The organism is Paenarthrobacter sp. E2MeOHC11 (assembly GCF_058744955.1).
Genome location: NZ_CP196673.1, coordinates 4,915,236 through 5,028,112, shown reverse-complemented (window position 1 = coordinate 5,028,112; position 112,877 = coordinate 4,915,236). Strand labels below are relative to the sequence as shown.

The window sequence follows — 112,877 nt, the reverse complement described above, 5'->3', positions numbered from 1 at the left end:
GCAGGAGCCGGGGCTCATCATTGGTTCGATGAGGCGCCGACGCCGACGCCATGCATTTTGTCCGGCGGAAGAGCCCGGCATCTTTGCCGGGCTTGCGCAGGCTTCAACGTTAAGTTGGGGCGGCGTCAACCCGACACGGCAATCAACGCCGTATGCCTGGGAATGTACGCCAGGTACGTCGCGCTTTCGAAGGGTGGTCCCATCTGGTCTAAACGCTGGGACTGACGTTGTTCTTGTAATGGGAAGCTTCCCGGTAGGCCGTCGGTGGCATCCCCTTCCACCGCTTAAAGGCGATGGTGAAGCTGGCCGGTTCCGTGTAGCCAAGCCTGCGGGAAATCAGCGCCACCGAAAGATCTGTATTCGAGAGCCAATCGGCAGCAAGGTCACTCAGGGTCTTGTCCCGGAGTTGGGCGAAGTCGTCCCCGGTCAGCTCGAGCTTGCGCTGCAAGGTCCGGGGGGAGACCCGAAGTGTTGCGGCGACATTTGCCAGCTTGCGGTTAAGTTCCGGAGCGGTCCTTATTGCCTTCGCGACGGTGTCGGGCCAGTCCCCGGTTGCCCTGAGAGTGTCGACAATCTGGGTATCCGCTTTGATCCATGACGCATGCTGAAACGCGTTGCCGAAGGGGAGCTCCTGTGTTGAGGTTGTGGGGTCCCACCACAGCCGCAGGGTTTCGGCGTCGCAGTCGATATTGCAGGGGACATTTGCTGTTAGTTCCGGTGATGCCTCGGCCAGGGGGAAGTCAATTCGGGTGAAGGGAAAAGGGCTGCCGAAGAGCCAGCTGAAATTGCGCGCGATGAAACAGAGGTCGCGGTAAACGCTGAAGGGGATCAACTCTTCCGGGGCATCTGGGTAGGTGAACTCCATTCCCGTAACGGTCCCTTCCGCTGTCCTTAGCGACGCCAGCTCGAACAGGGCAGGGCCGTAGTCAGTGGTACTGGCAACTTCCACCCAGGCTTCGATGGTTGGTGCAGTAGCGAGGGCCAAGCCCCTAACCCCAAAGGAGCCTAGCGAGTAGGCGTTCGCCGCCCGCACCCAGAGATCAGTACGATCTCGTGTGAGACCAACAAACTGAAGTTGAAAAGCCAACTCCTTCCTCGCTGGAATGGTGCCTCCCGGGCGGTTCACAGCGTCAGGGTCTATTTCTGCATTCGCCAAGGCGGATTGCCAATCCAGGTTTGCGTCCTCCAGCAGTCCACGCAGTATGTGAACGCTAAAGTTTGGTACCCGCAGGGTTTGATACGTTCCTCCTTTCACCGTTCCCACCCCCTGCCGCGGGCAGGCTGGCGCGTTTCAGTACGTTCAGGAGCGGTTCCGAGATGCATCGTTCTCCTCGTCTTTGTGGAGGGACGGGCTCCTGCTCGAATGCGTTTCGGATAATCCGAGTACAAGAAGCCTCGTGAAGTCACGTCAGTAGCTTTGCACCTCCAGTGGCAGTCAATAGACAAGCTGCCACGTTTGGCGCAGTTTCCCATCTACTTGGCGTTGCCTGTCATGCCGGCCCAACGCCGCAGGCTCTTAACGTTGAAACCAACCAAGGCTCCGCAGTGGAGCCGAACAATCCAACAAAGGAGAGGAACGCGATGACACGCGAAGAAGCCTTCAAATTCTGCCCTGCTGACAGCTACGTGGAGCTCTACGGCAACCAGTGGCTGATCGTTCCATTTGCACCCGTCGCACAGCCCCAGTTCTTTGTTTGCAAACCAAGTCAGCGAAGCTCCCAAGCGCGGTAACTGACGGCGCCTTCGAAGCTAAAGCTGCAAGGTCTATGGGGATCGTTCATCTTGTGATTGAGTGAAGCATGGCTGCCCCGATTGAGGACTATGCGCTGCTTTCGGATCTCCACACCGGACCCCTTATTTCCCGCCACGGCAGTGTCGACTGGCTCTGCTTCCCGCGTTTCGACTCGCCCTCGGTCTTTGCATCCCTGCTCGGCCAAGAAGACCACGGCCGGTGGCTGTTAGCACCGAGCCCGGCGGAGGCCGTCGTCGTGGATCGTCGCTATGTGGACTCGACATTCGTACTCCAGACAACGTGGCAGACCAATTCCGGAAAGGTCCTGGTGACGGACTTTATGCCGGTAGGTGGCGTCCATCCATCACTCGTCCGGCGAGTAACCGGACTCCGCGGAACAGTCTCTATGCATCAAGAGATACGAATCCGGCCTCAGTATGCCACCGTCCTCCCTTGGGTAAGCAGGATCCGCGACAGCATTGACGCCTCCGCACAAATACTTCTCGCCATGTCCGGTCCGGATGCTCTATCTTTGCGGGGCACCTGCCTTCCGCAAGCCGAAGACCACCGCCATGCGGGGGAGTTCACCGTTCAACAGGGGCAGAATGTCGACTTCCACCTGACATGGTTCCACTCCTACCAGGACGTGCCGCCAGCCATCGACATAGATGAATCCCTGGACGACACCATTCTCTACTGGACCACGTGGGCCGCCAACTGCCGCTACGACGGCCCCCATCAGAGAGCAGTCAAGCGTTCACTCCTGGTCTTACGTGCTTTGACCCACTATGAGACCGGAGGCATTGTCGCCGCCCCTACCACTTCCCTGCCAGAAGAGTTTGGCGGACCACGAAACTGGGACTACCGCTACTGTTGGCTGCGCGATGCATCCTTGACACTCGAGGCGATGTTGACGCACGGCTACGAATCCGAAGCCCTGAAGTGGCGCAACTGGCTTCTGCGTGCGCTGGCGGGTGATCCGGAAGATTTGCAAATAATGTACGGCGTAGGGGGCGAACGCGACCTGACGGAAAGGGAACTCCTGCACCTCCCCGGTTATCAGGATGCCCGACCCGTTCGAATCGGCAACGCAGCAGTCTTCCAGCATCAGGCCGATGTTGTGGGGGAGGTGATGGTGGTACTGGAGAGACTTCGCCTCGCCGGGGGCAAGGAAGATCATTTCTCCTGGGCTCTGCAGCGTGCACTCCTTGGGTCAGTGGACAAACACTTCGAGGAGAAAGACTTGGGATTGTGGGAAATGCGAGGCGCTCCCCAGTACTTCACGCACTCCCGGGTCATGATGTGGGCAGCCTATGACAGCGGCGTACGGGCCGTCCGAGACCACGGACTGACTGGGCCGCTCGGGCATTGGGAACGGCACCGGGATCGACTGGCCGCAGAAATCATGGAACGGGGATTCAACCGGGATTTGAATTCCTTCACTCAAACGTACGGCGGGGAGCAGACGGACGCTGCCTTGCTGGTCTTGCCACAGGTCGGCTTTCTCGCCTATGACGATAGACGGATGCTGGGAACGGTCGCTCGGTTGGAAAAGGAGCTGCTCACCTCTGAGGGGCTGCTGATGCGATACCGCACCGAGACCGGCGTCGACGGGTTGGCTCCTGGTGAACATCCATTCCTCGCCTGCTCCTTTTGGCTGGTGGAACAGTACGCGCGTTCCCGCCGGCGGGCCGACGCCGAGAATCTTATGGATGCCCTGGTAGGTCTTTGCAATGACCTCGGCCTGCTGAGCGAAGAATATTCCATGGACGAGAAACGGATGGCAGGAAACTTTCCACAAGCCTTCTCCCATCTTGCCCTGATACGTGCCGCTGACGCGATGCACAGTCAGGGCATCTAAGCCCCGGTTTTTTCCTTGTCCGCATAGCGGGACGCTTCCCTGTAGGCCGTTGGTGGCATCCCATTCCACCGCTTGAACGCGATGGTGAAGCTCGTAGGGTCCGTGTATCCAAGAGTGCGGGATATCCGCGCTACCGAGTGATCTGTTTTGGAGAGAAGATCGGCGGCGAGGTCGCGGAGCGCTTTGTCCCGGAGCTGAGCAAAGTCATCGCCGGTCAGTTCCAGCTTGCGTTGCAAGGTGCGGGGGGAGACCCGCAGTGTTGCGGCCACATTTGCGAGTTTGCGGTTGAGTTCGGGCGCGGTCCTGATGATCTTCATGACGGTGTCGGGCCAGTCGCCGGTTGCCCTGAGATCGTCAAGAATCTGGTGATCCGCTTTGAGCCATGCTTCGTGTTGGAAGGCGTTACCGAAAGGGAGCTCGTGTGCCGAGGTTGCTGGGGTCCACCAAAGCCGTAGTGCATCAGATCCGCAGTCGATGTCGCACGGGACCAAGGCAATAGCTTCAGGGGAAGCTTCCGCGAGTGGGAACTCGACGTGGGTAAACGGAAATGGGCTGCCGTACATCCACGTGAAAGTTCTGGCAATGACGCAGAAATCCCGGTAGACGCTGAACGGGACCAGCTCCTCGGGGGTGTCGGGATAGGTGAATTCCATGCCTGTTATGGAGCCGTCCGAAGTCCGGAGAGGCGAAATTTCCATCAGGCCGGGTGCATAGTCTGTTGAGCTGCCGGCCTCCACCCACGCAGCAATGGTCGGTGCGGTAGCGAGGGCCAATCCGCGAATCCCGAAGGACCCCAGCGTGTAAGCCTGTGCTGCCTTGACCCAGAGTTCGACACGATCCTTTGTGAGAGCCACAAACTGAAGCTGGAAGGCCAGTTCCTTCTTTGCGGGAATAGTGCCTCCAGGACGGTCGATTGCGTCAGGATCTATTTCCGCGTTGGTCAGCGCAGTTTGCCAATCAAGATCCGCGTCCTTCAACACGGCACAGAGTCCGTGAACGCTGAAGTTGGGTAGTCGCAGATTCTGGTAAGAGCTAAGTTTCACTGCTGCCCCCTTTCACCGTTGACGAAGAGGCGCTTCCGGTTTTCAGGGTCCAGGGCAATGAGTCGGAGTGGCCCAGCATGTGAAGCACGTCACCAGCTTTGCATCCCACGCCATGTCTTCACAAGAGGCCGCGGCTGACGCGGTTTCCCATCTGTTTGGCATCTCTTTCCATGCCGCCTGCCTCGTGGAGACACCTAACGTTGAAGCCCTGAGCAAGGGCCGGCAGTGAAGCCGGTGCACTGATATCAAAGGAGATCCGGTGAGTATGTCCATCACTCAAAGCTTGGAAGCTGCAATCACTGCAGACGAATTCAAGGCGGCATTCCGCAACCATCCCGGTGGCGTCGCTGTCATCACTGCAGATGCCGGCAATGGGCCGGTTGGCTTGACGGCAACGTCGGTCATTTCGGCCAGTGCCGAACCAGCGATTCTGGCGTTCTCGGTCTCGGAATTCTCGTCCAGCACCCCGACTATCCTCAGCGCCGATACTGTCGTCGTGCATTTTCTCAGCGCTGAGCAGGTGGGCATCGCAAAACTATGTGCGACCAGCGGAATCGACCGGTTTGCGGATACCTCGCTCTGGTCCCGTCTCGAGACCGGGGAACCATACTTCGTCCAGGCGGGGTCCTGGATCCGGGGCAGGATCGTCAACTCAATGAACGCCGGCGGATCAACCATTGTGGCGATTGAGGCCCTCGAGGCGTCGCCGGCGCTCTCTGGCGATGCCGAGCCGGGAACGCCGCTCGTTTATCACAATCGCGCCTGGCATGCACTTGGCGAAGCCTCGCTGATCTAAACAGCCCCTATCGAGACCACTTCTTTCCACATCCTTATAACTTCCTGAAAGGACGGCAATCATGAGCATCGTTACGAATGAATCTGCCACCGAAAACACCTTCGATCGCGACTTCGTTGCGGACTACACGGTAGAGCGTGACAAGGGCCCCATGGTCGGGGGTGACAACGCCTTCAAGGTGGCCATTTTTGGGGCGAACGTTTCCACCGGGCAAGGCGGCCTGAACTTCGCCGAGAACTCCATCAAGCTTGGCAACTGGGGCGAAGTGCAGCATCTCGCGCAAAAGGCCGACCGGTACGGCGTAGACGGCTTCATCCCCATCGCACGCTGGCAGGGGCTCGCTGGTCCCGACCGTCCCTGGGGGCGTCAGTTCGAGACGTTTACCTGGGCGGCGGGAATCGCCGCTGTAACGCAGAACATTCAGATCATCGCCACGTGCAACGTGCAGTTCATCAACCCGGTACTTGGCGCCAAGATGGTGACCACCATCGACCACATCAGCGGTGGCCGCATGGGACTAAATGTCACAGCAGGCTACTTCAAGCCCGAGTACGACATCTTCGGTGTTGAGCTTCCCGAGCACGACGTTCGTTACGAACTCGCCGACGAATGGGTCGAGATCGCGGAGCGGCTGTGGGCGAACGAGGAGCAGGAGTTCGACTTCGACGGCCAGTTCTTCAACCTCAAGGGCGCGCAGGCGCATCCTAAGCCGGTACAGTCGCCGCGTCCGATGGTGATGAGTGCCGGTTCGAGTCCCGCAGGGCAAGAGTTCGCATTCAAGCACGCAAACGTCCTGTTCGCGTCGGTTGCGACCGTCGAGCACAGCGGCGAGCTCACGCCGAAGCTGCGGCAGAAAGCCGATGCGGCCGGTCGCGAGGACCTGGGCCTGTGGGCCGGCGCGCACATCATCGTCAAGGACACCGAGAAGGAAGCACGCGCCTACGCGGACTACGTGACGCAGAGCACCGACTGGGAAAGCGCGCTTCGCTATCGCGAGATCATCCGCAACGGCACGCAGAGCTTCAACTGGGATGAGTACAAGCAGTCCGAGGACTACAAGCACGACGAGTCGGTGCAGGCCTTTGGCCGCGCAGCACTCATGCCGATCACCGGTACGCCGGAAATGGTGGTTGAGGAATTGCAGAAGTTGCAGGCCTCGGGCATCACGGGCATCTGCACCGGCCTCGTTGACTATGACGAGGGACTCGATCGGCTCAACGAGCAGATCTTCCCGCTGATGCGCGAAGCCGGCATGCGCGCCTGACCACGAAGCATTCATCCATCAAGGAGTGAACAGTGACGACTTTTCCTGATCCCAAGAAATTCCAACTTATCGTCGCAGGGCCGAACGAGTCCGGCGAAGCCGACTTCCTCGACGTCGGCCCGGCCGCCGAGTTCGAGTTCCCCGGCGTGGCAGCCGGTGCCTTTTACTGGGCAGTGGACGGGGGCCACAGCAAGACCAACATTGGTGCCCCGCCCAGCAAGGTCGCCCTTGCAGGGCCCAACGGGTCCACCTTCGGTGTCAGCAGCTTTCCAGCGCACTCGTCTGGAGAAGTGGACGCGTCGACGCTCGACGACAGCATGAGCGCTACCGAGGACGACGGCGACGCCGGCATGCACGCCAGTGACACTATCGACTACGAGGTAGTTATTTCGGGAAAGGTGGACCTCGTACTCCCCGGTGGCAAGAAACGCACACTGGTTCCGGGCGACTTGCTCGTCATGGCGGGCGTTCCCCATGCGTGGAAGAACCCCTATGACGAGGATTGTGTCTACGTTGTCGTCACGGTCGGTTTCAACACCCAAGAGGTCCCATCATGAGCCTGACCTCACCTGGCAAGGCACTGCAGGCAGTCTTCGAGAGCCCTGAGACGGCCCTGATGCCGTTCGGCGCCCTGCCGATCCACGCCCAGATGGCCCAGCACGCCGGCTTCGACGCATTTCAGCTTTCCGGTGGCATGTCTGCCTGGTGGCAAGGAGTGTCGGACACCGGTTGGCTTACCCTGACAGAGGTGGTGGACCATGCGAAGCGAACTGCCCGCGCCGCTGACATTCCCATTTACTGTGATGCCGATACCGGTTTCGGTGCGCCCATCAACGTTCAGCGCACCGTGTCGGAGTTCATCGATGCCGGGGTTGCCGGAATTCACATCGAGGACCAGCGGGAACCGAAAAAGTCAGGTGGCGTAGCCGGTATCGAACTGGTGTCCGATGCTGAGGCGATCGGACGACTGAACGCCGCCGTCGACGCCCGCGACAAGTTCGACAAAGACTTTGTCATCGTCGCCCGCACAGACGGCTACGGTGCCGCCGGCGGTGGCGTCGACGAGGCAATCCGCCGCGGGCAGCTCTATAAAGCAGAGACCGGCGCTGACGTCATCTTCTACGAAGGGTTTCATACCTGGGAGCAGGCCGAACTCGCCCTGAAGGAGACACCCGGACCTGCCTACGCCATCGGAGTTCCGATGATCGGACGCAAGACCGTCGCCGAGATGACCGCGATCGGACAGGCCATCCAGCCCATTCCCTTCGTGCTCCCGGGCATCAAGGAAGTCTGGAACCTCCTCATGCAGGTCAAAGAGTCGGGCGAAGCCACACCAATAGGCGATTACATCGACAGCCTGAACGACGGCCCCGACAGCATCGGCTGGGGCGCAATGTTCGGCCGTCCCTCCACCGACTACGTCCGTGAAACCGAGGACAGGTTCATTCCCCAGGAATCGCGGAGGGACTACGACAACAACGTCCACGTAGGGGAGAGCTACTAATGAACAAGGAGAGACTGATGTTGGAGGACAAAGCCGGACTCGTCACAGGAGCGGGCTCAGGCATTGGCCGGGCGAGTGCTCTGGCGTTCGCAAAGAATGGCGCGCGCGTCATGGTGTCCGATATTGATGAGAACGCGGGACGTGAAACGGTCGAGCTCATCACGGAATCCGGTGGTGAAGCTGACTTCTTCAAGTGCGACGTCAGCGAAGAGGAACACGTCAAGGGCCTTGTCGACGCGACCGTATCAAGCTTTGGCAAGCTGGACTTCGCTTTCAACAACGCCGGAATGAACGGCGTCTTCGCACCCATTGGCGAGACTGACAGCGCGACCTGGGATCGGGTCATGAAGGTGAACTTGTACAGCACCTTCTACTGCCTGAAGCACGAAATAAACTCGATGCTGAAGACCGGAGGCGGCGCAATTGTCAACACAGCCTCGGCCGCCGGCCTGATCGGAATCGCGAACAACGCGCCCTACACCGCCTCGAAATTCGGCGTGGTCGGCATGACGAGGAACGCGGCCATGGACTACGGTCCCTTGGGCATCCGCATCAACGCCCTCACGCCAGGGTCAACGACAAGTCCAATGATGAAGAACGCCTTCGAACAGAACCCTCCGGAATTTCGGGAGAGCATTCTGGCGGCGATTCCATTGCGCGCCTTGGCCGAACCCGAGGATCAGGCAGATGCGGTGGTGTGGCTCTGCTCCGATCAAGCCCGCATGGTCAGCGGAATATGCCTGGCCGTGGATGGCGGCTGGCTGGCTGGAAAGTAAGCCGCTACGAACCCGGAAAGTAACAGGCAGGGCCTACCTGATTGTCGGAGACATGGAGTGATCGAAATGAACAATCTTGATTTCAATGGCCGCGTGGCAATAGTCACCGGCGCAGGGCAGGGAATGGGCCGCGAACACGCGAAAATGCTCGCTTCCCGAGGGGCACGCGTGGTGGTCAACGACGTCAATGCGGAGAACGCGGCCCAGGCCGTAGCTGAGATAACCGAGGCAGGCGGCACCGCCGTGGCTGACAGCCACAACGTCGTCTCTGCTTCATCGGACATCGTCCAAACAGCCCTGGATTCCTATGGGCAGCTTGACATCGTTGTGAACAACGCCGGAATCAACGCCTTCGGTCGTTTCTGGGAGATGGAAGCCGACACATGGTGGCGCATCTTCGACGTGGCCGTCAAGGGCGTCGTTGGTGTCTCGCGTGCAGCCATGCCGCACCTCATCGCCTCCGGCAGCGGCCGTCTGATCAATATCTCCTCAAACGGGGTCATGGGTGTTCCGACTGACTCTGCCTACAACGCGGCCAAGGCCGCGATCTGGGGTCTCGGTATCACCCTCGCGGCCGAGGCTCGCGAGGTGGGAGTTCAGGTCACCACCCTGATGCCCGTTGCCTTGACTCCCATGACCGAGGACGCGTTCCCCAATCCCGTTATCAAGGACGCCATGCGCACCGCTGTTCCGGCGAGCTCGGTGTCAGCTTTCGTGACGTGGCTCGCACACCAGGACACGACAGTTTTCGGCGAAACCTTTGAGATCGCCGGTGTGGCGGCCGGGCGGGTGGCGATCGCGGGCATGCCGCGCATGAAAGTCGAGGTGCCAACGCCAGAGAGCTGGGCCGACAGTGGTGAGACGCTCATGAAGGACGGCGAGCTGCGGGCATTTCGCAACGCCAGCGAGTCTTTCCGAGACCAAATGGTCTATTTGGCACCCGAACTGGACGCCGTACTTCCCGCCGACGCAGCGGACGTGTCGAGGTAACCATCGCATCAAAGTCCATACAGCAACAAGATCAACCACGCCAACCTCACAACCTATTAAGGATTCTCATGAAGATCGGCATTCTAGGAGCAGGATCAATAGGGGCAACACTCGCCCGCAAACTGAGCGGGGCCGGCCACGATGTAAGGGTAGCCAACTCACGCGGCCCTGAAACCATCGGTCCACATATTGTGGCAGCGGGAGCCCGGCCGGTAGAAGCAAAGGACGTGGCCACCGACGTCGACGTCCTGATCACGTCCATACCGCTGAGCAGGATGCCCGAGGTCAGAGAACTCATCGCCGACCTCCCAGCGAACGCCGTCATCGTCGATACGTCCAACTACTACCCCCTGCGTGACGGGCGCGTGGAAGCCTTGGAAACCGGGAAGGTGGAAAGCGTCTGGATCACCGAACAGCTTGGGCGCCCCGTTGCCAAAGCCTGGAATGCCATCACGGCCGGGTCCTTCGAAGCCTATGGAAGAGAAGGTGGCCATCCGGACAGGATCGCCATCCCTGTGGCCGCGGATCGTGACCAGGACAAATCAGTAGCAATGGCCCTTGTGGAGGAGACCGGTTTCGAGGGCTTCGATGCCGGTTCCTTGGCGGACTCTTGGCGCCAGCAACCCGGAGCGCCTGCCTATTGCACCGATCTCTCAGGCCGGAAACTACGCGAGGCCCTTGCTGAAGCTGAGAAGGATCGACTCCCGCAGCGACGCGACATCGTGGTTACGGCCCTTACCGAGCGCTTCCCGAGCTACACGGACGTCAGTCTCCACTACCTTGTCCGGCTCAACAGAGCCATCTACAGCTAAGACTGCGACAACCCGCAGTTGCCGCAGGTCAAGGAGCAGAAGTGAACCGCAAGGAAGATATCGTCATCGTGGGGGCTGCCAGGACTCCCCAAGGCAGGTTGATGGGCCAGCTCGCCACGGTATCTGCCGTCGAGCTGGGCGGCGCCGCAATCGAAGCTGCCTTGGATAGGGCAGGCGTATACCCTGAATCTGTCGACGCTGTTGTCATGGGTCAGGTAATCCAAGCCGGGGCCGGCCAGAACCCTGCACGTCAGGCCGCTGTCGCCGGGGGAATACCGCTCGGGGCACATGCTGTCACCGTCAATAAGGTCTGCCTGTCCGGGCTGAGCGCGATCATCGAAGCCAGCCGGCTGCTCCAACTTGGAGAAGCGGAAGTGGTCATCGCGGGCGGACAGGAATCAATGAGCAACGCTCCACATCTGCTTGCCGGTTCACGCGCAGGGCACCTATACGGGGACACCGTACTGACAGACTCGGTTGCCCACGACGGGCTCACCGATGCCTTCGATCAGGAGTCAATGGGCATCAACACTGATCGCGCCAATGCCATGTTGGGCGTGAAGCGAGCCCAGCAGGACAGGGCCGCTGCAGACTCTCACCGCCGGGCGGCAGCGGCGCGGGATGCAGGGAATTTTGACGCGGAAATTGCTCCGGTCAAGGTGCCGCAACGTCGGGGACCGGCCGAATCCGTCAACAAAGACGAGGGCATCCGTCCAGACACCAGCGAAGAATCATTGAGTAAGCTTCGGCCGGCCTTCTCACCGACAGGAACCATAACCGCCGGCAACGCCTCCCCGCTCACTGACGGCGCTGCCGCCGTCGTCCTCACTACCCGCAGCTACGCGGAGGAGCGCGGCCTAAAGATCCTCGCCGCACTTGGGGCCTGTGGACAAACGGCAGGTCCGGACACCTCGCTGCCGGACAAACCAGCCCGAGCCATTACCAAAGCGCTCAGCACCGCAGGATGGCGGGTGGACCAGTTGGACTTCGTTGAAATCAACGAAGCATTCGCCTCCGTTGCAATCCACTCCGCAGCGCAGCTGGGACTTGGCATGGACCGGGTCAACGTCAATGGTGGCGCCATCGCCCTGGGACACCCCATCGGCGCCTCCGGGGCACGCGTCGTCGTCTCGGCCGTGTACGAACTCCAGCGCCGCGGCGGGGGCAAGACCGCCGTGGCCTTGTGCGGGGGAGGCGGGCAGGGCGAAGCGCTGCTCCTCTCCCTGGCCCGGTAGCTGACGGGAGCACTGGAGCCATGAAAGAGGCTTCGTCGCACATCGGCAACAACGCGGACTGGACCGCCGAAACGGGGCAACTGCATGTCCTCGTTGCCAAACAGGCGTTAGACGAGAACATGATCCGCTACTGCCGGGGCATGGACCGCAAGGATCTTGACCTGATGAAATCCACCTACTGGCCAGAGTCGACCGAGGATCACGGCATGTATGTAGGTCTTTCCCACGAATTCTGCGACTGGGCCTATTCCCTGCGCCAGGGCTCCTCGCACAAGGCCAGCCACTACGTGACCAACATCCTCATCGACCTCAACGGCAACCAAGCCAAACGTGAAACAGCGTTCATCTACCGCACCGTTCCAACCGACGGCGGCCCTACAGACCTGCTCTTTGGCCGCTACCGGGATCTATGCGAACGGCGCCAAGGGGAGTGGAAGGTGCTTGCAAGGACGTGCGTCTGGGACGGGGCGCAAAGACTCGCTGCAGAAGCCGACCCAGCAGAGCTGTTCGGAATCCCGCCCACATCCAACTTCGGCAACCGATATCCCCATGACCCGATCTACGCCCCTGACTGGGGCACAGCACCCCCAGTCAAAACCATGAATGCAAAGGAGCATCCTTATGACTAGCGATCAGATTCTCGCTGGGAAGCATATTCTCATTACCGGCGCCGGACGCGGCCTCGGCGAGGCTTACGCTCGCGCAGCAGCCGCAGAAGGCGCCCGGGTGGTCGTTTCCGACATTAACGCCGAAAGCGCCGAAGCAGTCGCCGAGTCAATCAATCGGGATGGCGGGGAAGCCCTGGCCATCGCGGCAGATGTGACTGACTGGGACAGCTGCCAACGGCTTGTCGCGCTCGCGGTAGAACGCTTCGGGAAGTTGGACGGGCTGGTAAACAACGCCGGTTATTTGGAGACGGTGACTGCGGGCCAGGAGACGGCGGAGCACATTCGCCGCCATGTCGACATCAACGTCTGTGGTACTTACTTCATGTCGGTTCATGGTCTCGCGGCAATGGAGGGCAGCGGATCAATCGTCAATGTGACCTCGGGGGCTGTGGCTGGTCTCCGGATGATGAGTGCTTACGCGGCGGCGAAGGCGGCGATCGCTTCGTTGACGTTCGCTTGGGCCACTGAGTTCGGCGCCGATGGCGGGAACATTCGGGTCAATGCCATGGCGCCTCACGCTGACACCCCGATGATGACTGCAGGGACGGAGGCGTACACAAAGTTCTTCGGCGGCAACCCTGTGGCGCCGCCGCCTTCCACTAATGCTCCTGTGGTGCTGTACCTCCTCTCTGACCTCAGCAAGGGAGTTAACGGTCAGGTAGTCCGTTTTGCGAACGGGCATGACTTGATGCTGCTTTCGCACCCCGCCATCGTGGACTCCGCACTTACCCGTGAGACATGGACGCCCCTTGATGTCAGTGCGGCATTCGATGATGTGCTGCGCGACAGGATGCAGCCGTGCGGCCAATTGACGTACATGGACTCCCGCAGCATCGATCCCGCACTGACAGAGTTTGCAGGAGCCAGCCAGTGAACGAGCGAAACGAACCCGCGAAGCAAAGTGTCGACGTCGTGATTATCGGAGCCGGCCCGGTGGGGCTTTCGGCGGCGATCCTCTTGGGACGGTTCGGCGTCGATACCCTCGTGGTTGAACGACGAACAGAGCGATCACGGCACCCCAGGTCAAGGGCGGTCAGTTGCCGCACCATGGAGGTGTTTCGCGAACTTGGGCTCGCTGAAGAAGTCCGGGCAGCCGCGCTTCCCGGCGGACCAAGGCGCCTTCTGGGAAGTGACGTCGTTTCGCCGTGGCGCTCCGTTGTCACCAGCAATGCATATACGAACGATTCGGCGGACACCAGTTTGGGTCCTGAGACTCTGGATGTGGTGCTGTGTTCCCAAGACGTGCTCGAGCCGATCCTCGTTGACGCGGCCCAGGCTCAGGAATCAGTTGCGGTGGAGTTCGGCAAGACGGTATCGACTGTCAACGACACCGGGGAAGAAGTCCTGGTGTCCATACTCGGTGACACAGGCCTGCAGGAGGTAGCGGCGAAGTACGTGATCGCGGCCGACGGCGCTGCCAGCCAGGTGCGCACTGCGCTGGGGATCGGGACGACGGGTGAACAGGACCTGCAGACGGCGGTGAGCGTGTTGTTCCGTTCACCCCTAATCCAGCGGCGCACGGGCGATCCATCAAGCTTCATTTACCTTGATAACCCGGACACCATTGGGGCCGTGGTGATCGCTCCAGTGGACGCAACTGATCGGGTGGCGATGCTTGGCCGCCCGCTTGTCATGGACCGGGTTCCTTTTGAGGACATTGACTGGACGACGCAGATCCTGGACGCTATCGGCGATCCCCATGAGTCAGTGGAGCTGATGGACGCCAGAACGTGGACGGTGGGTGCCTGGGTAGCCGATAAGTACCAGTCCGGGCGTATCTTCCTGGCAGGCGATGCTGTCCATGTGATGCCACCTTACGGAGGGTTCAATCAGAACACCGGTATCCAGGATGTTCATAACATTGCGTGGAAGTTGGCAGCCGTCATCAACGGATGGGCGGATCCCGGCCTGCTGGAGACCTACGAAGTTGAGCGGCGGCCTGTCGCTGTGTTCAACATGGCAGAAGCCGTCCGCAACTTCCGATCGATCGTCGGAAACGTTGATGAAGGCCCACGATCCTTCCGGCCGGAGAATTTTGTGCACCCCGGACTGGATATCGGATTCCGCTACGACCGGGGTGCCGTTGCCGGGACCACAACTCCCGACGCCGGCTGGCCGGTAGGAGCCTTCACCCCGACTGCAGCTGTGGGCGAGCGGGCCCCGCACATATGGCTCGATGGCGAGGGCGCAGTCTCGACGCTGGACCTGTTCGGGCGTGAACTGGTTATCCTTTCGCGATCCGGTTCGGGGCCGGCAAAGGAGGCCGCGCAGCGCGCTGAAATCCATGGCATTCCGTGCAGGGCGGTAACGTTCGGCCCTTCCGGTGACTTTGTCGATGCGGAGTCGGCATGGGCGGCCGCGTACAACGTTCACGATGATGAGGCCATCCTCGTGCGCCCTGACGGCCACGTGCTCGCACGGTTGGACGGCAGCGACTCGGGTGCCCTGGACCGGGCGCTGCTGGCCTACATTGGACGCTCTCTGTCTCTGTGAAGAGGCAAACCATTTGCTGAAAGGGGTACGTCTTGTCCGACCTGGACCACGATCTGCCGCCTCCGAGCGACCGATAAAACGTCGCCCCGCCGGGGCACTGCCACCGATGCGGATTTCCGCGAAAATCTATTGGAACTAGCACCATGTGTGTATAAGGTTCATATTACGAGAGTAACAAGTGTGGCTGCACTTGAGCATTCTGTAGCCCAACTCAGAGATCGATCACAGAAATGAGGAGATTCACGATGGCGTGGATAACGTTTGATGATTACAAGGATAAGTACGAGCACATCAAGCTGGAGCGTGATGAAGATGGCATCCTGCTGGTCACGTTCCATACGGATGGCAGCGATGTCGTCTGGGGGGTAGGCGTACATGACAACGTTTCCTCCCTTTGGGATGACATCAGCAGGGACCGCGGAAACCGTGTTGTTATCATCACCGGCGCAGGCGACACCTTCATTGATAAGGAAGCGCCGATTGAGAACAAGAACTGGGTAACACCCGAGATCTGGCTTGGTCTCCATCATGATGCCAAGCGCCTGGTGCTCGGCCACCTCGACATCGAGGTTCCGATGATTGCTGCAGTTAACGGGCCGGCGAGGTACCACAATGAGCAGGCGCTGCTGTGCGACATCGTCATCGCTTCCGAGGACGCCGTATTCGCCGATCACGCGCACTTCTCCCAGGGGAACATTCCCGGTGACGGGATGCAGATCATCTGGCCGTTGGTCATCGGGTTGAACCGTGGCCGGTACTTCCACCTCACGGGCCAGGAAATCACCGCGCAGCAGGCGTACGAGTGGGGTGCCGTGAATGAAGTGGTGCCTAAGGGCCAGGTTGTCACCCGGGCGTACGAGCTCGCGCGGATGCTTGCCGCGAAGCCCACGCTGACGCTTCGCTCAACGCGGATGCTGATGGTTAATGAACTCAAGAAGACCATGAATGATGCAGTCAGTCACGGCATGATGACCGAGGGTCTCGTTGCCATGGGTGAAGGCTGGAATCCGAGTCCGCTTACCGGCCCGGAATTGGCCGCTGGTGTCAAGACGCCTGTCTGATGCAACGGGAAAGCGCCGACGACCTGAGGGGTCGTCGGCGCTTTCTGTTCCTGTTAGGAATAGCCGAAGTGACGGGCACGGCGGGCCCATTCAGCGGCATCGATCGCTTCCATGATGGGGACGTAGGCGCCACCTTGTGCCTCGCCCTCGAGGAGTTCTCCTCGCGTCAGGAGCGAGAGGTTTTCACGGAAGCCTGCCACTGCCCCGTTCACAGTATTGATTACCAGCAGCATCTTGACGCCGGCTTCTTCGAGTTCCTTGCGCTCCTCCAAGGTGGGGTTCTTCACGGTCACCATAACGTATTTGCCCGGGACGACTGCGGAGAGCTTGGGCAGGTCGAGAAGGGGGTAGCCGCAGGGGTAGAGCATGTCTGCGCCGGCAGTGGAATAGGCAGCCATGCGTTCGGCGAGATTGTCGAAGCCGAAGCGGCTCGAGTCGGAGCGGGCAACGATCACGGTGTCCGGGTTGGTACGGGCTTCGACGCAAGCGCGGATGATGTCGCTCATTTCCTCGACGCTGCGGAGTTTGAGTTGTGGCTTCCAGCGCTCTCCGCCGTCCTTGGGCGTCCAAAAGTGCTTGGTTGCAGGGATCATGTCTTCGACGAGCAGGGCTGCAACACCTGCTTGCTCTGCAAGTTGGACGCCGCGGAATGCTTGGAGCGGTGAACCTCCGGCATCGTCGAAATCAAGAATGAGCGGAAGGTCAGTGGCGGCCGTGATGCGCCTCCCGGCTTCGATGAGCTCGCCTTGGGAGATGAAGCCGTTATCCGGTACGCCGTAATGGAAGTTTGAGTATGTTCCGCCGGCGATGAGGACCACATCGAAGCCGGCCTGTTCAACCAACTTTGCCGAGAGCGCATCGTAGGCTCCTGGCGCGATGATCATTTTGGAGTCCGCGAGCAGTTCCCTGAGTCGTTGCGCGGGTTTCATGGGCATTTCCCTTCATTCCATAAAAAGTTGTAGCTACGGCGAGAGAGATACCTCGCAAGACGCAGCAATGTTACTATCGTATCACGCGAGTTATATTCACAATGTGATAGCGCAAAATGACAATGGAGTCAGCCTTGGTGCTCTCCTCATCAGTAAGACAGAAGGATGAACCATGCAACAGACCAAGCCCCAAGCGGGAGCAGACAACAACACCAGTGAGCAAACCGTCCACGTCACCGGCTCTGGTGGAGTCCGCGTCATAACAATCACACGTCCGAAAAAGCGAAATGCCATCGACCGACCCACCGCTATTGCGCTTGCGGCTGCGTTCGATGCCTTTGACGCCGATGATTCTGCCAGTGTCGCGATCCTCACTGGCGCCGGTGGTTACTTCTCGGCGGGGGCCGATCTTGTATCGGTCGCTGCGGGAGAAATCCCGGTACTTGAGGGACGCGGGTTCGCGGGCATCACCCGACGGCCGCCGACGAAACCCGTCCTTGCCGCCGTCGAAGGTTACGCCTACGCGGGGGGCTTCGAGCTTGCCTTGGCATGCGATTTGATCATTGCAAGTTCTGCGGCGTCGTTTGCCCTACCCGAAGTAAAGCGGGGACTCATCGCTGCCGGTGGCGGGCTGCTCCGTCTACCGGACCGTTTGCCCTATCACATCGCGATGGAGCTGGCGCTTTTGGGGGAGCCGATTGCTGCGGCACGCCTCGCTGAGCTGGGTCTCGTCAACAGGGTGACGGACCCCGGTAAGGCGCTGGACGCTGCGCTCGAGCTTGCAGGAAAAATCCAACTCAATGGTCCTGTTGCCTTGAAAACTGCCAAGCGCATCATTTCCGAGTCGCGGTTTGCGGCCTCGGAGGAGCGCTTCGCGGCTCAGGAAGAAATTGTTGCTCCACTGCGAAGCGGACCGGAAGCGCGGGAGGGTGCCCTTGCCTTCGTGGAGCGGCGTGATCCGGCCTGGGCGACGCCCGCGCGGGGTGAATCGGTCGACTGAACATCGACCAAATACTCTGGCGTGCATTCCTAGGTATCTGGCGTTCTCCGCCATGTCACCCAGAGGCCGTCAGCTCTTAGCGTTATTTCAGAACGAAGACCGGTGGTAAAGCCGCCGCATTGACATCAATGGAGATCCGGTGGACTTTCCCGATTGTTTCGGGGTGGCCATGGCTTTTGGAAGACTCGCACGCATCGTGGCGGGCGACGTCACTGGGAGCCCCGGGGCCATCATCGGTTCACAAACACGAAAGGCCAAGGCAAGCGATGCCCGAAAATCACCAGAAATTGCACTTCGGACCGGCTCGTACAGAACTTCACGTAGGCGTAGATCTCGACCGGATGCGCCGGGAGCGTGCAGACCGAATGCGGGCATTAATGCGTTCGAAGGGTATACCGGCGCTGCTCCTTACGGGCGCGGACAATGTGCGATATTTGACGGGTTTCTGGTGGGGAGAGTTTTCCCTTCAGGTCGGTTATGCACTGTTTTTCGCAGATGACGATCCCGTGGTGTTCGCACCTGCCGGATCACTCCAACAAATGCCGGACCAAGCGCCTTGGATCAAGCACTGGCGCCCAGCCATTTCCTGGCTTGGCGGTGTAGCGCCCGCTTCTGCCATCGCCGAGCTCTCGGCTGTGTTTGCAGCCCAGATTCGCGATGAACTTGCAGCACATTCACTCACTGGCGAGCAGTTGGCCGTCAGCGAAATCGATGAGCCCGGTATGAATGCGTTGGCCGACGCGGGAATCGAAACAATCCCTGGGCTCCCACTGCTGCTCGAGTGCTCCACGATCAAGACCGCTGATGAAATCTCGTGCATCTCCATGGCGGCGAGCTTAAGCACTGCAGGATTCGAAGCCACGCGGGCAGCCTTGCGGCCCGGAACCAAGCAGGCGGGGATCGCACTGATGGCCCGTCGCGCGATTGAAGACGCCGGCGCCGAGGTCGGAGCTGCCCGCCTACTCTCCGGACCGTTGTCGTTCCCTCGTGGTATCAGTGGTGGAGACCGCATTGTGGAGCATGGCGATCTCGCTTACCTGCTGACGTGCGGAACTTCCTACATGGGTTACACGGCGTGCCTCTACCGTCAGTACGTCGTCGGTCGCGCACCAACTTCCGCCGAGCGCTCGTCCTATACGAAGTTGACGGACCGCTTGGATCTGGCGATGTCACTCATGAAGCCGGGCGCGAGCACTGCTGATGTCGCCGCTGTGCTTGCACCCGCGGAGGACCTTGGTTTCCCGTCCGAAGCGGAGTGCTTCAGCATTGAACTCGGGCATGGGATCGGCTTGGTCAACGCCGGCTCGCGGGCCATCCATTACAACCCGCCCACCATTACCCGATCGTGGTCCCTTGCCCACCCTGAGGAGATCAGGGAAGGCATGGTCATTGCCATCGAAGGCATCGAAGGGGAACACCGCGTCGGAGGCGTACGTCTTGAGAACCTGGTTGTCGTCACGGCGAATGGGGCGGAACTGCTTGACCACTATCCGCGCCTGGACATGGTCCAAACCGCCGGCTGACGAACCCACCCGAAGGAGTAAGAGACACAGCGAAGGCTGCCATGAACCTGATAGTCGAAAAGCACGTCCCTATCGCAATGCGCGACGACGTCACCCTCTCCGGAGATGTGTACCGACCACATGACGGCGCACCCCGCTCGACGGTGCTCATCCGTACGCCCTACTGCAAAGATGACCCAGCGCACGCAAACACGTGGATCAACATCCTGCGCGCTGTGGAAAGCGGCTGGGTGGTAGTGGTCCAGGATGTGCGAGGCCGCTTTCGAAGCGGAGGCCACTTTGTGCCCTTTGCCAACGAAGCCGACGACGGTGTGGACACCATCCACTGGATCCGGGACCAACCGTGGTCGGATGGTCAAGTGGGCATGGTTGGCGGCTCATACGTCGGTATCAGTCAGTGGTTGGCAGCGGCGAGAAAACCTGAGGGACTTATAGGTATTGTTCCGGCCGTCACCGCAGACGATGTACATTCCGGCTGGCTTCATGAAGACGAGAACGTGGTGTTGGGATTCCTCGCGCACTGGATTTCAATCCTCCTCGCCAGCAGCAAATTGGATGAGGAAAGCCGTCCCCGGATTGCTGCCTTGGAGCGGAGCGTGGCAGAGGGGCGCATCCGCACCTTCCACCAGCTGATCGAGGAAACAGGAGACTTCGCACCATATTTGCAGGACTGGCGGGATCGGAGCACTTCACTGGTGGAACCCGAGCTGGCCGGAAGGGTGGAAGTACCAGCATTTGTCATCGGCGGCTGGTTCGATATCTTTCTTCCAGGAACAGTGGCGAGCTTCGTGCGAAGACGGGCGGCCGGAACCCAGCACCCACATGACCGTCTGCTGATCGGGCCCTGGGCGCACGGACTTATGGGCGGCTGGTTTCCGGCCCGCTCGTTTGGTCCGGCATCCTCATTTGATGGTCTGGACCCGACATCCCTCCAGCTCCGTTGGTTGGAGGAAGTTCGCGATGGCCGCACGCCAATTGAACATCCTGTGAGCGTCTTCTCCATGGGAGCTGATGCATGGCGGGACTTCTCAAGCTGGCCGCCTGACAACGCCCACCGACTGCGGCTCCAACTGCATCCCGCCGAAGCAGAGAGCACTCAAATGAGCGCTAATACCCTCCCCGGGGCAGTGTTGGAATCTCCGGTTCCAACCATTGGCGGAAGAACATTTTTCCCGGGTTACAAGGTCGGCGCCAATTCCGGTCCGCGCTTGCTGGACGCCTTGGGCGTGCGAAATGACGTGCAGATGTTCGTTTCCGATCCTCTGGCCGAAGACATCGAGATCCTCGGAACTGCCAATTGCAGGCTAACGGTGCGTGTTGATGGCCCGACACCCGTCGTAGTCAAGCTGGCAATCCTGGGCGACGACGATTCCCCGGAATGGCTCTGCGAGGGCTCGTCATACTGCGATTTTGATGCTGGAAGCGGAAAACCAGTCTCCGTGAGGCTGGGCTCTACCGCGGTTCGGCTACCGAAAGGAAGCCGTTTGTGCATCTACGTTGCCAGCTCGGACTTTCCTCGACTTGAGGACGGGCCACGGTCGTCCTTGGACATCCTTTATGGGGATGGGGGGCCGGTATTGGAACTTGAAGTACTAAGCCTGGCTTGAGCCGCCTTCTTCGTCGTCCAGGCGGCGAGCTTCCATCAGGGCATCGAGGCACCGTTGGAAATACTCCTCGTTGGTGAAGCGATGAAGGGGAACCGTGATGGACAGGGCAGTGCGGGGGCGTTGTGATCCTTCAAAAATGGGAACTGCCATGGCGCAGACGCCCGTGACGTACTCCTGGTGGTCCAGTGCGTAACCTCGGGACCTGGTCAGCTCGAGATCAGCAAGAAAATCCGGCAGTACGGTGATCGTCTGGTCGGTTCGCCGTGCAAGTTGCCCGTTGACGGACCGAAGCCGATCCAGCTGGGATTCCGGACCGAAGGCGAGGAGGGCTTTACCGGAAGCACGCGCGTGAATATCGCCGGAAACGCCAACGCGGAGGTCGGCCACCCTGACAGCATGGCTGCCTTCCTCTACGGCGACGACAGTTACAGTGCTTCCTTGCCACGCGGAAAGGTAGGCGCTCTCACCTGTGGCCTCGACCACCTGATGCAAAAGACTTAGGGCAAAGGGCGAGGGGCGCCAGTCTTCTTCCACCCGCGAACTCAAGTCAAGCATCTTTCCGGCAGCGAGTTTATAGGTGCGCTCATTGCGCTCCAAATAACCGGCATGAACGAGCGTCGCCAGCAAGTGCGACGTAGTGGCGATGTGCAGGTTTACTGCACTGGCTATCGATTGTGCCCGCATCGGCTCCTTGGCTGCGGCGATCACGTCCACGATGTTGAGGGCGCGGGCGACGGACTGAACAAGGTCCTTCGGTGCGTCTGTCCCGGCGGGCGTTTTATCGGTTGCCTTCGCTGTACTTGCCATGCGGAAATCATACGCACATGGCGAAAGAAGGACCAGCTTCGCATCGTCTCTACGAACGAACGAATATCCATTGACAGCAAGATGAAGGAAGCGTAGTTATTACATTATGAAAGCTATTATCACAACAAGAGAATTAGGTGGAAACGGCGACGATGCCGGAGCTGCTGATATGAGGGAAGCCGCAGACATGCCCCTAACACGGGGTATCGAAGGTGCAATTCCAATCGGAAGCGTGGGGCAGATCGGCATCCTCGTGGAGGACCTCGACCAAGCCATCGATCTGTATGGACGAGCCTTCGGCATCGAAGAGTGGAATTCCTACCGCTACGACAAGGAGTTCATGCCGTGGTCCCGCTATGGCGACGAGGAAGGTACTTTCGCCATGCGCCTTGCCATGGGCGGAGCCAATCCGCAGGTTGAGCTGATTCAGCCTTTGGCGGGCCCCAGCATCTACCACGATTTCATCGAGCAGGGCCACAGCGGACTACACCACCTGGGTGTTTTCGTTGAGAACCTGGATGCGGCAATCTCGCTTATGGAAAAGTCCGGTTACCGCATTACACAAACCGCGCGCGGTTATGGGCAGGAGGGCGACGGCGGATTCGCCTACTTTGACACCGATCGTGATCTCGGCGTGGTGGTCGAGGCAATAGAGATCCCAGCCACCCGCAGGCCTGGGACCGTGCGACGGACTGGAGGAATTTAAGTGTTGGACAGTAAAGCCGTTTTGAGCCCCGTGCGTATTGACAACCCACTGAAGGCAGAGAGCGTGGCCGTGGTCGGCCCCTCCCGGGACCCGTGGAAAACCTCAGGACGGACACTCGATTACCTCTCCCGCCTAGGGTTCGAAGGGCGGTACTACGCTGTCAGCAGCGTGCACAAGGAAGTGCTCGGTGTCCCCACTGTAGAGACACTTTCTGATCTCCCCGAAGTACCTGACGTTGCCGTCTTGGTAGGACCCGCCGACAGGGTCATCGAAGATCTTCGTGAATGCGTTGCGCTCGGCGTCCCCTTCGCTGTCGCGTTTGCAGCCGGCTTCGGCGAAACCGGGCGGCATGACCGTGACGAGCGTATCCGTGCGGAATTGGCCAAGGGCACCACGCGACTCATTGGCCCGAACTGCATCGGCTTCATGCACGTGGGCCGGTCGCTGACTGCAACCTTCTCATCGGTCCTGCAACGCAACGCGATCCCGACCGGTCACGTGGCGCTTTTCAGCCAAAGCGGGGGACTGGGAAATGCCCTCATGCAGTCCCTCGCCGCACGCGGTGCGAGCGGGTTGAGCGCTTGGGCGAGCTCCGGAAATGAGATCTCTACGGGCTTTACCGACTGGGCGCAGTGGCTGGGCGCGGATCCGGACACGCATGTCCTCTCATGCATCGTAGAGAGCTTCAGCGCGAACGATGACCTGGAGGCCGCAGCAACTGCGGCAGGGGACCGCGGTATCCCGGTCATCGTCCTGAAGCTGGGGCGGTCCACCCGAGGAGCCATGAGCGCCCAGTCCCATACCGGCAAGCTTGCCGGCAGCGGTCGCGTCGCTTTGAGCGTCCTCCGCCACCGTTTCGGGATGGTGTGCACCTCGCCGGAGGAACTCCTTGATCTGGCCGAGACATTCGACGTCTTCCATGGGCGGCTTTCCGACCGCGAGCAGGAGCTGACCGTCGTCACCACCTCCGGCGCCCAGGTAGGGCTTTGGAATGACCTCGCCGACGACCGCGGCCTGACGTTCCGCGATCTTGACCCGGCAGCTCTTCGCTCGATAGGCGAGGCCGTGGGCAGCAATCACCTCGGCAATCCGATCGACGTCGGCGTACAGTCAACAACCGCCGATTACCTTCGGATTGTGGGGCAGGTTCTCACCACGACGCCGGGCGGTTGGGTGATTGTCACGGCCACCCGGCTTGCGCACGACTTCGATGAGCTGGCGGCCGGTATCGCTGCGATGACCATCCCAGCGGGAGTGCGCCTCATGGTGGTCCCTCTGTCGGAGGACGACCGGGTTACGGCAGACCAGGCCGGAATCCTGCGCAAGGCAGGTGTCCTGTCCCTTCCTACAGCCGGGCGGGCTCTGGATGCCATTTCGGCCGCCGCCTCCTGGGCGCGGGTCCAGAGCACGCGTGCCAAGCGCGGCGATCTGGTGGGGGAGATGCTGAAGAGTGTGACAACCGGCGTGACGTGCAACCTGACGTGGCGGGAGGCGGCCGAATCGCTAGCGAAGTCCGGCGTTCCTGTACCGGCAAGCCGCGCCGTCCGCGATGTTGACGACGTCGTGCGCGCTGCCGAGGAGGTCGGCTTCCCCGTAGCCATCAAGATTGATGATGCAGAAATCCTTCACAAGGCAGACGTCGGAGGCGTTTTCATCGGCGTCAAGGATTCAGACGGCGCCCGCGCCGCAGGGTCCCAGCTCGCATCCATTCAAGGGGAGGCCGCGACCATCTCTGTCCAAGCGATGGCTCCAGGGAAGACCGAAGTCCTGGTGGGACTGCGTCGCGATCCAGAGTTCGGTCCAGTCCTGGTCATCGGCGCGGGAGGCGGGATGACGGAGGCGCTTGACGACATCAGCATCCTCCCGCTGCCAGTGTCCCGGCCGGAAGTCCGTCAAGCCATTGGCGATTCGCGCGTGGTGGCCTCCAGTCTTCGGGGTGAGGGCAGCGAGAAGACCCTCGACACGCTGACCACTACGGTGATGGACATTCTTGCTTGGGCGGAACAGCGCGGGAACATCCACGAGTTCGAGTTCAATCCGATCCTTGCCGACCCGACATCAGCTACCGTCACCGTCGTCGATGCCGTCGTGTCGGTTTACACCCCCAGGCCAGGAGCAACACCATGAACACGGCCACGACCGTTGTACCTGCCCGGCAGATCACCGATGACGACGTCGCCTACATGAAGAGCTTCATCGGCCAGTCAGCCGTTGTTGTCCAATGGAACGAGGAGGCCAGCACCGACTCAATTCGGCACTACGCCTGGGGGATTGGGGATGAGAACCCACTGTGGTTGTCGGATTCGTACGCGCAGGCAACGCGTTACGGCACGAGGATCGCACCCCCTACATTCCTTTACTCCGTGTGCGACGCCGAAGTTGCGATGGGAATGTCAGAGGGCATCCAAGCTATACACCTGGGTGCCGACCTCGACTTCCGCCGGCCGATCCGCCTGGGTGAGCGTGTCCGTGCCCGAGCCTTCGTCGAAGATGTTCGTGAACGTGTGGGCCGCCGCTCCGGCCGCTTGGTGGAGCAGGTGGGGCGGACTGACTACTTTGTTGGCGAGGAGCTTGTGGGAATCGTTCGCAACACAATCGTCTGTGTGGCTCGAAGCTCCGAGGGGCAGCGTATGCACGAGCCTCGGGACCCCCATGTCTACACTGACGAGGAGAAGGAACAGATTCGCGCCGCGATCTTAGCCGAGGAGATCCGTGGCCAGCGCACTCGCTTTGCAGAGACAGTGTCCGTTGGCGACGTTTTACCGCAGGTAGTCAAAGGTCCGCTCGACCTCATCACCATGACCGCATACTATGCCGGGGCAATCGGTACCGCAGGCTATCGCGGCGTTGAGACCCGCGTTCGGCAGCAGGAGCGGGTGCGGAACGGGGACCCAAGCGCGCCAACAAACCTGGGTTCTGAGCACTTCCTTTCCGAGCCCTTCCCCAGCCTGGGGCACCAGGATGCTGCGATGGCGCACGCCATCGGTATGCCGGGCGCATACGACAACGGCAACCAGCGGGTGTCGTGGATGGCACACTGCGTGACCAACTGGATGGGGGACGACGCGGATCTCGTCTCGCTTTCTGTACGAATAAAGCAGCCGGGCGTCTTCGGCGACACCCAGTGGATCGGAGGCGAGGTCACCCGAACGTTCCGCGATGAGCATCTTGGAGCATGCGCCGAGGTCACAGTGAAGGCCATGAACCAACTGGGCGTGGAATCGACGAGTGCTGTTGCGGTCGTCTCGCTGGCCGAGGCCCGGATCGTCTGACCCAATCGTGGACCAGATGAACAACTGACGCATTTTCCCGCCTTATTGGCATCTATTGCCGTGCCGGTCCAACCCCGGCGGCTCTTAGCGTTATTTGTGAACAAGGATCGGCGCAGAAGCCGACACACTGACATCAAAGGAGATCCGGTGGGTTTATCTAAAGTAGGAAATCACATCCAGAACCCCACAGGCGAGCCGGAAGAATATTCCGTCGTCGTGATCGGCGCGGGAATGGGCGGCATTTATGCCCTTCACCGATTCGCCGATCTGGGCCACGACGTACACGGCTTCGAAGGAGCCGACGGTGTCGGGGGCGTCTGGTATCACAACGCATATCCGGGTGCCCGCGTCGACCTGGAAAGCCACAGCTATGCCTTCATGTTTGACCCTGAGCTTTACGCGGGTTGGGATTGGAGTGAGCGATACGCCGCACAGCCCGAGATCCTGCGGTACCTCAACTACGTGGCGGACCGCCTCGATGTGCGCCGTAACCTCTCGCTGAGCACGTGGGTGACATCTGCCGACTGGCAGCCCCACGAGAACAAGTACCTCATCAAGACCAATACTGGCCGCACGGTATGGGCGCGCTACCTGGTAATGGCAACCGGACAGCTTTCCAAGCCGCGTAAGCCGGATTTCCCGGGACTCGATGACTTCGAGGGAGAGTGGTATCAGACCGCACACTGGCCCCAAACACCCGTCGAAATCGCCGGCAAGCGCGTGGCGCTCATCGGAACGGGATCGTCGGGTGTGCAGGCTGCCACGGAGATCGCAAAGACTGCCGGGCAACTCCATGTCCTGCAGCGGACCCCGAACTACTCAATTCCTGCACACAATGGGCCTGCGGACACGCGGAAGAAGGCGCGCCTCAATAAGAAGGTTCTGCAACTGCGCGATGAGTCGTACAACTCTCCGGTCGGCTATGTCATGCAGGGTTTTGCGGGCAAGGCCTCAGACTTCTCCGAGGAGCAGCAGCAGCAGATTCTCGAATCCAGATGGGCGTTCGGGGGCCAGACACTCTTGGGAACTTTCTCCGACCAGGGGACGGACATCGACGTCAACAACGTCGTCGCAGAATTCGTCCGCGGCAAGATCCGCGACATGATCGATGATCCCGCGACCGCTGAGAAGCTGATGCCCACGTCCTACCCGATCGGCATCCGACGCCTGTGCATTGATACCGGCTATTACCCGATCTTCAATCAGAGCAATGTCAGCCTCGTTGACTTGAGAAGTGAACCTATCGAACAGATCACCAAGACCGGGATCAAAACCCGAAACAACGAGTATGAAGTTGACCTGATCGTCTTCGCCCTAGGGTTCGAGGCCTTTACGGGCGCCTTGGACCAGGCCAACGTCCGAAACGAATTCGGTCAGCAGCCGAGCGACCGGTGGAAGCACAAGCCGCAGACCCATTTGGGTGTCATGACCCATGGATTCCCGAACCTGTTTATGCTCACCGGCGCACAAAGTCCAAGTGTGCTGGCAAACTTCTTCGTGGGGAATAACCAGCACGTCGATTTTGTGGCGGACATCATTGCGCATGCCGAAAAGAAGGACGCCACACGCATTGAGGCGAGTTTGGAGGCGGAGCGGGAGTGGGGCGATCACTGCAATGAGATTGCAGCGCCGCTACTGCGCCGGGCCGTGGACAACTACATGGTCCACGTCAACAAATATGACGGTTCGCGCTATTTCATCCCGTACGCCGGTGGCTTTGACAAGTACGTCAAGAAAGTGGAGGAAGTTGTCTCCGACGACTACCGCGGCTTCGTTTTTACTAAGGGCTTATCAACTGGCAATCCAGGACAAGCCGTGATTGAGGGCCGAAGCCGAGACGCCGTACTCACGGCGAAGTAGGTCACCGCCAGCTCCCCGGGAGCCGTGCTGGTCATCCAGTTCGGCTGCCGGGGGGCTCTTTTGTTCTTGCTTGCCATGTATTTGGCGACGCCCAGGCCACGGTCACACCCGGCTTGCGCAGATGGGGGAAATATTTTGGCGCAGTTTCCTTCCTTGTTGGCGCCGATGGCCATGCCGGTGCAAACCCACCCGCTCTTAGCGTTAATTGTGGGCGGATTTAGCAGCGAAAGCCGACACACTGACGTCAAAGGAGATCCAGTGAGCTTGCCGAGTTCAGTACCCACATCCGGCCGTCGACGCTAAGGCCGCGACTACCCACAAACCACACGGATATTAAGGAATGACAATGAGCAACATACTCGAAGGCAAGACCGCCATCATCACCGGTGCCGGCTCAGGCATGGGTTTGGCGGCTGCCCGCCTGTTTCATCAGCACGGCGCCAACATCGTGTTGGCAGACTTCTCGGGAGCCCAAGAGAAAACTGCTGTGGAGCTAGGAGAACGCACGGTGCCGATCCAAGCCGACATCTCAAAGGCCGCAGACGCAAAGGCAATGGTCGACCTGGCTGTCAGCGAGTTTGGCGGACTGGACATTCTCTGCAACATTGCAGGTGCCAATGCTCCAATGGTGCAACACCATGAGGCGCTGGAATCTGACTTTGACAAGATGATCAACGTGAATCTCCGGGGCGCATTCCTCACGATGAAGTACGCCATTCCAGCCATGGCGCAGCGCGGCGGTGGATCGATAGTCAACGTGGCTTCGGCAGCTGCGCTGATGGGTACGCCTTTGTACGGCAGTTACAGTGCCGCAAAGACCGGGCTCCTCGGGCTGACCCGTACTATCGCCCTTGAATATGCAGAGCAGAATATCCGGGCAAACTCCATCTGCCCCGGCCCCATCAGGACCCCAATGATGGAGGAAGCTCTCGCGGAAAACCCCGCGGCAGCCGACTATCTGATCAATATGGTGCCCTTGCGTCGCGTCGGAACCGCAGAAGAAATCGCGGATGCTGTTCTTTTCCTGGCGAGCGACCAGTCTTCGTTCATTACGGGTATCGCTCTCCCCATCGACGGTGGACAGACCGCTGCATAACTGGAAGACCAACCATGAGCCAGAAATATTTGACCAGGCCGAAGGTCAGTACATTCGGCAACGATCCTTTGAAGGTACGAAGCACTTTTGCACAGTTTCCCTCCGGTGTTGCGGTGCTCGCGGTCGAAGCCGGTGATGAGAAGCATGCACTCGTGGCATCTTCGTTCATGGTTGGAGTGTCGCTCGAACCATGTCTCGTCGCCGTAGCTGTGCAGAAGTCGTCGGAGACTTGGGAACAAATTAAGGATGCAGCTTCACTCGGGGTGTCGATCTTTGGCAAGGGTCAGGGACATCTCACCCGAAAGCTCGCAGGCAAGGACCGCGCCGCACGTTTTGAGCAGGTGGCAATCGACGTCGGGGAGAACGGGGCCGTCTTCATAGAAGACGCGGCATTGTGGCTTGAGTGCTCGATCCACGAGGTGTCAGAAGCCGGCGACCACTGGATGGCGCTCCTTGAAGTTGAGAAGCTGGGAGTCGGCGACAACGAACCGCTCATTTGGCACGGCGCCAAGTTCCGCGAGCTTGTTAACGCTCAGTCGATCGACGTCGTCTAACCATGCTGACCCTGGTGGAGTGATGGAAGGAAGTTATGAGCGCCATTGAAACGGCGTCCGGCGTTGGTTTTTCCTCTCACGCTGCCCGCGACATCCCACCGGGTCATACCGTGATAGCGGCCGTCGTCCAGTGGCGGGACAAAATTGCCCTGTTCAGAAGGAGCCGAAACCTCGGTCACGACAGTGGCCTTTGGCATTGCATTACCGGCTTTATGGAAGCCGGAGCCACACCCGAACAGCAGACCCTTGAGGAGCTGTTTGAAGAAACTGGTCTGGAACCCAAGGATCTCCTGCGTCTCCTCCCGGGACCGGACCTGGTGGTGGCAGACGGTTTGGGGAATCCATGGCTCATTCACACTTTCACTGCCTTGACATCCCGTCGTCGGCTGAAGGTCAACTGGGAAAATGATGCCTACCGGTGGACAGCTCCGCACAAGGCCAAGCGATTCGCCAACAGAGTGGTCTGGCTGGACAACGTGCTCGATGCGACAGGGCACGTCCCTGCTATCGCTTCGGCGTATGACCCGGGGCGGCCTCCTGGAGGATGAGATCCAGAAGTCCCGGAAAGATGACCTTGAGGTCGTCGCTGCGCAACCGGCTCATGCGGTGCTGGGCCCAATACGGGCCAAAACGTTCGAGGTTCCCCCATCCACCACACACTCAGAGGAAAATATACATATGTCCACCCTAGGAATCATTGGCAGCGGCAACATTGGCACTGCAATCGCTCGTCTGGCCGTAAATGCTGGCGTCCCTGTAGTACTGGCCAATTCCCGCGGGCCGGAGAGTCTTGCCAGCCTCGTGGCGGAGTTGGGACCCCTGGCGTCCGCAGGGTCCATTGAACAGGCGGCCGAGGCCGGAGACGTCGTCGTGTTGTCCATACCGTTGACGGCACACACGTCCATTCCTGCTTCGCTCCTCGCCGGCAAGGCGATACTGGACACCTCCAACTACTACCCGTTCCGGGATGGAAGGGTTGCTGAACTGGACGAGGAAAGGCTGACCACCAGTGAGTTGGTTCTTCGACACTTCCCGGGAGCCGGACTGACCAAAGCGTTCAACAACATCCTGGCCCATCACATCCCCGAACTGGCGCGTCCTTCAGGTGCCGCTGACCGGACCGCACTGCCGGTTGCCGGAGATGACGCCGCCGCGAAATCCAAGGTGGTCAGACTCATTGACCAACTGGGCTTCGACACTGTGGACGCCGGTCCGCTGGCTGAGAGTTGGCGTTTCGAACCGGAAACCACGGCCTACACCAGGCTGTACGTGGCCGATCCCTCGACCCCGGACGAGAAGCTGCTCGAATCCGCAGCAGGACCCGTTTCGGCCGAGCGGCTGAACGAGGCGTTGAAGAATGTTGAACCGGTCCGGGTTGGAGCGCGAAAGTTCTAAAAAACCGCTGGCCGCCCATGATTGACGCTGTTTCATAACCTCATGGCACGGGTATACCTATTTGCCCTACAGCTTCAGCTCCTAGCGTTGTTCCAAGCGGGGCCGGCAAAGAAGCAGGCCCGGTGCATGAGTAGAAAGAGCTGGATTTATGTCCCTGACAGATGCTCAATTGACTGAGCTGTATGACAAGCAGGCCCTCCACGACAACCTGATGCTGTATGCGAGGGGCGCCGACCGGCACGACCACGAGCTGATGAGATCCACCTACTGGCCTGATTCATTTGACGATCACGGCAGCTACGTTGGAAACGGCCACGGCTGGGCGGATGCTGCCATGACCTGGCACGATAAAATCCACAGCTGCAGCCACCACATTTCCAATGTGCTGTCCGAGATCGACGGGGACCGCGCCAAGCGCGAGAGCATGTTCATCTGCGTAGTTCCGTTCAAGGATCCCGAAGTGACCATGTTCCAAGCCGGCCGCTACCGCGACTTGTGCGAGAAGCGCGACGGGGTGTGGAAGATCCTTCATCGCACATGCATCTGGGACTGGATCGATGTACGGCCCGTCAACGCCGACTGGGACGTCGTGAATGTTCCCCGTGTCTCGCACTGGGGAGCCTGGTATCCGCAGGACCCGATCTACCTCGACTGGATCGAAAGTCCGCCGACCGAATTCTCCCGTTAGCCTGCCCCTGCAGCGGTTCCCGTCCGTGAACCAATAGCAAAGCGCCTGCCAGCCCCATGACGGGGCCGGCAGGCGCTTTGGCTTTGTGCGGTATCAGACTGCGTAGGGGTCTGCGATGCCGATGTATTGGGTGGTGGTGTATTCGGCGATGCCTTCGGAGCCGCCTTCACGGCCCAGGCCGGATTGCTTCACACCGCCGAAGGGTGCTGCGGCGTTGGAGATGACGCCGGCGTTGAATCCGACCATGCCGAATTCGATCTGTTCTGCGACCCGGAGCAGACGGTTGAAGTCCTTGCTGTAGAGGTAGGAGGCCAGGCCGTATTCGCTGGCATTGGCCAGACGGATGGCGTCCTCCTCGGTGTCGAAGGAGGTTACCGGGGCTACGGGTCCGAAGATTTCCTGGCGGAGGATGTCCGCGTCATTGGGTACGTTCGCGAGCACGGTGGGCGGGTAAAAGTAGCCGGGACCGTCCGCAGGCTTACCACCGGTGAGGGCGGTAGCACCGGCGTCGACGGCGGCACTCACCAAGGCGTGCACGTCGTCCCGGGCGCCGGCGTCGATCAGAGGACCAACTTGAGTGGACGGTTCGGTGCCGCGGCCGGTCACCAAGGCTCCCATCGCGGCTGCGAACTTGCGGGTGAAGTCCGCGGCGACGGAGGAGTGGACGAGGAAGCGGTTGGCTGCGGTGCAGGCTTCGCCCATGTTGCGCATTTTCGCGGCCATTGCCCCTGCCACGGCGGCATCGAGGTCTGCGTCGTCGAACACGATGAAGGGGGCGTTCCCGCCGAGTTCCATGGAGGTGCGCAGGACGTTCTGCGCGGCGTCGGCCATGAGCCGTTTGCCCACGGGGGTGGAGCCGGTGAAGGAGACCTTCCGCAGGCGAGGGTCAGCCAGCAAAGGGCCGGAAATCCCTGAAGCGGATGAGGAGGAGACAACGTTCAAGACTCCGGCGGGCAGGCCGGCGTCGAGCATGGTTTGGGCGAAGTACTGTGCCGTGAGTGGCGTGAGTTTGGCGGGTTTGAGGACCATGGTGCAGCCGGCGGCGATCGCGGGGGCGACCTTGCGGGTGGCCATGGCGAGCGGGAAGTTCCAGGGCGTGATGAGCAGGCACGGGCCCACGGGTTTGTGCTGCACCAGGATCTTGTTCTTGCCCTCGGGCGTGGTGAGATACCGGCCGTAATCGCGGACCGTTTCCTCGGAGAACCAACGCAGGAACTCAGCCCCGTACGTGACCTCGCCGCGTGCTTCGGCCAACGGCTTGCCCATCTCCAAGGTCATCAGCAAGGCGAAGTCATCGGCACGCTCGATCACGAGGTCGAACGCACGACGCAGGATCTCGGCACGCTCACGCGGAGCGGTCCGCGCCCAGGAAGCCTGCACGGCGTCAGCCGCGTCAAGAGCGGCCACGGCGTCATCACTCGTGGCGGAAGCCAACGTCGCCAGGACCTCGCCCGTTGACGGGTCGTGGACGTCGAAAGTTCCGCCGTCGGATGCGTCACGCCACTGCCCACCGATTAGTAGGCCGGTGGGAACGGACTTGAGAAGCGCAGCTTCTCGTTCAGATGAAACGGCAGGGGACAGCGCAGAAACAGACATCAAAGGAAGTCCTAAAGAGTTAGAGGGATGGAACAGGGGCGCCCGCGCAGGGGGTGCGGGAGAACGTTTAGTAAGCCTTGACTCTCTGCTCAACCACCAGATGGATGAGGGCAAACACGTTGTCTTCTTCGATGGCAGTCAGTGCCGCTTGGATGGCGGCAGGAACGTCTGCATCATGTTCTACTTTGATTCCGAAGCCACCAAAAGCTTGGGCCATCAGCGCGAACTCCGGGTTCTTCAACTGGGTGCCCGAGATCCGCTGCGGATAGTGCCTTTCCTGGTGGGTGCGGATGGTGCCATATTCCTGGTTGTCCATAACGATGACCAGGGGAGTGGCGCCATACTGGGCCGCTGTGGCCAATTCCTGGCCATTCATGAGGAATTCCCCGTCACCGGCAATCGTCACCACTCGCCTGCCCGGGTACTCCAAGGACGCGGCGATTGCGGAAGGAATGGAGTAACCCATGGAGCCATTGCGCGCGCTGATCATCGAGGCGTAGCGCAGGGTCGGGAAGTATCGATGTGCCCAATTGGTGTGCTCTCCGGCGCCGAGGGTCACCATCGCGTTGGTAGGCAACGTGGGGACAAGGTTGGCCATCAGGGTGTCCATCCGCGCGGGACCTGCCGTCGGCGCCGCGGAGGGGAGGGCAGCGAAGGCCTCTTGTTCCCTGCGCATCGTCGACGTCCAATGCATCCATTCGTCCTTCACGGGAAGGTCGATCTTGGCCAAGTCGCGGACAAAGACGTCCGGCTTGGCCAGGATTTGGTAGGAGACGGGTCCGGAGCGGCCACGGAGGGATGGGTCGATGGTGACGAGGAAGTTCTTCTTGTTCCAGTCCTGCCGACAGAGGAACCCGTCCGTGATGACGTCTCCGGGGACCGTGCCAACGAAGATGAGCAGGTCAGTTTCTTCCAGGAGGTCGTAGGTGGGGCGGGGCCGGCCGTAGCCGATGGGGCCGACGTAGGAAGGGGAACTGAACGGGATGGTGCCTTCAGTGCGCCATTCAGCTGCTGCGGGGATCTGGTGTTTTTCGAGCCATTCGGTGAGTTGGTCGGCACCTTCCTGGGTCCAGTCGTTTCCGCCGGTGACGAATAATGGCTTCTTGGACGCGGCCAGGGCCTCGGCCAATGCGGCCGCGTCCACGGTGGTCATTCCGCCGGTGGCGACCGGAATGGGCGGATGGAGGGCGGCAGGGATCTGCTGGCGGATTACGTCTTCGGGGAGTCCGACGACGACGGGACCTGGCCGTCCGCTCATAGCCGCGAAGAGGGCTTCAGCGACGATTTCGGAGGCGCGTTCTGCGTGATCGAGGACCATCACACGTTTGGCGCCGGTGTCGAACCACGCTTTGATGTCGAACTCCTGAAAGGCCTCCCGGTCTCTGTGGGCGAAGGGGATCAGTCCCACGAACAGCACCATGGGTGTGGAGTCCTGCCAGGCGGTGTGCAGGCCAACGTGGGCATTGGCTGCGCCGGGCCCGCGGGTAACCATCGCAATTCCCGGCAGCTGGTTCATTTTTCCGTCAGCCTCGGCCATGTAGGTGGCACCGCCCTCATGACGGCAAACGATGGTTTCGATGGAGGAGTCGTGAAGACCATCCAGAACGTCAAGGAAGCTCTCGCCAGGTACTATATGGGCCCGCTTGATGCCGTGGGAGGCCAGAGTGTCAACAATGACGTGCCCGGCCGACTTACGGGATGCCTGAAGCAGGTCCCCCCGCAACTCGTCTTGCTCTGCCGTTACTTGTGTCATGAAAATAGGCCTTTTCGCTGGTTGCCGCGTCTTTGCGCAACAGGTTCAGTGGGGGATGCGATTACAGGAGAATGCTCAAGGGGCTTTCGATGCGCTTCTTGAATGCGGCCAACAATTGCGCGGCCACAGCGCCGTCGACAACCCGGTGGTCTGCCGAGAGCGTGCAACTCATGACAGTGGCAACTGCCAGTTCACCGTCGCGCACCACCGGACGTTGCTCGGCTGCCCCAACGGCCAGGATCCCGGCCTGGGGCGGGTTGAGAATTGCGGAAAATTCCCGTGCCCCGTACATCCCCAGATTCGTCAGGCTGAAGGACCCGCCTTCCAGTTCCTGCTGACGGATGCGGCCGGTGCCGGCCCGTTCTTTGTAGTCGCTCATGACCTTTCCCAATGAGCTGACGGAAAGATTGTCCAGGCCGCGGACCACCGGAGTAAGGAGGCCGTCCGTCGTCGCGATGGCTACAGAGACATCGACTGTGGAATAGCGGCGGATGGCGTCACCTTGCCATGACGCATTTGCGGCGGGCACATCTACGAGAGCACCCCCCAAAGCCTTCAGGACAAGATCGTTGACCGTTGTTTTCTGTCCCTGAGCGGACATGTCCTGATTGATCTGTTTGCGCAGGGCCAAAAGGGAGTCCATTTCCACGTCGATTGAGACGTAGAAGTGCGGAACAGTGCTCTTCGACTCCGTAAGCCGCCGGGCGATGGCTTTGCGCATGCCGGACAGAGGCTCGTCCTGGAAGTTCTGCACGCCCCGAACATGCTGCGCAGCCGATGGGGACGGCGCGATGGATCCGCCCGACCCCGACCTCGAGGCTGACTCCGGGGTGGCAACCCGCTTCGTATGGGCAGCTTCGACATCCCCGCGCAGGATCCTTCCGTTGGGTCCGGAGCCTGCCAAGGTTGAAAGCTCGATGCCAAGTTCCTTTGCGAGTTTGCGGGCCAGTGGCGAGCCGAACACCCGTGAGCCCTCACTAGGAGCCCGGCTGGAGGATGCCGGGGTTGCATCGGGAGCAGCAGGCCGGGTGTCCCGGCGGGTAGTTGGCGCTTCAGTGTCCTCGGGGACGGGATGTTCTGCGAGACTATGCGATGCGCCGCCGGCCGAGGCAATCTGTTGGTCTATGGAAGCTTCGTCTTCGCCGGCTTCGACGAGCACAGCAATGGGCTCGCCGACACCTACGGAAGTGCCGGGTCGAATCAGCAGTCTGCCTACGGTGCCGGGAAACTCAGCCTGCAGTTCCACAGTGGCCTTTTCGGTCTCAATCTCTGCGATGGGCTGACCGGCTGCGATGGTGTCGCCTATTTTTACAAGCCAGTCTTGAAGAGCTGCCTCGGTGGCGTCTGCCACTACTGCGGGCATGGTGATGATGGTTGCCATAGTGAATGTCCTTCGATGGTTCCGGTTCAGAAAAGGCCGAGATTGCGGGCGACTTCGTCGAAGCCGTCAAGGACGTCCTCAAGATCGGCATTGGCGGCAGCCTCCAGGACTTTCGAGATGCTGGGAGCGGCTTCCTTGCCCGTAACGCGTTGGATGGGCTGATCCAGATGGTCGAAGAATCTGCGCTGAATCTCGTCAGCCAGCCATCCGCCGTAGGAAGTGCCGCGGGCACCCTGCTCGACGATCAGGACGTTGTTGGTTTTCCGGATTGATGTACCGATCGTCTCCCAGTCCAAAGATGCTCGGTCGAGCCATCGCAGATCAATGATTTCGGGATCGAGTGCAAGTCGCTGCTCGGCTGCCTGAAGCGAAACGTCCACCATGTTCAGGTAGCTCAGGACGGTGACGCCTTGCCCTGTCCGGCGAACCGCAGCCTTACCAACAGGCAGCTGGTAATCGAGATTCCCTTCGGGAATGGTTCCCTTGGTTCCGTAGAGGTCTACGTGCTCAAGAATGAGGACGGGGTCCTGGAGCTCCAAAGCGGTATTCATCAGCCCGACGTAGTCGTGCGGAGTTGACGGCGCCACGATGCGCCAGCCCGGGTTGTTGGCGAAGACGCCGGCGGGATCCATGGAGTGCTGGGATCCATACCCTGCTCCCATTGCCACCTTGGACCTAAGAACCACAGGCATGGAGGACTGGCCGCCGAACATATGCCGGGCCTTACCGATCTGGTTGAAAATCTGGTCAGCGGCCACCCAAAGGAAGTCCGAGTACATGAACTCCACCACCGGCTTGTAGCGTCCAGTCATGGACAGGCCCCCTGCCAGGCCCGCGAAGGCATTTTCACTAATGGGAGTTCCCAGGACACGGTCGGGATAAGTGTCTTTCAGGCCGCGGGTAGCCCCGTTGGTGCCGCCTTTGAGCCGGTGCACATCCTCGCCGAGGACCAGGACGCCCGGGTCGAGGTCCATTCGGCGGCCGAGTACATCTGCGATGGCATCCACGAAACGACGCTCGACAGTCCCGGCTTCGGTTGGTTCGCCGGGCGATGAGCCGGTCAAGGCGGGTTCGCTCCTGACATCTCGGTCTACGGAGGTGGGATCGGGCCAAAGAGCGGGGCGGATCCGGCGGGCACCTTTGGCGCTTTCCGGGTCCTTCTCCGTGATTTCTTCAACAATGCGCGTAATTTGCTCAGTGATGTGGGTGGTGAGGTCGCTGAGTTGTTCGTCCGTGAGGAGGCCCCGCCGGGTCATCTCTGTGGCCAGTTTGGCCAAGGGATCACGATCACGCCACTGTTTCTCCTCCTCCTTGGTGCGATATCCGAACGCGCTCCCCGGGAAGGGCCCGTTCTGGTGGAAATAGCGGTATGTCTCAGCCTCGATGAGTGTTGCACCCTTGCCGGCGCGCATGTGTTCCACTGCAGCCTTCTGGGCAAGGTAAACCGCAAGGGGATCCATGCCGTCCACCCGCCAGGACCTGATGCCGAAGCCGGGCCCACGAGCCGCCAGCCGAGGTTCCCCGGTGACGTCGGCAACGTGGGTGGAGACGGCATAGAGATTATTTTCGATGTAGAAGCAGAGCGGCAGACGCCAGGCAGCGGCCAAATTGAATGTTTCCAGAGTCGAACCAATATTTGAGGCGCCGTCGCCGAAATAGGTCACCGTGACGCCCATACCGCTCGCCAGCCCGCCGTCGTCGTGGACTTCTGCGTCGTGGCGCTGAGCCCAGGCATTGCCCGCGGCAAGCGGCACACCGCCGCCCACGATCGCGTTAGTGCCCAGGGCTCCGGCCTCAAGCCACTGCAGGTGCATTGATCCGCCTCGGCCGCCGCTGAAGCCGGCCTTGAGACCCAAAATCTCAGACATCGTCCGCCGGATGAACTCGGTGATCTGGTCGTTCTTTATGCCGTCGATGATCGACATGCCGTTAGGGGACAGGTAGGCCAGACCTTTGGCCACGAACTGGTGATGGCCGCGGTGGGTGCCGTTGACGCCGTCTGTTCCCTGCAGCGCGAGTATGGACCCCACGGCTGCGCCTTCCTGGCCAATGCTGGAATGGGCGGGGCCGTGTACCAGACCCTCTGCTGCCAACTGCAGAACAACTTCCTCAAAGATGCGGATGGTGTGCATGTGAACCAGCATGGATTCGAGCAACTCGGGAGCTGCTTCGTCCCAGTCGTCACGAGTTGTGCTCAGCTCTGTGCACTCTGTTGAGTAGGTCAAGGGCGTGGTGGTTGACATCTTTGGCTCCCATGGGCGTACGTGCATCGCTTTTGCGTTCGTTTCACCATAGGCAAGCAAATGGATCCAATTCAAGGGAAGTATCCCGGTAAAGCGCGCCATAGTTCCTTGAATGGATCCATTGGGTCATGTTTTGCGTAAACTGTGTGTATGGCAACGGAAGAAGTGCTGTTGAAGAAGTCGGGCGCTGCGAGCCAGCGCATTGCAGACGAACTGAGCCGAAGGATCCTGGATGGCCACCTGCCTCCCGGAACCAGGATCCGCCAGGAGCAGATCGCGGAAGAATTCGGTGTCAGTAGACTTCCGATTCGTGAGGCGTTGCGCATCCTCGAATCGCATGGTCTCGTCACGCTCGTAGCGTCTTCCGGGGCCTGGGTGAGTTCCATGAACCTCGCTGAGTGCCAGGAAACGTATCTGATCCGCGAACGAATTGAACCCCTCGCGCTGGGGCAGGCCATTGGCAACGTCAGTGATGCAACCATCAATCGGCTCAGTCAGTTGGCGGAGGAGATGGAGAGTTGCACAGTGGTGGAGGACTTTGTTGAGTTGGACCGCGAATTCCACCTGCTGAGTTTTCGGGATGCTGGCATGCCTACGTTGTTGGAGATGGTGGAGAGGCTCTGGAATACCACCCAGCATTATCGGCGCGCATACGTGCAGTTGATCGGTTCGGAGGGGCTCGAGGACACGAATTTGGAGCATCGGCTACTGCTGGCGGCCATCCGGCGGGCCGACAACCGCTCTGGGGAGGAATTGCTGGCTATGCACGTCCGCAAAACGCGCATTGCCCTGTTGGATCACCCTGAAATATTTGATCGTTAGATGTGACTGGCATGAGCCGCGTGGACCGTGCTTGCCGACGCTGCCTTCCAGGATGCAGCGCCCTCAGGCAGAGCAGGTGGCTAGGCGCCGCTCAGCACCCCCGGAAGCAGTGAACGGGCACTTGCGCTGTGGCCATCCGGTAGATTTATTCACGCAATGTGAGAGTGATTAAATTAATGTGAGAGTTTTTCTTGACGTGTCGTTATAGGGCGAAGTAGCGTCGGCGTACCGGATCGATGGAAGAAGGGAAGCCTCGGGCCGGAGATCATCCGAAGCCCGGCCACCCTTTGTCGCCGGTGAAAAGCACAGGAGAACATATGCGGACAACGAAGACGCAGGCCCTGCTGACAAATCGATCGACGGCGGAAAAAGACGTGGCAATCGTCCACACCGCAGAATTCAACGAGTTCGGGCCAGAGCAGAAGAAATTACTGCACCGCACTGTTGCCGGCAGCGTCGTGGGGAACATTATTGAGCAATACGATTTCGTCCTGTACGGATCGGTGGCTGCCCTGGTCTTCGGCAAATTGTTCTTTCCGAGTTTCGACCCAACCGCTGCACTGCTTGCTTCTTTCACCACCTATGCGGTCGGTTTCATAGCCCGCCCGCTGGGCAGCTTGGTAGCAGGACACGTTGGCGACCTGCATGGTCGGAAACGGGTCTTGGTAGCCATGCTGCTTATCGCCGGGATTTCGACCACTGCCATCGGGCTACTTCCGACCTATGCCGCTATCGGCTTTTGGGCAACGATTTTCCTCGTGATTCTGCGGTTCGTGCAGGGCTTCTCGTTCGGCGGGGAATACGGCGGCGCCATTCTGATGGTGAGTGAGACGGCTCCGCCTGAGAAGCGGGGGTTTTACACAGGGTTGATCCCGGCATCGTCAGCGATCGGCGGGCTGCTGTCGACCGGTGTGCTCTTCGCTTTGAGTTTCATGCCAACGGAGACCTTCGAAGCGTGGGGATGGCGAGTCCCGTTCCTGCTGTCGATCATCCTCGTCGTGACTGGTCTGATCATTCGGCTGCGGCTTAAAGAGACACCGGTGTTCAAGGCCGCAGAGGCTGAGGGGAAGACTACCCGCAAACCCATTCTCGAAGTCATCAAGACCAACCCCAAAGAGCTCCTCCTCGCAGCCGGAATCAGTTTTGGGTTCGGCACGCTGGGTTACATCCTGGTGACGTGGTTGCTGAGTTACATCACCATTGGTCTGCAGCTCGACGCGGGTGTAAGTCTTATTGCTTTGTCCATCTCTTTCGTTTTCTATGGCCTCAGTGACTGGGTCAGTTCAGCGATCTCCGACCGCGTTGGTCGTCGTCCGGTCATTCTCACTGGTGGAGTGGCTTTCGCCGTCTGGGCATTTCCTATGTTTGCCCTTATCGACACCAAAAATCCCGTTTTGATCACTGTCGCAATGACAGTCGGGACAATATTGGCTGGAATGATTTACGGGCCGCTGGCCTCGTTGATCAGTGAGCTCTTCGCCACTAAATTCAGGTACAGCGGTGCTTCAATGGGATACCAGCTTGGACAGACCATGGGCGGCGGATTCTCGCCCCTTATCGCAACGGCTCTCTATGCGGCGACGATGGCTTCCTGGTCGGTCGCCCTCTATCTCGTCGTCGCCGGGATCATCACAGCAGCTTGTGTCTTTTTCCTGACGGAAACCCAGGGGCGGGACCTAACGCACTGACCGTCATAACCTGTCACGGATCTGTGCCCCAGCAATTCGGCAGAGAGCACGGATGGCATGAGGTGCAGGGCCTCGAAGTGGCGCACATTCTGGCGTTGTTGACGTAGAAAACCATATCTCGCCCCTGCAGCAAGCCATTAGCCTAATTGAGTACTTCGACTTCATCGATGTGATGAGCTCCGATGAACGACATTAATTCTGGGCAAACATCTGCCGTGGGAAAGGAACGAATTCATATGACGGCAGTGACTGCTGAGGGTGTGGGCTTTCGGTCGCGGCGCGGCCCCATCCTTATAGCATTGATGCTTTCGACGGGCCTGGTGGCAATTGATTCGACAATTGTTGCGACGGCCGTCCCCTCGATTGTGGACGACATTGGCGGCTTCACCTCCTTTCCGTGGCTTTTTTCCGCCTATCTTTTGGCGCAGGCCGTTTCCGTGCCGGTCTACGCGAAGCTTTCGGACGTCGTTGGCCGTAAGCCGGTACTTCTTAGTGGCATTGGACTCTTCCTTCTCGGTTCAATCCTCTGCGGAGTGGCGTGGAGCATGCCTGCGCTCATTGCATTCCGTGTGCTTCAAGGCCTAGGGGCGGGAGCCGTGCTGCCGATGTCCATGACTGTCGTCGGAGATATCTACTCCGTGGCTGAGAGGGCTAAGGTCCAGGGCTACCTTGCTAGTGTTTGGGCACTTTCGTCGGTTGTTGGCCCCACCCTGGGGGGCGTATTCGCCTCGTTCGGCATCTGGCGTGGGATTTTTCTGGTGAACATCCCGCTTTGCCTCTTGGCTGGGTGGATGCTGATTCGATCGTTCCACGAGAGTATCGAGCGTACCAAGCATAGGGTCGACTATTTAGGGGCGATACTGCTGACGTTGGCGCTGAGCCTGCTCATTCTTGGCGCGCTTGGGGGTGGCCAAACGTGGGCGTGGGACTCGTTCATCAGCCTGGCCATCTTTGCCGCCGGCGCCCTGCTGTTGGCCACGTTCATACTCGCAGAACGGAGCTCCGCGGAGCCGATTTTGCCTGGATGGGTTGTGTCCCGCCGTTTGCTCGCAACGACCGCGTTAACCTCTGCTGGCGTCGGTGCGGTCATGTTCGGCCTCACCTCCTACGTTCCCACCTTCCTTGAGGGTGCCGCTAAAACCTCCCCGATACTGGCCGGGCTCGCGTTGGCAGCACTGACCGTCGGTTGGCCAATCAGCGCGTCGCAAGCGGGCCGCTTCTATTTCCGCATCGGATTCCGGAAAACGGCCCTGCTGGGCATCTCGGTCACGGTCATCGGCACAGCTTTCCTTGCGCTGACCGCCGCTGCACCCAACGTCTTGGTGGTGGCAACGGGGTGCTTCGTCGTCGGGCTCGGGCTGGGGCTGGTAGCGACGCCTAGCCTGATTGCCGCGCAGACCAGCGTCGATTGGAACGAGCGGGGCGTAGTTACCGGTACTAATCTATTTGCACGGTCGATCGGCAGCTCTGTCGGTGTCGCCGTTTTCGGGGCAGTGGCCAATTCGATCTATGCGCGTGTTCCAGCCGGGGAGTCCGATCCCCAGACGATCGTGTCGGCGTCAGCTGCTGTCTTCATCGCCGTACTGGTCAGCGCCGTACTGACCGTTGTCGCCATTATCACCATGCCTGCAGGTGACAACGAGAGCAATACGCTCAAGATGCCGGCAAAGGACGGATCGGCGATTTCTCGTGGCTAGGCCGCCCGGTGGTGCGTCGACCAGCGAACCTATCGAACGCAACCTTCGCTAATACTGCTTTCGTTCGTACCATCCAATAACGGACCTTCTGTCATCGGCCCAGCCGGGGGTCTTGTCATGATGCTCGGTGTCGTCTCCGCCATGTAATCGATGAAGGAGGTGCAGATACCGTGTCGAGCTATTCATCGTTCTGGCGGGTTAAGTGTCGTCGCGTTTTGAGTTGTCATAACGGCCGGCGGAAGTCAGGCCTTAAAGGTCGGTGCCTCATCCTGACCGGCGGCTCGCGTGCACTGAGAGCTACCGTCCAGCAGGCAATCTGCAGAGGCGGCGGCACCGACTCTCTGGCGCAGGCTTTGAGTGCGCAGAGACGCGGTAAGTCCCCGTTTTTCGGTGCTCTGCGAGCAAAAAAGAAGGTGTGGACATTGTCCACACTCCTCGCTTCGGACTGGGCCGTATTGCCGCCGAATCGGCTCGGATTCCGCATGTTTCCGCCACTTCCCAGTATTTCTAAGGCCTGGAATCCCGTTCGAGTCCCACCTCGGGCACGGCATACCCCCTCGTCAGAGGGGGTTTTTGCTTTAACGTGTTTACATTCTGGCTGGTCAGGTCCTCTGACACTGGCCGCGGTGTGTGCCTGGCGCCGCGGGTCGCCTGTTTGGTTGTGGGGGAGCGGGTTCAGGGTCGTGGCTTGTGGGCCCTCCGCTGGCTGTGATCTGGGGTTATACGTCTCCTTTCTTCGTTGGTCAGTTAGGTCAGGGTTGGCCTACACCTCTTCATGGGTAGGGGGACTGAGCGCAACATGACCATAGGGATCCTTCGACAGAGATTTTCGATATCGACTCGTTCCTAGGCTGAACACACGTGGCTGGCGGACGCTTTGTCAGGCCAAAGGGGGTGTGGACATTGTCCACACTTAAATCTTCTTTATTGCGTCTGATCGCAGCCATTGATTCTTGCCTCCTTGGGCCTCCTTCCATTCATGAATGTGAGTTGCAGTAGCGACATGACGCGGATTCGGAAGCGCTCTGCATGTGCAGGGTCATTTCGAGGCGAGATGTCGGCAACGGTCGGCCGCGTGCTTTCGGGTGTAGTGAGGTTGTCCACGTCCTAGTTGACTCACGGGACCGCCCCGCCGATTCCACCTCCGCCAAGAGCGATGGAAACGGCGGGGCCGCCCCTGTGCGCTGTTTAAAGTGCGGTTACTTCGAGCAGCAGTGCGTGTTCCGGGTTGAGGGCGGGCATAGGTAACCCAACCTCGGCCAGGAACAGCCCGTTTGCAACCGCGCCTTCCGCTAGCCATGCCGGAGGCCGGACCTGGGTAAACGCATGCGAATAGTCCGCGTCACCAGAGGCCGGGAAGATGGCCTCCACGCGGTACTCCCGGGTCAGCTCCAACCCCGGGACGGAGATCCGGCCTGGCTGTTCAGCGGCCGCCGTGCGTGCGCTGACCAAGGCGAAGAGCCCCGCCGTCGTGCCCTCGGCGGTGCCGCTGGGGGCTACTACGCCGTGCAGCATCAGCGACTCGTCCGGTACATCGGCGCGCACCATTCGTCCACTGTGGATAAGACCGCGGTGTTCCTTGTAGAGCCCGATGAAGCGTTTGAGTTCCTCACGTTCCGCCCCGGTGACGGAGCGGACGTCCCATTCCATGCCGAAGTGCCCGAACAGGGCAGTGATGGCCCGGAAGGACAGGTCGTGCGTGCGCGCGGTGGTGTGTGACGTGGTGGGTCCAATGTGCGCGCCAACCAACTCCGGTGGAACCACCATGCCGGTCCAGCGCTGGATGATCTGACGCTCCAGGGCGTCGTTGCAATCCGAGCCCCAAATGCGGTCTGTGCGTTCCAGGATTCCGAGGTCAACGCGGGCGCCACCTGAGGAGCAGCTCTCAATTTCGACGCCGGGATGGGCCTTGCGGAGTTCGTCGAACAGCCGATAAGCGGCGAGGGTCTGTTCGTGGACGGAGGAGCGTCCGGCATGACCATGTTCCAGCAGGTCGCGGTTCTGGTCCCACTTGAGGTAGCTGACATTGTTGTCCCTCAGAAGGGCGTCAATGCGATCGTAGATGTACTGCCACGCCGCCGGGTTTACGAGGTCGATGACGTGCTGTTGCCTCCATTCAAGTGGCAGGCGTCCGCCGTCCTTGTAGCTCTGGGCGGAAGGGCCAACAATCCACTCGGGGTGCGCACGGACGATATCGGAATCGAGGTTGACCATTTCTGGTTCCACCCAGAGGCCGAACTCCATGCCCCGGGACGTTACGGCATTGATCAGCGGCGTGAGGCCGTCGGGCCAGAGTGATTCGTCGACGTACCAGTCGCCTAGGCCGGCACGGTCGTCACGGCGTCCGCGGAACCAGCCGTCGTCGAGCACAAAGCGTTCAACACCAAGCTCCGCGGCGGACTCGGCCAACTCCATTAAGGTGGTCAGATCATGGTCGAAGTAGACCGCTTCCCAGACGTTGAGTACCACCGGGCGGGGCTTGCCAGCCGGGGCTCCACTGGACACGGCGGGCAGCACGTGGTGGGGGCGGGACCGGAACCAGCTGTAGAACGCCTCGCTGATGCCGTCCAGGCCGCGGTCCGAGTACGCGGCGAAGAGCGCCGGAGTGGTGTAGCTGGCACCGGGTGCGAGGGTGACTTCGGCGGGGCCGAGGAGCTCCGAGCCGCCGATCATGGTGCGGCCGTCGCCGATGCTGTCCGCGAACTGTTCGTGATTGCCGCTCCAGGCCAGGTGGGTGGCCCAGACCTTTCCGTGGCGGTTGCCGAATCCGGCGGTGCCGGCTGCGAAGAGCAGCGAGGCGTCGTGACCGGTTCGACCGTGTCGGCCGGTACGGACCCAGGTGCCCTGCTGGATGGGGCGGCGCTGCGGGTGGCGTTCCCGGCACCAGCGCCCCGTCAGGTCAAGGAGTTCGACGGCGTCCGGCGCCACCGGCAGGACGGTCGCCAGTTCATCGAGCTGGTAAGGCGTGCTGCCATCGTTGGTGACGGTGTGCCGGAGTTCCAGCAGGCCGCCGTCGTGCAGTACCAGGGCGGTGGATACGGTAAGGCCGGCGTCGGGATCGGACTGCACGATCGAAGCGGCCGTGCCGTCGGTGTCAGCGCGTACGACGCGGAGGCGGGGCGAGAAGTCAAGGCCGGAGACGCCGTCGGCGATGCGGTGGCCGCGGAGGGCGGGACGTCCACGCCAGCCAGCTGATGCCTGGGGCAGGAGGCCAGTGCGTACGGTGGCGTCGAGTGACGACGGCGGGATAGCCGCTGTGAGGATAGCGAGGTCCGGCAGGATGCCGCCGAGATCTGCGCCCCAGTGGATGACCTCGGCTTCTTGGTTGTCGAAGCCGATGACCAAGCTGGTGCCAGCGGATCGGAGGTGGAGGGGTTCCACGATGATGTCCTTTCATGAGGGTGAACTTAGGGCGTGATGTGAACGCAGTTGGGACAATTCCGTCCGTGCGACGTTGGGCAAGATGTCCGTTGTGCCATGGTTAACCGGCAATGTCGGCGCGGCCATGTTGAACCCGCCCGACGACGCCGACGGCTACTTATGCGCCAACAGGTTGATTTCGGATTCCACGGCGAATTCGTCAATCGCCGTGAGCTCTTCGGTGCTGAACTCCATGTTGTTCATGGCGCCGATGATGTCCCGCATGGTCGTCAAGGAAGGAGTGGCGGAGCCCGGAGGTTCCGCCCCTCCTTCGTCGGGATGCTTACTTGAAGAGGGCATTGACCTTTTCGTTGGCCTCGGTCAGGGTGCTTGCGTCCTTCTTACCGGACACCACTGCGTCCATGGCGGGGCCCATGAGGCCTTCGACCTTCGCCGCGTTTTCGGTGATGGGGAAGAGGAATGTCGTTCCGTCTGTCACCTGAGTGGTGAAGGCGCTGACATCGATGCCCTTGGCCTTGAAGGCTTCTGCGGCCTTTTCGGAAGAGGACTTGACGGCTGGGAAGACGACGGCCTTGGAGGCCACTACATCTTGGCAAGCGCCGGAGGCGAGGTATTCGACCCATTTGACGGACGCGGCCGGGTTTTTGGTGCCAGCCCAGACGGAGTCGGCCAGACCGTTGAACATGCTGGCACGCTTCCCGTCGGGTCCCTTCGGGGTTGGGGCGATTCCGGTTTCGATGCCTTTGTAGCTGGTGTACTGGCCGATCATCCAGGAGCCTTGCGTGTTGATGGCCGCCTTGCCGGCGCCGAAGGCATCAGAAACGCTGGCGCCAACGGTGGTTTCAAGCTTGGGCATGTAGCCCTTGTCTGCGAGGCCGGCCCACCACTTGATGGTGTCCTGGAATCGGGGGTCGTCATAGTTGAATTTGGTGCCCCACGGGTTTTTGTCCGTGTGGGTCCACCCGGTGGTGCCGGTGAGGAAGCTCCACTGGGTCTGGCCCTGGCCGGTACCTGAGCTCTCCAGGCCGAGCCCGTAAGTGGCTACGTTGTTCTTGTCGAACCCTGCTTCGTCTCCGCGCTTGCCGTTCTTGTCCAGGGTCAGGTGTGCGATGGCCTTTTCGTAGCTGCCACCGTCCTTGGGGTTCCAATCGAGGTTGGCCATTTGTTCCGGGGTGATCCCGGCTGCGTCTGTCATGGCTTTGTTGTAGAACATGGCTACGGTGTCCCAGTCCTTGGGTAGCCCGTAGCGTTTGCCGTCCTGGCCCACCCATAGGTCAGCGAGACCCTCATTGTAGACGTCCAGTTTAATGCCGTCTTTCTTGACGGCGTCGTCGAGGGCCAGGAGTTGCTTCTTGTCGGCAAACTCGGGGTACTTGGACAGGTGGTTGGCGAAGACGTCCGGGGCGTTTCCGGCCACAAAGCCGTTAGTCAGCGTGGTCCAGTAGTCCCCGTATCCGCGCTGGGTGATTTTGACTTTAATGTCCGGGTTGATTTTGGTGAAGTCCGACGCGCATTGCTGGTAAGCGGGGAGCTGATTGGCATCCCACAGCCAGTAGTTGATGTCGCCCTTGGCCTCACCTGCGGTGGTGGAGGACCCGCCGCTGCACGCGGCGAGGGAGATGGCGATGGCTGCGGCGGCAGCGACGGCACCAAGAGTTCTTTTCATGATGGACCTTTCGAAGAGGGCGTGAGGATGCCCGGAGCGGGGAAGTGAGGTTAAGCGGTTGGGCTCAGCAGGCTATTTGATGCCGGAGAATCCGATGGAGTTGACTACCTTCTTGCCGAAGGCGAGGAACAGGATGAGGATGGGCACTGCCGCAACGATGGTGGCCGCCATGAGGCCGGACCAGTCCGGGGCGCCTTGGGGGGATTGTGATTTGAAGACGCTGAGTCCCACGGTGAGGACGCGGATGCTCTCATCGTTGCCCACCAGCAGGGGCCAGAAGTATTCGTTCCACTGACCGATGAAGGTCAGCAGCGCCAGTGTGGCGATGGGGGCGGCGGCGTTGGGAAGCACAATCTGGAAGAAGATGCGCAGGTGTTTGGCGCCGTCGAGCATTGCCGCTTCTTCAACTTCGCGGGACATGCTGAGGAAGAACTGGCGGAGGAAGAAGATGGCGAAGGCCGACATGAAGAGGAACGGCAGTGTCATGCCGGCGAACGTATTCAGCAGCCCGAGGTTCTTGATCATGAGGAAGTTGGGCAGTGCTGTGAAGATTCCGGGGATCATCATCGTGGCCAGGAACACCGAGAAGACCTTCTCGCGCCCCGGCCAGCGCAGGCGGGCGAAGGCGTAGGCGGCAAGAGCGCTGAAAAAGACCTGCGCTGCGGTTGTCACGGTTGAGAAGAGTATCGAGTTGCGCAAGTACAGCCAGAAGTCGATCGCTGCACCGGAGCCTCCATCGGCGATGGCCTCCTCCGTGGTTTGCATTCCAAAGACACGCTTGAAGGCGCCCCAGGAGAAGTCTGCAGGTAAGAGGCTCCCGGAGTTGGACGCCAAGGAGTGGTTGCTGGACAGTGCGGTGCGCAGCATCCAGAGGAACGGGAAAATGGTGATGACAAGCGCGACGACGATGGCAATCCAAGCGCCGATACGGCGCCAATTGAGTGCCTTGCGGACCTTAAATGTTTGAGTAGTCATGGCTGAGGTTCCTTAGTCCAGATCTGATTCGTTGCCCTTGAGGAACTTCATCTGGAGGAAGGCCACAAGTGCGAGAATCACGAAGAGAATGACGGACAGGGCGGAGGCATAGCCGAAGTCCGATTCGCCGAAGGCTTTTTGGTAGATGTACATCTGGATGACGCGGGTGGCATTGACCGGACCGCCGCCGGTGGTAACCGCGACGGTGTCGAAGACCTGGAATGATCCGATCACGGTGACCACAAGGACCAGTGCCAAGACCGGGCGCAAGAGTGGCATGGTGATGCTCCAAAAGGTCCTGGAGGGGGAGGCTCCATCCAGGGAGGCCACCTCGTAGACATGGTGGGGGATGGCCTGGAGCCCGGCGAAGATGAGCAGCGCGGTGTAGCCCATGTGCCGCCAGACGTTGACGAAGGCGATGGTGGGAATGGCCCATTGTTCGCTGCCGAAGAAGGCGACGCGGGGGAGACCCATCCAGCTGATGATTTCGTTGACTATGCCGATTTGATAGTCGAGCATCCAGAACCAGAGGAGGGCGACAATGACGTTGGCCACCAGGAACGGCAGCAACAGCGCCCCTCGGATGAAGGTGGATTTGGCCACCCGGTGCATCAGTAGGGCCAAGCCCAAGGCGATCACGGTCTGAAACACAATGTTGAGGGCGACGTACTGGAGGGTGACGCCCATGGCGTTCCAAAAGAGTTCATCCTTGAAGATCGCGGTGTAATTGTCCACCCCGACCCAAGTGGGCTCACCCAGGATGCTGTATTCCGTGAAGCTGAGGTAGATGCCGCGGATGGTGGGGACGAGTGAAAAGGCAACGAGGCCGATCATCGCCGGAAGTATAAACAGCAGCGCGACCTTTGTGTCACGTAGTTTGACCTTGCGGTGGCCCGGACTTGAACGCTGCGGCATCTTCGGCGGTGCGGTGGGTGGGTGTTTGCTGATGGTGGTCATCTTCGATCCCTCTCCTGTGAGGCAGGCAACAATTGACGGCCACTCTACGCGCGTAGTTTTGGAAATGGCAACAGTCTGCCGGAAATGATGGGTTCACAGTTGACTCTTTTTGGCAATATTGACGCGCGTAGATTTCCTGTCCATACTTCTTCTCATGACTTCTTCAATTGGAATCGTTGGTGCCGGACAGTTCTCTGGCGTCTTTGCCAAGCTCTTCGCCGCCCACCCCGGAATCTCAGAGATCTACTTCACCGACCTCGTCGCCGAGCGCGCGGAGGCCCAAAGCCTCAGCGCAGGTGCGGCAGGGACGTTCGACAGCTTCGAGTCAATGCTTGAAAGCGATGTCGACGCCGTGGCAATCTTCACCCAGCGCTGGACGCACGGGCCCCTGGTGGTCCAAGCGCTGCGGGCAGGCAAGCATGTCTATTCCGCCGTGCCGATGGCCATCTCCGAAGCGGAGATCGCAGAAATCATCGACGCGGTCCGGGACACCGGGTTGACATACATGATGGGTGAGACCAGCTACTACAACCCCGCAACCGTTTTTGCCCGCAACAAGAACGCCGAGGGCGCCTTCGGGCGGATCTTCTACGCCGAAGGCGACTACGTCCACGACATGGACCTCGGCTTCTACGACGCGTACCAGTACAGTGGCGGAGAAAACTGGAAGACCACAGCCAGCTACCCGCCCATGCTCTACCCGACCCACTCCGTGGGCGGAGTGCTCGGAGCAACCGGCGGTCACGCCGTCAGTGTCAGCTGCGTCGGGGTCCGGGACGAGCGCGGAGATGGCGTCTTTGACCGCGAGGTAAGCATGTTTGGCAACGACTTCTCCAACGCCAGCGCCTTGTTCGAACTCGACGGCGGCGGGTCCATGCGCATCAACGAGTTCCGCAGGGTGGGGTACCCGTCCCACCTGCGCGAGAGCCGCTTCCGCTACTTCGGTACAGAGGCAAGCATGGAACAGCTCGCCCTGGTCAGCGTCTGGCAGGACAAGCATGAAGTAACCGACATCAGTGACCAGCTCAAGACCCAGGCCACCATGGACCTCGATGACCCCATGCTGGCCGACGTGTCGCCCGCACTTCGCGATGCCTTTATCTCCGGCATGGCGCCCGTGCACGACGCCGAACGGCTGCCAGCAGAGTTCCGCGGCATGCCCAATGGCCACGAGGGCAGCCACCACTTCCTCGTTGATGACTTCGTCACAGCCATCAATACGGGCACTCTCCCTCCGGTAAACGCTTGGGAAGCGGCCCGCTACACGTTGCCCGGCATCGTGGCCCACCAATCGGCCCTGCGCGGCGGTGAACGCCTGCCCGTGCCCGACTTCGGCGAAGCCCCCGCAGAGCTGCCCAACCCGGTACTTCGCGAAACCGCCAAGTGAAAGACAGCTAGCATGGTTGCCATGCCGCACCCGACTTCACAGGCCAAGCCCATCACGCGCGACGACGTCGCCAGGATGGCGGGGGTCAGCAGCGCCGTGGTCAGTTATGTAGTCAACGGTGGGCCCAGAGCAGTCTCGCCTGCGAATACAGCGAAGGTGCGGCAGGCGATCAGGGCACTGGGCTATCGGCCCAATGCGGCAGCCAGAGCACTCGCTTTGGGGTCAAGCGAGATGCTCGCCATGATCGTTCCCGATGCCATGAATCCGTTTTTCGCCATGCTCGCCCGCGCCGTTGAGAACGCTGCGGCCGAGCGTGGCTATACCCTCCTATTGGCGGATTCGCAGGCTTCATTGCGAACAGAGCGCCGACTGATAAAGAACTTCGCAGCACGAAGAGTGGATGGCCTGTTTCTGTGGAGTGAACTGTTGGAGCCCGATTTGATTGACCTCGAATTGGCCGACATTCCCGTCGTCCTCCTGAACCACGGCACCGACCTTGCGACGGCAGGCGATCCCGTCAGCATGAAACACACTGCGGAGGGGCACGGTGCCAGCTCCGTCGGTGTGGCCTTCCAGGATGGAGCGCGCATGGCGGTGGAGCATCTCATCGGTCATGGCCATGAACGCATTGGGCTTGTCATGGGTACCAACGCCGGCGGCGATCGGGACACGCGCGAGGCTGGTTGGCGCCAAGGTATCGAGAACGCGGGCCTCATCCCCGGCCCTGTCCTTCGGGTTCCGTTTACGCGGGAGGGTGGTTACTATGCCGGCCAGGAACTGCTTGCCCGAATCGAGCGTCCCACCGCAGTCTTTGTCAGCTCAGACCAGCAGGCTGTTGCTCTATTGTGCGCCCTTCACGAAGGCGGCATTCGTGTACCAGAGGACATGGCGGTCTTTTCCTTCGACGGCTCACCCGAATCTGAATACACATGGCCCCGGCTCAGCACGGTCGCCCAGCCGGTTGCGGATATGGCCCGAGCCGCGCTGGACGCCCTGCTGGAACCTCCCGCAGAGGAAGTTCAGACAAAGGTCTTCCCCGCTGAACTGATCCTGCGCGCCTCCTGCGGCTGTCACTGAGAATTCATCCGGCTCAATTACAAGGGAAGCCTCGTCCTGGTTGTCAGGGTTCACCATGCTTTGGAACGCTCTTCCTGGCGGTATTGATGTCGTCTCCAACTCTGAGGGGTTGGCCGGCAAAGATACCCTCGTGCGCCAACACCGGCCGATTATCTCCAGCAAGTTCGGCGTAGTGATCTTCGAGTTTTTCCCGTTTCTCAATGCTTCGTTGCCATGCGCGGACAGTGTCCGGGTCTCCGCCGTTGACCTGTTGCCAGCTGCGTGGGCGGTCCTCTTTTGATGGCCCGGGATCGACTCGGCCACTGAGGCCTACGCGCGGAGGTTTCCTCTTCGCGGCAGACGAACATGAAGGGCAATTCGGGTCGTCGGCAAACATCGATGTGAGGCCTGCCTCGAAATCATGTCCATTGGTGCATCGGAAGTCATAAAGAATCACTGGTAGTGACCTTGGTGCGCCCACCGTATCTGGCTCGTCTGCTCGGATTCGTGCCCGAAAATCATCTCGGCGTTCGTCCGCTCTTGGATTCGCCGGAGCTTCTCGACCGACTCAAGCCAGAGAAGGTTATTCCAGACGACGGCGGCGCCTACCGCCGGTGGGCCGAAAGAGTCCCGCAAGTAGACTGCGTCGGAGGTGAAGATCTTCGTCCCGTCCTCCGGGAGATCGACCTGAAGAGACATGGTTCCCCACGTGTGTCCAGGAGTGTCTATGACGGAAACCCCAGGAACAATCTCGGTATCTCCCTCGATGGCATCGATCTTCAAGCCTTCGAAGTCCGCCTTCAGGTGCCCACCAAGGTGCGAGCCCATGATTTCCTGAACTCCCTCCAGTTCCTTACGATTGGCGACAATCTTGGTCTTGCCGTTGTCGAAAAGTCGAGCGTTGCCCGCGTGGTCAAGATGCAGGTGGGAAAGAATGAGTAGGTCTATGTCGGCGGGCTCAAGACCCACTTGGGCAAGAGAAGAGTCCAGGAATCCGGATTCACTCGATGATTCAGTCTTGACTGGGAAGTAATTATCCATGCCGCTCTCTTGCCAGCGGGAACTCCAGTCCCGGGGGACGCCCGTGTCCCAAAGAATTCGACCCTCGGGATGCTCAATCAAGACTGCATGGGTTGGGATTTCGCCCCACTCACGCTGACGCTCCTTGTTGTTGCGGTCCGCAATGATCCGTCCCGGCTTCAACAGGAGCCAGGCCATGTCTGCTTCCATGACCCCGGTCTCAAGTACACGGACCTTCAGCTGATCTTTTTCCATGCCACTCCATTCCCTAGCTTCAAGGCGTATAGCGATCGATCGACATACTGTCAGACGATCGGCCAATCCTCAAGATCCCGGCGGGCACCCGAGAGCTATTGCGCGTGACTGGCCTCACTCCTATACTCATGGAACAGCTCGTTATGATTGTCATACATTCGTTCTTCATACAAACGAGTTGACGCGTATCCGTCGCCGGCTGACGTGTAGTGGTTGTCAGCCAACATCTAAGGAGTTCAGAATGGTCAAAGAAGACCACGATTGTGTTTCTCCTCCCAACAGAGGGAAGAAACTGGCCATGCGTACGGGAGCGGCTTTTGCCCTGGCAGCGGTCTTGGCGCTCACTGCCTGTGGCGGCGGTAATGACTTCGGTCCGGCAGGTGGTTCGGGGGCTGCAACGTCTTCCGAGTCTGCATTGTCATCCCTTCCAGCTGATGCGCAGACCGCCTATGAGAATGCTGACGCGTTGATCGGAACAACGCCCTACGGTGAGGGGTGGCAACCCAAGGGGCCGGCACCGTGGACTATCGGCTATACGAGTCCGTACGCAGGAAATTCCTGGCAGACGACGGCCATGGACCACCTGATGAACGATGTGGTTCCGCGGTACCAGAAGGCTGGCTTGATTAAAGAGGTGATTGTTGCCCAGTCAGGTGGCGACGACACGGTGCAGAACCAGCAGATCCGGCAACTCGTTGACCAAGGCGTCGACATTTTGATCGCTTGCTGCTCAGCAAAAACAGCCCTCAACCAGTCAATTGAATACGCCCACGAAAAAGGTGTTCCTTTCGTTGCCTGGAGTGGGCACGTGGATTCGCCTTACGCCGTCAGTGCCGTGACCAACTACCGTCAGGCTGGGAGCGTGTTTGCTAAGTCAGTCTTCGACAAGATCGGCGGCAAGGGCAACGTCTTGGACGTCCAGGGTGTGCCGGGAGCCACCAATGCCATCGATTTTGAGGCCGGAGTTCAGGATGCGCTCAAGGAATACCCTGACATCAAACTTGTGGGATCCGTCAACGGCATGTGGTCTGCGCCTGTGACGAAGACCGAGGTGCAGAAGTTTCTGGCTACCCACCCGGGCCAGCTGGATGGCATTGTCGCGCAGCCTGCCTCTGCTACGGGCGCCTTGCAAGCGCTTCAGCAGTCTGGCCGGCCTGTGGTACCGATCAATATCGGTGGAGAAACGGGCGCTGCATGCTATTGGGTGAATCATCCGGAATTCGCGGACACCGGCTACAACATTTGGCCGCCCAAGGGTGAAATGGAACTCGGCATCGAGACGGCGGTACGCATCCTTCAGCAGCAGGGGCCCAAGATTCAGTCCATAGTGCTGAGCGTGTCTCCCATAGGTTACGACGAAGCCAAGGAGGCGCTTGGATCGAACTGTGACCCTAATGCCGATGGCTGGTTGGAACCCAAGGGTGGCTGGCTTACAGGTACCAAGCTTGATGCCTTCTTCGAGAAGCCAAGTGATCCCTTGACCTGGAAGAAGCCGTAGAAGCCGGGCGTACTCCGCTTCGGAGATAGCTGATCACCGGAAGCTCTAGTTACTAAGAGAAACAAACTCAAGAAGCTGTCAGATGCGCTGACAGACATCAAAGATGATGGATGGAGAACACAAGAAATGTCTGAGTATGATCTGGTCGTAATTGGTAGCGGTTTTGCCGGGGCCTCCGCGGCTCTGAGCTACTGCGAAAAAGCAGCCGACGAAGGTCGGTCCGGCCGGGTAGCGCTGGTCGAAGTCGGAGCAGAAGACGAACGTTCCGGAGGGTCCCGCTGGACCATGGCTTGGCTTCGCGTCTACGAAGACGGCAGGCTCGACGAATCCTGGAAGGACCGAGTGCAGGAAACTTCCAAGGGGCTGGCTGACTTGGAATACTGCCTGGCACTCGAGCGCGAAGTCCCCGGAACCATCAAGTACCTGGAAGCCCACGGGGTGGAGCTCTACCAGCACTGGGAAAACGATGTTGCTCTTGAATACGAAACGGACAAGAGCATCAAATGGCCTGTCGGCGGTGGTCTTCAAATCGTCAACAACCTCCTCGCGCACTTCAAGAAGTTTGATAATTCAGAGATCCTGTACGAAACCGAAGCTGTAAAGCTCAGCATCTCAGACGAAGGCCGTGTCAACGGCGTGGTGGTCCGCGGTAAGGACGGGCTCCTTCGAACGCTGAGCTCGAAGGCCGTCGTCATTGCATCGGGTGGATTCGAAGGCAACCCGGAAATGTTGACGCAGTACCTTGGCAACAACGCCGTCGACATTAAGCCAATCGTTCCAGGGCTGCACCGCAACAAGGGTGCCGGTATCCGCATGGCCATGGACATTGGGGCGGACACAGCTGGACAGTTCGACATGTTCCACTCGGAGGTAGTCGACTCGCGCACCAGCCGACCGGACTCAGTCATTTGGGGCCACAACTACGGCATCTGTGTCAACCAACACGGTAAGCGCTTCTTCGACGAGGGCGAAGACTACCTGTTTGCCCACTTCGAACTCCTTGCATACGAGGTCTGGAAAAACCAGAACCAGAAGGCGTACTTCATCACTGATAAGCCAGTCATGGAACGCATGCGTCCAGGCTGGGTTTACGAAACCACCGATATGGAGCCTGAGGAGGGCGCGACCCTGGCTGAACTGGCAAGCAAGCTGGGTCTCAGCCCGGAAGCCCTCGAAGCCACCGTTCAGGAATTCAACGCCTCCACCGCCGGCGGACCATTCCAACCCGAAATCCTTGACGGGTTGAGCACCGAAGGTCTCGTCCCGCCGAAGTCCAACTGGGCGAATCGGATCGAATCCGGACCATATTACGGATATCCGCTTGAGGCGAGGATTACGTTCACCTTTGGTGGTCTCAAGACGGATACCGAGGCGAGGGTCATCTCCGGCGGGGGAGTGCCGATCCCAGGCCTCTACGCAGCGGGCGAAATTACGGGATTGTTCTACCACGAGTACCCGCCGGCGACGTCGTCAATTCGCTCCATGACCTTTGGTCGAGTAGCAGGGGCGAACGCTGTGAGCTACCTGAACGAGCTGGAATCAGGCGACGCTTCCGTTTCGGGACCGGCGACTCCACCGGCCAGCCGTGCTGCTGAGGCGGCAGACAGCCAAGGCTCGGCCATCCCGGCAGTGCCGGAGTCCGAAGCTGCATCGAAGGCGGCTGAGGCAGCCGGAAGCAGGCGGTAGAAGATGCAGGTGAGAGGCCTGCCGCGGGGTTACCTCGCCAAGTCCCCATGCTGGGTCAAAACTAGATAACAGGAGCTGGCACGCCTCGGGAACGGGGCGTGCCAATCCCTATTGGAGGAAAGAATGAGTCAACCACGTGTCTTCGACATGCCGCGTATTGAACGAGTCATCGAGGGCGGTGGTGCTATCCAGCAAATTCCCGCCGAACTGGAGCGGCGAGGACTTAAACGTGCCCTTCTCATAGCAGGCAAGTCCATCAGCGCCACCCAACAATTCGATGATCTCGTCAGTGTGCTGGGAGCCAGAGCCGTAGCGGTTTACAGCAGGGTCGAGGCCCATAACCCAGTCAAGCGACTGGCTGAGCTTGTGGAGATTGCTCAGAACGCACATGCCGACGTCGTGGTAGGCATAGGCGGAGGCTCCGCTGTTGACGCAGCAAAACTCACCGCCTTGGGAGTGGGGGAGGGTATTCATTCGGAGCAGGACTTCCTGCGCTACAGCATTTCCCACGGGCTGCCGGAGCTGCAAGGTATCCCGCTTCCTGTCATCGCGGTGCCTACGACCTTATCGGCGGCAGAGTGGAATGGCGTTGCCGCCTTTGTCGACGACACGACCAACACCAAGGAACTGACCAGGTACCTCGCCCTTACACCCAGGATTGTTGTGCTGGATCCGGAGCTGTGCGCCCTAACTCCCAGGAAATTGTGGATCACAACCGGTGTCAGGGCCATCGACCATGCGGTCGAAATTGCTTATGCCACGAATGCGCACCCGTTCACCACCGCTCTGTGCACTGCGGCTCTCCGCACCCTGGCCGAGGATCTTCCCCTGACGGCGTCTGACCCTCATGACTACGAAGCGGCTCTGCGCTGCCAGCAGGCGGCCTGGATGTCACTGGTCGGAGTTCACAACGTACCAGTTGGGTTATCCCATGCCATAGGCCACCAGTTGGGTGCGGCCGGCGTTCCTCACGGCGTAACGTCCTGCATCACGCTGCCTCACGTTATGCGGTTCTACGCTGAAGCGACCGCAAGCCAACAGGCCACGATGGCCACCGAGATGGCAGGGGCAAGAGGAGCAACGAACGCGATGTCGGCTCCTGAGGAGCTGGAGCTACTCTTCGACAAGCTGGGAGTACCGCGGCAAATCCGTGAATTTGGTCTGAGCCCGGAGGCGTTGGAAAACGTTGTTCGCGCGACGATGGGCGAGGCGGAAGCTGTCATTCGTCAAGCACCGCGACCGGTATCAGCCGACGATGTAAGGGAGCTCTTACAGAAGGCCTATTAGCGAGCAGCGTATAAAGCTGAGAACACGGGGTCCTCCTTCGTGCCTCGCAACAGATGCCCAGGCTCGCAATCAGCAGTTCCCGTCGGTCGTCGCGACCCCCAAATAATTGGGGCCGCGGCGACCGACCTCTTTAACGTCAACAGGAGGTTGCATCAGCCGGCATACGGCCAGACTGTCCGTTGGTTAGCCGGTTGCTTTGGCACGGTCCGCCGCAGCGCCAAGCGACTAGGGGCCTCATTGGGAAGCGCGCAAGGGCACGCAAAAGCCCGGCGGAGTTCCCAGCCGGGCTTGAGCGTACTGTCGATCGATGGAGATCATGACACCGTGCGGGCCTTATATGGCCTTGATCTCTTCGGCGTCAGCATCGGCGCCTGTGACTTCGTCGACGTCGGCGGAGCGGGCAACTTCATTGAGCGTTTCCTGGACGACGCGCATCGCTGCGAGTCCGGCAGGCGCACCGCAATAGGCTGTGGCCTGGACGATTGACTCTACGATCTCGCTTGGTTTTAAACCGTTCCGCAGGCCACCCCGGACATGTACAGAAAGTTCATGGTGCTGGTTGAGCGCGACCAACATGCCGATATTCAGGAGGCTTCGGCTTCGACGGTCAAGGCCGGGTCGCGTCCACACGGCACCCCATACTGTTTCGGTGATGTGGGTCTGAAGGGCTTCACTTTCGGTTCCGGCTGTGCGCTCGAGGGAACTAGTGACGTATGAATCTCCGAGAACCTCCCGGCGTACCTTAATTCCGTCATTCCATAGTTCGCTGTGTTCGTCTGCTTCATACTGGTTAGTCATTTCGGTCCTTCATGTATTCAGTCGATCCCGGGGAGCGGCGCCACTGCCGGAGTTCCCCGGGGCAGAAAGTTGAGTTGGGTGTCGGGCGCTAGATTTGCTGTCGGATGTGGGGATTGCGCGCATAGAAGCCGACGAGAGGCACGATCAGTAGGCCGAGTACAAATTGTTGGGCGTTGTTGTTCAGGCCGTAGCCCACCAAGAGCGAGGTCAAAGCGATCAGGACGAGCACGCCGACGAGAGTGCTGCCATATCCGCCCCTGCCGCCAAGCAAGGAGGTTCCGCCCACGGCAACTGCGGCCACGGTGAGGAACAGGTAGGGGTCGCCCACACGCACGAACGCTCCACCAGTGAAGCCGAGCAGGAGTATTCCTGTGGCTCCCGAGAAGAGGCCGCTAAGCGCGTAGACAGTGACCCACCTGCGCGGTTCCGAGATGAGCATGAGCCGCGCAGCTGAGCGGTTTCCACCTAAGGCGTAGGTGCTCCGACCAAACCACGTTGAACGCATGATGAAGATCAGGGCAGCGGCGAGAACAAGCCAAATGAGGATGACTGGAGGTACAGGGAGACCCAGCGTTTCTCCGCTCAGCGAGGAAATGTTGGCGAGCCAATCGGGTACTACACCGCTCGTGCCCCCGGCATTCGATGCGCCTGCGCTGGTTAGAACCTGCGTTGCCCCCACCGTGGCGAATCCAACACCCAGCGTCACGATGAGAGCTTGATTCTGGAGATGGAGACTTATGAGGCCGTTTATCGTGCCGACGACGATGCCGAGAACAAGAGTTATCACGATCGCCATGCCTGCCGGTACTCCAGAGCTGATCATGTAGAGGGTCCCGATGTTGGCCGAACCGATTAAGTAGGGAATGGAAAGGTCAAGCCCGCCGAGCAACGCGCAGAGAGTCTGCCCAACCGATGCCAGTCCAAGGAATGCGCCGAGTAGCAGCATGGAGCGAACATTCGAGCCAGAGAGGAAACCTTGTACTGTGGCCGCTCCGACGGCAAGTAATGCCGCCAGCATGATGAGCCCGAGGATGACGTTCTTTTGCCCCGAAGCCTTGGATAGCAGCGGTACCCGGATGGTGCGTTGCTGCGCTTTGACGGTTGTCATGATGCCTTTACCTCCTGGCGCTTGCGCCACAGTGATGGGATTATCACGCTGATCAGAAGTGCTGCGACCAGGATGAGGCCGTATGAGAGTTGCACAACGAATGAAGCCAATGACCCCAGCGAGAACGTGGTCAGAGTGAATGAGATAAGGGTGACGGCTATGGCCCCGGGAATGGAGCCCAATACGCCGCCTCGGCCACCCGCAAGGCTGATGCCTCCAAGCACCAGGGCCGTGATCGCTGCGAGTGTGTAGGTGCCTCCTTGGGTGGGGTTTCCCGATGCTATTTGACCGGTGTAGGCCAGGCCGCCCGCACCAATCAGCAACCCGGAAATACCGTGGGCGACGACGCGGATCATTGTTACGGGTACTCCGCTGACGAACGCGGTGCGCTGGTTCGACCCGACGAGCCTGAGGTTCGTGAACAGTTGGGTCCTGGTGAATGCCCACCAACCCAATATTGCCGTGATCAGAACTATCGTCATTGGGGCGAGTATCGACCTGCCGGATCCCCATTCAGCGAGCCATCTCGGAGCTTGTCCGCCCGGCTGTGCAAGGATGACCAGGTTGATCCCGGACAGTGCCAGGAATGCACTCAGAGTCACGATCACAGGTTCGATGCGAGCAACCGTAATGACGATGGCCTGGATGATTTGTATCAAGACTCCAATGCCAAGTGCCCATGCGATGACAGCAACGGGTGACCCTATCTGTTGGTCGAAGAGGACTTTGACAAGGGTGACATTGACGAAGATCATCAGCGGACCTGCGGACAGATCGACGCCGCTGCCAACCAGAGCCGTGACGGTAATTCCCATCACCACAAGGACCAGAGGTACGGCCGAGACGAGCAGCCCACCGATTCCGCTGGCGGTGAAGAGGTAAGGCGCGCGAACCGCGCACACGATGAGAAGGACGGCAAGCAAACCCCACGCGGCGAATGCGTAGGCAGATTTGCTGGTGAACCTGCCGAATCGGCTTTGTTGTTTCATTGCTGCTCCACCAGTGCTTTCTCGACGTCGAAGTCTGCTTCAAGGTGCCCGAACATTCCGGCAAGAACGCGGTCGGACGTGATGTTGTCACCCGTCACCCAACCAAGGAGTGCGCCGTCGCGGAAAACAGCGACACGGTCGCAGAGCCCGATGAGTTCATCGATCTCAGTAGAGAGATAAATGATCCCGGCGCCTTCCAGGGCGAGATGCTCCAACTGGGCATACAGTTCACGCTTTGTGCTGATGTCGACTCCCCTTGCGGGATCGTTGAGGGCAACAACCTGCGGATCTTGAGCCAGTTCCCGACCGATGAGGACCTTTTGCTGATTACCGCCGCTGAGGGAGGTGATGGGATTCGACGGTGCGCCTGCCCGAAGCTTCAAGGTTTTGGACATGGCATCAAAGCGGGCGGAGATGGCAGTCCTGTCGATGACGCCGGCACGGCGGTGATGACGGTATAACGGCATTCCAAAATTCTCGATAATGCTGAGATTCGGGAAAATTCCCTCCTTGCGTCGATCTCCTGAAATGTAGGAGACGTTCGCAGCTATAGCCTCTGCCAGGTTGCTGATGGGGTGTGCTGCGCCGGTCCTGGCAACAGCGGTAACTTCGCCGTTGATCGCTTGTCGAACGCCCGTGAGGGTTTGGAGGAACTCGGCCTGACCTTGACCATCCAGCCCGGCAAAGCCGACGATCTCACCACTGTGCAGCACAAAGTCCGAAGGCCGTGCTCCCTGCGTTGCCACGAGGCCGGCAGCTTGAAGGACGATATCTGCAGTTCCGCCTTTGGAGAGCCTGCGCGATTGAGGTGCCAGGCCGCTCCGCTCCTTGACGCCGGTCATGAGTTCAATGAGGCGGGATTCGGTGATCTCGCTGCCTCTGAGGATCCCGACGTCGATTCCGTCGCGCAGAACCGTTGCACTGTCGGCGAAAGTCGTGAGCTCAGCGATACGGTGAGTAACAATCACGACGCAGACACCTTCGGAACGGAGCCGCTCCATTTGGGCGTAAAGCCGTGCGGCCCCCGATAGGTCGAGCGCCGCGGTGGATTCATCGAAGATCACTACTCTCGGGGAACGGACAAGGGCGCGCGCAATGGTGACCCATTGCCGGTCTGCAAGACTCAGAGTTTCCACCAATGCCGAGGCGTCGACGGAATGGCCCATAAGCTGCTCCAGCACATCGGTTGCCCGTCGGTGCTGCTCGCTCCTGGACATGCGGGAGCGCCATACGCCCTGTGATCCGATGAAAACGTTGTCCGAAATACTGGCGCCTTCTGCGACGAGGACTTCTTGGAATACGGTCGCGACGCCGGTCTTGAGTGCTTCGGCGGGACTCGACACGTGGTGCCCATGGATGTCCACGGATCCTTCGTCGGGTAGAACGATGCCGGACATGATTTTCGCCAGCGTGCTTTTCCCGCTGCCGTTCTCACCGACAATCGCGTGGATTTCCCCAGCACGCGCGGAGAAGCTCGCTCCTCGCAGGGCCTGAGTCTCCCCGAAGGACTTCTTCACGTCGTGGATTGCTACTGCTGTCTCGTGATAGTCGGCCACCACTGCACTCGGGGCCGAATCGAGGTTCAGGTCTTCATTGACCATTATTTTGTCCTTACGGTCGGTATCTGCTCCATCCCCTCCTCGGGATGGAGTGCAGATCACACCAGAAACTGCCCAGTACGATTGTCCCAATGCATTTTTGTCATACAAAACAACTCTTTGCTTGAGTATAGGAGCGGGATGTCGTTAGGGCAATAGACTTTTTGGGGTGGGAGAAGGTTGATCCGGGAGAACGTGACGCGATGATGTGTCGGACAATCCGATCGCCAGTCATTATGGCCACTTCGGCCGTGCTCGTAGTACCCTAAGTCAAGGCATATTCACGACGGGAGGGGAGGCTGCCATGGAGTCACCACTGGGTTTGAGGCTGCAGCGCGACGACATGTCGCTGCGGAAACTGGCCGAAAACACGCTGCGGGACGCTATCTTGTACGGCGCCTTCACGCCCGGGCAAAAGCTGATCGAACGGGACCTCTGCGACAGGCTCGGTGTTAGTCGTACCCTCCTAAGGGAAGCGCTGAAGCAATTGGAGGCCGAGGGGCTGATAACCAACGTGGTCCACAAGGGCCCGTCAGTTGCGGTGATCACCGAAGAAGACGCCCGTGAAATTTATGAGGCGAGGGGGCTCATCGAAGGGCACCTCGCGTATTGTTTCACGCTCAAGGCGTCAGACGCCGAAATCGACAAACTCGCAGCCTCTGTTCGAACTCTCCATGAGTCGGACATTGCTGCCAACCAAATCAACGTACTCCAGGCGAAGAACGGGTTCTACGAAGTTCTCTTCGCCGGGTCCGGAAACCATGTACTCGCCCAGATGCTCCAGCAGCTGAACAATCGCGTAACCATGCTGCGTAGGATGACCCTGTCCTCTCCCGGTCGATTTGACCAGACGGTGGCTGAGTTGGACGAGATCGTTCAGGCGGTCCGTAGCCGAGATGCTGATGAAGCCAGCAGGCTGTGCCGTGCCCACGTTAAGAACGCCGGTGATATTGCGCTTGCCAGTTTCACCACTACGGATGCCGAAGGTGCGCCCAGCGGGCACTCGGCCGTGGGGGCAAGTTAGTTCTTTCCGGGCACTGTCAGTTCCCGCTTCGCTGCAGTCGGGGAGTAGGGGCCGGCCTTTTCAGTCGCGCATTTCAACACCCGGATGACCGTCCGGAATGTCAATCCCCGGTGCGATCCGTCGTTGTTGACGCGCCCGCCGACGACAGCAGTACCGCATCCAGCAATCCCGGGAATCTCGCCTGGAGGTCTTCGTTGCGTAGTTTGCTGATACGGGATGTTCCCCGGTAGTGCTGTCGAATGACGCCCGCCTCCCGAAGTACGCGGAAGTGGTGCGTCGACGTGGATTTGCTCACGGGCAGCTCAAATGCGATGCATGCCATGTCATGGTGCCCCATGGCCAGATCTCCGACAATTTTCAGGCGGATGGGATCCGATAGCGCGTGCAGAACTGCCTCGAGTCGAATCTCTTCAGACTCGGGGTGATCCAATAGGCGCGCCTCGGATGTAGCTACGGCAGAGCGCATGGTGTCCCTTTCGTCGGTCATCACCAAAGGTACGACACTCATCGTAGTTTGACAATATGCATACTACGAGGCTTATCGTACTTATGTCGCCTTGCGAACAACGCTGGCCGTCGTCCTCCACACAGAACCAAGAAGGAGATTTCCTTGAGTAGCCTTTTCGCTCCCCTTAAGCTGCGGGATCTAACAATTCCGAACCGGGTTTGGATGTCCCCGATGTGCATGTACTCGGCCGCTGCCGATGGCCCGGAAACGGGCGTCCCCACGGATTTCCATTTGACCCACTTGGCCAGTCGTGCGGCGGGCGGTGCCGGCCTGGTCATGGTCGAAGCCACCGGTGTCCGGCCGGACGGGCGCATCAGCCAGTGGGATCTGGGGCTGTGGAATGACGAGCAAGAAGAGTCTTTTGGCCGTGTAGCAGCAGCAATCCGGTCTTATGGTTCAGTGCCCGCCATCCAACTGGCCCACGCGGGGCGAAAGGCGTCCGTTGACAAGCCTTGGATTTCTGACGGCTACTTGGACGAACGCGACGGCGGCTGGACTGCTGTGGGCCCCAGCCAGGAAGCCTTCCAGGGACTGTCTCTGCCAACGGAGCTGTCCGTCGCCGAAATCAAGCAGCTCGTCACCGACTTCGCCGAATCTGCAAAGCGGGCCCTCAAAGCGGGCTTTGAGGTTGTCGAGGTTCACGGTGCTCATGGATACCTGATCCACACATTCTTATCTCCGGCGTCCAACAAGCGCACGGATGCCTACGGTGGAAGCTTCGAAAACAGGATGCGTTTTGCGCTCGAGGTAGTGGACGCCGTCAGGACAGTTTGGCCCCAGGACCTCCCGGTCTTCTTCCGTACCTCAGCCACCGACTGGCTAAGCGAGAACGACGACGATCCCCGCGAGGGTTGGACCGCAGACGACACCGTCCGTCTGGCCAAAGAACTACAGGCGCACGGGGTCGACTTCCTCGACGTTTCCACCGGAGGCATTGTCCGGGACGCCAAAATTCCGGCCGGCCCAAATTACCAGGTGCCCTTTGCAGCACAGGCACGCGACCAGGCTGGAATTGCTACCGGCGCCGTCGGGCTCATCACCGACGCCCACCAGGCTGAGGACATACTAAAAACCGGACGAGCAGATGCCGTATTCCTTGGCCGCGAGCTGCTCCGCAACCCGTACTGGCCGCAGCAGGCTGCCAGTGAGCTCGGCATCGAACCCCAGTGGCCCGCACAATATGGCTACGCCGTACAACGTCGCAAGAAATAGGAAGGTCTCTCCATGAATCACTTGCATAACAAGACCATCATCATCACCGGCGCATCATCAGGCATCGGTGCCGCAGCAGCCAAGGCCTTGGCAGCACATGGCGCGAAACTGGTGCTCGCTGCCCGGGACCAGGATCGCCTCGACGCCCTCGTCGGGGAGGTTCGTGCCTCAGGCGGAACCGCGGCAGCGCGTATCGCCGACGTTACGGATTCTGCAGATATGGACGCCCTGGCCCATTATGCTGTCGAGACCTTTGGCGGCGTCGACATCTTGGTCAACAACGCGGGACTCATGTTGTTCTCCGCCTGGAAGGATTTGGCCGTCAACGACTGGGGCCGGATGATCGATACGAACATCCGGGGGTATCTCAACGGTATCCAGGCTGTCCTGCCCATCATGCTGGAGCGTCAATCAGGTTACATCTTGAACATGGCGTCTGTGGCGGGACATCAGATCGGCGAATCTGCCGGGGTATACAGCGCAACCAAGTTCTTCGTACGAGCCATCACGGAGAGCATGCGCAAGGAACTCGGAGTACAACACGGTATTCAGGCCAGCACTATCAGCCCCGGAGTCATAGACACCGGGTGGGCTGACAAAGTGGGCGACCCTGCTGGACGCGCAGCAGCCAAAGAGCTCAATGCGCTAGCCATTACGCCGGAGGCCGTGGCCGACGCCGTGGTTTATGTCCTTAACCAACCAGCAAATACCACCGTCAACGATTTGGTGATCTCCCCAACTCGCCAGAATTGGTGACATCAGACGCACGGAGAAGGTGCCGTTCCTTGGAACGGCCCCTTCCCTGTGCAGTTAGTCGTGCCCGTGCAGTTGGTCGCGCTGGTGACGAGGGGTACCTGTCCGCCCTGACGTGAGCGTTAAGCCCAGCAATGCTGTGGCACCGGTCGCCGACGCCAATAGATTGAGCGCACTCACAGGACCGGCCAGGTCGTCACCACAAAAAGCCAACGCCAGTAAACCGGATATCACGGCCCCGGTTGCTGCCACAGACAGCGACTCTGCGGCACTAGTACGACGACGGAGAGACGGAACGGACAGGACCACCGAAGCGACACCCGCACCTATCCCCAGGAAAATCATCATCGTCTGCATGGATCAGCCCCATATTCCTGGTCGACCTGAGCGACTTCCATCCGGCTAAAGCTGAATCCCGGTGTATTTGGTTTCTTTGTAGGCCTCGAGGCCTTCGGTTCCACCTTCGCGCCCCAGGCCGGAGGCATTGGTCCCTCCGAAGGGTGCGGACGGGTTGGAGACGAGACCCCGGTTGATCCCGGTCATTCCGGCATCTATGGCGTTTGCGACACGCAGCGCACGGGCGAGGTTCTCGGTGAAGACGTAGGAGGCCAGTCCGTACGGGGTGTTGTTGGCTTCGTGAATGGCTTCGGCTTCAGTAGCGAACTCGTATATTGCTGCGACGGGACCGAAGATTTCCTCGGTGCGGATGTCTGCGTTTGTTGGGATGTTAGTCAGGACCGTCGCCGGGTAGTAAGAACCATCGCCCTCGGGAATAGTTCCGCCCGTCAGGCAAACGGCGCCCTTGGCGATGGCGTCGGCAACCAATGCAGCCACCGTCTTTACTTGTTTTGCATCCACAAGCGGACCCAGGTCCGTGTCGGGGTGTGCGCCGTCGCCGAGACGAGCAGCAGCCATCCGCTCGGTGAAGCGGGCGATGAATTCCTCAGCGATGCCGGATTGGACATAGATGCGGTTGGCGCCGACGCAGGATTGGCCGCCGTTGCGGAGTTTGGCGAGCATGGCGCCACCGACAGCCTGCTCAAGGTCGGCGTCATCGAACACGATCAGTGGAGCGTTGCCCCCGAGCTCCATGGACGTGTTCATGACGTTCTCGGCTGCTTGGGCCAAGAGCGCACGCCCAACCTGTGTCGATCCGGTAAAGGAGATCTTCCGGACTCGTGAGTCCTTCATAATTGCGGCGATAACGTCGCGGGAATTGGAGGTGGTGATGACGTTGACAACACCGGCAGGGGCGCCTGCTTCTTCGAGAACCCGGGCCAGTAATAGCGAAGTCAAGGGGGTCAGCTCGGCGGGCTTAAGAATCGTTGTACACCCTGCGGCGAGGGCCGGAGCGATCTTCCGTGCGCCCATGGCGAGCGGGAAGTTCCAAGGCGTGATCAGCAGGGACGGTCCCACGGGGCGTTTGGAGACGGCGATCTGGTAATTGCCTCCGGGTTCGACGCCGTACTGGCCTTCGGTGTGTATCCGACCGGCGGATTCGGCGAACCAGCGGAAAAACCCGGCACCGTAGTCGACTTCAGTCTGGGCTTCCGGGAGGGGCTTACCCATTTCTGCGGTGATCAGTGCCGCGAACTCGTCGCGACGAGCCAGGATTCCTTCGTAGGTGCGAAAGAGGATGTCGGCGCGTTCCCGGGCAGGGGTCGCGGCCCAGACAGGCTGTGCGTCGACCGCGGCATCGACAGCAGACATGCCGTCTTGAACCGTTGCAGAGGGAACTTCCGCGATGGGTTCTCCAGTTGCCGGGTTTGCGACGGTGAGAGTTGCAGCGTTGCTCGAGGCGATCCATGAGCCGCCGATGGGCATAAGCTTCTCCGGAAATCCAAGCGGGGGAGCGGAAGCAGTTGTGGTCATTTCCATTGAAGTTCTCGTGCTTTCAGCAGATGGGCACTGCCGGGCCCGCTCGGGCCCGGCAAGTGATTGATTGTTGGCTACTTTGACTCGGTGAGTTGTGGGGTGAGCCAGTTTTGGAAGCGGTTGCCGTGGGTGACGGGGTCGATGAGGAGGAGTTTGGTGTTGGGTTCGTTGCCGGGTTCGGTGCGGGTGTGGATGAACCAGGGTCCGTCTTCGGTGAGGGTTTGTTTCAGGGCGAGGGACAGTTCTTCGGTGTTCTCAGCCCGGAGGACTTTGAGGTCAACGGATTCGGCGAAGCGTCCGAGGTCGATGGTGACGGCTTGGGTGGGGATGGAGGCGGTGGAGGCGTAGACGCCGTTGTCGAGGAGGATGATGACGAGATTCTCCGGAGCGAGGAAGCCGGCGGTGATTGCCGAGCCGGGGTTCATCAGGAGGGATCCGTCGCCTTCGATGACCACGGCGCGGGTGACGGGGGTGTTTTTGATGGCTTGGGCGATGCCGGTGCCGACGGAGATCGCTAGGCCCATGGCGTCCAGGAGGTAGAGGTGGTTGTCCCGGTCGGCGACGGAGGCCAGTTCGCGCGAAGTCGCGGCGCAGGTCGCGATGACGGGGACCTCGGCGGTGGTCTCAACAATGGCCCGGAGGGCTTCGATGCGTTTCATGCTTTTGCCTTTGCGTCTTTGGGGTCGAAGAATTCCATGAGGACCACGACGGGTCGGTAGGTCATGCGGGCGTGGTTGCCGGCTTCGGCGACGGTCGCGCCCCAGTCCTGGGCGGTGTTGCGTCGGTCGACCTGGAACACGGGGATGTTGGTGGAGGCCAGCAGGGCGGGGACGGGTGCGGAGATGGTGTGGATCATGGAGTTGTACTCGCCGAGCCCGCCGCGGGTGTTCGCGACGATGAGCAGGGGCAGGTGGTAGGACACGGCGAAGGTGGTGAGTGCGGTCAGTGCGTTGCCGAAGCCGTTGTCCTGCATGATGATGACCCCGAATTTCCCGGCGAGCGGGTAGGCGCCGACGACGCCGATGGCTTCTTCTTCGCGGGAGACGGGGTAGACCAGTGGCAGGTCGCCGTTGCTTTGGGCGGTGAGGACGCCGTTGATGATCGGGGCGATGGACGCGGAGGGGACGTAGGCGACGCCGTCGGGGGCCAGGCGCACGATCGCATCCACCACTTCGGTGTGGCGGTCCTGGGTAATAGTCGTAGTCATAGGTGGTCAGGCTCCCTTGGGGTGTGGTGTGGTCAGGGTCTGGACGATGCGTCGCAGGCCTTCGGTGAGGTCGTCAATGTGGCAGGCGTAGGAGATCCGGATAGAGTGGGTTCCACCGTCGGGGTCGAACGCGGTCCCCGGGACAACGGCGACGCGTTGTTCATCGAGGAGTCGTAGTGCCAGTTGTTCGGCTGGTTCGGCGGTATCGGGTGTGTAGGTGAGGTAGAAGTAGAAGGCGCCGTCGGGTTGGCTTACCGTGACGCCGGGAATGCCGGTGAGGATCTTGAGGCCGGCTTTGCGTCGTTCCTGGAATTGGATGCGCATCGTTTCCGCCTCGGGGCCCGCGTGGCGGAGGGCTGCGGCCGCGCCGGGTTGGAGGAAGGTGGGGGCGCACACGGTCGTGTACTGGCGGACTCTTAGTGCCGGTGTGATGAGTTCTTTGGGGCCGGCGAGCCAACCGAGGCGCCAGCCGTCCATGGCGAAGGCTTTCGCAAAGCCGCCGATGACCAAAGTCCGTTCGCGGAGGTTCCCTACGGAGGCCGGGGACTGGTGCCGGATCTCGTCGTAGACGAGGTCGGCGTAGATTTCATCGGACATCAGCAGCGCGTCGGTCGGTTCCAGGACGTTGGCGAGTTTTTCGATTTCCTCGGCCGTTGCGACACCGCCGGTGGGATTGTTCGGGGTGCAGAGGATGACCATGCGTGTCGCGGGGGTGATCGCGGCGGCGATCGCGTCGATATCGAGGCGGTAGTCATTGTCCGCGTCGAGCCGGACAGGGACGGGGGTGGCACCGGCCAGGCGGATGCATGACTCGTAGTGCGCCCAGGCCGGGACGGGGAAGATCACTTCATCGCCGGGGCCGCAGAAAGCCATTAATGCCAGGAACACCGCTTCGTTCGCGCCGATCGTGACGAGTACTTCAGTACCCGGGTTATAGATGGTCCCGCGGCGTTCTTGCAGATACCCGCTGATCGCCTCGCGAAGATCAATCGTTCCCGCGTTCGGGCCGTAATGAACCTCTCCGCGGTCCAGCGACGCAGCCGCAGCGTCCTTGGCTACCTGCGGGGTATCAAAATCCGGGCGCCCGATCTCGAAGTGATACACCTTCTCACCGGCAGCTTCCAACGCCGCCGCCTTATCAAAAATCGCTCGGATCGGGGACGGACCAATATCCCGCAACCGATCAGCAAACCGTCCAAACCGTGTAGTGGTAGCTGTACTCATAGGGATACTCCAATTTCAGGGGGATGCAGGTGGTGGAATTGAGCCTGCATCGAAAGCAGGCGGCCGTCTTGGATTCAGCATCCCGCGATCCGGACAGGTTCCGGATGGAGTGCTGGGATAGTGTGGTAGACGTGACCAGCAAGCCTCCAACTGCAAGAATGTTAACATTATGAAATCTGACACCACAGCAAATGTCAAGAACGGAACCCTTCGCGCACCCCTGAAACGTCGCGGAATGGCCCAGGACGTCGCGGACCGGATCCGTGACGCAATTCTGGCCGGGGAAATACCTCCGGGGGAACGGATCAATGAAGTGGAGATGGCCGCGTCCCTATCCGTCAGTCGCGGACCAGTGCGGGATGCCATCGTTTTGCTGCGGCAGGAGGGCCTGCTTCAAGGCGACTGGCACCGGGGATCGCGGGTTACCGTCTTTACACACAAGGACCTTGAAGAGATCTACTCGCTCCGGTACTCGATAGAGTTGCTCGCCGTTCAGCGGCTGATTGCACACCGCACCGGGAAGGATTTGGACCTCCTTCAAGTGCGTGCCGAGGACATTGAGCGGGCGGCCGCCCTGGGGGATAGGGGTGACATGCTCCAATCGGACATTGCGTTTCATGATGCGATCTACGCCTGTGCCGGTCATGAGAGGTTGGAGCAGGTTTGGTTGGGTCTGCGTTCGCAGATCGCTTTGCTTCTCCTCAATCGACAGCAAGGCCATGATGATTACAGGGCCCGCATTGGCCCAGAGCATTGGGAAATGTTCCGCGTCATCCGCGACCAGGATGGTGCGAAGGCAGAAGAGCTGGTGCGTGAGCACATCGAGACTGCGTTCGAAAGAATCAAAGCCGACCTCGACAGCAAGGAACGCCTCCAAGGTGCGGGCTAGTCACACGTCCTTCTGAAAGTTCGCCAGCGGACGAAGCCCGGTGCCGGCCTCGTCCGCGTCGGGAGCTCCCGCGGCGACTTGCCCTCTCCTGCTCTTTGCCGTACAAATGTTAACATTCTTACTTTCGTAACTTAGGTCACATGGGAGCCCAAGGTGAGAAACCTGCACCTCCCACCACGACCGTCGAGACGAAATATCCCCAAACGAATGGCGAACATGGAACTGCAAAAGTTTGTTGACAGCACTTCTGAGGCTGCTGGCGACGAGAAGAAGGCGATGATCTCCATCAGGGGGGTCAACAAGCATTTCGGACCTCTGCACGTGCTCCGTGATGTCAATCTTGAGGTTGCCCAGGGCCAGGTTGTGGTTGTCTTGGGTCCCTCTGGCTCGGGAAAATCGACTCTCTGCCGAACTATCAACAGGTTGGAGACCGTCGAATCCGGCACGGTCGCCGTCGACGGCAAGCCTCTCCCCAAGGAAGGCAAGGCGCTGACGCGCTACAGGGCCGACGTCGGAATGGTCTTTCAGTCATTCAACCTCTTTGCCCACAAAACCATTCTCGAAAACGTCATGCTTGCGCCACTCAAGGTGCGACGAATCGGAAAGGCTGAGGCTCAAACGCGGGCAATGGCCCTGCTCGAGAGGGTAGGTATAGCAAATCAGGCGCATAAGCTCCCCGCCCAGCTTTCGGGTGGACAGCAGCAGCGTGTTGCCATTGCCCGGGCGTTGGCCATGGAGCCGAAGGTGATGCTTTTCGACGAACCTACCTCGGCTCTTGACCCGGAAATGGTCACCGAAGTACTGGATGTCATGACGTCGCTGGCACAAGGAGGCATGACGATGCTCGTAGTTACGCACGAGATGGGCTTCGCTCGACGCGCCGCCGACCGGGTGGTGTTCATGGCTGATGGTCAGATCCTCGAGGACACAACCCCTGACCGGTTTTTTGACAACCCAACCACCGAGCGGGCCAAAGAGTTCCTCGGCAAGATCCTCAGCCACTGACAAGCCACCCCAATCTAGAAAGCAGCACATCGTGAAGCTCAAGTTCCTGGCCATTCCGGCCGCAGCGCTATTCCTTGCCAGCTCGATCGCCGGTTGCTCCGGTGCATCCGACAAGGCGAAAACAGTTGAAGCAAGCGCTCAATCGGGCCACCTCACCATCGGCATTTCCTTTGATCGCCCAGGCCTTGGAATCAAGACTCCGGACGGATCATTCAAGGGTTTCGATGTTGACGTTGCCAAGTATGTCGCCAAGAAGCTTGGCGTCGAGGAGTCTTCCATCACCTGGAAGGAAGCGACTCCGGCGCAGCGAGAGAGCCTGATCCAGAACGGGCAGGTGGACTATGTGGTGAATACCTACAGCATCAACGATGCCCGAAAGGAGAAGGTCGCCTTCGCGGGGCCTTACTTCCTGGCTGGCCAGTCGCTCCTGGTTCGTTCTGACTCCACAGACATCACGGGCCCGGAGTCCCTGAATGGGGGCAAAAAGTTGTGCTCGGTGACCGGTTCCACACCAGCACAGAACATCAAGAAGAACTACAGCAAGGACGCGCAGCTTCAGGAGTACGACACCCCTTCCGCATGCGTTGAAGCCCTGAAGAGTGGCGCCGTTGACGCAATGACCACGGATGATATTCAACTTGCCGGTTACGCAGCTGCCAATCAGGGAAAGCTGAAGCTTGTTGGCAGTACCTTCAGCAAGGAGAACTACGGCATTGGTCTGAAGAAGGATGACACCGCGGGCCGTGCCAAGATCAACGACGCCATTCAGTCCATGATCGACGACGGATCGTGGGCCAAAGCGTTTGAGAGCAACGTTGGACCGTCCGGTTATGCATTGCCCGCCACGCCAGTGGTAGACCGCTACTAGTCGGGGCAGCCAGACAAGAGACTGGATACTTAACATGAACATCCTCAACGAATACGGCGATCAGATCCTGGCGGCCTTCCTGATCACCCTGCAGCTCACGGCGCTGTCTGCGCTGGGCTCGTTGGTATTGGGCACTGTCCTGACTGCCATGCGGGTATCACCGATTTGGGCGATGCGGACGCTTGCCACCGGGTACGTGAACATTGTCCGGAATACCCCTTTGACACTTGTGGTGCTTTTCGCATCGTTCGGATTGGCGCAGCAACTCGGCATCACCTTGGCAGATCCAAAGTCCCCCACATCCATCACGGACAGTTCGTTCCGGCTGGCTGTCCTGGCCTTCAGCCTTTACACGTCGACGTTCGTATCCGAAGCGCTAAGGGCCGGTATTAATACGGTCCCTCCCGGCCAGTCGGAAGCGGCCCGGTCGTTGGGCCTGAACTTTATGCAGGGATTGGGCCACATCGTCCTGCCGCAGGCTTTCCGGGCGGTCATTGCGCCTTTGGGCAGCATCCTCATTGCGTTGACCAAAAACACAACGGTTGCTTCCGTCATAGGCGTGGCTGAAGCCGCCCTTTTGATGAAGGAAATGATCGAGAATACCTCCGCCCTCATCGTCGTTGGGCTGATCTTCGGAGCCGGCTTCATGTGCCTGACTCTTCCGACCGGCGCGGCTTTCGGATACCTAAGCAGGAAGTTTGAGGTCAAGCGTTGAGCAGCACTCGAGCACCCATCAACAATTTGTATGACGTCCCCGGGCCCAAAGGCCAAATTCTGAACGTCGTCATCAGCGCTTTGTGCGTCGTTGGGCTGGCAGCGGCCGGATGGTTCGTGATGTCAGCCCTAGCAGACAAAGGGCAGCTGGCGCCTGAGAAGTGGCAGCCATTTCTCACGCCGGAAATGTGGCAGACGTACCTTCTGCCCGGGATTATGGGAACGCTTCAGGCTGCGGTGTTTGCCATCATCCTGGCCATAATCTTGGGTATCCTGCTCGGCGTCGGGCGTCTCTCCGACAATCGGTTCGTTCGCTACGGGTGCGCCGCCGTGGTGGAGTTCTTCCGGGCAATTCCCCTGCTGATTCTGATGATTTTCTGCTTTCAGCTCTTCGCCGACTACGACCTGTTCCCGTCAACCGATCTTGCCGTTGCGGCGGTAGTTACCGGCCTTGCCCTGAGCAACGGGGCCGTGATTGCAGAGATTGTGCGCGCAGGAATCAAAGCCATTCCGAGAGGCCAGGGGGAAGCTGCTGTGGCTCTTGGCCTGGGCACTGGACAAACACTCCGTATGATTCTCCTGCCCCAGGCGATCACGGCAATGCTCCCGGCAATCGTCGCTCAATTGGTTGTAGCGCTGAAGGACACTGCGCTTGGTTACCAAATCACCTACGTGGAAGCAGTGCGGCAAGGAATCCAGGCCGGCTCTGCGTATTCGAATTACATCCCGGCGCTGGTAGTGATCGCGCTTGTGATGATTGTGATCAATCTGGGGCTATCGCGACTGGCGACGTACATTGAGCTTCGACTCCGAAGCGGCCGCAAGGTCCCTGCCGCTGCAAAGGTTGGCGACGTCCTGGTTCCCCAGATCTAGATGGGGGCGATCATGCGTCAGGACGCTCGTTGCCTCAGTGTGGACTTGCGTTCAGCCGCAATGACGACACTGAGCAAGCCTGGAAACAGCGATTCCATTACGCCCGTCCGGAGCGTGTTGAGAATCGCCGTTCCCTGATAGTGCTGTTCAATGATTCCCGCCTCGCGAAGCACGCGGAAGTGATGCGTGGACGTGGACTTGCTCACGGGCAACTCAAACGCGATGCATGCCTGGTCGTCATGGCCATCGGCCAGTTGGGTCACGATCCGACGCCGGATCGGATCGGCCAGCGCCGAGAGTACGCCGTCGATATGAATCTCGTCGGGCGTAGGGTGGTCCAAAGTTCGCATGCTTCGATTATCCAAGAAGTTCCAAGACCTGGCGATTTCTAATTCCTGCACGAGTCGTACTACGATGAATATCGAACTACAAGCGAAGGGAGAAGCGCATGAAGGTATTCCAAGTAGGCGCAGCCGGGGGAGTTGGCCGGCGGCTGGCTCAACTACTGAGTGGCCGCGGTGACGCCGTCACGGGAATGATCAGGAATCCCGCTCAAGCTGAGACTGTTGCCTCCAGTGGTGCGACGCCCGTGGAGGGAGACCTGATCAAGGACTCCGTTGAGGTGTTGGCCGAAAAGTTCAAGGGACACGATGCCGTGGTCTTCTCTGCGGGCGCCCATGGCACCGGAATGGACCAAACCACCCTCATCGACGGCAAGGGGCTCGAGAAGGCTGCCGATGCAGCCGCCCTCGCCGGAGTGTCCCGTTTTGTCCTGGTGTCCGCCTTCCCGGAGTCAGGGCGTGGTGAGTCGGTGAACGAACGCTTTGAGCACTATATGCGCACGAAGAAGACAGCAGACGTCTACCTCACGCGCACTGATCTGGACTGGTTGATAGTTCGCCCGGGGCTTCTGACTGACGCCCCCGGAGATGGGCGGGTTACCGCGGGTCCTGCGATTGAGTACGGAGACATCCGACGCGATAACGTCGCGGCGTTCATTGATGCTGCGCTTCAAAACTCCAAGTTGAATCGGACTATCGTTGAGCTGACTGATGGTGAAACACCAGTGGCCGAGGCCGTGTCTACCCTCGTTGGCTGACAGGCAGGGACCGCCTTTTCCAAAGGCAGGAAGGGATGCACGCGAATCGCGTGCATCCCTTCCTTGTATTCATTCATGCTTTCATGGGTGTCCAGGCTTAGGCGTCGACTCCATGGCACTAAGTGCGGCTTCCGCGGCGTTTGATGCATGTGCCTCACAAGCTCGCCGGGCTGCCTCGGGATCTCTAGTGATGGCCGCTGACGTTGTGATGTCCGTCAGTTCGGCCAGCATGAGCGGACTTCTCCCCGGGGAACTTGTAGAGAGGGCCCTAAGTACTTGAGTGCGGGCATTGATTTGCCGAAGCATGCCCGAGATTTCTTTGTTGCCAGCGCCAGCCAAAAGCACTTCGTAGTAGCTGTCTTTCGCTGCCAGCAACTGCTGCGCCCCACCGGCTGACTCTGCTCTTCGGATGTCAAAAAGTCTCGCCACGAGTTGCCCGCGCTGAGCTTCTGTGGCTCGCTCAGCGAACAGGTTTCCGGCGAGCGATTCCAAAGCGCCGCGAACTTCATAGAGACTGCGGGCTTCGGTGGGTGTGAGGGTTGCAACTTCGGGGCCCTTGTTCGGCACCGTCACTACCAGCTGCTCGGATTCCAGCTGCCGCAGTGCTTCACGAACCACTGTCCGGCTCACGGAGAACTTATCGCAAAGCGCAGTCTCTACCAGCCTCTCTCCAGGTTTGTACTCGGAGGTAACGATGGCCCGCCGAAGGGCCGCAAGCACCTCTTGGCGCAATGGCGCGGCGGTTCGCTGGATTGTTTCCAAAATCATTCTCGCCCCTCGGGTGCTGAATACCTGTACGAACGAAAAAACCGGGGGAGGCGGTGAGCCTCCCCCGGTTCTGTTCGATTAGGCCTCGTACTGGTGGTAGACCTTGGCGATGATCTTCCAATCGCCGTCCTGCTTCAGTAGGGTGTGGAAGTCGGTGTAGTCAGCACCAATGGCATCGTTTTCCATGTCAACCTTCACCACGGCAGTTGTCTGGGTGATGCCGATGATGTCCACGCGGGTCTTGACATCAGGAGCGGCGCCGTTCTCGGCGACGAAGTCGTACAAGTTCTTGATGGGTCCGCCCAGAAGCTGGCCGTTGGTAAAGCCGTACATAGTGGCGTCTTCATGGAAGGCTTCTGCAACGCCTTCGGGGCTGCCGACGCGCAGGCCTTCGACATACTTCTGAACGGTGGTGATGATCTGGTCATATTCGTCAGTCGGAACGACTTTGAGGTTCTTGGGCATGGTTTCTCCTTGTGAATGAGCGGGTCCGTTTGCGGCACCCTGGGATGGTTTGGTTGAAGAAGAGCTGCTAGCGCTTTCGAATCACGACGGTTTTGTTGTTGGTGTGCGAAGCCAGTCCCTCGTCACCGTGTTCGACGCTCAGGCCGGACTGCTTGTGGCCGCCGAAAGGTGCGTGGTCCGGGTGGCTCTGGCCTTGATTGACCCAGACGTTGCCGGAGTCGATGCGGTCCGCCACGGCCAGTGCCCGTTCTTCGTCTCGTCCCCACACGGTGGCACCAAGGCCGAAGATTGTGGCGTTGGCGCGCTCGATGACGTCCTCGACGTCGTCGTACACAAGGACGGGCACGATCGGTCCAAAAGGTTCCTCCTGGACGATGCGGCTGTTCTCGGGAGGGTTGTTGACGATGGTGACTGGAACGAAATTGCCATCCAGGGACTCGTCGATGGTGCCCCCGAGCGGAACGTCGTAGCCATTGCGGCGAGTGTCTTCGAAGAGGTCACGGAGCTTGTCGTACTGCATGCGGTTGTTGATGGGACCCAGATCGCTGGTGGGATCCATGCCGTCGCCGACCTTTTGCGTCTTCGCATAGTCCACGAGCGCGTTGACGAAGTCTGCATGGAAGGAACGGTGTACGTAGATGCGCTTGGCCGCGATGCACCACTGACCGGAGTTTCCAAAGGCGGCGTTGAACACCTGAGGCACGGCGTCCTGCCAGTCAGCGTCCGGGAGCAGGATCGCGGGGTCATTTCCACCCAGTTCGAGGGTGACCCGCTTGATGGTGCCGGCGGCTGAAGCCATGATCTTGGTCCCTGTTTCCGTGGATCCCGTGAAAGTGATCATCCCGACGTCGGGGCTCTCAGTGAGGATCTGTCCAAGTTCGTTGCCGCCTGTGACGATGTTGAAGACGCCGGGAGGGAAGACCTGGGCTGCCAGTTCCCCGATCCGCAATGCGCAGAGCGGGGTATAGGGAGAAGGCTTGAGAACTACGGTGTTGCCGGTGATCAGTGCGGGGACGGTCTTCCACAGAACGTGGAGGTAGGGATAGTTCCAGGGGATGATGGCCCCCACGACACCGAGCGGTGAGCGACGGAGTTCTACGCGCTTCTCATCGTCCTCCACCAGTACCTTGTCCTCCAGCCTCGACTTGGCTGTGTTGGGGATCCAGGGGTTGGCAAGGTTGACTTCGAACGTCGCCTGGTTGTGTCGTGGCTTGCCTTGCTCCAGTGAGAGCAAGGTAATGAACTCTTCTTTGTGGGCCTCGAGGGCCTCGAAGAATTCGACGATGATCGCTTCGCGCTCGTCTGCGGTCAGAGCTGCCCACGCCGGGAAAGCCCGTTTGGCGGCACCGATGGCGCGTTCCATGTGTTCCCGTGTGCCCTGGGGTGCGGATGCGAGGACCGAGTTTGTGGCCGGGTTGTAGACGTCAAAATGGTCCTCGGTCTGGATGATGTTGCCATCAATGAGCAGTCCGTAGGGTCCGTTGAAGTTCGGGGGCGTGATGGTACGCGTGCCCTCTGTGATGGAAACTCCCATGTGATTCTCCTATCGTGCGGCGGCTTGCCGTGGAGCGGTAAACAAATCGAATAATGAAACAGATTCAGGTTTCAGTTTAGGGGCAGCGGCGTGGGCTTGCAAGACCTTTTGCCAAATTATGAAATACGATATTGTTTCAGCTTAGGATGTGATGATCGACACGATAGCAGTGCGACCTCCCCTGAAGTCCCTTACCAATGAAGCTCAAGGAGCAGACATGAAACTCGACGGACAGTGCCTTTGTGGTGAAGTCACCTACACGATTGACAGCGAGCCGAAGTTCACGGCCTTGTGTCATTGCACCGATTGCCAGCGTCAGACAGGTGGCGCGTACTCGCTGGTCATCGGTGTTGACGACGAAAAGCTCACAATCACAGGCGACGCGGTAAAGACGTTCATTACCGTCGGCTCTGAGCACGAGACCAACACCAACCGGTCGTTCTGCGGGGAATGCGGTTCCCCAATCGTTGGCCGCATCGACGCGATGCCTGGACTGGCATTTGTTAAGGCGGGGACGCTCAACGACACGTCATGGCTCAAGCCGACCGTGGAAGTCTGGTGCCGGTCCGCGCAACCATGGGTCGAGGCTCTCCCGGGTGCCGAGCGGTACGACGGCGACATCCCGGCCTGATTCGGGCCTGAGCGCGGGAGACCGCGCAACGTTGGGGTTGGGTGGATCGCTTCTTTGCGGTGGTCCACCCAGACCCCTTTCTCTATTTTTCGAAAGGAACAAAGCATGATGACGTCCACCGGGATCCTCCGCGGCGACAACAGCATCGCTGATCAGCAGGAAGGCCCCCTGACAGTCGCGGCTGCCGAGGAGTGGATTCAGCGCACATGCTTCTCGACCGGTCCTGCCGGGCGCATCGGACTCGAACTTGAGTTGCTCATGGGTCGAATTGGAGACCCGTCCCTGCAGCGTCCATTTGCCGACGACAACTACCGGCGTTTGTTCTCGGAACTGCGACATCTGGACGTTCACGGAAGTCTTACGCTCGAACCTGGTGGTCAGCTTGAGCTCAGCTCGCACCCCGAAGCCTCTTTGCGAGACCTCATTTTCTCAGTTCACGGCAGCCTGAAATTGTTGCGGGAGCAGGCTGCCGATTTGGATGCAATCCTGGTGGGTGCCGGAGTGTCGCCACACCTCGAACCCAGACGGATTACGCAAGCCCCACGCTACGCTGCCATGGAACAGTATTTTGAACCGTGGGCGCCGGCGGGCGCCACCATGATGTGTTCCACTGCGTCAGTGCAGGTCAACGTCGAGGCGGGCACTGACGACGTCGAAATCCGTCATCGGTGGAAGCTGCTGTATTCAATGGGGCCAGTGCTGGCAGCGACGTTCGCGAACTCCGGCTGGATCGGTGGCCGGCGAAGCGGTTGGAAGAGCACACGGCTCGCAGCGTGGCTCGCTCTGGACCCGACCAGGACTGGCGTACCGCATTTCAGCGCGGCCCAGGATCCCGGGGTGTCCTACGCCCGGTGGGCCCTGGACGCCCCCCTGATGATGATTCGACGTATAGCGGGGGAGTGGCATGCCCCCGCTGGTCTGACGTTCCGTGATTGGCTCCGTCTAGGGACAGCAGTGGTGCCGGACCGGCCGCCGGCAAACCTTGAGGATTTACAGCAGCACTTGAGCACACTTTTCCCGCACGTTCGGCCCAAAGGGTATTTCGAAATCAGATACATCGATGCCCAGCCCGGCTGCTGGTGGGCTGTCCCCGCCGCCGTCGTTTCCGCGCTCATCTCCAATCCCGCTGTCTCAGACCAGGCCAGAGGCATCTGCGCCGGTTCCCCGGACTGGGAAGCCGCTGCCCGGTTAGGACTCGCGGACCCGGGAATCGCATCCCGGGCCAAGCAGTTGATGGCGCTGGCTGCTGACCAGCTTCGGCTCGACACTTCCACGAGGGCCATTGCCAGCCAGGTTGAGGAATTCGCTGAAAGGTGGACGCTCCGAGGTCTATCGCCCGCGGATGACGATCCGTCCGCTTGGCCGGACCGGGATCAGGGCTGCGCTCTGGATAGTGGCATTTGCTAGATCAGCCCAAGGTCCGTGGCAACGATGACGGCCCGTGTTCTGGTTGTCGAAGAGAGCTTGCCCCTTGCGTTCTCCATGTGCGTAGAAACCGTGCGTGGTGAGAGAAAGAGTTCGCTGGCTATTTGGGTGTCCGTCAGGCCCCGCTTTACCATTCGAAGGATCTCCAACTCACGCGGAGTAAGCCCCAGGCTGCGGCTTTGCCTGGCGCGTTCGACCATATCCGCTAGAACCGGTCGCAGAGCCGTCAACATGGGTGCCGTAAGCGCCGGCCAGGCCGCGCGATCCGTACTGAGGTTGCAAGTCCCCACGATCTGCCCCTTTACTGTCAGCGGCATCGTGACACCGTTGTTGAAACCTTCGGGTCCGAAATGCAGAAGCGCGGGCGCTGAGGCCCGGTAGCCTGGCAGGTTATCCCAGTCATAAATGGTGGACTCATCCCGCAGTGCTTGTCTGGCCGCTTTGTCGTGGAGAAGCAGATCCCGGGTGATGTAGTCCACAACGCTGTCCCTGTAGCCTGAGCTGCCGACCGCGATGTGAGTGTGCGCCAGAGGATCCACATACGTCAGAAGGATCGCCCCTGCACCGCTTTCGAAGCGAACGAGGTCGAAGTATGCGTTGCGCCGGCGAATAATGTCTTCGCTTTGTAGGTCCTGCAAGATGAGAACCCGGGAAGCGGAGTCCATGTGGCCTCCATGGTTCGTAGGGAAAAGCTCACATTGGTTGTCAGATAAAACCAACGGCGACAATGACCCGGACAACAAGTCTGTGGGGGTTCGCATGAAGGGCTCGCACTTTGTAAAAGCGATCCGCATCACAAATATACGTGAAATCACCGATGGTAGCCAGAGCGCGGCCTTCCTAGGCTGGATCTACTCCCCAGGAATCACAACCCTGCGGCCCCACAATCCATCCCCCAGGAGGCTCACCACCATGCATCTCAAACCAGCCCTCGTTGCCGGCGTCGCGGCCTTGGCCCTGGCGTCTACGGCCTCGCTCTCGGCCTGCAGCGCACCAACATCCAGTTCGTCCAACGGCGGGTGTTCCAAGACGTACACCGTTGGCTTCAGTCACCCGATCGGGGAAGCCGAGGTGATCAAAGCCTTGAAGTCATTGGCGAAGGAGTACTCCACCAAGGTTGGTTGCGTCGACCTGCTTCTGGACAACACCACGGGAATGAAATTGGAAAGCCAGCGCGCCACGGTCGAAAGCTGGGTGACGCAGCAGGTAGACGCCATCGTCCTTTGGCCGGTCGACTCGACGGCTTTCGCCGGTCTCCAGAAGCAGGCGCAGAGCCAGGGCACCAAGTGGCTCACTTATCTGACCAGCATGGACGGACAAGATGGCAACGTGGGATTTGACAACAAGCTCCAAGGAGAGCAAATCGCGGCGGATGTCACAGAGTGGATCGAGAAGAACTACCCCGACGGCGGGGCAACAGCCGCAGTCACTACGTTGACCACACTGCCGCCTTCTCGCCCCAGATACGAACTTCCCATCAAGGCCATTGAAGCGGCCGGACTCAAGGTCGTTTCTGAACAGAACTGCACGGATCAAGCATGTGGTCTGCAAATTGCCGAAGACGCCCTTCGCGAGCACCCCGATTTGCGCATCTTCATTGGGCTCAGCGATGAGTCCGCGATAGGCGCAATGAAGGCCTTCAAAAACGCTGGAATCGACCCAAATACCGTCTATATAGCTGGCCAGGACGGCTCGCCGGAGGGTCTGGCCGCGGTCAAGGAGGGCGGCATGTACCGGGCAAGCTCCGCGATTCCCATGGATGCCCTTGCAGCGTCCATCGTTGACGCTGCCATGGCCGCCGCAACGGGTAAGGGCGAAACCAACCTTGTCACGCCAACGGTTCTGGCCAAGGCTGACAACCCGCAACTGGTGGCCGATCTCATCGGGAATTTTGAGCGTAAGGGCCAATGAGATGCCACGGGACGTTCTGGACCAGGAAAAATCTGTGACTTTCGGCCTGATGCTATCGGGTATCCGCAAATCGTATGGGGCGAATCACGTGCTGCGGGGCATTGACATGAATATTCCTGCGGGCACAGTTCACGCACTTCTGGGCGCCAATGGTGCGGGGAAGTCCACACTGTTGGGTTGCCTCAGCGGAGCTACCAGTCCCGATGATGGTGAAATCGTCATCGGGGGGCGCCCCTACCGTGGGCTCACGCCGACACAAGCTTTTGAAGCTGGATGCGCCATCATTTACCAGCATTTTCAGCTCATCGCGTCGCTCTCCGTCGCGGACAATATATTTCTCGGCCAAGAGCGTCGGACCGTCCTTGGGGCCATCGATACCCGCCGGCAGGAGCGTGAAGCACAAAGCATCCTCGAATCTCTGGACGTGGACATAAGCCCCAAATCCTTGGTCGGTTCACTATCAGTGGGGGAGCAGCAGATCGTTGAAATCGCCCGGGCGTTGCGACGGAAACCGGACCTGCTCATTTTGGATGAACCAACGGCAGCCCTCGGCCCTCATGAAGTGACGGCCCTGATCCGGCTCGTGCGCCGGCTGGCCACGACGCGGGGTCTCACTGTTATCTACGTGACGCACCTGCTGAACGAGGTGTTGCAGGTCGCCGACGCTGTGACTGTCCTCCGCGACGGCCGGGTGCACTGGACCCGGGATCGCCTGGACCTTGAAATGAAGGACCTGGTTGATGGCATCTCTCCAGGCAGCTCACTGACCGGCCGGGCATCAGACTGCGAACCAGGCGCGCCGATGCTGCAGCTGGAGGCACTACAGTGCTCCTTCACGGGGCCTTTGACGACGACAGTCCATGCCAATGAAATCATCGGACTGTTCGGGCTGTTGGGCTCGGGACGGACGAACCTTCTGGAGTCTCTGGCAGGAGTAAGGAGACCTGTGGGAGGGGGCGTCAGCCTGTCGCGGACGTCCCCTGCCTCCACTCGGTCCAAGTCACTGAGGGCAGGCATTTCCTTGGTGGCTTCCGATCGAAAAGAACAGTCTCTTTTCGGCAGCATGACGGCTGAAGAAAACGTACTTCTTCCGCACTACCACCAGCTCTCACGAGGATTTCGTAGCCGTGGCCGCGAACGGGCGGCCTTTCTTGAGACGGCGGGGAGGATCCGGCTGAGTCCGATGTCTCCAGGGAATCCAGCGGATTCGTTCTCGGGGGGAAATGCCCAAAAGCTGGTTGTGGGGCGTTGGGCCGGTGAGCTTGGCGACACATCGGTTCTGCTCCTGGATGAACCAACTCAAGGGGTGGACATCGGATCCCGACACGAGATCTACGAATTACTCCGCGAGTTTGTCTCCGGTCCTGAGCGATGCGTGATCTTCGCGAGCAGCGAACCCGAGGAAATCCTCGCGCTTGCCACCCGTGTCTTCGTTCTGGTGGACGGAGTGCCTAGGGAAATCGCCCCCGAAGACATCACAGAAAATTACCTACTGTCAGCTGCCCAAGGCAGTTCTGGCGAAGCGGAAGGAACATCAAAGTGACTACGTTGGAGTCCACCACCATGAGTCCCCCAAGCAACAGCCCAAGGACCAAACAGCCTGGCCTTGCCGGCAAAAAGCTGGTTCTTCAGGGCATCAACTGGTTCATGCCGGCCGCCACCCTTGGTCTCATGGTGTATTTTTCTCTGGCGACCAAGTCTTTCCTTACCGGCGGCAACCTCCTTGCGGTACTAACCCAGAATGGGCCGACCTTCATAGTGGCCGTGGTGGCTGCAGTGTTGCTGATGGCCGGATTCGTCGATCTGTCCGTCGGTTCGACGTTGGCCTTGGCCGGAGTGTGCTCCGGGCTCACTTTCTTGAGTTCCGGTCTCATCCCCGGGCTCTTAGTAGGAATCGCAGTAGGTACAGCAATCGGCGCCATCAATGGATTGCTGATTGGATGGCTGGAACTGTCTCCCTTGGTAGTAACGCTGGGAATGCTCGCCGCTACGCGGGGTGTTGCTCAGTATCTCGCCCCTGATTCGCTGTACGGCTTTCCGTCTGATGTCAATATCCTGGGCAATGGCTCCATTTTCGGTGTGTCCTATCTGGGCCTCGCAGCCCTGTTGGTCATCGGCGCAGCCCTGCTCACCATGAATCGTCTCCCTGTTGGCCGCAAAATTATCGCAATCGGGGTGAATGCGAGGGCTTCCTACCTTGTAGGCATCCCGGTCAAACGCTTGTCAGTGCTTCTCTACGTTGTAGTAGGACTGGCGGCCGGTATTGCAGGTGTCCTGCAGGTGGCGAGACTGGACAGCGCCCCTTCTGGCACCCTTGGGGTCGGATTCGAAGTGACCGTATTGACCGCCGTGCTCCTTGGCGGTGTGCCGTTCAACGGTGGACGTGGCAGCGTCCTTCGCGTGGTTCTTGGAGTATGGCTCATCGCCATCCTTAAGAACGGGCTAACGCTACTCAATTTGGGGCCGGAAATCGCCGGAATCGTGACGGGCAGTGTACTGGTCTTGGCCGCCGGCCTTGAGGCAATTCGCTTCTGGGTGCAGCGGTCCAAGTGACGCACTCAGTGACCAGCCACGACTACACCACAAACCTCAAACTCAAGGAGAGAATCATGGACCACGTCACCACTGAAGACATTTCCTGGATGAGCGCGACACATATAAGCGAACAGGTACGCCGCCAGGAACTTTCCCCTGTCGATATCGCCACATCGATGACGGACCGCATCAAGGCTGTGAATCCGCAATTGAACGCGTACGTTACCTTCGACGAGGAGCAGGTCACTACGGACGCCGAACGCCTGCAGACACAGGTGGACTCGGGTGCAGCGCTTGGGCCGCTTCACGGGGTCCCTTTCGCAGTCAAGGAACTCACCGCCATGAGTGGACTGCCGGCAACGTACGGCTACTTGCCGCTGAAAGGAACCGTAGCTCAGCACGATGCTGCCGTCGTTAAGCGTCTCAAAGCGGCTGGGGGGTTGTTTCTCGGAAAAACGAATATGCCCGAGGGTGGCTACTACGGGGGGACGGACAACCATTTGTACGGGCCCACTCACAATCCCTGGAAAAGCGGCTACTCGGCCGGCGGGTCCAGCGGGGGATCGGCTGCTGCTGTGGCTGCAGGCCTTGCACCCATTGCAGAGGGGAGCGATGGAGCGGGGTCGGTTCGGATCCCGGCTTCGATGTGTGGTGTTGTCGGGATGAAACCAACCCATGGCCTCATCCCACAGACAATTCTGGGGGGTCGCTTTTATACCTGGATCTATCATGGGCCGATTGCCCGGACAGTGGCTGACGCTGCGCTCATGCTCAATGTCATGGCTGGTCCGGACGACGAAGACCCAACCAGTCTTCCGGACATGAATATTGACTTCACCGAGGAGATCAAGAAGCCGATCGACGGCCTACGGATCGCCTGGTCCTCAGATCTGGGCCTTGGCTACGTGGACCCGGAGGTCGCGGCGATCTGCAGGTCTGCCATGGACGCTTTCGAGGAACTTGGTGCGGTTGTCGAAGAGGCCACTCCGTCATGGGGCGGAGCCCAGGAAGCGATGTGGAACGGCGTCTGGCTTCCTGGATTTGCCAGCCAGGTTGACCTGCTGGACTGGCAGGGCATGACGGGACAGGTGGATGAGAACCTTCTGGAGATCATGAGTCAATGCAAGACGCTGAATGGAGAAGATAAGGGTCGGGCCGACCTCTACCGCGGTCAGATGTGGCAGACCTTCAGAGAGTTCATGTCAGGTTTCGACCTCTTGATTTCTCCAACCCTGACCTCAGCGGCTTTTCCTCTGGAACAGTTCGCGCCCAGCTGGCTTGAGGGTAAGCCGCTCCGGGAGCAGATCCTCGGATGGTTGCTCACGTATCCATTCAACATGATGACGACGCCATCCATCACGGTGCCCGCCGGATTTACCTCGGGAGGGTTGCCCGTTGGACTGCAAATTGCGGGCGGTTTTCACTCGGATGGGAAGGTTCTGAGGGCCGCCGCAGCATTCGAAGCTGCCAGGCCTTGGTCGCACCTCCGCCCTTCTTATTTGGGGGACCGGGAGCTGACGGCTCCACGTCCCACCTAGGGATTCCTCGAAGACTGACGATTTCCTAGGGCGGCTCTCGCGCCCCGGGACCTAACTGAAATGAATACGGCTTTCTGGATCGGCCCGGGCGTTCGCGTCCGGGCCGATATGTTGATTGCATGTCCATCTGGCTGCGAGCGCGGGATCCTACGGCAGATAGGTGGCCAGGTACTCGATGCTGGAGCGTTTCATTTCCTGCAGCAGCGCCTCGTTGCCTCGATCCGGTGACTCCCGGTAAGCAAGGTCGAAACCCTTGTCGAGCATACCGACGAAAATTTGCGTCACGACATCGAAAGGAACTTGCGGCGCATCCGGCCTGGTATCGGTGATCGTCCTGGCCAAGTAGGCTGCCAGTTCGTTGTCATGCATACGGTTAGCGCGGATCATTCGGCCGGTGAACTCAGTGGAGAACCAAATGGCGCGGAACGCAGGGGTCTCATTGAAGAATTCGATATGGGCCTCAACGCCTGCTTCGGCCTTCTCTTTCCAGTCAGGCCCGCCCAGGTCGAAATTCACCTTATCCAGCCGATTATCAAGGTCCTGAAGGCAGGACACGAGAATTTCTTCCAGCAAGGCCTCCCGGCCATCGAAGAAGTTGTAAAGCCACCCGACCGAAACGCCGGCCCGAGCTGCCACGGTAGTCGTGGTCACTGCTTCAGGTCCGCCTTCGACCAGAAGGTCGATAGCGGCTTTCAGTACCGTCTCCATCTTCGAGCGGCTGCGCTTTTGTACGGCCGTCCTGTGGGCACCGACTGTGGCGGACGCTTCTGTTAGAAGCTCCGAGAGAGAATGCGCTGGCCCCGCGGGTGCCGGCGGATGGTCTCCATCAAAAGGCGCCATGGAACCATCTACCTCGCGTTGCGCTGCCTGGCTCATCGTGGCGCCCCCTCCAGCCTGTCTCCTGTAAGCGTGAAAACTTTTCACTTTCTTTGGTCCAGTCTAGGTGTTCGCCGCGGCTCCTGTGTCCTCCCCAGCAACTGACTCTTGCACGAAGTGTGACTTGTGCCTCATACTTCCAATATGAAAGATGAACTTGTTTCATTCTTTCGAATTCGCTGGACGCAGCGATGCCAGCTCTACTTCATCGGCTCTGTCAGCTCTGCATGCGGCGAATCCTCCACTCGCAGATGGCACGAACGATGCGGGCCTACCCCGTCCCAAATTCTCGACGGTATCCGCACCCTCCCAATGTTCTTTGGCGTGCTCCCCAACAGTGCGTCAAAATTTGAAGAAGGACCCCCCATGGCAACTTCCAGTGCCCTTTCCGCGTCATCTGAACAGACAGAAGTCCATCGCCTCAAGTCCGGTTCCCTCGGACTGGTAGGCATTCTTCTGCTGGCTTTCTCCAGCGCAGCCCCCCTGGTGGGCTGCTTGGGCAACATTCCGCTTGCGGTCGCCTTCGGCAACGGTGTCGGAGCTCCAGCCGGATTCATCGTCGCAATGGGCGTACTTCTCTGCTTCGCCGTCGGCTATGTAGCAATGACGCGACGACTCAGCGCAACCGGCGGCTTTTACAGCTTTATCAGCAACGGTCTGAGTAAACCGCTCGGGCTGGCATCAGGGCTTTCCCTGATGCTGGGGTACCTCTGCGTCCAGGTGGCGGTGTTGGGGGCCATTGGTTACTTCGGCTCTGCCGCCCTGAAGCAGTCCTTCGGGATAGACGTGCCGTGGCTTGTCATCGCAGGTATCGCGCTGGTCCTCGCTGCTGTGGCATCGTACTTCGGCGTCGAACTCTCGGCTAAGGTTCTCGGTGTCCTGTTCATCGGCGAAATTATCATTCTTGCCATCGTCAATGGCGCTATCTTCATGAACGGTGGGCCAGAGGGCGTAAGCCTCGAACCGATCAACCCCATCAACGCCTTCGGTGGAATAGCCCCAGGCATCGGCATCTTCTTCGCCTTCTGGTCCTGGCTCGGATTCGAAGTCGTACCCAACTACGCCGAAGAATCCAAGAACCCCAGGAAGCTCGTGCCGCTGGCAACCTACCTCGCAGTCATTGGCATCGGCCTCATTCTGTTCGTCACGGCCTGGGCAACAATCACGGGTTTCGGAACCGGCAAAGTGGTGGATGAGACTACTGGCCTGTTGGGTCAGTCCTACATCTCGCTCGCCCAGACTTACGTTGGAGCGTGGGCGGCCGATTGCATCAACTGGCTTGTGATTACCGGATGCTTTGCCTCGATCCTGGCGTTCCACCAAACCGTTTCACGCTACATCTACGCAATCGCGCGGGAGGGCGTTCTGTTTCCCAGCAAACTGGGCCACACGCATCCCCGCTACGGAAGCCCCCACCACGCAGCAGTTGCAACGTTCTTCGGAGCGGGCCTTATCCTTGCGCTGTTCACTGCCTTCTACTTCGCCGCCCCTTCGGCGCAGGAATTTGCAGGCAATGACTTCAATACCGCGGCGTACTCCGAAGTATTCGGCTGGTTTGCCATTGCCTGCACTTTCTGGGTCATGCTCAACCAAATTCTGTGCTCCATCGCCACCATCCGCTACCACCGGCTTCCCGCCCACCGAGTTCATGCGCACTGGTGGCGGACCGGCGTAGCTCCTGCAATCGGCGCTCTTGGACTGGCCGGCGCCCTCTACCTGCTGTGGTCAAACCTCAGCCACCTCGGTGGTGACATCATCTGGGTCAGCCTCATTCCATGGTTCTGCATCGCGTGGTTCGTCTTCAGTCTTCTTATTGCTCTCTGGCTTAGGTCCAAGAGGCCGGCAGCTTACGAAGGACTCGGCCGCGTGCTCTCAACGACCGCAGATGATGCCTAGCCGGGCGTAAATCTCCTCAACGCCAAGAATGCCGCCCCAAGCAATTGGGGCGGCATTCTTGGCGTGCTCTGGATCAAGCCAGACGGGGATGTAGTCAGCTCCTTAGTGTGAGGATCAGCTTTCCGCCGACAGCGCGGTTCCCCAACCGGTCAAGAGCGATAGCCATGTCATCCCAAGGCAGGACTTGGGCAACGTGCGGGGTGAGCTTACCTTTCACCATGAGGTCCAGGAGCGTTGCCAGGTCTCGTCCGAAAGGAAGAGGATCAAAGAACAGCTCGAAACCCAGGATCTTGACCAGAGCCCCGTTGTAAACATCACGGACATTGAAGCTACTTGGCTCGTCTGACGAATTGCCAAAGGCAACCAACCGGCCCCGCGAATCCAGCATGGACAGTGCGCGGCCAAGTACTTGGCCGCCCACTGACTCGATGATCACGTCAAAACGATCGCGGGCTTGCTCGATGTCGGTTATCACGTGTTTGGCGCCGATGGCCTTGAGCGCATCGGTGTTCGTGCCCGTGGAGACCAGCGCCGTAACCATGGCTCCTGCTTGTGTGGAGAGTTGAACAGCGAACTGGCCAACACCGCCGGAGGCGCCGGTGACCAGGACGTGATCACCGAGGCCCACAGCCCCGAGCCGCAATGTGCGCAAAGCCGTGAGTGCGGCGGTGGGCAACGCTGCGGCCTCAGCGAACGTTATCTCTTCAGGAATGGCGGCAATCGAGTCCCGGCGCACGGCGACCATCTCTGCCCAGGCGCCATGTTCCACTATTCCGAGAACTCTGGCGCCGGCCGTCAGCTCGTCACTGATGTCCTCCAGGAGGACTCCGGCGAAATCCCAGCCGGGGATGACGCCTGCGGGTGCACTGCGAAGTGCACGCATCTCGCCTCGGTTGAGGGAAATGGCATGAACCTCAACCAGCACTTCATCAGGACGTGCTGAGGGGGTAGGGACGTCCTGAACATCGATTCGCCCGGGCGCCTCAAGGCTGACGGCCAGTGCACGCATCGTCGACTTTGAGGATTGGGAGTACTTCATAGTTCCTCCAGAACTGACTTTGTTGGGCGAAGGTTTACTAAGCCGGCGTGACGACGACACCTTCCCGGTAGTCGAAAGCCTTGCGCTGGTGCGTGGTGTCGGAGACTACCCAGATGACAGTGCAGTCCTCGGTGATCGCGTCGACTGTCGCCGGGTATTGCTCGCCAATGGATTCCCGAACCAGGACGGTCTGGGCAGGCCGAAGCCCGGACCAGTTCTGACTGATCCGGGCTTCGGTGGTGGAGGCTGTTTCCATCCTCGTGCCTTCCTAAGGAGCTTCTGCGGGGCTGTTGGCAGTGACATAGGTGGAAACGGTCCGCGCTTCGAGCTCCGGGATGATGTGGACAGCCCCGATGGTGAGGAAATGTTGCGTCTGTCGATGCAGGTCAAAGTCCTCGGCAGTGTGGTAGCTCTCCAGGATGACAATCTTCCTGTCATCCTCCACTCCGCGGAAGAATTCGTAGGAGATGTTGCCGGGTTCTTCACGGGTTTGGGCTGCCATTTTCTGCAGGTGTCCCAGAACCTCTTCCGTGGTTCCTGGCTTGGTTCTGTATCTGGCAACGACATTGAAGGTGCTGGTCATGATTACTCCTTTGGGTCTTGGTGGGTTGCGCCGATGGCCACGCCGGCCCCGGCAGGGAGTTCCTGGCAGGGACGGAATCGTGCCAGAACGTCCGGATCATGGCCCGCGATGACGGTGAGCCCGCGTTGACGCGCTTCTTCACGGATGAACGAGAATGCCTCATACATGGCCGGCAGATCGCTGATTGCAGTAAAGGGCATGTCGCGTTCCAACTCCTCGTAGAAGTGGACAGCGTCAGAGGCCAGAAGAACGTCGCCCTCCGAAGTGGGGACGTAGACAATTGCCTGTCCGGGCGTGTGCCCGCCGACTTCGACCAGTCTGATTCCCGGAGCCGGTGACGTTTCGCCCGAAAACATTTTGAGGCGCCCCTGGGTTTCGGCCAAGCGAAGCTGGTCTATTTCACCGTCTTCAGCGTAGAAGGAGAACTGGACGTGTCCAGCTGTGGGCGAGGTCCAGAACCGGTATTCAGCTTCGGCAATGTGGATCCGGGCGTTCGGGAACAGGTCAAGGTTTCCGATGTGGTCGTAATGGCCATGGGTCACTATGACGTCACCGACATCGTTCGGGTCAATGCCTAGGTGGGCAAGGGCATCGGCGGGGTGCAGCAGCAGCGTCCGGCCGCGCCGGCGGCCTGCTTCTTCGCCGAAGCCTGTGTCCACAACAAGGGTGCCTTCTGGCCCTTGAAGGATCCAGAAGTAGTAGTCAACGGTGGCCGGTCCGTCGTCTTCCCCGTACAAACGGTAGTTAAGGTAGACGTCGCTGCGTTCAGTGGCCCGGGTGCCGACGCGAACGACGACAACCCGGTAGCCGCCGTCGTTCTTAGCCGGCGCCATTGCCGCCCTCGTGAACTTCCACGGACGGTTCGAGTCCGTCGGCTCCCACAACTTCCCGCCATGCTTCGAATCCGGCCTGGAACGCAACGACGCCGGCCTCCGGAAGCGAAATCTCGATTGCTTCCAGGATTTCGGTGGGCGTCAGGCCGAGGTCAAGCGCCACGCGGATGTGGGACTGAATGTGTCCCTTGGATGCGCGCATGACTGTGAGGCTGACAATGAAGATGAGTTCCTTGGTCCTACGGTCCAGGGTGCGCTCATCCAAATAGGCGGCGGAGACCACATGGTTGGCCGCCTGAAGTACGGGGAAATCGTGTTTGGCCATTACTTTGTGGTAATCGAGGACGTATCCGCGTTTGCGCGCCATGTCGTCGATGTATGTCTGGGCCTCGGCGGTCTGGTCGTTCAGATCAATGGTCATACTGGTGTCCTTCCGGATGGTGCGGCGATCAGCTGGTGCGCAGCGGTGTGCCGTTGAGTTTTTCGTAGTATCGGGCAAATTCGGTGTGGTCCGGATTGTCACTGTCCAAGAGCTCCCGCGCTTTCTCGGCGGTTTCCTGTGCGGTGAGGACGATCGGCGCCTCAGCGGACTGCTGGGAAATGAGGTTTTTGGCAATTTTCAGGTCTTTGAGCATCAAGTCCATGGCAAAGCCGGAATCAAAACTTCCAGTCAGGATGTGGCGGGGATACTTGAACTCTGACGCCTGGCTGCGGCCCGTCGAGCCATTGATGACCTCCAGCATCTTCTCCGGTGCAATTCCAGCCGTTGCGGCCACCGTCAGAATTTCCGCGGCGGCGGCGAGGTTGGTGGCTGACAGCAGGTTGTTCAGCGCTTTGGCTGCGTGTCCCGTCCCTGGGGGCCCGACATGGGTGATGGACTCGCCGAGGTTACGAAGATGCCGTTTGGCGCGTTCGACGGCGGTGCTGTCGCCACCGACCATGATGGCCAGCTTCCCGGTCAGGGCCTTGGCGACACCACCGGACACCGGTGCATCGACGTAATCGATGGCGAGGGCAGCGGCCTCAGCAGCAAGGGCTGCGGTGCTTTCGGGTTCGGAGGAGCTCATGTCGATGATCAAGGTTCCAGCCGTCAGACGCTTCAGGAGTCCCGGACTGGTGCGCAGGACCGACTCGATGATCCGGCTGTTGGGGAGCATGAGGATCACGGTCCCCACATGGGACGGGATGTTCTCGAGGTCCGGCAGAGCGGTGCCGTTAGTCGCCGCAGCCACCTCTGCGGCGACCACCGGATTCGTGTCGTAAACGAACAGTTCGCGGCCGGGGGAGTAGTTGATGGCCATCGGCCGGCCCATGTTCCCGAGCCCTACAAAAAGGGACGCGTGAGTATCGGGGATTACCATGTTGACGTTCCTCCGTCGATAGTGAGCACAGACCCTGTAGCGAAACTGGACTCTTTGGCTGCCAGCCAGACGATGGCTTCGGCAACTTCTTCCGGACGCCCCATACGATGCATGGGCGAACGGCCATTGAGGGAGTCAACGAGCTCTTGCGGTTCTGCTGACTCGGCAATCATCTTGTCGAAGTAGGGCGAGTTGATAGTTCCCGGAGCCACGGCATTGACGCGAATGCCTTGATCCACGTGGTCCAGCGCCATGGCGCGGGTGAGCGCGGATACGCCGCCTTTGGAGGCCACATATGCAGCTCGGTCGCGGATGCCAACGTTGGCTGTATAGGAGGAAGTGTTGACGATCCTGCCGTCACCGGTCTTCGCTAGTTCCGGAATGGCGTATTTTGAACAGAGGTACACGCCTTTGAGATTGACGGACATGAGGCGGTCCCAGTTTTCTTCGTCGATTTCCAGCACGTTCCCGGGGAATCCAAACCCCGCGTTATTACAGAGCACATCAATGCCCCCAAAGTTGTCGACAACAGCCTTGATCATCGAGCGGACACTGGCCGAGTCGCTGACGTCGACGGTGACTGCAAGTGCCTTGGCGCCGGCCTCGTCGGCAACTTCCCGGGCCGCCGCTTCGTTCTTGTCGGCGATGACCACGTTGGCGCCGAGGTCAGCGAATCGCAGGGCGGCTGCCCTGCCGATACCGCTGCCGGCGCCAGTGACTATGACGGTTTGGTCAGTGAAATTCACGAGGCGTTTCCTTTGAGGTCAATGATCTGACGGATGACTTTGCCTTCGCGGAGTTCATCCATGGCGTGATTGATGTCGTCCAGGGCGATAGTGCCGGAGATGAGCTTTTCCACTGGCAGGACGCCATCCAAGTACATTTGGGCATAGCGGGCGATGTCCTCGGAGGGAATGCCGGAGCCCATGTAGGAGCCGATGATCTGGCGGGCTTCAACAACCAGGCTCAACGGCGAGATTTCGAGTCGTGCTTCGGGCCGGGGAAGCCCGACTGTTACCGTGCGGCCGCCTGGTTTGGTCATATCGATGGCACCGGAGAGCGCGGCGGGATTTCCCACACATTCGATCACGGCGTCGAACTTCAGACCTGCGGCTGCTGCGTCGGCAGGTGTGTAGGCGGCAGTCGCACCAATCTCCAGGGACGTTTCCAGCTTGGATGGAAGCATGTCGATGGCAACCACTTCTCCTGCGCCCGCAGCTATGGCCACTAGCGCCGCGGCCAGGCCAACGCCGCCCATGCCAACAATTGCAACAGACTCGCCAGGCCGGACTTTAGCCGCATTGATGACTGCGCCGCCGCCCGTGAGGACGGCGCAACCGAGGAGAGCGCCGACGTCCGCCGGTACGCCTTCGGGCAGCGGAACGACAGAATGCTTGTCCACGACGGCGTACTCGGCAAACGCCGAAACTCCACCGTGGTGGTCCAGGGGCTGGCCGTTGATTCGCAGACGTCGCTCTCCGTGGAGCAGCGTTCCTTCCGCGTTGGCCTTGGTGCCTTCGAGGCATAGCGCCCACCCGCTGGAAGTACAGGCAGTACATTCACCGCAGCGGGGCATAAAGGTCATCGTGACGCGCTGTCCGATCTTGAGATCGTCACAGTCTTCGCCGAGTTCCTCGATGATCCCTGAGCCTTCGTGGCCAAGGACCATGGGTACTGCGCACACGCGCACACCGCTGACGCGCGAGAGGTCCGAGTGGCAGACTCCTGCCGCTTCCATGCGGATAAGGACTTCGCCTCGGCCCGGTGCGTCGAGGGTCAACTCAGCCACATTGATGGGAGTGGTTTCCCCCCAGGGCGTTGATGCCCCGATGGTTTCCAGAACTGCTCCTCTGAACTTCATCGTTCTCCTCAAGTCGCCGCCGTCACCGGCGGAATCATTCTCCGTGAGCTGCATTTGCGCTAATCCAGTATTACAGTAATACCTACAAGCGTGTCCAGTCCCACAATCAGTGTCATCGCGTATGATGGTGAAACCCTTTAGAAGGAATGCCATGACTATTGACGCCATCCGCAGAACAGCTGCGCCGCTTCGCACGGAAGTGGTCAACGCGCTGCGTCGAGCCATCGTTGCCCAGGAATTCGCGCCGGGGGACCGCCTCGTCGAGACGGTGATGTGCGAGAAGTACTCCGTGAGCCGGACGGTGATCCGTGAAGCCCTCAGGCAGCTAGAGTCCGAGGGGCTCGTAACGATGGTCCCGAATCGAGGCCCTGAAGTTGCCACGCTCAGCATTCACGACGCGGAAAGCCTGTATGAAGTACGCCGTGCCCTCGAGTCGCTGGCCGGCAGCCTTTTCGCGGAAAGGGCGAGTGACGCGCAGTGTACTGAGCTGGTTTCCAGGCTTGGCGAAGTTAAGGTGGCAGTGGCCTCAGGGGACCCTGAAAAACGCTTGGCTGCTAAGGATCGCTACTACGACGTGCTGCTTGATGGCACCGGAAACGCGGAGATTGCCCGGATGTTGCGAAGCGTGAATGCCCGGACTCAGATGCTCCGGACGCTCTCCCTGGCGGCTCCTGGCCGTGATGCCCGAACCATCGCAGAGATCACCCGGATCACAGCTGCGGCAGCCGTCAACCGGGATCCCGACGAGGCCCGCTTGGCCTGCGAAGAACATGTTCGCAATGCTGCGGAAGCGGCCCTGGGGGAGATGCGCAAGCTTCACGCCAGCTGAGTCCGACCCCTCCAAGCTCCGGTTCGCCCATGGTGAACCGGAGCTTTTGTTTTGCCTCATAGCGAGTTGACGTGGATCACATGCGCGTTCTAAGCTCGTAACACCGTAATACGGTCTTATGACATTCCAGTATGAACTGGATCCCCCCAACTCTCTGTTTCGAAAGGTTGAGCGTAATGGGCGCATCATCCGCGACACTGGCGTCGCCGCCTTCACCGGCGAAGGTCGCCATGGCCAGTTTCATTGGCACCACGATCGAGTGGTACGACTACTACATCTTTGGCGCTGCCACTGTTTTGGTGCTTAACAGCCAGTTCTTCCCTACTTTGGACCCGTTTGCCGGCACTCTGGCTTCGTTCGCCACTTTCGCGGTGGCTTTTATCGCCCGTCCCTTCGGTGGTGCGTTCTTTGGGCACTTCGGTGACAAGATCGGCCGGAAGAAGATGCTCGTTTGGTCTGTACTGGCCATGGGATTGGGCACGCTCGTGGTGGGGTTGCTCCCCAACTACGCCACCATCGGTATCTGGGCTCCGATTCTGCTCGTGGTCTGCCGGTTCCTGCAGGGCTTCGCAGTCGGCGGGGAATGGGGCGGCGCTGTGCTCATGTCCCTGGAACATGCACCAGCCAACAAGCGGGCCTTCTTTGCCAGCTTCCCTCAGGCCGGCGTACCTGCCGGCACCGTCCTCTCCAGCGGCACCTTTGCGCTGATTGCACTCATGCCGCAGGACCAGCTTCTGTCGTGGGGCTGGCGAATCCCGTTCATTGCTTCCATCCTGCTGGTCATCGTTGGCCTGTGGATCCGACTCAAAGTCACCGAATCGCCTGAGTTCCTGGAAATCCAGGAGAAGAACGAAGTCCCCAAGGTGCCGGCGTTTGAAGTCTTCAAGCACCACAAGCGCTCACTCATGCACGGCATTCTCTGCGGTTTCGCGCCAAACTTCACGTTCTACATCGCAACCGTGTTCCTGGTCAGCTACGGCCCCAAGCAGCTTGGCATACCTTCAAGCACGATCTTCGTCGCACTGATGATTGCCGCCTCCCTTCAGGTGTTTACCTTGCCGTTCTTCGCCACCTTCGCGGATAAATACAGCCAGAAGAAGGTGCTTCTGACGGGCTGCGTTCTGGTCGCCGTGGGCGCCTTCCCGGTCTTCGCCCTCTTTAGCACTGGAACCTTCTGGGGTATTCTGCTGGCGCTCGTCATCGCGCTGCCGCTTCTTCACGGCGTCTCTTACGGGGTAATTTCCGGTTTCACGGCAGAACTCTTCCCCACGGAAGTTCGCTACACCGGCACCTCCCTTGCATACCAACTCGGCGGCATCGTCACATCAGCACCAGTGCCGATCATCGCAACCCTGCTGATTCAGCAGTACCAATCAAGCGACGCAGTCGCTTGGTACATGGTCATCTCCGCAGTCCTCGGCTTCATCGCCATCGTCACCGCGAAGACCATCAAGCACAAGAAGGCCAATGACACCGTTCGCGTGGACGAACTGAGCATCTGATCCTTCGTGGTGCAGGGCCGGAGACGTCTCCGGCCTTGCACCACAGCACTCTGAGTCCGTTACCGAGCGCAGAAAGAAGCTCATGACTTCAACCAACAACACACTCCCTGTCATATCGGACGTGTGGTTCACCCATCTCGCCAACGCGGTACACACTGACCGTGAGCTGCAGGTCATTGGCAAATTCAGCGACTTCTGGATTGACGCCGTCTCACCAGGTAACTGGCGCGTGGTCTTGAACTTCCAAAGTTCCAGCCTGATTCCAACGCCCTGGAAAGACCTGCCCAAGGACCACATCGTCATATCTGCTTCCCCAACCGGCTGGGGACAGATCTTCGACCCCCACCCCAAGCCTTTGCGTCATGACTTGCTGGCGCTCGGAAAGAACAGCCCGGATGTAGCGCTCGGTGGGTCCGACGTCGAACTCGTCCGCAATTTGAGGGTCCTTGCACGTCTGGTGGATCTCGGAAAGGCACTCCATGTCCAGCACTGACACACCTGTAGCCAGCTTCGAAGATGTGGTTGGCCGCTACGTGAACCTGCGTTCGTCAGGCCGCGATCAGCGCATCTACTTCGAAGAAGCCGGCAGCGGACCGGTCCTCCTTTGCCTGCATACTGCCGGCGCTGATTCGCGCCAATTCCGGCACCTGCTTAATGACCCGGAGATCACCAGTCGGTTCCGGGTGGTGGCATTCGACCTTCCCTGGCACGGCCGATCCCTCCCACCGGAAGGCTGGTGGGAAGAAGAATACCTGCTCACCGCTGACGCCTATGTCGCAATTGTCCGAGACTTTGCGGCGGCACTGAATATAGAGCAACCAACAGTTATCGGTTGCTCCATGGCCGGGTCCCTTGTGTTGGAACTGGCCCGCAGGCACGCCGATGAAATCGGGGCAGTCATAGGGTTGTCGGGAGCGCTCAAGGTCAACGGGCGCTTCCAGGACTGGTCCCTTCGGCCGGACGTCAACGCCCAACAGTCTGTACCCACCTGGACATCGAGCCTGATGGCACCGCAAAGCCCAGAGGTATCCCGCCGCGAAGTCTGGTGGATCTACAGCCAGGGCGGCCCCGGTATTTACCGAGGTGACACCTACTTCTACTCCCAGGACTTGGACCTCCGAGGCAGAGGACATGAGATCGACACCAGGGCGTGCCCGGTGTACCTCCTCACGGGTGAATACGATCACGCCTGCACTCCTGCAGACACGGCAGATGCCATCGCCGAGATCCCGGGCGCGAAGGGCGGTGCCATGAAAGACATCGGGCACTTCCCAATGGCGGAGAACTACCCGCTGTTCAAGACATACCTCCTGCCGATCCTCGAAGAACTCCACCCGGGCGTGGCCGGTAAAGACCTTGATTCCCTTGCCTTGGAAGGAACCCACCATGCCTGAAACGGCTACTGTCACCCCTGAACTTGAGCGCCTTCTGCTCTCGACTATCCCCACCGGCCTGCTGATCAATGGCCAGTGGCGCGATGCCAGCGGCGGCGGGACGTTCGCCGTCGAGGACCCCGCAACGGGAAAGAAGCTCCTGGAGATCGCGGACGCCACCAGCGCCGACGCCATGGCGGCACTGGATGCTGCTGACGCGGTGCAAGCGTCCTGGGCGCGGACTGCCCCTCGCGTCCGGGCAGAGATCCTCCGACGCGGCTTTGAGCTTGTTGCCGAACGGGCCGAAGACTTCGCTCTGCTGATGACCCTGGAGATGGGTAAGCCCCTCGCCGAGGCACGCGGCGAAGTGACCTACGGAGCGGAGTTCCTGCGGTGGTTCTCCGAGGAAACGGTCCGCGATTACGGCCGCTACCTGACGTCCCCTGAGGGGAAGAACAAGATCCTGGTCCAGCGCAAGCCCGTGGGGCCATGCCTGCTGATCACACCGTGGAACTTCCCGCTGGCGATGGCCACCCGAAAGGTGGCCCCTGCCATTGCCGCCGGCTGCACTATGGTCCTCAAGCCAGCCAAGTTCACGCCGCTGACGTCGCTGTTGTTTGCCCAAGTGATGCAGGAAGCAGGTCTTCCCGCCGGCGTACTGAACGTCGTCGCTTCATCATCCGCGTCAGCAATCTCGGGTCCCCTGATGAAGGACTCGCGCCTTCGGAAGGTGTCCTTTACGGGCTCGACGCCGGTCGGCCGACGGTTGCTCGCGGATGCGTCCCACAATGTGCTGCGGACTTCGATGGAGTTGGGCGGCAACGCGCCGTTCATCGTGTTCGAGGACGCTGACGTGGACAAGGCAGTCCTGGGCGCGATGGCAGCGAAGATGCGCAACATGGGCGAAGCATGCACCGCAGCCAACCGTTTCCTGGTGCACGAATCGGTCGCAGAAGATTTCACCTCGAAGTTTGCCGCGGCCATGGGTTCACTGACGCTGGGCCGAGGCACTGACCCGGGTACCGCCGTCGGGCCCATCATTGATGGTGGTGCCCGCAAGGACATCCACGCTCTGGTCACCGAAGCAGTAGCGCAAGGAGCCACCGTGGCAACAGGCGGCGCACCGCGCGACGGCGCGGGCTACTTCTATCCGCCGACTGTTCTGGCCAGCGTCCCGCACGATGCAACGATTCTGTCCAGCGAGATTTTTGGTCCCGTTGCTCCGGTCACCACCTTCCGCACTGAGGAAGAAGCCATCCGCCTGGCAAATTCCTCCGAGTACGGACTGGCTTCCTACCTCTTCAGCCGCGATCACGCGCGGATGCTCCGCGTAGCAGAACAGATCGAGTTCGGCATGGTCGGTTTCAACAGCGGCATGATCTCCAATGCGGCCGCTCCGTTCGGTGGCGTGAAGCAGTCCGGACTCGGCAGGGAAGGCGGAGCCGAAGGCCTCGCTGAATACACCACCGCCCAGTACATCGCCATCCCCGACCCGTACGCGGACTAACACGGTGCCCCCGCGTTCTTAAACGCGGAGCATCGCCCACACACTGGCCCCCGCCCTTTGCTCGCAACAGGGGCGGGGGCCATTCCATGCCCAAACAGACGTCAACAGAGAGGTTGTCTTCATGCAAAGCGCAAGCACAACAACACTTCCCGGCACCACAGAACCATCCGCAGCCACCCGCCGCAAGACTGCCCTCGCGGTGGGTATCGGCAACTTCATGGAATGGTTCGACTTCGCCGTTTATGGCTTTTTTGCCAGCATCATCGGGAAACTGTTCTTCCCCGAAAGCACCCCGATTCTTTCCCTGCTGAGTGCGTTCGCAGTCTTTGCCGTGGGCTTCATCATGCGCCCCCTGGGAGCGTTTATCCTTGGGCCCATTGGCGACAAGCATGGTCGCAAGGCAGCGCTCGTTTGGTCGGTTCTGCTCATGGGCGGGGCGACGACTGTCATGGGCCTGCTTCCTACGTACGCAGTGGCTGGCCTTCTGGCCCCCATTCTGCTGGTCCTGCTTCGTTGCGTGCAGGGTATCGCCGCTGGTGGTGAGTGGAGTGGCTCCGCCGCCTACCTGGTGGAAAGCGCCCCGAACAATAAGCGTGGGCTTTATGCGAGCCTCATCTCCGGTACCGCTGCCTTGGCGTTCATCGTCGGAAGCTTCGTTGCGCTTGGTCTTAGCTCTGCACTTTCCCCGGAAGACCTATCGGGCTGGGGATGGCGTCTTCCGTTCCTCCTTGCAGCACCCATGTCCCTGGCCGGACTGTATATCCGCATGAAGCTGGGGGATACCCCCGTCTTTGAGAGCATGAAGTCGGAGGACCGTTTGGCTGGTTCCCCTTTGGCAAAGGCAGGCACGAAGGGCCTTAAACCGATCCTGATCACGTTCGCGTTCTCCAGCGTCTCCGGGCTCGGCATCTATTATTTGGCGACGTACATGAACAACCACCTGACCACCTCGCTTGGTTTGGACCGTGCCTCAGCGCTAACGCTCAGCGGTGCAGGCTTGTTCATTTATCTGTTGATGTGCCCTTTGGCGGGCATCCTGTCTGACCGCTTTGGCCGTCGCAGCTTGAACATTCTTGGAACCGTAGGTTTCGTTGTGCTGTCCATCCCGTCCTTCCTGCTCATGGGAACCGGGAACGGCGTGGCAATCGTTGCGGGGCTTATCCTCTTCGGGGCCTGTCAGGCACTGTGCAGTGTGACCAACGTGGTGCTGCTCGTGGAGCTCTTCCCTGCCTCTACCCGGTCCAGCGGCAGCGCACTCGGCTACAACCTGGGACTCGCCATCGTCGCCGGCCCTGGACCGCTGATCGCAGCAGCGCTGGCAAGCTCGACCGGAACGTCGACGTCGGCGGCTTGGTACATGGCAGTGGTGGCACTCGTCGCCGTGCCGATCCTGCTCAAGTGGCTTCCGGAGACTTTCAAGAAGGACATCCATGCTGGTTAGACAGTGTCAGGGTCAACGACCGTTTGCTCCCCTTGTCAATTGCAGTGGCCAGTGGGAGCCAGCCGATGTTCTGTGAGCGACTGCGGATGTTGTTGAGGGGCCTGATGGCGGCATGTTGTGACGGGCTCTACAAATCGATGCCTGTCCCACTCCAGGATGAGGTCTCAGATAACCCGTAAGGATGAGACCGCCTGAACATCCGGATCAGGCGCAGAACTTGGAGAAAACGGGGCTGCAGTTGTGTGGGTTCGGTTGGGTCGTCAGCTATACATGCTTAGGCATGGAGGCCGTCGACCCAACCTTCCTGCAATTAACGAGGGTTTGCGCCCCCTGGAATGCGGGTCCCCGGGGCTCACTAACGCTCATAATGGAACACTCCGCTGGCGGGCAGAATTACTCATCAGCAGATCTTCTGCAGCGCCTTCGTAGCTTCGGTTTTCAGAGCGGTGAACAACGGCTGTCGCAACTCTGGCGCAGGCAGGTGCGCTTCAGGATGCCACTGGATGCCGACTACCCAGTTGTCGTCCACCGACTCGATGGCCTCAAGCAGACCATCGTCGGCCACAGCGGTGATACGCAGACCTTCGGCGAGGAAATCGACGGCCTGATGGTGGAAAGACGCTACCGGAATCCGGGATACACCGTTGAATGCGACGGCAACGCGGCTGTCCCGCTCGAGTTCCACCTCATGGACGGAGAAGTCCCTGGCGCCTTCTTCGCTTTTGCTTACATGTGAGACGCTGCTTGGTCCCAAGTCGACGTGCAGGGAACCGCCATAAGCAACATTGAGAAGTTGCATTCCACGGCAGATGCCCAACACAGGGATTCCATGGTCTATGCCGTACCTGATGACAGCGAGGTCAAGGCTGTCTTGCGCCACATCAACGCCAAAAAGGGAAGGATCCTCGGCCGATGCACCGAAAAGGACCGGATTGACGTCGCCACCGCCCGGGAGTACGAAGCCTTGGCAGGAAGCGAAGGTTGCCTCGAGCTCCGCATCGCTGGCTGGACCGATAATGACGGGTTCAGCGCCGGATTCCTGGATCAGAGCGACCACTGCGTCGAAGGCCCTTTCGGCCTCCTGCATGACCGGGTCCGAAGCTCCGCAACTGAGGCCTGAGAGGCGGATTGGAATGCCAATCCTGGGGGAGTTCGTTGCAGATGTGGCCAAAATATGCTCCTGAGTGGTGTCGACCAGCTATTAGTGGTTGTGAAAAATTAGGTATTAGGTACGAGCCAAATACCTTAACAGAATGACGGCACCCGCTAGCGACTGTCAACTGGATACGAAGGCCCCGTCGTGGCCATCCTTACTCAACTCTTGACACCTGAAAGTGTGTCATGTTTCATAGTTGGAAGGTCAATGGACCAAACCTCAGACCTTTACAGCGAAGTTGGGCTGTCCATTCACTGCGGCCTTAGTCGCACCTGCAGGCCGCCGCCCTTTCTCACTACTCCCTGGAGCCTTAGATGAAGAAGCAATCCCTAGCCGCCGTCGCCCTGACGATCGGTGCCCTCGCCCTCACCGCCTGCGGTGGCTCGGCAAACTCGAGCTCGTCCAGCGATGCCTCCGCCTTCGGAGACTGTAAAGTCACTGGGCAGCCGGACAGCATCAAGCTCAAGACCCAGAAACCCGATGTCCTGACGGTCGCCGTCGTACTGCCGAACCCAGGGTGGTCCAATGGCACCAGCCCGGACACGGTCAAGAGCGGATTCGAGTACTGCATGGCCGCAGATATTGCCCACCGGGCAGGACTCAAATCGGTCCAGCTGAAAAACTTCGCCTGGGACCAGTTCATCTCTGGGACCGCATCAGGCTACGACATCGGACTGGCAACGGTGACAATCACCGATAAGCGGAAGGAAGTATTTGACTTCTCGCAGCGGTATTTCTCATCAAACCTTGGCATAGCCACCAAGAAGGATTCAAAGGTCACCGCGGACACCCTCCGTGACTCAAAGATCGCCGTTCTGCAGGGCAACGTTGGCGCACAGTGGGTGGCGGACGTGCTCAAGCCCACAAAGTCGGCCGCAGTCTTTCAGTCCGCCGCGGATATCTTCACAGCCCTCAATGCCGGCCAGGTCGACGCAGTTGTTACAGACACAACGATCGCTCTGACCAGCGTTAAAGAAACGGGCGGTGCTCTGGCCGTAACGGGGCAGATAGCTCTCGACCAGGGCTACGGGGTTGTGCTTCCTCGCAACTCGGCGAATACCTCCGCCGTCGACAAGGCCGTCGGCGACCTGGACTCTGACGGGACGTTGAAGACTCTGGCTGCAGACTACCTTCAGCCGACGTTCGGAGTTGACCCCAATTCCGTTCCGTTCTGGGTAGTGAAGTGACCTCGGTTGATGCCTCGCCTCTAGCTGCGACCCCACGTCTCAGCCCTCCGCCTAAGAGTCGAGCGCTTTCATCGGCAGCGGCCGTATTTGCCTTGGTCCTTGTCTTGGCGGTCGCTGCCCTGGGTGCAGCCGCAATGAATGGATCAGAGGAGGGTACCACCCCCTACGCTATTGGCTGGCTTTTGAGTACTGTCGGTGTGCTCTTGGCTGGGGCGGTGCTGTGGATCGCAGTGCGGTCACTGCGTCGGTCTCTTCGCGCGTCCAAGGAAGTGAGTGAAGGGCGGATTCTCGACGCCCGGGCGAGCGGTGCATCGTCGCTGCATGATGCAACGTTCACCTTCGGTCTTGGCATTGCCGTCCTTATAGTCATCACCGGTGCAGTGATGCTTACCGTCAACGACGCAGTCATCCAGAAGACGTTCCTCCGCTGGGATTTCATGGCTGAAAGCGCCGGCGACGTCCTTGCGGCCTTCGGCCTGAACATTTGGATCGCAGTCATCACCGAGATTTTCGTCCTCGCATTCGGGCTGCTGCTGGCAGTAGCCCGCCTTGCCCCCGGAAAATCCTGGCGCCCGGTACGGGCCATTGCCATTGCCTACATCGACTGCCTGCGGGCAGTGCCGGCTATCATCGTCATCTATCTGGTGGGATTTGGACTGCCGCTACTACAGCTACCCGTACTGTCGGATCTGCCGCCGGAATGGTTCGCCATTATTGCGCTGACTCTGACGTTCAGCGCCTATACCGCCGAGACATACAGGGCAGGCATAGAAGCCATCCACCCGTCACAGTGGTCCGCTTCCCGTTCGCTCGGATTCTCCTTCGGAAAGACACTCCGCTTCGTCATCTTGCCTCAAGCCGTGCGGGGGGTCATCCCGCCCCTGCTCAGCTTGTTCATCTCGCTACAGAAGGACACTTCGCTGGTAAACATTATTGGCACGATGGACGCGTTCAACCAGGCCAAGTTCTATTCATCGGCGAACTTCAACCTTTCGTCAGTCACAGTAGTGGCCGTCCTCTTTATCTTGATCACTATCCCGCAGACCCGCTTCGTTGATTGGATGCTGGCGCGAGGCGTTTCCCGCCGTGGACGAAAGGGAAGCAAATAATGTCTTTCATTGAATTGGTCGGCCTGCACAAGAGCTACGGCGCCCATACCGTGCTACAAGGTATCGACCTGCAGGTCGAGCAGCATCAAGTCGTCACTCTGATTGGTGCCTCCGGATCTGGAAAATCCACCCTGCTGCGATGCATCAATGCCCTGGAGCCGATAGATACAGGCGAGATCCGCATTGACGGAGACGTGGTCAGTGGACCCGGCGTGAATGTCAACAGTCTTCGCCGGACCGTGGGAATGGTATTCCAGTCCTTCAACCTCTTCCCCCATATGAGTGTCTTGGACAACGTTGCCATCGGCCCCATCAAACTCCTGGGACTTCGCCCAGAGGTCGCACGTGAACGCGCCTACGCGCTCCTTGAACGGGTCAACCTCGGAAATCGCTCAAGCTATTTCCCGGAGCAGCTTTCCGGTGGTCAGCAGCAACGCGTAGCGATCATGCGGACACTCGCCATGGAGCCCAAAGCTGTGCTCCTGGACGAAATCACTTCCGCCCTTGACCCGGAGCTGGTTGCCGAAGTCCTTAACATCGTTCGTGAGCTCGCGGCGGATGGGATGACCATGATGCTTGCAACCCACGAAATGCACTTCGCTCGCGAAGTATCCGACCTCGTCGTCTTCCTGGAGCAAGGACGGCTCCTGGAGCAAGGGCCTCCGGAGCAGGTGTTTGGTGATCCAGTGCAACCACGCACTCGTGAGTTCCTTCGCCAAATTGTGGAGGCCGGCAGGCTCTAAGTTTTGGTTCTAACCAAGAAATTTAAATAATCGGCGAGTGGCTAATGCCGCGCCCGGCAGTGCTTCCATCCGCGGAGGCCTGCCGGGCTTTCGTCATGCCCTAACTTACGAACTCGTGATGTCGGAGCTTGGTTCGCAACACCAAGGACCCGCGTGCAAGATCCGAGAGGCCAGCGACAGTCACGGCGTCGTGTTCTAAAAGCGTGTTGGGGAGATTCGCCTCGACCAAGTAGACCCGTCTGGGCCTCCCAAGGCCACGTCCCTAGGAGACCTGTTCAGTTTCCGATTTGAGTATTCTCAGGATCTCGTGACGCGTGTGCTCGATGTGGTCCAGCATGGCTTCGTGTGCAAGCAGGGGAGCCCTGTCCTTAATAGCTTCGAAAACGCGCTTGTGCTGTCGCTGATCGTCCTCGACAGGATCTGGATGGTCCAGCATGTCCGCCGGACTGAAGAACTCGCTGCGGGCATTTCGAATGGCGGCCTCAAGCCGTTTACTCCCTGCCGCCTTTGCTACAGCGTCATGGAAGGCAGAATCTGCAAGCCTGTACTCAGCCCGGTTAGTTGCCGCGGCCTGTTGGCTGATGGCGGCCATCATGGCGTCAAGATCGTCTTGCGTTCGCCGTGTGGCTGCCAGGGTCGCAGCATGGGACTCCATGGCAACCCTCACCGTGGTCAGGTCGTCCAGCTCTTCCTCTTGCTCAAGCATGCTGCGACGCCACTCTGCAAGTGGCTGGCTCAAAGCGGTGACGAAATTGCCTCCGGTTTTTCCCCGTCGGACGACGATGTAGCCATCCTCTTGCAGTTGCTTGAAGGCCTCACGGAGACTCACCCTTGCTACGCCGAGGGATTCAGCAAGTTGACGCTCTGGGGGAAGCCTGTCACCGGGACCGAGTTCGCCTCGGCGGATCAGTGCTTTGACGTACTCTGCCACGCCTTGGGGAACTGACACGGAATTCACTTCTTTGGGCATGGTTCCATGTTAATGCCAAAGTGCGCCGGGCATGGTCTCAGGCTCCAGACCTTGTGCGTCCTGCCCCTTGTTATTAGGCCGGGCCCATGCACGGGTCGAGTCTCGGCGAGTGGCCGTTGTGAGTCAGCTCAGGGTCTGGTCCCGTGAGAAAGAGAAGCGTAGCGTCTGATACGTCAACAAATACCGTGGTCGCAGCCGGGAGCCGCGTCGATGGCCGCACAAGAGCCCCTTTCGAAGGGATCGGACATGGCGGGATGGAATGCAGAAACTGCGGCAGGGCCCTTGGGGAACGGGGCGGTCACATTAGTGGAAGGAACGTCCTTCTGCATCTCCTCGTCGAACGGAGACATCCTGCCGGGCTGCCCCCAAGGAGTTTTTGTTCAGGACACGCGGATTCTGTCCAACTGGGGTCTGACTATCAACGGACAATCGCTGGAACCACTGTCAGCGGAGACGAAAGAACCCTACCGGGCACTTTTCATCGGCCGCGTTCCCCGTTCGGACGGCTATGCAGACAGCCCGCTAATTGTTGAACGGCTACGCGAAGTAGGTGCTGGCCTCTTGGAGCGGATCACTATTAGGAATTATTCGGTAACTCCAGTCGAATGTCTGATCCGCCTCAGCGTTGAGGCTGATTTCGCCGACGTGTTCGAAGTGAAGGAAGCCAAGATCGAGCGGCGTTGGGACGAAAGTCCACGACCGAACGATGGTTCACTCACCATCGAGGCAGTCTGGGAAGAGATCAGCAAAGGGGTTGTTGTTACGGCCATTGGTGCTCAGGTGGAGTCGGGTGCTCTGACATACCGGACGGTGGTGGGGCCAGCGAGCGACTGGAAAGCTGTGTTGAGCGTAGTACCGTCTGGTGACCGAGCCGATCATGAGGGACCGTTCATGCATCCGGACCTCCGCGAACCGTCACCCAGCGATGTACGTCGCCGGGGCTGGGTGGCAAAAATCCCGGTGTTGCATATGAGCAACCGTTCCATTGAGCGGACCTTGCAACGCAGCTACGACGATTTGGGGGCCCTGCAGATCGTGGATCCGGATCATCCGGAGCGTGTGGTTGTAGCGGCGGGGGCGCCATGGTTCATGACTTTGTTTGGCCGGGACTCACTTTTGACGTCTCTTATGGCGCTTCCCGTTGACCCATCTTTGGCCTTGGGCACACTGCAAACGCTGGCGGACCGTCAAGGCAGGGTGGTGGACCCCGTTACCGAGGAGGAGCCCGGCAAGATCCTCCACGAGGTCAGGCTTGATGTCTCCAGCGGGCTGGCTTTGGGTGGCAAGTCCGCTTACTACGGCAGCGTCGACGCGACACCATTGTTCGTGATGATGCTCGGAGCGGTAAGCCGCTGGGGTTTTTCTCCGGAGACCACAGCTGCTCTGCTACCCAATGCGGATCGTGCGCTGGCTTGGATCCGGGACTACGGGGACAAAGACGGCGACGGATTTGTCGAGTACGCGCGCCTTAACGATCAGGGCTTATTCAACCAGGGTTGGAAAGATTCCTGGGACGGCATCAATTTTGCCGACGGTACTCTGGCGGAGCCGCCGATGGCGCTATGTGAGGTTCAAGCCTACGTATATGGCGCGTACGTCTCACGGGCATGGATGGCCTACGACGCCGGTGACGACTCGTTGGGGGCCGAACTCGTGGACCGTGCGGAGCATCTAAAGAAACAGTTCAATGAGCAGTTCTGGTTGCCCGATCGTGGGTACTACGCCATCGCACTGGACCGTGACAAGCGTCCGGTCGATGCGTGTGCGTCCAACATGGGTCACTGCCTTTGGTTCGGCATCGTTGACGACGATAAGGCACCGCTGGTGGTGGAGCGACTCATGTCTCCAGAAATGTTTAGCGGTTGGGGAATCCGGACTCTGGCCAGCGACATGGGAGCCTACAATCCCGCGAGTTATCACAACGGTTCGGTGTGGCCCCATGACAACGCCATCATTGTCATGGGCTTAGTACGTTACGGCTTCGTTGAGGAGGCCCAACGTATTGCCAACGCCCTGCTGGAGGCCGCGGAGTACTCTAGCGGACGGCTTCCCGAGCTTTTCTGCGGCTTTGATAGGGGTCAGGTAGCGCAGCCTGTGCCCTATCCCACGGCTTGTTCGCCGCAGGCATGGGCAGCAACTGCTCCGATCGCGCTGGTGACGAGCCTGATGCGATATGACGCGCACGTTTCCCGTGGCGGCCTGTGGCTGGATCCTGCGCTCCCGGAGTCTTTTGGCCACCTGCATATCACCAACGCCCCGACGGGCCGAGGACCCATCACTATCGATGTCCTAGGGGCCGATTGCTCAGTGAGCGGACTGGCCGAGGGCTTGAAGCTTCACCGTGGGCACCGGCCGTGGATGACTGAGCTTGTGGATCAAGCCAGGCAAAACACGAAACGGATGTCAGGGGGCTAGGGTAATCGTGGGGAGCCGCGAGTCTACGAGGTTGTCGTTTTTGTACTTCAGGGTTTCGCGCATGGATCGCCGACGGCTTTGACGCCGGTCCCACATTTGCTCCGCCAGTCCGGTGTCACGTCACTCGAAGTGATGCCCCGATCCGATCGAAGTGATTGGCGCCGTCGTGATCGCTTACCTCAGCTTGGTGAATGTGTCAGGCATTTGGCATGTCACGCTGAAGCTGCGATCAGTACCGGAGCAACCTTATGTAGGTGTCAGTTTTAGTCAGCATGGAAGTGCCTCGTCCTTCATGGGCCGGGGCGCTTCTTAGTTGGCGCCTACGTTGGGCTAGCCGATCAGCGTCGTGATGAGGCGGAGCGATGAAGCGATGATGGCGTCAAGCCCGAGCCGCCTTCTCGATGCCTTCGAAGGTTTTGCATAAGCGGTATTCGACGTGGCTCCAGTAACCACTGCGACCATGGGTCGCTTACCGAGGTGATGGGCGCAGTGTCCCAATAGGCCAGTAACCGAACTTGGCTATGAATTTTGGCACCGCCACGGAGTTCCAACGCAACGTACTTGCTGCTGGTCCAGACAGGAGCTGCGGTCCGGTCGCCCCTGAGGCCCTTGCCACGTGGTTCAGTACGGGCACGTTCGGCTGTATCGGGTGCGGATACTTGGTCTTGTGATCGGCGAAAACCCTAGATTCGGGCTGGACGGCCGAAATTCCGATTGCTGCAGTTAGTCGCATTCTTTTTGTTCTGGGTACTCTCGCTTACGCCGTGGCTGTAATGCGTCTGAGCCCTGTTGGAATGATGATTGAGAATCGCGGCTCACAACTCAGCCTCCAGAGCTATGGCATGTCGACTCGGGTTTTGTAGGCGGTGTTTTTGTTGGTGTTCCAGCCGACGATGATGCCGGCTCCGAGCATTTGGTCGGTGAGGCGTGCGAAGCGGTAGCCGGGGTCCGTGTCTAGGGCGAGTTGCATGTATTGGTGTGCTTTGGATCCTCTGCCTTCCCACCAGCTGATGTAGCCGATTGTGGTGAAGATGGGTGCCGCGTGTTGTGGGCTGGTTCTGGTGTACGCGTGAATGAGGAGTTGTTGTGCCCATTCAATCCGGGACCATTGGGGCGCAGTCTCCGTGAGGGCGAAGAGGATGTGTTGGGGTGGTTCGTCGATGCCGGGGATGTCGGCCATGAGCCGGTCGCGAATGTGGGGGAATTGGAAGTTTGCGATGAGGGTGGCGCAGTCCTCGTCGGTGGGAAAGTCGGTTGAGTCCAGCATCTTGGTCCAGCGCTTGCTGGCATTCTCCGCGGCTTGATGGGGTGCCAAAGCTCGGATGGTGTCCATGCAGTTCTCGACGGCGGTGGCGTGGTCTGCTTCGTCGGTCGGCGTGGGTAGGACTATGCGGCTGGTGGGTTCTATGGTGCTGCCGCGGTAGATGAATTCGGCGTTGACGCGGCTGTACTCGGTGGTGCTGATGGGCATGCTGATGTCTTGTCCGGGTTCGCTGTCGTAGGGGGAGTAGGTGTCGTCGCTGACGAAGATCCCGTCGCGGATGGTGATGCCGTTCTCGGCGAGGACTGCCGTGAGCGCGGCGATGGTGGCCGCGTGTGGTTTGGGTTGACCTGGTTCGCAAGTGGCTGAGGTGTAGAGGGCGAAGACTATGCTTGTCGCGCTGGTGTCGCTCGTGAGGTAGCTGCTGACGGTTCGGGCGTAGGGGAGTTCTGTTCCTGGTTGGCGGGGGAGGTCGATGCGGAGGGTGGCGCCGACCTTGCCTTTGTCCATGGTGATGCAGACGAGGCTCTCGTTGGGCCAGAACCCTAGGGTGTGCCCGATGAAGCTGAGCAGGTCTGCTGGGTCTTTGATGGTGAGCGCATTCATTGTCCTTTTCCTTTGTGCGTGCGTTGTGTCTTTGGTCTTGTGGGCCGTTCTGATAGGGGCCCGGTGCGCTGGTAAGGGGCTGGAGTGCAACTCGGAGGACCGGGGCTGGTCTGGAAAGTTCGGAAGGATCCAAGTGGCGTCGGAGCACCGAGCGAAGTTTCCAGATCGGCGCTGGCCTGTCAGTGCATTGGTTCCGCGGCGGCCCGTCCAGCGATGATCGGGATATCAGAATGACAAACAGCGTTGTTGTTTCTGGCTGTTCATGGGGCGCTTGATGCGCTGCGTCATGACGTGAGCGGCCCTGTTCTTCGGTGTGCCATCGCTCGGCGGGATCGCTGCGCCGGATGCCGGCCGGGGGACTGCTTCCAGTCCCGACATATGCGCCGTTATCGGTGAACTTCGGCCCTGCCTCTGCGGCGCGGTTGTCATTGGTCGCTGCTGGACCGGCCGAGGGGTGCGATCATCCGGCGATATGGTACGGGTCGCCTCAGGCCGGCAGCCTCCCGAGCCAGCTACGTGATCCTTGCCCGCTTCTGAGCTTCGACTGCGGTCTTCGCCGTGAGGCAGCTGCCCCGACAAATGAGACGTTCGGCAGCGCGAGGTGTTCCGGTGCAGAGGCCAGGCTCCCGCCGCCGTCGGGCAGAATTGCACGTGGTGGATGGGCGCCGGTGAAGTGTGCTGAGACAAGCACAGCCTCAGGGACGTCAATTGTGCGCCCCGCCTCAGACTGGCGGGACGCACAATTGCTATTGCTGGAACCAGACTTCGTCAACAATGAGTCCGGGTGGACTCAGATGCTGAACGGCGTCGAATTCAGGGCTGGTGGCGAAGAGGGAAACTCGAAGCGGCGTCTCCCCTCGTGTGTTGATTCCTTGCCCTATCGAGAGCACAAGGCCTTCAGGAAGCTCGACCAGAGCGTTTCTTGCCTCCTCGATGTCCGTCTTCGTCCACGATGCCTTCACTAGGAAGAGGCCGCCCGGACCGAAGTAGGAGCCCAGCAGTTGCTCGACTTCGTCGGGATCTTGGGCAGCGATGACCGTGACTTTCGAGCCAGGGGACACCGTCAGCACTGAACGCGAAAGGATTCGGCCGTCATTAAAGAGGCCTTGGATGGTCGCCTCACAGGCTTCCAGCTCGACCGCGTTTAACGTCCGGGACGGCCCCCGCTGGAACGTGGCCAGATGCGTAGTGAGCCGTGCAGCATCTTCCACGATGGGGTCCGGGGCGGCAGGCCTTTCTTGCCAGGACGTGACTGCCAAACCCCTAGTTTCCCACCGGGCATGCAATTCACCGTGGGTGATGGTTGCATCAGGGCCGCTTTGGACGCCGCTGAGCACTTCAATGCCTGTTGTAGCCCCTTCCTTTGACTGCGGCGCCCGATGAGTGAACCAAGCTCGTTCGCCGGTATGGGTTAGCCAACCTTGTGCACGGACCACTGAGTTCGTAGGAATCAAGGCATCAACTACCCGCATAGTGGTGCAGGCTCCTGTGTGGAATTAGCGCCGACCGGTACTTCTGCGCGCTGCTCACCGGACGGCATGGAAGTGGTCGGAGCGAAGCAACCGAAGCCGTCATCAACGAAGGCATCCATGGACCACTTGTCGTCACCAGGTCCGCGGTAACACTGGAAGCCTATCCAGTCGGGCTGCGATTGGAGCATTTTATTGCCTTGGCTCATGCAGGTGGCTTCGCTGTAGAACCAGTTGTTGTAGTAGCGCTCTTTAACCTCAAGTGCTTGTGCCGGAGCAGCGGTAGCGG

102 protein-coding genes (1 of these 102 only partly in view) are annotated in these 112,877 nt (G+C 59.9%); 59 read left to right on the top strand and 43 right to left on the bottom strand.

From position 1 onward, the window contains the following. Nucleotides 1–208: 208 nt before the first annotated feature. Nucleotides 209–1,126: an AraC family transcriptional regulator gene (locus ACSSVG_RS23205; protein WP_464537963.1), complete on the bottom strand. Its 918-nt coding sequence runs from the start codon at nucleotides 1,124–1,126 to the stop codon at nucleotides 209–211. A gap of 673 nt (nucleotides 1,127–1,799) precedes the next feature. On the opposite strand from ACSSVG_RS23205, the gene ACSSVG_RS23200 reads away from it, so the two are divergent. Beyond that, nucleotides 1,800–3,593, top strand: a complete 1,794-nt coding sequence (locus tag ACSSVG_RS23200; protein WP_492416607.1) for a glycoside hydrolase family 15 protein — start codon at nucleotides 1,800–1,802, stop codon at nucleotides 3,591–3,593. Here the strand turns inward: ACSSVG_RS23200 and ACSSVG_RS23195 are convergent. After that, nucleotides 3,590–4,636, bottom strand: coding sequence for an AraC family transcriptional regulator (locus ACSSVG_RS23195; protein ID WP_492416605.1), 1,047 nt, complete (start codon nucleotides 4,634–4,636; stop codon nucleotides 3,590–3,592). The two genes, ACSSVG_RS23200 and ACSSVG_RS23195, sit on opposite strands and share 4 nt — an antisense overlap. Before the next feature lie 265 nt (nucleotides 4,637–4,901). On the opposite strand from ACSSVG_RS23195, the gene ACSSVG_RS23190 reads away from it, so the two are divergent. The 12 genes from ACSSVG_RS23190 to ACSSVG_RS23135 all read left to right on the top strand — a co-directional run bounded on the left by ACSSVG_RS23190 (nucleotide 4,902) and on the right by ACSSVG_RS23135 (nucleotide 16,235). Next, the gene (locus ACSSVG_RS23190; protein WP_364304683.1) at nucleotides 4,902–5,432 is read left to right on the top strand and encodes a flavin reductase family protein; all 531 of its coding nucleotides are present in this window, start codon (nucleotides 4,902–4,904) and stop codon (nucleotides 5,430–5,432) included. 61 nt (nucleotides 5,433–5,493) lie between these two features. Beyond that, on the top strand, nucleotides 5,494–6,696 hold the full coding sequence (locus ACSSVG_RS23185; protein ID WP_364304685.1) for an LLM class flavin-dependent oxidoreductase: 1,203 nt from the start codon (nucleotides 5,494–5,496) through the stop codon (nucleotides 6,694–6,696). Between the two features lie 32 nt (nucleotides 6,697–6,728). Continuing rightward, complete coding sequence (locus ACSSVG_RS23180; RefSeq protein WP_492416603.1) at nucleotides 6,729–7,253, top strand: cupin domain-containing protein; 525 nt, start codon at nucleotides 6,729–6,731, stop codon at nucleotides 7,251–7,253. After that, nucleotides 7,250–8,200: an isocitrate lyase/PEP mutase family protein gene (locus ACSSVG_RS23175; RefSeq protein WP_492416601.1), complete on the top strand. Its 951-nt coding sequence runs from the start codon at nucleotides 7,250–7,252 to the stop codon at nucleotides 8,198–8,200. Before ACSSVG_RS23180 ends, ACSSVG_RS23175 begins: the two co-directional genes overlap by 4 nt. 17 nt (nucleotides 8,201–8,217) lie before the next feature. Further along, nucleotides 8,218–8,976 (top strand): SDR family NAD(P)-dependent oxidoreductase, encoded by a 759-nt coding sequence (locus tag ACSSVG_RS23170; RefSeq protein ID WP_492416599.1) that lies wholly within the window; start codon nucleotides 8,218–8,220, stop codon nucleotides 8,974–8,976. Nucleotides 8,977–9,042: 66 nt separating this feature from the next. Then, the gene (locus ACSSVG_RS23165) at nucleotides 9,043–9,966 is read left to right on the top strand and encodes an SDR family NAD(P)-dependent oxidoreductase (RefSeq protein ID WP_364304694.1); all 924 of its coding nucleotides are present in this window, start codon (nucleotides 9,043–9,045) and stop codon (nucleotides 9,964–9,966) included. Between the two features lie 68 nt (nucleotides 9,967–10,034). After that, nucleotides 10,035–10,778: an NADPH-dependent F420 reductase gene (locus ACSSVG_RS23160; RefSeq protein ID WP_492416597.1), complete on the top strand. Its 744-nt coding sequence runs from the start codon at nucleotides 10,035–10,037 to the stop codon at nucleotides 10,776–10,778. Between the two features lie 41 nt (nucleotides 10,779–10,819). Further along, nucleotides 10,820–12,013 carry an acetyl-CoA C-acetyltransferase gene (locus ACSSVG_RS23155; RefSeq protein WP_492416596.1) on the top strand — a complete coding sequence of 398 codons (1,194 nt, stop codon included), beginning with the start codon at nucleotides 10,820–10,822 and terminating at the stop codon, nucleotides 12,011–12,013. 20 nt (nucleotides 12,014–12,033) lie between these two features. After that, nucleotides 12,034–12,642 carry a nuclear transport factor 2 family protein gene (locus tag ACSSVG_RS23150; protein WP_492416594.1) on the top strand — a complete coding sequence of 203 codons (609 nt, stop codon included), beginning with the start codon at nucleotides 12,034–12,036 and terminating at the stop codon, nucleotides 12,640–12,642. Continuing rightward, a complete protein-coding gene (locus ACSSVG_RS23145; protein WP_492416592.1) occupies nucleotides 12,635–13,555 on the top strand; it encodes an SDR family NAD(P)-dependent oxidoreductase in 921 nt (306 codons plus the stop codon). The genes ACSSVG_RS23150 and ACSSVG_RS23145 overlap by 8 nt, the downstream gene beginning before the upstream one ends. Next, a complete protein-coding gene (locus tag ACSSVG_RS23140) occupies nucleotides 13,552–15,174 on the top strand; it encodes an FAD-dependent monooxygenase (protein WP_492416590.1) in 1,623 nt (540 codons plus the stop codon). Before ACSSVG_RS23145 ends, ACSSVG_RS23140 begins: the two co-directional genes overlap by 4 nt. A 245-nt stretch (nucleotides 15,175–15,419) precedes the next feature. After that, nucleotides 15,420–16,235: an enoyl-CoA hydratase/isomerase family protein gene (locus ACSSVG_RS23135; protein WP_492416588.1), complete on the top strand. Its 816-nt coding sequence runs from the start codon at nucleotides 15,420–15,422 to the stop codon at nucleotides 16,233–16,235. Between the two features lie 53 nt (nucleotides 16,236–16,288). Here ACSSVG_RS23135 and ACSSVG_RS23130 read toward each other — a convergent pair whose 3' ends face one another. Further along, nucleotides 16,289–17,164: an isocitrate lyase/PEP mutase family protein gene (locus ACSSVG_RS23130; protein WP_492416586.1), complete on the bottom strand. Its 876-nt coding sequence runs from the start codon at nucleotides 17,162–17,164 to the stop codon at nucleotides 16,289–16,291. A gap of 172 nt (nucleotides 17,165–17,336) precedes the next feature. Between ACSSVG_RS23130 and ACSSVG_RS23125 the strand changes: the two genes are divergently transcribed. The 3 genes from ACSSVG_RS23125 (at nucleotide 17,337) to ACSSVG_RS23115 (ending at nucleotide 21,294) form a co-directional block, all read left to right on the top strand. Then, nucleotides 17,337–18,164, top strand: a complete 828-nt coding sequence (locus ACSSVG_RS23125) for a crotonase/enoyl-CoA hydratase family protein (protein WP_492416584.1) — start codon at nucleotides 17,337–17,339, stop codon at nucleotides 18,162–18,164. Between the two features lie 377 nt (nucleotides 18,165–18,541). Then, on the top strand, nucleotides 18,542–19,687 hold the full coding sequence (locus tag ACSSVG_RS23120; protein ID WP_492416583.1) for a M24 family metallopeptidase: 1,146 nt from the start codon (nucleotides 18,542–18,544) through the stop codon (nucleotides 19,685–19,687). A 41-nt stretch (nucleotides 19,688–19,728) separates the two neighbouring features. Then, nucleotides 19,729–21,294, top strand: coding sequence for a CocE/NonD family hydrolase (locus tag ACSSVG_RS23115; protein ID WP_492416581.1), 1,566 nt, complete (start codon nucleotides 19,729–19,731; stop codon nucleotides 21,292–21,294). On the opposite strand, the gene ACSSVG_RS23110 is transcribed toward ACSSVG_RS23115, so the two are convergent. Next, nucleotides 21,280–22,101, bottom strand: coding sequence for an IclR family transcriptional regulator (locus ACSSVG_RS23110; RefSeq protein ID WP_492416579.1), 822 nt, complete (start codon nucleotides 22,099–22,101; stop codon nucleotides 21,280–21,282). The two genes, ACSSVG_RS23115 and ACSSVG_RS23110, sit on opposite strands and share 15 nt — an antisense overlap. Nucleotides 22,102–22,288: 187 nt before the next feature. On the opposite strand from ACSSVG_RS23110, the gene ACSSVG_RS23105 reads away from it, so the two are divergent. The 9 genes from ACSSVG_RS23105 to ACSSVG_RS23065 all read left to right on the top strand — a co-directional run bounded on the left by ACSSVG_RS23105 (nucleotide 22,289) and on the right by ACSSVG_RS23065 (nucleotide 31,672). Then, nucleotides 22,289–22,807, top strand: a complete 519-nt coding sequence (locus ACSSVG_RS23105) for a VOC family protein (RefSeq protein ID WP_429329760.1) — start codon at nucleotides 22,289–22,291, stop codon at nucleotides 22,805–22,807. Beyond that, a complete protein-coding gene (locus ACSSVG_RS23100) occupies nucleotides 22,808–24,934 on the top strand; it encodes an acetate--CoA ligase family protein (RefSeq protein WP_492416577.1) in 2,127 nt (708 codons plus the stop codon). It abuts the gene before it with no gap. Continuing rightward, entirely contained in the window at nucleotides 24,931–26,079 is a 1,149-nt protein-coding gene (locus ACSSVG_RS23095; RefSeq protein ID WP_492416576.1) for an FAS1-like dehydratase domain-containing protein, read from the top strand. Before ACSSVG_RS23100 ends, ACSSVG_RS23095 begins: the two co-directional genes overlap by 4 nt. Nucleotides 26,080–26,124: 45 nt before the next feature. After that, a complete protein-coding gene (locus ACSSVG_RS23090) occupies nucleotides 26,125–27,939 on the top strand; it encodes a flavin-containing monooxygenase (RefSeq protein WP_492416574.1) in 1,815 nt (604 codons plus the stop codon). A gap of 346 nt (nucleotides 27,940–28,285) precedes the next feature. Continuing rightward, a complete protein-coding gene (locus ACSSVG_RS23085; RefSeq protein ID WP_492416572.1) occupies nucleotides 28,286–29,035 on the top strand; it encodes an SDR family NAD(P)-dependent oxidoreductase in 750 nt (249 codons plus the stop codon). Nucleotides 29,036–29,049: 14 nt separating this feature from the next. Beyond that, complete coding sequence (locus ACSSVG_RS23080) at nucleotides 29,050–29,589, top strand: flavin reductase family protein (protein ID WP_364304726.1); 540 nt, start codon at nucleotides 29,050–29,052, stop codon at nucleotides 29,587–29,589. Nucleotides 29,590–29,624: 35 nt separating this feature from the next. After that, nucleotides 29,625–30,137 (top strand): NUDIX domain-containing protein, encoded by a 513-nt coding sequence (locus ACSSVG_RS23075; protein WP_429329765.1) that lies wholly within the window; start codon nucleotides 29,625–29,627, stop codon nucleotides 30,135–30,137. A 130-nt stretch (nucleotides 30,138–30,267) separates the two neighbouring features. Next, nucleotides 30,268–30,984, top strand: a complete 717-nt coding sequence (locus tag ACSSVG_RS23070) for an NADPH-dependent F420 reductase (protein ID WP_492416569.1) — start codon at nucleotides 30,268–30,270, stop codon at nucleotides 30,982–30,984. A 148-nt stretch (nucleotides 30,985–31,132) separates the two neighbouring features. Next, nucleotides 31,133–31,672 carry a nuclear transport factor 2 family protein gene (locus ACSSVG_RS23065; RefSeq protein WP_364304730.1) on the top strand — a complete coding sequence of 180 codons (540 nt, stop codon included), beginning with the start codon at nucleotides 31,133–31,135 and terminating at the stop codon, nucleotides 31,670–31,672. A gap of 93 nt (nucleotides 31,673–31,765) precedes the next feature. Here the strand turns inward: ACSSVG_RS23065 and ACSSVG_RS23060 are convergent, their stop codons facing one another. From ACSSVG_RS23060 to ACSSVG_RS23045, 4 genes are all read right to left on the bottom strand, one after another. Next, the gene (locus tag ACSSVG_RS23060) at nucleotides 31,766–33,268 is read right to left on the bottom strand and encodes an NAD-dependent succinate-semialdehyde dehydrogenase (RefSeq protein ID WP_492416567.1); all 1,503 of its coding nucleotides are present in this window, start codon (nucleotides 33,266–33,268) and stop codon (nucleotides 31,766–31,768) included. A gap of 67 nt (nucleotides 33,269–33,335) precedes the next feature. Further along, nucleotides 33,336–35,021 carry a thiamine pyrophosphate-dependent enzyme gene (locus ACSSVG_RS23055; protein WP_492416565.1) on the bottom strand — a complete coding sequence of 562 codons (1,686 nt, stop codon included), beginning with the start codon at nucleotides 35,019–35,021 and terminating at the stop codon, nucleotides 33,336–33,338. Between the two features lie 61 nt (nucleotides 35,022–35,082). After that, complete coding sequence (locus ACSSVG_RS23050; protein ID WP_492416563.1) at nucleotides 35,083–36,402, bottom strand: dihydrolipoamide acetyltransferase family protein; 1,320 nt, start codon at nucleotides 36,400–36,402, stop codon at nucleotides 35,083–35,085. A 26-nt stretch (nucleotides 36,403–36,428) separates the two neighbouring features. Next, nucleotides 36,429–38,645: an alpha-ketoacid dehydrogenase subunit alpha/beta gene (locus ACSSVG_RS23045; protein WP_492416561.1), complete on the bottom strand. Its 2,217-nt coding sequence runs from the start codon at nucleotides 38,643–38,645 to the stop codon at nucleotides 36,429–36,431. A 150-nt stretch (nucleotides 38,646–38,795) separates the two neighbouring features. On the opposite strand from ACSSVG_RS23045, the gene ACSSVG_RS23040 reads away from it, so the two are divergent. The 3 genes from ACSSVG_RS23040 to ACSSVG_RS23030 all read left to right on the top strand — a co-directional run bounded on the left by ACSSVG_RS23040 (nucleotide 38,796) and on the right by ACSSVG_RS23030 (nucleotide 42,852). After that, the gene (locus tag ACSSVG_RS23040; protein ID WP_492416559.1) at nucleotides 38,796–39,467 is read left to right on the top strand and encodes a GntR family transcriptional regulator; all 672 of its coding nucleotides are present in this window, start codon (nucleotides 38,796–38,798) and stop codon (nucleotides 39,465–39,467) included. A gap of 317 nt (nucleotides 39,468–39,784) precedes the next feature. Continuing rightward, nucleotides 39,785–41,155, top strand: a complete 1,371-nt coding sequence (locus ACSSVG_RS23035) for an MFS transporter (RefSeq protein WP_492416557.1) — start codon at nucleotides 39,785–39,787, stop codon at nucleotides 41,153–41,155. A 236-nt stretch (nucleotides 41,156–41,391) separates the two neighbouring features. Continuing rightward, entirely contained in the window at nucleotides 41,392–42,852 is a 1,461-nt protein-coding gene (locus ACSSVG_RS23030) for an MFS transporter (protein ID WP_492416556.1), read from the top strand. Nucleotides 42,853–44,040: 1,188 nt separating this feature from the next. Here the strand turns inward: ACSSVG_RS23030 and ACSSVG_RS23025 are convergent. The 5 genes from ACSSVG_RS23025 to ACSSVG_RS23005 form a co-directional block, all read right to left on the bottom strand. Next, nucleotides 44,041–46,233, bottom strand: coding sequence for an alpha-galactosidase (locus tag ACSSVG_RS23025; protein ID WP_492416554.1), 2,193 nt, complete (start codon nucleotides 46,231–46,233; stop codon nucleotides 44,041–44,043). 153 nt (nucleotides 46,234–46,386) lie between these two features. Beyond that, the gene (locus ACSSVG_RS23020; protein WP_492419289.1) at nucleotides 46,387–46,572 is read right to left on the bottom strand and encodes a hypothetical protein; all 186 of its coding nucleotides are present in this window, start codon (nucleotides 46,570–46,572) and stop codon (nucleotides 46,387–46,389) included. After that, nucleotides 46,556–47,899, bottom strand: a complete 1,344-nt coding sequence (locus ACSSVG_RS23015; protein ID WP_492416552.1) for an ABC transporter substrate-binding protein — start codon at nucleotides 47,897–47,899, stop codon at nucleotides 46,556–46,558. Before ACSSVG_RS23015 ends, ACSSVG_RS23020 begins: the two co-directional genes overlap by 17 nt. A gap of 72 nt (nucleotides 47,900–47,971) precedes the next feature. Then, on the bottom strand, nucleotides 47,972–48,874 hold the full coding sequence (locus ACSSVG_RS23010) for a carbohydrate ABC transporter permease (RefSeq protein WP_429329630.1): 903 nt from the start codon (nucleotides 48,872–48,874) through the stop codon (nucleotides 47,972–47,974). A gap of 12 nt (nucleotides 48,875–48,886) precedes the next feature. Continuing rightward, nucleotides 48,887–49,831: a carbohydrate ABC transporter permease gene (locus ACSSVG_RS23005; RefSeq protein ID WP_429329631.1), complete on the bottom strand. Its 945-nt coding sequence runs from the start codon at nucleotides 49,829–49,831 to the stop codon at nucleotides 48,887–48,889. A gap of 154 nt (nucleotides 49,832–49,985) precedes the next feature. Between ACSSVG_RS23005 and ACSSVG_RS23000 the strand changes: the two genes are divergently transcribed. Together ACSSVG_RS23000 and ACSSVG_RS22995 are read left to right on the top strand one after the other, a co-directional pair. Further along, nucleotides 49,986–51,218, top strand: coding sequence for a Gfo/Idh/MocA family protein (locus ACSSVG_RS23000; protein ID WP_492416549.1), 1,233 nt, complete (start codon nucleotides 49,986–49,988; stop codon nucleotides 51,216–51,218). Nucleotides 51,219–51,239: 21 nt separating this feature from the next. Beyond that, nucleotides 51,240–52,295 (top strand): LacI family DNA-binding transcriptional regulator, encoded by a 1,056-nt coding sequence (locus ACSSVG_RS22995; RefSeq protein WP_429329633.1) that lies wholly within the window; start codon nucleotides 51,240–51,242, stop codon nucleotides 52,293–52,295. 432 nt (nucleotides 52,296–52,727) lie between these two features. Here the strand turns inward: ACSSVG_RS22995 and ahlD are convergent, their stop codons facing one another. Next, on the bottom strand, nucleotides 52,728–53,549 hold the full coding sequence (gene ahlD / locus ACSSVG_RS22990; RefSeq protein WP_492416547.1) for an N-acyl homoserine lactonase AhlD: 822 nt from the start codon (nucleotides 53,547–53,549) through the stop codon (nucleotides 52,728–52,730). Between the two features lie 178 nt (nucleotides 53,550–53,727). On the opposite strand from ahlD, the gene ACSSVG_RS22985 reads away from it, so the two are divergent. The 3 genes from ACSSVG_RS22985 (at nucleotide 53,728) to ACSSVG_RS22975 (ending at nucleotide 58,020) form a co-directional block, all read left to right on the top strand. Continuing rightward, nucleotides 53,728–55,047 carry an ABC transporter substrate-binding protein gene (locus ACSSVG_RS22985; RefSeq protein WP_492416546.1) on the top strand — a complete coding sequence of 440 codons (1,320 nt, stop codon included), beginning with the start codon at nucleotides 53,728–53,730 and terminating at the stop codon, nucleotides 55,045–55,047. A gap of 126 nt (nucleotides 55,048–55,173) precedes the next feature. Then, nucleotides 55,174–56,733: an FAD-binding protein gene (locus tag ACSSVG_RS22980; RefSeq protein WP_492416544.1), complete on the top strand. Its 1,560-nt coding sequence runs from the start codon at nucleotides 55,174–55,176 to the stop codon at nucleotides 56,731–56,733. 123 nt (nucleotides 56,734–56,856) lie between these two features. After that, nucleotides 56,857–58,020, top strand: a complete 1,164-nt coding sequence (locus ACSSVG_RS22975) for an iron-containing alcohol dehydrogenase (RefSeq protein WP_492416542.1) — start codon at nucleotides 56,857–56,859, stop codon at nucleotides 58,018–58,020. 333 nt (nucleotides 58,021–58,353) lie between these two features. On the opposite strand, the gene ACSSVG_RS22970 is transcribed toward ACSSVG_RS22975, so the two are convergent. From ACSSVG_RS22970 to ACSSVG_RS22955, 4 genes are all read right to left on the bottom strand, one after another. Next, nucleotides 58,354–58,818, bottom strand: coding sequence for a carboxymuconolactone decarboxylase family protein (locus ACSSVG_RS22970; protein WP_492416540.1), 465 nt, complete (start codon nucleotides 58,816–58,818; stop codon nucleotides 58,354–58,356). 88 nt (nucleotides 58,819–58,906) lie between these two features. Next, a complete protein-coding gene (locus tag ACSSVG_RS22965) occupies nucleotides 58,907–59,926 on the bottom strand; it encodes an ABC transporter permease (protein ID WP_285241555.1) in 1,020 nt (339 codons plus the stop codon). Further along, nucleotides 59,923–60,915, bottom strand: a complete 993-nt coding sequence (locus tag ACSSVG_RS22960; protein WP_285241556.1) for an ABC transporter permease — start codon at nucleotides 60,913–60,915, stop codon at nucleotides 59,923–59,925. Before ACSSVG_RS22960 ends, ACSSVG_RS22965 begins: the two co-directional genes overlap by 4 nt. After that, complete coding sequence (locus ACSSVG_RS22955) at nucleotides 60,912–62,516, bottom strand: sugar ABC transporter ATP-binding protein (RefSeq protein ID WP_492416537.1); 1,605 nt, start codon at nucleotides 62,514–62,516, stop codon at nucleotides 60,912–60,914. Before ACSSVG_RS22955 ends, ACSSVG_RS22960 begins: the two co-directional genes overlap by 4 nt. A gap of 301 nt (nucleotides 62,517–62,817) precedes the next feature. On the opposite strand from ACSSVG_RS22955, the gene ACSSVG_RS22950 reads away from it, so the two are divergent. Beyond that, nucleotides 62,818–63,537 carry a GntR family transcriptional regulator gene (locus tag ACSSVG_RS22950; RefSeq protein ID WP_492416536.1) on the top strand — a complete coding sequence of 240 codons (720 nt, stop codon included), beginning with the start codon at nucleotides 62,818–62,820 and terminating at the stop codon, nucleotides 63,535–63,537. Nucleotides 63,538–63,637: 100 nt separating this feature from the next. On the opposite strand, the gene ACSSVG_RS22945 is transcribed toward ACSSVG_RS22950, so the two are convergent. After that, nucleotides 63,638–64,045: an ArsR/SmtB family transcription factor gene (locus ACSSVG_RS22945; protein WP_492416534.1), complete on the bottom strand. Its 408-nt coding sequence runs from the start codon at nucleotides 64,043–64,045 to the stop codon at nucleotides 63,638–63,640. Nucleotides 64,046–64,147: 102 nt separating this feature from the next. On the opposite strand from ACSSVG_RS22945, the gene ACSSVG_RS22940 reads away from it, so the two are divergent. After that, the gene (locus ACSSVG_RS22940; protein ID WP_492416532.1) at nucleotides 64,148–65,257 is read left to right on the top strand and encodes an NADH:flavin oxidoreductase/NADH oxidase; all 1,110 of its coding nucleotides are present in this window, start codon (nucleotides 64,148–64,150) and stop codon (nucleotides 65,255–65,257) included. 12 nt (nucleotides 65,258–65,269) lie between these two features. Next, on the top strand, nucleotides 65,270–66,013 hold the full coding sequence (locus tag ACSSVG_RS22935) for an SDR family oxidoreductase (RefSeq protein WP_492416530.1): 744 nt from the start codon (nucleotides 65,270–65,272) through the stop codon (nucleotides 66,011–66,013). Nucleotides 66,014–66,067: 54 nt separating this feature from the next. On the opposite strand, the gene ACSSVG_RS22930 is transcribed toward ACSSVG_RS22935, so the two are convergent. The 5 genes from ACSSVG_RS22930 to ACSSVG_RS22910 all read right to left on the bottom strand — a co-directional run bounded on the left by ACSSVG_RS22930 (nucleotide 66,068) and on the right by ACSSVG_RS22910 (nucleotide 70,316). Then, nucleotides 66,068–66,367: a hypothetical protein gene (locus ACSSVG_RS22930; RefSeq protein ID WP_492416528.1), complete on the bottom strand. Its 300-nt coding sequence runs from the start codon at nucleotides 66,365–66,367 to the stop codon at nucleotides 66,068–66,070. A gap of 45 nt (nucleotides 66,368–66,412) precedes the next feature. Beyond that, nucleotides 66,413–67,882: an NAD-dependent succinate-semialdehyde dehydrogenase gene (locus ACSSVG_RS22925; protein ID WP_492416526.1), complete on the bottom strand. Its 1,470-nt coding sequence runs from the start codon at nucleotides 67,880–67,882 to the stop codon at nucleotides 66,413–66,415. A gap of 77 nt (nucleotides 67,883–67,959) precedes the next feature. Next, nucleotides 67,960–68,544 (bottom strand): thiamine pyrophosphate-dependent enzyme, encoded by a 585-nt coding sequence (locus ACSSVG_RS22920; protein ID WP_492416524.1) that lies wholly within the window; start codon nucleotides 68,542–68,544, stop codon nucleotides 67,960–67,962. Further along, entirely contained in the window at nucleotides 68,541–69,092 is a 552-nt protein-coding gene (locus tag ACSSVG_RS22915; protein WP_492416522.1) for a thiamine pyrophosphate-binding protein, read from the bottom strand. Before ACSSVG_RS22915 ends, ACSSVG_RS22920 begins: the two co-directional genes overlap by 4 nt. A 6-nt stretch (nucleotides 69,093–69,098) precedes the next feature. Beyond that, nucleotides 69,099–70,316, bottom strand: a complete 1,218-nt coding sequence (locus ACSSVG_RS22910; protein WP_492416520.1) for a pyridoxal phosphate-dependent aminotransferase — start codon at nucleotides 70,314–70,316, stop codon at nucleotides 69,099–69,101. Nucleotides 70,317–70,485: 169 nt separating this feature from the next. Here ACSSVG_RS22910 and ACSSVG_RS22905 point away from each other — a divergent pair, with 169 nt between their 5' ends. The 5 genes from ACSSVG_RS22905 to ACSSVG_RS22885 all read left to right on the top strand — a co-directional run bounded on the left by ACSSVG_RS22905 (nucleotide 70,486) and on the right by ACSSVG_RS22885 (nucleotide 74,665). Beyond that, a complete protein-coding gene (locus ACSSVG_RS22905; RefSeq protein WP_082499822.1) occupies nucleotides 70,486–71,205 on the top strand; it encodes a GntR family transcriptional regulator in 720 nt (239 codons plus the stop codon). 276 nt (nucleotides 71,206–71,481) lie between these two features. Then, the gene (locus ACSSVG_RS22900; RefSeq protein WP_039241428.1) at nucleotides 71,482–72,210 is read left to right on the top strand and encodes an amino acid ABC transporter ATP-binding protein; all 729 of its coding nucleotides are present in this window, start codon (nucleotides 71,482–71,484) and stop codon (nucleotides 72,208–72,210) included. Between the two features lie 31 nt (nucleotides 72,211–72,241). Next, on the top strand, nucleotides 72,242–73,078 hold the full coding sequence (locus ACSSVG_RS22895) for a glutamate ABC transporter substrate-binding protein (protein WP_039240846.1): 837 nt from the start codon (nucleotides 72,242–72,244) through the stop codon (nucleotides 73,076–73,078). 34 nt (nucleotides 73,079–73,112) lie between these two features. Then, nucleotides 73,113–73,793: an amino acid ABC transporter permease gene (locus tag ACSSVG_RS22890; RefSeq protein ID WP_285241565.1), complete on the top strand. Its 681-nt coding sequence runs from the start codon at nucleotides 73,113–73,115 to the stop codon at nucleotides 73,791–73,793. Next, on the top strand, nucleotides 73,790–74,665 hold the full coding sequence (locus ACSSVG_RS22885) for an amino acid ABC transporter permease (RefSeq protein ID WP_492416518.1): 876 nt from the start codon (nucleotides 73,790–73,792) through the stop codon (nucleotides 74,663–74,665). Before ACSSVG_RS22890 ends, ACSSVG_RS22885 begins: the two co-directional genes overlap by 4 nt. A gap of 17 nt (nucleotides 74,666–74,682) precedes the next feature. On the opposite strand, the gene ACSSVG_RS22880 is transcribed toward ACSSVG_RS22885, so the two are convergent. Continuing rightward, a complete protein-coding gene (locus ACSSVG_RS22880; protein WP_054808240.1) occupies nucleotides 74,683–75,015 on the bottom strand; it encodes an ArsR/SmtB family transcription factor in 333 nt (110 codons plus the stop codon). 98 nt (nucleotides 75,016–75,113) lie between these two features. On the opposite strand from ACSSVG_RS22880, the gene ACSSVG_RS22875 reads away from it, so the two are divergent. After that, complete coding sequence (locus ACSSVG_RS22875; protein WP_492416515.1) at nucleotides 75,114–75,764, top strand: SDR family oxidoreductase; 651 nt, start codon at nucleotides 75,114–75,116, stop codon at nucleotides 75,762–75,764. Nucleotides 75,765–75,845: 81 nt separating this feature from the next. On the opposite strand, the gene ACSSVG_RS22870 is transcribed toward ACSSVG_RS22875, so the two are convergent. From ACSSVG_RS22870 to ACSSVG_RS22860, 3 genes are all read right to left on the bottom strand, one after another. Further along, nucleotides 75,846–76,532, bottom strand: coding sequence for a GntR family transcriptional regulator (locus ACSSVG_RS22870; protein ID WP_492416513.1), 687 nt, complete (start codon nucleotides 76,530–76,532; stop codon nucleotides 75,846–75,848). Nucleotides 76,533–76,610: 78 nt separating this feature from the next. Continuing rightward, nucleotides 76,611–76,997, bottom strand: coding sequence for a nuclear transport factor 2 family protein (locus ACSSVG_RS22865; RefSeq protein WP_429329654.1), 387 nt, complete (start codon nucleotides 76,995–76,997; stop codon nucleotides 76,611–76,613). 67 nt (nucleotides 76,998–77,064) lie between these two features. Continuing rightward, nucleotides 77,065–78,531, bottom strand: a complete 1,467-nt coding sequence (locus ACSSVG_RS22860; protein WP_492416511.1) for an aldehyde dehydrogenase family protein — start codon at nucleotides 78,529–78,531, stop codon at nucleotides 77,065–77,067. Between the two features lie 217 nt (nucleotides 78,532–78,748). Here ACSSVG_RS22860 and ACSSVG_RS22855 point away from each other — a divergent pair, with 217 nt between their 5' ends. After that, on the top strand, nucleotides 78,749–79,162 hold the full coding sequence (locus ACSSVG_RS22855) for a GFA family protein (RefSeq protein WP_285241571.1): 414 nt from the start codon (nucleotides 78,749–78,751) through the stop codon (nucleotides 79,160–79,162). Between the two features lie 105 nt (nucleotides 79,163–79,267). Beyond that, the gene (locus tag ACSSVG_RS22850) at nucleotides 79,268–80,569 is read left to right on the top strand and encodes a glutamate-cysteine ligase family protein (protein WP_492416509.1); all 1,302 of its coding nucleotides are present in this window, start codon (nucleotides 79,268–79,270) and stop codon (nucleotides 80,567–80,569) included. On the opposite strand, the gene ACSSVG_RS22845 is transcribed toward ACSSVG_RS22850, so the two are convergent. Continuing rightward, on the bottom strand, nucleotides 80,566–81,252 hold the full coding sequence (locus ACSSVG_RS22845) for a response regulator transcription factor (RefSeq protein WP_429329657.1): 687 nt from the start codon (nucleotides 81,250–81,252) through the stop codon (nucleotides 80,566–80,568). The two genes, ACSSVG_RS22850 and ACSSVG_RS22845, sit on opposite strands and share 4 nt — an antisense overlap. A gap of 247 nt (nucleotides 81,253–81,499) precedes the next feature. On the opposite strand from ACSSVG_RS22845, the gene ACSSVG_RS22840 reads away from it, so the two are divergent. The 4 genes from ACSSVG_RS22840 (at nucleotide 81,500) to ACSSVG_RS22825 (ending at nucleotide 86,571) form a co-directional block, all read left to right on the top strand. Further along, a complete protein-coding gene (locus ACSSVG_RS22840; RefSeq protein ID WP_492416507.1) occupies nucleotides 81,500–82,498 on the top strand; it encodes a sugar ABC transporter substrate-binding protein in 999 nt (332 codons plus the stop codon). 106 nt (nucleotides 82,499–82,604) lie between these two features. Continuing rightward, nucleotides 82,605–84,041, top strand: a complete 1,437-nt coding sequence (locus ACSSVG_RS22835) for a sugar ABC transporter ATP-binding protein (protein ID WP_492416505.1) — start codon at nucleotides 82,605–82,607, stop codon at nucleotides 84,039–84,041. Continuing rightward, a complete protein-coding gene (locus ACSSVG_RS22830) occupies nucleotides 84,038–85,051 on the top strand; it encodes an ABC transporter permease (RefSeq protein WP_160291495.1) in 1,014 nt (337 codons plus the stop codon). The genes ACSSVG_RS22835 and ACSSVG_RS22830 overlap by 4 nt, the downstream gene beginning before the upstream one ends. Nucleotides 85,052–85,107: 56 nt before the next feature. Then, nucleotides 85,108–86,571, top strand: coding sequence for an amidase (locus ACSSVG_RS22825; protein WP_429329659.1), 1,464 nt, complete (start codon nucleotides 85,108–85,110; stop codon nucleotides 86,569–86,571). Nucleotides 86,572–86,718: 147 nt separating this feature from the next. Here the strand turns inward: ACSSVG_RS22825 and ACSSVG_RS22820 are convergent, their stop codons facing one another. Then, nucleotides 86,719–87,447 carry a TetR/AcrR family transcriptional regulator gene (locus tag ACSSVG_RS22820; RefSeq protein ID WP_492416503.1) on the bottom strand — a complete coding sequence of 243 codons (729 nt, stop codon included), beginning with the start codon at nucleotides 87,445–87,447 and terminating at the stop codon, nucleotides 86,719–86,721. A 366-nt stretch (nucleotides 87,448–87,813) separates the two neighbouring features. Here ACSSVG_RS22820 and ACSSVG_RS22815 point away from each other — a divergent pair, with 366 nt between their 5' ends. Then, the gene (locus tag ACSSVG_RS22815; RefSeq protein ID WP_492416501.1) at nucleotides 87,814–89,343 is read left to right on the top strand and encodes an APC family permease; all 1,530 of its coding nucleotides are present in this window, start codon (nucleotides 87,814–87,816) and stop codon (nucleotides 89,341–89,343) included. Between the two features lie 94 nt (nucleotides 89,344–89,437). Here ACSSVG_RS22815 and ACSSVG_RS22810 read toward each other — a convergent pair whose 3' ends face one another. From ACSSVG_RS22810 to ACSSVG_RS22775, 8 genes are read right to left on the bottom strand one after another with little or no spacing between them, the layout of a single operon-like run. Then, on the bottom strand, nucleotides 89,438–90,382 hold the full coding sequence (locus ACSSVG_RS22810; RefSeq protein WP_492416500.1) for a zinc-binding dehydrogenase: 945 nt from the start codon (nucleotides 90,380–90,382) through the stop codon (nucleotides 89,438–89,440). 37 nt (nucleotides 90,383–90,419) lie between these two features. Then, on the bottom strand, nucleotides 90,420–90,638 hold the full coding sequence (locus ACSSVG_RS22805) for a hypothetical protein (protein WP_492416498.1): 219 nt from the start codon (nucleotides 90,636–90,638) through the stop codon (nucleotides 90,420–90,422). A gap of 12 nt (nucleotides 90,639–90,650) precedes the next feature. Then, complete coding sequence (locus ACSSVG_RS22800) at nucleotides 90,651–90,965, bottom strand: putative quinol monooxygenase (RefSeq protein ID WP_055976432.1); 315 nt, start codon at nucleotides 90,963–90,965, stop codon at nucleotides 90,651–90,653. 2 nt (nucleotides 90,966–90,967) lie between these two features. Continuing rightward, nucleotides 90,968–91,798 carry an N-acyl homoserine lactonase family protein gene (locus tag ACSSVG_RS22795; RefSeq protein ID WP_492416496.1) on the bottom strand — a complete coding sequence of 277 codons (831 nt, stop codon included), beginning with the start codon at nucleotides 91,796–91,798 and terminating at the stop codon, nucleotides 90,968–90,970. Beyond that, the gene (locus tag ACSSVG_RS22790) at nucleotides 91,785–92,219 is read right to left on the bottom strand and encodes a carboxymuconolactone decarboxylase family protein (RefSeq protein WP_285241578.1); all 435 of its coding nucleotides are present in this window, start codon (nucleotides 92,217–92,219) and stop codon (nucleotides 91,785–91,787) included. Before ACSSVG_RS22790 ends, ACSSVG_RS22795 begins: the two co-directional genes overlap by 14 nt. 28 nt (nucleotides 92,220–92,247) lie before the next feature. Beyond that, complete coding sequence (locus ACSSVG_RS22785) at nucleotides 92,248–93,159, bottom strand: NAD(P)-dependent oxidoreductase (protein ID WP_492416495.1); 912 nt, start codon at nucleotides 93,157–93,159, stop codon at nucleotides 92,248–92,250. Beyond that, nucleotides 93,153–93,905, bottom strand: coding sequence for an SDR family oxidoreductase (locus ACSSVG_RS22780; protein WP_458106676.1), 753 nt, complete (start codon nucleotides 93,903–93,905; stop codon nucleotides 93,153–93,155). The genes ACSSVG_RS22785 and ACSSVG_RS22780 overlap by 7 nt, the downstream gene beginning before the upstream one ends. Beyond that, nucleotides 93,902–95,020 (bottom strand): alcohol dehydrogenase catalytic domain-containing protein, encoded by a 1,119-nt coding sequence (locus tag ACSSVG_RS22775; protein ID WP_285241581.1) that lies wholly within the window; start codon nucleotides 95,018–95,020, stop codon nucleotides 93,902–93,904. Before ACSSVG_RS22775 ends, ACSSVG_RS22780 begins: the two co-directional genes overlap by 4 nt. 151 nt (nucleotides 95,021–95,171) lie before the next feature. Here ACSSVG_RS22775 and ACSSVG_RS22770 point away from each other — a divergent pair, with 151 nt between their 5' ends. The 6 genes from ACSSVG_RS22770 to ACSSVG_RS22745 all read left to right on the top strand — a co-directional run bounded on the left by ACSSVG_RS22770 (nucleotide 95,172) and on the right by ACSSVG_RS22745 (nucleotide 101,672). After that, nucleotides 95,172–95,849, top strand: a complete 678-nt coding sequence (locus ACSSVG_RS22770; RefSeq protein WP_429329667.1) for a GntR family transcriptional regulator — start codon at nucleotides 95,172–95,174, stop codon at nucleotides 95,847–95,849. Nucleotides 95,850–96,025: 176 nt separating this feature from the next. Further along, the gene (locus tag ACSSVG_RS22765; protein WP_492416492.1) at nucleotides 96,026–97,351 is read left to right on the top strand and encodes an MFS transporter; all 1,326 of its coding nucleotides are present in this window, start codon (nucleotides 96,026–96,028) and stop codon (nucleotides 97,349–97,351) included. A gap of 82 nt (nucleotides 97,352–97,433) precedes the next feature. Continuing rightward, entirely contained in the window at nucleotides 97,434–97,844 is a 411-nt protein-coding gene (locus ACSSVG_RS22760; RefSeq protein WP_492416490.1) for a hypothetical protein, read from the top strand. After that, a complete protein-coding gene (locus tag ACSSVG_RS22755; RefSeq protein WP_492416488.1) occupies nucleotides 97,831–98,745 on the top strand; it encodes an alpha/beta fold hydrolase in 915 nt (304 codons plus the stop codon). Before ACSSVG_RS22760 ends, ACSSVG_RS22755 begins: the two co-directional genes overlap by 14 nt. Further along, the gene (locus ACSSVG_RS22750; protein WP_492416486.1) at nucleotides 98,738–100,231 is read left to right on the top strand and encodes an NAD-dependent succinate-semialdehyde dehydrogenase; all 1,494 of its coding nucleotides are present in this window, start codon (nucleotides 98,738–98,740) and stop codon (nucleotides 100,229–100,231) included. The genes ACSSVG_RS22755 and ACSSVG_RS22750 overlap by 8 nt, the downstream gene beginning before the upstream one ends. A gap of 121 nt (nucleotides 100,232–100,352) precedes the next feature. Then, on the top strand, nucleotides 100,353–101,672 hold the full coding sequence (locus tag ACSSVG_RS22745; RefSeq protein ID WP_492416484.1) for an MFS transporter: 1,320 nt from the start codon (nucleotides 100,353–100,355) through the stop codon (nucleotides 101,670–101,672). A gap of 400 nt (nucleotides 101,673–102,072) precedes the next feature. On the opposite strand, the gene ACSSVG_RS22740 is transcribed toward ACSSVG_RS22745, so the two are convergent. Continuing rightward, nucleotides 102,073–102,759 carry a gamma-glutamyl-gamma-aminobutyrate hydrolase family protein gene (locus tag ACSSVG_RS22740; protein WP_285241588.1) on the bottom strand — a complete coding sequence of 229 codons (687 nt, stop codon included), beginning with the start codon at nucleotides 102,757–102,759 and terminating at the stop codon, nucleotides 102,073–102,075. A 383-nt stretch (nucleotides 102,760–103,142) separates the two neighbouring features. Between ACSSVG_RS22740 and ACSSVG_RS22735 the strand changes: the two genes are divergently transcribed. From ACSSVG_RS22735 to ACSSVG_RS22725, 3 genes are all read left to right on the top strand, one after another. Continuing rightward, the gene (locus tag ACSSVG_RS22735) at nucleotides 103,143–104,015 is read left to right on the top strand and encodes an ABC transporter substrate-binding protein (protein ID WP_492416482.1); all 873 of its coding nucleotides are present in this window, start codon (nucleotides 103,143–103,145) and stop codon (nucleotides 104,013–104,015) included. A 134-nt stretch (nucleotides 104,016–104,149) separates the two neighbouring features. Next, entirely contained in the window at nucleotides 104,150–105,124 is a 975-nt protein-coding gene (locus ACSSVG_RS22730; protein WP_492416480.1) for an amino acid ABC transporter permease, read from the top strand. After that, nucleotides 105,124–105,867 (top strand): amino acid ABC transporter ATP-binding protein, encoded by a 744-nt coding sequence (locus tag ACSSVG_RS22725; RefSeq protein ID WP_285241591.1) that lies wholly within the window; start codon nucleotides 105,124–105,126, stop codon nucleotides 105,865–105,867. The genes ACSSVG_RS22730 and ACSSVG_RS22725 overlap by 1 nt, the downstream gene beginning before the upstream one ends. Before the next feature lie 262 nt (nucleotides 105,868–106,129). Here the strand turns inward: ACSSVG_RS22725 and ACSSVG_RS22720 are convergent, their stop codons facing one another. After that, the gene (locus ACSSVG_RS22720) at nucleotides 106,130–106,837 is read right to left on the bottom strand and encodes a FadR/GntR family transcriptional regulator (RefSeq protein ID WP_429329675.1); all 708 of its coding nucleotides are present in this window, start codon (nucleotides 106,835–106,837) and stop codon (nucleotides 106,130–106,132) included. Between the two features lie 246 nt (nucleotides 106,838–107,083). On the opposite strand from ACSSVG_RS22720, the gene ACSSVG_RS22715 reads away from it, so the two are divergent. Then, on the top strand, nucleotides 107,084–109,252 hold the full coding sequence (locus ACSSVG_RS22715; RefSeq protein WP_492416478.1) for an amylo-alpha-1,6-glucosidase: 2,169 nt from the start codon (nucleotides 107,084–107,086) through the stop codon (nucleotides 109,250–109,252). Between the two features lie 835 nt (nucleotides 109,253–110,087). Here the strand turns inward: ACSSVG_RS22715 and ACSSVG_RS22710 are convergent. The 3 genes from ACSSVG_RS22710 to ACSSVG_RS22700 all read right to left on the bottom strand — a co-directional run. Next, nucleotides 110,088–111,119 carry a DUF4192 domain-containing protein gene (locus tag ACSSVG_RS22710; protein ID WP_492416476.1) on the bottom strand — a complete coding sequence of 344 codons (1,032 nt, stop codon included), beginning with the start codon at nucleotides 111,117–111,119 and terminating at the stop codon, nucleotides 110,088–110,090. A gap of 746 nt (nucleotides 111,120–111,865) precedes the next feature. After that, the gene (locus tag ACSSVG_RS22705) at nucleotides 111,866–112,378 is read right to left on the bottom strand and encodes a hypothetical protein (RefSeq protein WP_492416475.1); all 513 of its coding nucleotides are present in this window, start codon (nucleotides 112,376–112,378) and stop codon (nucleotides 111,866–111,868) included. Nucleotides 112,379–112,581: 203 nt separating this feature from the next. Continuing rightward, nucleotides 112,582–112,877: the 3' portion of a hypothetical protein gene (locus ACSSVG_RS22700; protein WP_492416473.1), read on the bottom strand. 70 nt of this gene lie beyond the right edge of the window; 296 of the gene's 366 nt are visible here — the last part of the coding sequence; its start codon lies beyond the right edge, outside the window; the stop codon is at nucleotides 112,582–112,584.

Excerpts from the sequence above, each read along its gene's own strand:
- ACSSVG_RS23200 (WP_492416607.1), top strand. The coding sequence starts at position 1,800 with ATGGCTGCCCCGATTGAGGACTATGCGCTGCTTTCGGATCTCCACACC.
- ACSSVG_RS23190 (WP_364304683.1), top strand. The coding sequence starts at position 4,902 with ATGTCCATCACTCAAAGCTTGGAAGCTGCAATCACTGCAGACGAATTC.
- ACSSVG_RS23185 (WP_364304685.1), top strand. The coding sequence starts at position 5,494 with ATGAGCATCGTTACGAATGAATCTGCCACCGAAAACACCTTCGATCGC.
- ACSSVG_RS23175 (WP_492416601.1), top strand. The coding sequence starts at position 7,250 with ATGAGCCTGACCTCACCTGGCAAGGCACTGCAGGCAGTCTTCGAGAGC.
- ACSSVG_RS23170 (WP_492416599.1), top strand. The coding sequence starts at position 8,218 with ATGTTGGAGGACAAAGCCGGACTCGTCACAGGAGCGGGCTCAGGCATT.
- ACSSVG_RS23165 (WP_364304694.1), top strand. The coding sequence starts at position 9,043 with ATGAACAATCTTGATTTCAATGGCCGCGTGGCAATAGTCACCGGCGCA.
- ACSSVG_RS23160 (WP_492416597.1), top strand. The coding sequence starts at position 10,035 with ATGAAGATCGGCATTCTAGGAGCAGGATCAATAGGGGCAACACTCGCC.
- ACSSVG_RS23150 (WP_492416594.1), top strand. The coding sequence starts at position 12,034 with ATGAAAGAGGCTTCGTCGCACATCGGCAACAACGCGGACTGGACCGCC.
- ACSSVG_RS23145 (WP_492416592.1), top strand. The coding sequence starts at position 12,635 with ATGACTAGCGATCAGATTCTCGCTGGGAAGCATATTCTCATTACCGGC.
- ACSSVG_RS23135 (WP_492416588.1), top strand. The coding sequence starts at position 15,420 with ATGGCGTGGATAACGTTTGATGATTACAAGGATAAGTACGAGCACATC.
- ACSSVG_RS23130 (WP_492416586.1), bottom strand. The coding sequence starts at position 17,164 with ATGAAACCCGCGCAACGACTCAGGGAACTGCTCGCGGACTCCAAAATG.
- ACSSVG_RS23125 (WP_492416584.1), top strand. The coding sequence starts at position 17,337 with ATGCAACAGACCAAGCCCCAAGCGGGAGCAGACAACAACACCAGTGAG.
- ACSSVG_RS23120 (WP_492416583.1), top strand. The coding sequence starts at position 18,542 with ATGCGTTCGAAGGGTATACCGGCGCTGCTCCTTACGGGCGCGGACAAT.
- ACSSVG_RS23115 (WP_492416581.1), top strand. The coding sequence starts at position 19,729 with ATGAACCTGATAGTCGAAAAGCACGTCCCTATCGCAATGCGCGACGAC.
- ACSSVG_RS23110 (WP_492416579.1), bottom strand. The coding sequence starts at position 22,101 with ATGGCAAGTACAGCGAAGGCAACCGATAAAACGCCCGCCGGGACAGAC.
- ACSSVG_RS23105 (WP_429329760.1), top strand. The coding sequence starts at position 22,289 with ATGCCCCTAACACGGGGTATCGAAGGTGCAATTCCAATCGGAAGCGTG.
- ACSSVG_RS23095 (WP_492416576.1), top strand. The coding sequence starts at position 24,931 with ATGAACACGGCCACGACCGTTGTACCTGCCCGGCAGATCACCGATGAC.
- ACSSVG_RS23085 (WP_492416572.1), top strand. The coding sequence starts at position 28,286 with ATGAGCAACATACTCGAAGGCAAGACCGCCATCATCACCGGTGCCGGC.
- ACSSVG_RS23080 (WP_364304726.1), top strand. The coding sequence starts at position 29,050 with ATGAGCCAGAAATATTTGACCAGGCCGAAGGTCAGTACATTCGGCAAC.
- ACSSVG_RS23075 (WP_429329765.1), top strand. The coding sequence starts at position 29,625 with ATGAGCGCCATTGAAACGGCGTCCGGCGTTGGTTTTTCCTCTCACGCT.
- ACSSVG_RS23070 (WP_492416569.1), top strand. The coding sequence starts at position 30,268 with ATGTCCACCCTAGGAATCATTGGCAGCGGCAACATTGGCACTGCAATC.
- ACSSVG_RS23065 (WP_364304730.1), top strand. The coding sequence starts at position 31,133 with ATGTCCCTGACAGATGCTCAATTGACTGAGCTGTATGACAAGCAGGCC.
- ACSSVG_RS23060 (WP_492416567.1), bottom strand. The coding sequence starts at position 33,268 with ATGTCTGTTTCTGCGCTGTCCCCTGCCGTTTCATCTGAACGAGAAGCT.
- ACSSVG_RS23055 (WP_492416565.1), bottom strand. The coding sequence starts at position 35,021 with ATGACACAAGTAACGGCAGAGCAAGACGAGTTGCGGGGGGACCTGCTT.
- ACSSVG_RS23050 (WP_492416563.1), bottom strand. The coding sequence starts at position 36,402 with ATGGCAACCATCATCACCATGCCCGCAGTAGTGGCAGACGCCACCGAG.
- ACSSVG_RS23045 (WP_492416561.1), bottom strand. The coding sequence starts at position 38,645 with ATGTCAACCACCACGCCCTTGACCTACTCAACAGAGTGCACAGAGCTG.
- ACSSVG_RS23040 (WP_492416559.1), top strand. The coding sequence starts at position 38,796 with ATGGCAACGGAAGAAGTGCTGTTGAAGAAGTCGGGCGCTGCGAGCCAG.
- ACSSVG_RS23035 (WP_492416557.1), top strand. The coding sequence starts at position 39,785 with ATGCGGACAACGAAGACGCAGGCCCTGCTGACAAATCGATCGACGGCG.
- ACSSVG_RS23030 (WP_492416556.1), top strand. The coding sequence starts at position 41,392 with ATGACGGCAGTGACTGCTGAGGGTGTGGGCTTTCGGTCGCGGCGCGGC.
- ACSSVG_RS23020 (WP_492419289.1), bottom strand. The coding sequence starts at position 46,572 with ATGCCCTCTTCAAGTAAGCATCCCGACGAAGGAGGGGCGGAACCTCCG.
- ACSSVG_RS23015 (WP_492416552.1), bottom strand. The coding sequence starts at position 47,899 with ATGAAAAGAACTCTTGGTGCCGTCGCTGCCGCCGCAGCCATCGCCATC.
- ACSSVG_RS23010 (WP_429329630.1), bottom strand. The coding sequence starts at position 48,874 with ATGACTACTCAAACATTTAAGGTCCGCAAGGCACTCAATTGGCGCCGT.
- ACSSVG_RS23005 (WP_429329631.1), bottom strand. The coding sequence starts at position 49,831 with ATGACCACCATCAGCAAACACCCACCCACCGCACCGCCGAAGATGCCG.
- ACSSVG_RS23000 (WP_492416549.1), top strand. The coding sequence starts at position 49,986 with ATGACTTCTTCAATTGGAATCGTTGGTGCCGGACAGTTCTCTGGCGTC.
- ACSSVG_RS22995 (WP_429329633.1), top strand. The coding sequence starts at position 51,240 with ATGCCGCACCCGACTTCACAGGCCAAGCCCATCACGCGCGACGACGTC.
- ahlD (WP_492416547.1), bottom strand. The coding sequence starts at position 53,549 with ATGGAAAAAGATCAGCTGAAGGTCCGTGTACTTGAGACCGGGGTCATG.
- ACSSVG_RS22980 (WP_492416544.1), top strand. The coding sequence starts at position 55,174 with ATGTCTGAGTATGATCTGGTCGTAATTGGTAGCGGTTTTGCCGGGGCC.
- ACSSVG_RS22975 (WP_492416542.1), top strand. The coding sequence starts at position 56,857 with ATGAGTCAACCACGTGTCTTCGACATGCCGCGTATTGAACGAGTCATC.
- ACSSVG_RS22970 (WP_492416540.1), bottom strand. The coding sequence starts at position 58,818 with ATGACTAACCAGTATGAAGCAGACGAACACAGCGAACTATGGAATGAC.
- ACSSVG_RS22965 (WP_285241555.1), bottom strand. The coding sequence starts at position 59,926 with ATGACAACCGTCAAAGCGCAGCAACGCACCATCCGGGTACCGCTGCTA.
- ACSSVG_RS22960 (WP_285241556.1), bottom strand. The coding sequence starts at position 60,915 with ATGAAACAACAAAGCCGATTCGGCAGGTTCACCAGCAAATCTGCCTAC.
- ACSSVG_RS22955 (WP_492416537.1), bottom strand. The coding sequence starts at position 62,516 with ATGGTCAATGAAGACCTGAACCTCGATTCGGCCCCGAGTGCAGTGGTG.
- ACSSVG_RS22950 (WP_492416536.1), top strand. The coding sequence starts at position 62,818 with ATGGAGTCACCACTGGGTTTGAGGCTGCAGCGCGACGACATGTCGCTG.
- ACSSVG_RS22945 (WP_492416534.1), bottom strand. The coding sequence starts at position 64,045 with ATGAGTGTCGTACCTTTGGTGATGACCGACGAAAGGGACACCATGCGC.
- ACSSVG_RS22935 (WP_492416530.1), top strand. The coding sequence starts at position 65,270 with ATGAATCACTTGCATAACAAGACCATCATCATCACCGGCGCATCATCA.
- ACSSVG_RS22930 (WP_492416528.1), bottom strand. The coding sequence starts at position 66,367 with ATGCAGACGATGATGATTTTCCTGGGGATAGGTGCGGGTGTCGCTTCG.
- ACSSVG_RS22925 (WP_492416526.1), bottom strand. The coding sequence starts at position 67,882 with ATGACCACAACTGCTTCCGCTCCCCCGCTTGGATTTCCGGAGAAGCTT.
- ACSSVG_RS22920 (WP_492416524.1), bottom strand. The coding sequence starts at position 68,544 with ATGAAACGCATCGAAGCCCTCCGGGCCATTGTTGAGACCACCGCCGAG.
- ACSSVG_RS22915 (WP_492416522.1), bottom strand. The coding sequence starts at position 69,092 with ATGACTACGACTATTACCCAGGACCGCCACACCGAAGTGGTGGATGCG.
- ACSSVG_RS22910 (WP_492416520.1), bottom strand. The coding sequence starts at position 70,316 with ATGAGTACAGCTACCACTACACGGTTTGGACGGTTTGCTGATCGGTTG.
- ACSSVG_RS22905 (WP_082499822.1), top strand. The coding sequence starts at position 70,486 with ATGAAATCTGACACCACAGCAAATGTCAAGAACGGAACCCTTCGCGCA.
- ACSSVG_RS22900 (WP_039241428.1), top strand. The coding sequence starts at position 71,482 with ATGATCTCCATCAGGGGGGTCAACAAGCATTTCGGACCTCTGCACGTG.
- ACSSVG_RS22890 (WP_285241565.1), top strand. The coding sequence starts at position 73,113 with ATGAACATCCTCAACGAATACGGCGATCAGATCCTGGCGGCCTTCCTG.
- ACSSVG_RS22880 (WP_054808240.1), bottom strand. The coding sequence starts at position 75,015 with ATGCGAACTTTGGACCACCCTACGCCCGACGAGATTCATATCGACGGC.
- ACSSVG_RS22875 (WP_492416515.1), top strand. The coding sequence starts at position 75,114 with ATGAAGGTATTCCAAGTAGGCGCAGCCGGGGGAGTTGGCCGGCGGCTG.
- ACSSVG_RS22870 (WP_492416513.1), bottom strand. The coding sequence starts at position 76,532 with ATGATTTTGGAAACAATCCAGCGAACCGCCGCGCCATTGCGCCAAGAG.
- ACSSVG_RS22865 (WP_429329654.1), bottom strand. The coding sequence starts at position 76,997 with ATGCCCAAGAACCTCAAAGTCGTTCCGACTGACGAATATGACCAGATC.
- ACSSVG_RS22860 (WP_492416511.1), bottom strand. The coding sequence starts at position 78,531 with ATGGGAGTTTCCATCACAGAGGGCACGCGTACCATCACGCCCCCGAAC.
- ACSSVG_RS22855 (WP_285241571.1), top strand. The coding sequence starts at position 78,749 with ATGAAACTCGACGGACAGTGCCTTTGTGGTGAAGTCACCTACACGATT.
- ACSSVG_RS22850 (WP_492416509.1), top strand. The coding sequence starts at position 79,268 with ATGATGACGTCCACCGGGATCCTCCGCGGCGACAACAGCATCGCTGAT.
- ACSSVG_RS22845 (WP_429329657.1), bottom strand. The coding sequence starts at position 81,252 with ATGGACTCCGCTTCCCGGGTTCTCATCTTGCAGGACCTACAAAGCGAA.
- ACSSVG_RS22840 (WP_492416507.1), top strand. The coding sequence starts at position 81,500 with ATGCATCTCAAACCAGCCCTCGTTGCCGGCGTCGCGGCCTTGGCCCTG.
- ACSSVG_RS22835 (WP_492416505.1), top strand. The coding sequence starts at position 82,605 with ATGAATATTCCTGCGGGCACAGTTCACGCACTTCTGGGCGCCAATGGT.
- ACSSVG_RS22825 (WP_429329659.1), top strand. The coding sequence starts at position 85,108 with ATGGACCACGTCACCACTGAAGACATTTCCTGGATGAGCGCGACACAT.
- ACSSVG_RS22820 (WP_492416503.1), bottom strand. The coding sequence starts at position 87,447 with ATGAGCCAGGCAGCGCAACGCGAGGTAGATGGTTCCATGGCGCCTTTT.
- ACSSVG_RS22815 (WP_492416501.1), top strand. The coding sequence starts at position 87,814 with ATGGCAACTTCCAGTGCCCTTTCCGCGTCATCTGAACAGACAGAAGTC.
- ACSSVG_RS22810 (WP_492416500.1), bottom strand. The coding sequence starts at position 90,382 with ATGAAGTACTCCCAATCCTCAAAGTCGACGATGCGTGCACTGGCCGTC.
- ACSSVG_RS22805 (WP_492416498.1), bottom strand. The coding sequence starts at position 90,638 with ATGGAAACAGCCTCCACCACCGAAGCCCGGATCAGTCAGAACTGGTCC.
- ACSSVG_RS22800 (WP_055976432.1), bottom strand. The coding sequence starts at position 90,965 with ATGACCAGCACCTTCAATGTCGTTGCCAGATACAGAACCAAGCCAGGA.
- ACSSVG_RS22795 (WP_492416496.1), bottom strand. The coding sequence starts at position 91,798 with ATGGCGCCGGCTAAGAACGACGGCGGCTACCGGGTTGTCGTCGTTCGC.
- ACSSVG_RS22790 (WP_285241578.1), bottom strand. The coding sequence starts at position 92,219 with ATGACCATTGATCTGAACGACCAGACCGCCGAGGCCCAGACATACATC.
- ACSSVG_RS22785 (WP_492416495.1), bottom strand. The coding sequence starts at position 93,159 with ATGGTAATCCCCGATACTCACGCGTCCCTTTTTGTAGGGCTCGGGAAC.
- ACSSVG_RS22775 (WP_285241581.1), bottom strand. The coding sequence starts at position 95,020 with ATGAAGTTCAGAGGAGCAGTTCTGGAAACCATCGGGGCATCAACGCCC.
- ACSSVG_RS22770 (WP_429329667.1), top strand. The coding sequence starts at position 95,172 with ATGACTATTGACGCCATCCGCAGAACAGCTGCGCCGCTTCGCACGGAA.
- ACSSVG_RS22765 (WP_492416492.1), top strand. The coding sequence starts at position 96,026 with ATGGGCGCATCATCCGCGACACTGGCGTCGCCGCCTTCACCGGCGAAG.
- ACSSVG_RS22760 (WP_492416490.1), top strand. The coding sequence starts at position 97,434 with ATGACTTCAACCAACAACACACTCCCTGTCATATCGGACGTGTGGTTC.
- ACSSVG_RS22755 (WP_492416488.1), top strand. The coding sequence starts at position 97,831 with ATGTCCAGCACTGACACACCTGTAGCCAGCTTCGAAGATGTGGTTGGC.
- ACSSVG_RS22750 (WP_492416486.1), top strand. The coding sequence starts at position 98,738 with ATGCCTGAAACGGCTACTGTCACCCCTGAACTTGAGCGCCTTCTGCTC.
- ACSSVG_RS22745 (WP_492416484.1), top strand. The coding sequence starts at position 100,353 with ATGCAAAGCGCAAGCACAACAACACTTCCCGGCACCACAGAACCATCC.
- ACSSVG_RS22740 (WP_285241588.1), bottom strand. The coding sequence starts at position 102,759 with ATGCAGGAGGCCGAAAGGGCCTTCGACGCAGTGGTCGCTCTGATCCAG.
- ACSSVG_RS22735 (WP_492416482.1), top strand. The coding sequence starts at position 103,143 with ATGAAGAAGCAATCCCTAGCCGCCGTCGCCCTGACGATCGGTGCCCTC.
- ACSSVG_RS22730 (WP_492416480.1), top strand. The coding sequence starts at position 104,150 with ATGAATGGATCAGAGGAGGGTACCACCCCCTACGCTATTGGCTGGCTT.
- ACSSVG_RS22725 (WP_285241591.1), top strand. The coding sequence starts at position 105,124 with ATGTCTTTCATTGAATTGGTCGGCCTGCACAAGAGCTACGGCGCCCAT.
- ACSSVG_RS22720 (WP_429329675.1), bottom strand. The coding sequence starts at position 106,837 with ATGCCCAAAGAAGTGAATTCCGTGTCAGTTCCCCAAGGCGTGGCAGAG.
- ACSSVG_RS22715 (WP_492416478.1), top strand. The coding sequence starts at position 107,084 with ATGGCGGGATGGAATGCAGAAACTGCGGCAGGGCCCTTGGGGAACGGG.
- ACSSVG_RS22710 (WP_492416476.1), bottom strand. The coding sequence starts at position 111,119 with ATGAATGCGCTCACCATCAAAGACCCAGCAGACCTGCTCAGCTTCATC.